Here is a 115,343-nt window from a genome sequence, read left to right on the forward strand (position 1 = left end):
CCGCAATGCGATACAAACGCAAATATGGATTGCATTAATCGCCTATTTACTGGTGAACTTCGCTAAACACATGGCACAAGAAGAATGGAGTGTTCAGCGTTTACTGCGAATTATTCAGGTCAATTTATTTGAAAGGAAACATTTAAGGTCACTCTTTGCGCCTGATAAAAAATGGCGAAAACAAGAAGAACCTCAATTGAGGTTCTTCTTGTGATATTTGTGGGACAGCAGTGGCCTTACGGCTCTTTTTAGAAATGGTGTTCAGATTAACCGAAGCGACCGGTAATATACGCTTCAGTCAATTGGTGATCTGGCTGAGTAAAGACTTTTTCAGTCGAATTGACTTCAATCAAGTCACCCAAATGGAAATAGGCAGTACGGTCAGATACACGTGCAGCCTGTTGCATCGAGTGCGTTACAATCGCAATGGTATATTGGGTTGAAAGTTCTGAAATCAGTTCTTCAATTTTAGCCGTTGCAATTGGGTCCAGCGCTGAACATGGCTCATCCATCAGAATCACTTCCGGACTCACCGCAATAGTACGCGCAATACATAAACGCTGCTGCTGACCACCTGAAAGACCTGTACCCGGCTGGTTTAAACGGTCTTTGACTTCATTCCACAGCCCCGCTTTATGCAGGCTATTTTCCACAATTTCTTCCAGGTCGTATTTATCACGCGCCAAACCATGCAGTTTAGGACCATACGCCACGTTATCAAAAATTGATTTCGGGAATGGGTTCGGTTTCTGGAACACCATACCAACCTGTGCACGCAGTAAAACCACGTCCAGATTCGGGTCATAGATATCCTGATTATCAAGCATCACCTTACCGGTCACGCGACAGGTATCAATGGTGTCATTCATACGGTTTAAGGTACGCAGGAAAGTTGATTTACCACATCCCGATGGACCAATAAAGGCAATCACTTCATTTTCATAGATATTGATGTCAATACCTTTAATGGCTTCTGCTTCGCCATAGTAAACATGGACATCTGAAGTACTTATTTTAACATTCGATGTTTCATTTTCTTTTTTCGTTGAAGTATGAGTATCGAATTGAGAAACAAATGAAGTACCAGGATGTTTTTGATCGACTTCGGGAGCGATAAACTGTTTCTGTTCTGGATTCACGGATTCATCCTGTTCTAAGGAATTTGCTTGTGTCATAGCTGTTACAGTATTCATATATTGTCCTCACTTACCAGCGCACTTCAAGTTTCTTACGTAACCAGATGGCAAGACTGTTCAAACCAACCATCAGCGCCAGTAAGACAATAATTGCGGCAGCAGTACGTCCTTCAAAGAAGTTACGTAATTCGTTACCCTGCCATAAGAAAATTTGTACCGGTAATGCAGTAGATTGATCGAGTGGTGTCGCTGGCACGCTTGCTACAAAAGCACTCATCCCAATCAGAAGTAAGGGTGCGGTTTCACCGAGGGCTTGTGCTACCCCAATAATGGCACCAGTTAAAATACCAGGAAGCGCCAAAGGCAGCACGTGATGAAATACCGTTTGTACACGGGAAGCACCCAGGCCCAATGCCGCCTGACGAATGGATGGTGGCACTGCTTTCAGTGATGCACGTGTGGTAATAATCACGGTTGGCAAGGTCATCAGACTCAGTACCAGACCACCGACCAATGGTGCAGAAAGGGGTAAATGCATCCAGCCAATAAAAATTGCAGCGCCGAGCAAACCAAAGACGATCGAAGGAACCGCTGCAAGGTTATTGATATTCACTTCAACAACATCTGTAATCCAATTTTTAGGCGCAAATTCTTCAAGATAAATCGCTGATGCCACACCAATCGGAATCGAGATAAAAATCACGATCAGCATCATGAACACTGAGCCCATGAATGCACCTGCAAGACCAGAAGTTGCAGGTGAACTGCGTGAGTCCGGATTGGTAAAGATATTGGTATTAAAGCTATTCTCAATCACACCTTTGGCTTTTAAATCATCGGCAAGCTGGCGAATTTCAGGACTAAGCTGTTGCTGGTCATCAGGTAAACTGCGATCAATATTACCTGCTAGCCATACATCGACATTGGCATCGGCCAGAATCTTGATCTCTTCTTTTTTGCCAATCAGCGTTGGATCAGCCATTACCATATCACGCAAGCGATAGGCCTCTGAACTGGTATACAAAGCAGATAAATCATCACGTTTTGAGGCAATTGAAGGATCTTTTGCAATCATGCCATTAACGATCAAGGCATCCCAATCCACCATGCCCATTTCGGTTTGCCAGGCAATGGTACGCTCTGCAAACTGGGCTGGAGATTCGCCATCCTTCTGCGTAGGTTTTGCACCCACCTGAATGATGGCAGGATCGAAATAGACCGGTACAGAAAGACTGCTTTGCCAGAATGCAGGTAAGCCTTTCGCTAAAATACTTCCGAACAAAAGCACCACAAAGAACAAACCTGTCACAACTGCAGAAAAACCTAAAATACGGAATGTCTTTTCTTTACGATGACGTTTGGCTAAAGAACTGGCAATTCTCTGTTTACGTTTTTCGCGTAATTCAGCTGCAGCTTGTGGGTCAAAGCTTTGCCCCATAGAAGATGTATTTGATGTACTCATTCGTATTGCTCGCGATATTTACGCACGATATACAGTGCAACAATGTTTAAACCTAACGTAATGACAAACAGCGTCAGACCTAATGCAAATGCCACCAAAGCTTGCGGGCTGGCAAAGTCGGTATCGCCGGTTAACTGGTTCACAATGGTAATAGTAACTGTAGATACGGCTTCTAGCGGATTGACATGCAATAATGGACTATTCCCTGCTGCCAGAACCACAATCATGGTTTCACCAATCGCACGTGATGCGGCAAGTAGGAATGCGCCAATAATCCCCGGCAGTGCAGCAGGCAGAACCACCTGACGAATGGTTTCAGACTTGGTTGCACCTAAGCCTAATGAACCATCGCGTAGTGCACGTGGCACCTGGGTAATAATGTCATCCGACAGTGAAGATACAAACGGAATAATCATGATCCCCATGACAAAACCGGCAGTTAAGGCACTGGTTGCATTAATGTGTAGTCCAATGCTTTCGCCCAGCAACTTGAAGAACGGACCAATCACCATCAATGCGAACACGCCATAAACAATGGTTGGAATACCGGCTAAAACTTCAATGGCAGGTTTTGCCCAGGCACGAAAACTTGAAGGTGCATATTCAGCCAGATAGATAGCAATCATCAGTCCAACAGGAACCGCAACCAATAAGGCGATTCCGCTCACCATGAGGGTTCCCCAGATTAATGGCAACAGGCCATAACTGCCTTCTGCATTTCCAGAAGTGCTAAATCCAGGGTTCCATTCCGTACCAAAAAAGAAATCGATCGGACTGACAAAATGGAAAAAGCGCATGGCTTCGCTAAACATCGAAAGTACAATGCCGATGGTGGTTAAGATGGCCACACCGGAACATAGAGCCAAGCCCCAATTAATGATTTTTTCAACCTGGTTACGGGCACGATATTGCTGGGCAATGCGCTTTTTAGCCATCACCAGACCCGCCAAAGCGGCACAAATCACTAAAGCCAGTTTGGCAAAAGAACTAATCGTTTCAATTTTCGCGAGTTGCTGTGCGGCTGCAATTTCATAGGCTGCGGCTTGATCACTCACACCAAAACCCGAAGCAATCGCTTTAACACGATCAATGAGCACTTCTATGCCAGCACGATCCAATGTCGCTGCAACGTTTGCAGGAACATTATTTAACACCACATGGCGCAGAATGTTCGGTTCGACAATATTCCAAACCAGTAAAATTAAAAAAGCAGGGATACCACACCATAAAGCCACCAGTGCCCCGTAATAGCCAGGACGCGAGTGCAACTTTGCAGTGTTATTTCCCTTACCTGCTAGGTTACGGCTTTTGGATAACCCGATTTGATAGGCGATGGCAATTAATGCCAACAACACGCCCATAAGTAGCAGATTCATGTATTCTCCAGCATTTTTCAATTTTCATGCTTTGAAAAACTTGTCTATACAAAAAAGCCGAAGGTAGAAATTATTCTACCGTCAGCTCATTTATCCTAATTACTTAACCGCTTTACCGGCTTTCAAATTTGCAAGAACTTTGGCACGTTCTTTGTCTGACATAGAAATCAGACCAGCTTTTTCCAGTTTAGAGCCTTTACCTGAAACTTTCTTATTCAGGAAGTACTCCGAATACTGTTGTAAGCCTTTGATTGATTTAAGGTGCTCACCTTTTACGTAGAAGTACAATGGACGTGATACCGGGTAAGAACCATTTAGAATAGTTTTCTCTGATGGAATCACATTGTTCACTGTAGCTACACGTAATTTGTCACGGTTTTGGTCATAGAAACCTAAACCAAACACACCTACTGCACTTGGAGAAGTTTTTAAACGTGCAAGTGTTTCAGTATAATCGCCAGAAATTTCGATGACTTTTCCGTCTTTACGGAAATTTGAACATGCTTTCTTCTGAGCATCTTTGTCTAAGTTTTTGAAATATGCGTAAGATTCACAACCTGCTTCAACCATTTTTTCCTGGAACACTTCACGCGTACCGTGGTTTGAAGCTGGAATTACCAATGTAATTGGTTCATTTGGAAGTGCTTTGTCAATTTGATTCCAGCGTGTATACGGGTTTGGAACCAATTTGCCTTGTGAAGGCAACTGTGCAGCCAGTGCAGCAAATACATGTTGTGGACGTAATTTATAAGCTGCTTTCTTTGAGTTAGATGCGAATACAATACCGTCATAACCTACTTTAACTTCGATTACTTGGTTTACGCCAGCTTTTTTACATGCAGCCAATTCAGTATCTTTAATTTTACGAGATGCATTGGCGATGTCGATGGTATTGTCACCTACACCCTGACAGAATTGTTTTAAACCGCCAGATGTACCACCAGAACCAACAACTGGTGCTTTAAATTGCGGGAAAGTATTACCAAATTCTTCTGCTACAATACTTGCATATGGCAAAACAGTTGAAGAACCAGCAATCTGGATGGTGTCACGAGCTGCATTTGCTGTTGTTGCTACAGCTGCCCCTGAAAGTGCTAAAGCAAGTGCGATGTGGTTTAAGCGCATTCTTTTCTCTCTTCAATAGATGCAATTTTGAAGTACGCTACTTTTTATAAAGTTTTGTACTTATTTCGATGATTGCATTTTGATTTTAGAATATGACAATCAAGTTACAGCTTTGTGACGCTTTTATGATAATTCATTTCTTTTGTAGGATTTTTAAAAATATCTTTTAAATTCAACAACTAAAAACCAATCAAAAATATTATTCAAACATTGTTTTTGAGTACGAATTTGTAATATTTCTTAAATCTGTCATTTTCTCATGCCTTCTGTTTCTACTTGCAGGGTGTTTATTCTATGTACAGACAATAAAAATGTTCTGTTTCTGGATTTCTTTTCTATCTGTATCAGGCTTTCACTTTCCCCTCTCAAAGTTACACTACTCTAATTTTTACCACCACTTGTCCAAATCTCTGAAATTCATACAACATGATTTTGTCATATAGTCAAAAATAAATAATGACAATGATATGACCATAAACATTAAAACAATTAAAAATTTTAATCCTGATTGACCCGCTCACATGATATTTAAAGAACATGACTGAGACTTGCTTGCAGAATACTGCTCTCTAAAAGGTTTTAGTCTGCAATTTACAGCTTGAATTTAAAGCAAAACTTTTCAACCACATCTCTTCCAATCAGATCAATATTGATACCTCATAAATCAAATGAGGTTGTACAATCTTAAACACACAAAAAAGGAGACCGTATGGTCTCCTCCTTTCACACAGACAATCAATTAATCAATTGCTGGTGTATATGTACCATCAGCGATTGGACCTTTAATACGATCAGCCTCTGCAAGCACAAGGCCAAGCAGGTTTTTCACGTTGTCTAAAGTCGCAACAGGACTCAAAGTCGTCATCTTCAAGGATTGAACTTGACCCACTTTAGTGACACCAATATTCGCTTCACCACGGGCAAACAGTTCATCTGCCACGTTTTGGTTTAATGTATCGAGCAATTCTGCTGGATAACCTGCTGGAACCACACGGAACAACACAGATGCAAATTGAGGTTCAACCAGAAGCTCTAAACCATCAGTCGCTTTGATGTAATCAGCCACTTCACGTGTCAACTTCACACCATTGTCAATCATTGAACCATAAAGCTCTTCACCCAATGCTTCAACAGTCATCCACAATTTCAACGCATCAAAACGACGTGTTGTTTGTAATGACTTGGACACCAGGTTCGGCACCCCATGTTCTTCATCATAAGCAGAGTTTAGGTACTCAGCTTCATAATGCATGAAACGGTAGTTCGCTTCGTCTTTCAACAAGAACGCGCCACAAGAAATGGTTTGGAAATAATGCTTATGGAAATCCAGTGTCACTGAATCAGACAACTCGATACCATCCAGCATTGAACGATAGTCATTCGATAAAATCAGTGCCCCACCCCATGCCGCATCGATATGCATCCACGCGCCATATTTGTTGGTGATTTCACGAATTTCTTTCAATGGATCAATCGCACCAGCATCAGTCGTACCTGCTGTTGCAACAACACATGCCACGATTTTGCCTTCAGATTGAAGGTGCGCCATAGTTTTTTCCAGAGCATCCACATCCATCTGTGCATTTTCATTTACAGGAACAGTGACTACAGACTGGAAGCCCATACCCATCATTGCCATGTTCTTTTGCACAGAGAAGTGTGCATTTTCAGAACAGATGACTTTGACATTACGCATCGCATCAGCAGGGATACCATCGCGCTGAACAGACCAAGGATTGCCGTTTTCGTCTTTCCAGTTTTTAGAGATGCAAGCATCACGCGCAAGCAGCACACCCATCAGGTTCGACTGGGTACCACCAGAGGTAAATACACCTGCCTGACCTGAACCATAGCCAACTTTTTGACGTAGCCAGTCAATCAACTGCACTTCCATCAATGAACCGGCAGGACTTTGATCCCATGAGTCCATAGACTGGTTAGTTGCGTTAATCAATACTTCTGCAATCTGGCTTGCCACCATGGTCGGGCAATGCAAATGTGCTAACGAGTGCGGATGATGAACTTTCAGGCTTTTGTTTAAGAAAAGCTCAACCATACGCTCAAGCGATTTGTGTAGACCCATGCCTTCTTTTGAAGGATGAAATGCAATCGCACTGCGTAGCTCTTTAATGCTGCCACCAGTGTACATTTTGTCGTTTTGCAACCATGCAGAAACGGCTTTTACCGCTTCGTCCATTGCTGACTGATAGTCAGCAATAGAACCTGCATCATTGCAGAATAACGCTTTACGATGTTCTGCAAAATCTACCATGCCTTATGCACCTCGAACTGCAACAAGCGCTTCAGCAATTGCTTTCTTAAAGCGGGCAATCACTTCAACACATTCGTCTTGGGTGATGATAAGCGGGCAAAGTAAACGAATCACAGTACCGTTACGACCACCTTTTTCTAACAACAGTTTGTTATCGAAACATGCAGCCTGGATTGCAGCAGCCAATTGAGAATCACCTGGGAATGAACCCATATGATCTGCTTTTTGACGTTCGTCAACGATTTCAATACCGATCATCAAACCACGGCCACGTACATTACCGAGACATGGGAATTCTACTGCTAATTTTTTCAATTCAGCTTGTAAGAAATCGCCACGTTCTTGCGCATTTTGTGCAAGATTTTGTTCTTTGATGGTTTTGATGGTCGCAAGACCTGTACCCATCGCCAACTGGTTACCACGGAAAGTACCAGTGTGACCTGCTGGCTGCCAAGCATCAAACTTGCGTTTAATACCCAGTACTGCAAGTGGCAAGCTACCACCTACAGCTTTAGACATTACTACCACGTCAGGTTCAATACCCGCATGTTCAAAAGCAAACATTTTGCCTGAACGTCCAAAGCCTGCTTGAACTTCGTCAAGAATCAACACGATATTGTGTTTTTCAGTCACTTCACGGATTTTCTTCAACCATTTAACCGGTGCAGTCACCACACCGCCTTCACCTTGAATCGCTTCAAGAATCACAGCTGCTGGCTTGGTTACACCGCTTTCTACATCTTCAATGAAGTTTTCGAAATAATAAGTCAAGGCATCAACACCCGCTTCACCGCCAATGCCTAATGGGCAACGGTATTCATGCGGATATGGCATAAACTGTACGCCTGGCATCAAGCCATTGACTGCATTCTTCGCAGACAGGTTACCTGTCATTGCCAAAGAACCGTGTGTCATACCGTGATAGCCACCTGAGAAGCTGATCACTGAGCTACGACCAGTATAAGTTTTTGCTAATTTAATTGCTGCTTCTGTACCGTCTGCACCAGACGGACCACAGAACTGTAGGCAATACTCTTCCTTCCCACCAGGGAGCTGTTCAAGTAATGCTTCAGTAAATGCATCTTTTAAAGGTGTCGTTAAATCTAAAGTATGTAATGGAAGACCGCTTGCTAGCGTATCTTGGATACTTTGAATTACCGCAGGATGATTATGGCCTAAAGCCAATGTTCCTGCCCCAGCTAAACAATCGAGGTACTCTGTACCTTCAACATCAGTAACCCAACAACCTAAGGCTTTTGCTATCGCTAACGGCAATTTACGTGGATAGCTACGAACATTGGATTCCATCTGGCTTTGGCGAGTCAAATAGTATTCGTTAGTAGACTTAGTGGCAGGATTTACAGAAGAAACGCTCATATCGAATTACCATCTCTGATATGGGTTGAAAGAAATAAGTCGGGTGACTTGTGGTCCTTTGACTCGGTGCTTTATAGAATCTAGTTTGACGACTTGATTTATACATCATAACTAAACGGCGGATGATACAGAATTTTTCAATAAAATAAACAAGTTTTATGACTTTATCTGCCTAAAACCGATCAAAAAAATATATCAAGCCAATTCTTAGATTGAATTATCATCTTACAGTGTGACAGACTAAAGAAAACCTTATTTTTATACTTTTTTTATGCAAAAGATTGAATGAACGTAACCGTTCAAGTTAAATCAAGTTAAGTAATTAATTTTTAAATATTTTATTTAAAAGCCTTTTTTATAAGATCAATCAAACCATTTACAATCTTGACACAAAGTCTACAAAAAATCCTCATGAAGTAGCGATACCATGTTTATTAAAAGCTGAACTTTTCTTTACAAAAAATAGGTAAAAATAATGCGATATTTAACTCTATCCTCTCTGGTACTTACTAGCCTACTTTCAACAGCTACCTTTGCGCAGCCAACAGAGCAGCTGAATTATAATTTAGTCAATGTCCAGGCTGAAGCCACTCGCCAGATTTCCAATGATGAAATGTATGCGGTTTTATATATTGAAAGAAGCAAGAAGCAGCCAGCTGAACTTTCTGCACTCATCACACAACTCATGAATCAAGCCATTGCAGCATCGAAAAAATACCCGCAAGTGAAAGTTGAAACGGGTACACAGAGCACTTATCCGGTGTATGACAATGACAGTCAGAAATTGAAAGAATGGCGTGGCCGGGCTGAAATTCGCCTAAAAAGTACCGATTTTAAAGCCGTCAGCCAGTTAATCAGCGAATTACAGCAAAACTTCCAAACCCAGTCGATCAACTTTACCGTTTCCGATGTACAACGTAAAAAAGTGGAAAATGAATTGATGGTGGAAGCATCGAAAAACTTTCAGCAACGCGCACAAATGTTGACTTCGGCATGGAATAAATCAGGCTATCAATTGGTTAACCTCAACCTAAATACCAATAACTATTATCCACAACCGGTGATGATGCGTGCCAACATGGCGAAATTTGCAGGTGCTGAGGCCGCTGATGCGCAAAATGTTGAGGCCGGTGAATCAAAAATTACCGTGAATGCCAATGGTTCGATTCAGTTTAAGTAAATATTTAAGATTCATTTAAAACCGTGTAAACACACGGTTTTTGCTGATAGTGTTGCTCTTAATCTTCTCCCCTCTATCTTTACAGTTCAATCAAGTGTGAGACGGCCTAAAGGTGATGATGGCCACCGCTAATTTATTCTATTTCTTGACATCAACAAGCTCATCTACTAGCTCATCAATCTTTGTATCTGTACTGCGCCATTTATTCAAAGCCAGACCGCCTTTGCCTTTCAATTTAAACTCAGCCTCAGAAACAACTTGCCCTTCTTTCATTAATGTGAATTTTGCATAACTCATGTAGGTCACAACATCCCATGTGCGCAATGCAGTGTAGTTCATCGTAGTTTCACATAACGCCGGTTTGGAATTTTCAGGATAAATGCGTGCATTGATATTGTATCTTGCGAAACTACGAACTATTGAGTCATCAAATCCGGCAATTGTAACCTTAGGATTATTGATCACACATATTTGCTTAACGGTCTTTGGCTGAAATCCTTCGTTATTTTTAACCTGAATTGATGTGCAACCAGATACAGCTAAACCCAAAGCACTTAATGCTAATAATTTTTTCATAATACCCCCTTATAGTAAGAAAATAAGATACTAATTTATTGAATAAAAAGAAACTAGACTACATTGGAATAGCATAAAGGAACCAGCCTAAGTCAACCCTTTCACCATAGGAGGATCTTAATTCGACATAAATAATGTTACATCTACATCTTTCGCACCTTTCGACGATAGATATACTTTTGAGAAATTTCCGAAGGCTTGCTCAATTCGTCTACCGACAAATAACAAACCTCGTTTTTTCGGTAACCTGACCAAAACATAAATTCCTCATAGCTAAGAATTTTTCTGCCTCAGCTATTGTTTGATCACTGACGCCATTCAGAACTAACTCTGCACAGAATTCGTCTCGGTATTCAATTCCTTTTCCTGTTTTTCAGCAAATTATTGCAAACCTTTAAGTCCAGAAACTTCAGAAAACACCTGATCTGCGAGCGATTGAGTGAAATTTTCTTCAACCTGTTCAGTTGTGAATATTGCACCACCCACCTCATCAACACGCGTCAGTGCAATCCAATCAGGAATCACACTTTTATCACCTTCATTATCAGGACATATCACATCAATGTCTTCTTCTGTTTCATTACTGAGTTCCAATTCTTTTGCACATTGAACTGCTTCAACTGCAGTTGCATCGTCTTCGTGATAATACAACTGTGACCGATATTTTGAACGGGTTGAAAGTGCGGAAGAGCTGTCAAAACGAGTGAACCAGAAAGATATTTAAGCTGGCTAACTTGCTAGATAGATATAAAAAATCCCGCTCTAAAGCGGGATTTTTTTGAATCTATAAAACTTAATAGATCGCCATGTGGTTACGATGGATCATCTCTAGCGAACGTGCTTCGCCTAACACCTGATGTACTTTATCCGATGCCAGACCTTTGACAATTTCCGCAGAACGCGAACTGAAGTTGACACGACCAACAGCAATGCGATGACCCTCTTGATCTACACACTCCACCACATCACCACGCTCAAAGTGACCTTCCACCGCTTTTACCCCTACAGGTAACAAACTGCGGTGATTGTCTTTAATCGCTTTGACTGCACCATCATCAAGAACCAGACGACCTGCCGTTTGTAGATGTGCCGCCAACCATTGCTGATGTGCGGTAATACGGTCATTGTCAGTAATAAACAAAGTACCTAACAATTCACCCGACATTAAGCGAGCAAGCACATTATCACTTTCACCACTGGCAATCAGGGTTGGACAACCCGATTTTGCTGCCAGACGTGCAGCACGGACTTTGGTCAGCATACCGCCACGACCAAATTTACCGCCACCACCGGCCATATCAAACAGGCTTTCATCCAAAGCACGCACGGTATGGAACAGTTTGGCATTCGGATTAGAACGCGGGTCTGAATCAAACATGCCTTGCTGATCGGTCAGGATAATCAGCAAATCTGCATGCACCTGACCTGCCACCATAGCGGCCAAGGTATCGTTATCACCAAAGCGGATTTCGTCAGTAGAAACCGTGTCATTTTCATTGATCACCGGAATCACACGCCAGTCAATCAGGTTCTGTAAGGCATCACATGAATTGAGATAGCGACGGCGGTCTGCCAGGTCATCGTGAGTCAGTAAAACCTGCGCCGTTTGAATGGAATGATTTTCCAGAACACTCGACCAGGTTTGAATCAGCCCCATTTGACCAATGGCAGCACAAGCCTGAAGACTGGGTAGATCAGTGGGTCGATTCTCAAGTTTCATTCGCACCATACCTTCAGCCACAGCACCGGAAGACACAAGAATAATCTCATGTCCTGCATTGTGCAGATCTGCAATCTGTTTCGCCCAATGCGAAATTGCATCCAGATCTAACCCTGTTCCGTTTGCTGTGAGTAAAGATGATCCGATTTTAACAACGATTCGTTTACAAGCCTTGAGCTGACGTTGCCCATCTACCACTTCTATCATCTTGTCCTCAGTTACTCTTATTGCAGAGCTTAACGTACGTAGTACACTTCCATTTCACCATCATCACCGTCTTCATCATCATCGTCGTCATCACCTAGAATACCGGCAAGACGCTGTTGACGACGCATCTCACGATACGCTTCTTTCGCTGCGATGGTTTGTTCACGTGTTTCAGCTTCAAGCTGGTCACGGAACGCTTTTAATTGTGCTGCATATTCTGGATCTTCAGCTTCGAGTTCACGTTGTTTCTCGATTTCATCCATGAGGTAATACACAACTTCTTTAGTCCCTTCAGACATGAGGCCTGAAGTTTTGAATACTGGACCTGTCCATTGCATTTCCTCAAGAAGATGCTTACACCATTCTTCACGCGTATCTTCGTCAAGTTGGTCAACCTTGTTCAGCACCAGTACCACTGGCAATTTAGCAAGTGTTGGAGAGAATTTTTTTAACTCATTCAAAATTGCTTTGGCATTGTGTGCCGGATCTGAACCGTCAATCGGTTGTACATCGACAATGTGCAACAAAATACGGGTACGCGCCAGATGCTTAAGGAAACGAATACCCAGACCCGCACCTTCAGATGCACCTTCAATCAGTCCGGGAATATCGGCCATCACAAATGAACGGTGACGGTCGGCATCTACCACGCCCAGATTCGGCACCATAGTGGTAAATGGATAGTCTGCAACTTTTGGTTTTGCAGCAGAAACCGCACGAATAAAGGTCGATTTACCTGCGTTAGGCATCCCGAGCAAGCCAACATCCGCCAATACTTTAAGTTCTAGACGCACTTCACGGAATTCACCTTTGGCACCATGAGTACATTTACGTGGTGAACGGTTGGTCGAAGATTTGAAGTGAGTATTCCCTAAACCACCTTCACCGCCTGCTGCAACCAATACACGCTGACCATCAGCGACCAGGTCACCGATGATATCGCCAGATTCTGTATCTACAATGGTGGTTCCAACCGGAACCAGTAATACGGTGTCTTCACCGCCACGGCCTGCACAGTTTGCACCGCGACCATTTTTTGCACGTTCTGCACGGAATTTACGTGTATAACGATAATCTACAAGGGTACTGGTGTCGTCGTCGGCCTGAATATAAATACTACCGCCACGACCACCGTCACCACCATCTGGACCACCAAATGGTACGAACTTTTCACGGCGAAAACTGGCTACGCCATTGCCACCGTCGCCAGCCTCTACGGTAATGACTGCTTCATCAACAAAGCGCATGCTGCCAATCCTCTAAAAACTTTAAAACCCCATATTCTGCCATATTTTAAAGAATTTCTCGAATATATTTATTCAGCACCGCATGAAGATGACTGAATTCAGTCTTATTTTATAAACATCAATCAAAAAGCTGATGTTGTCCGATCTTTTTGCCAAGCAATTATTTTCCAACCGTTGATATAAATTAATGATCACATGATTGATTTTACTTATTTCAGAATCTGGACAACTCTCCTTATAGTGCATGCAGCGTTGTTTGAGTCCTGATCATGTCTTTGCCAAAACCTGAAAATGTCAGCCCTTTGTCATCACAATTTATATTGCTTATGGCAATCGCCTGCGGTTTATGTGCCGGTTCGGCTTATTTTAATCAGCCGCTAATTTATTCGATTGAAAAGAGTTTGAAAATTAGCACTAGTCAGGCCGGCTTAACCGTCGTGCTTGCCCAAATTGGTTATGTGCTTGGCTTAATGCTGTTGGTGCCTTTAGGCGACTTCCTAAATAAACGTAAACTTGTGGTCAGTTTGATGGTATTTGCTGCCATCTCGCAAATTCTGCTGTCATTGAGCACCACCCTTAACACCTTATATCTTTTCACCCTGTGTGCCACCTTTGGGGCAATTTCCGCTCAGGTTCTGATTCCTTTTGCCTCAACAATTAGTCCACCAGAATCCAGTGCTGCAACGGTTGGAAAACTCATGAGCGGTTTAGTGATGGGGATTATCCTGTCACGGACCTTCGCCGGTTTTGTCTCAACGTACTGGTCCTGGGAAGGTGTGTATTTATCCAGTGGCGTGATCACCCTGCTGTTTGCTGTTGTGATGTGGAAAAAATTACCGAATACTCAACCTCAAACCGGCTTAACCATCAGCAGTATTTACCGTTCACTGTTTACACTTGCCCGAAATAATCCACATTTAATCCGTCGTGCCTGTGCCGGTGCTTTGGGCTTTGGCATCTTGTCGATGGTCTTTACCTCGATGACCTTTGTCCTAGGCAATGCGCCTTACTACTTTAGTGATTTTGAAATTGGCCTGTTTGGCTTGCTCGGTGTTATCGGGATTTATTCATCGAGCTGGTCGGGCAAAACCGTGGGGCAAGGTAAAGAAAATCTGGTCGCAAAACTGTGTATTTTTCTAATGCTGTTTTCATGTATTCCCCTGTTCTTTGCCCAACAGAATATTTGGGTTTATGCAATTGGGGTTTTGATGAGTTATTTTGGCCTCACCGCCTTTCATGTACTAAACCAAAATCTGGTTTACCGGATTGACCTGAAAGCACGTTCACGGATTAATGCAGTCTATATGACCATCTATTTTTCGGGTGCAGCTTTGGGTTCACTGGGTGCAGTATATGCATGGGAACACTTTGGGTGGATTGGCTGTGTTGCACTCAGTCTGGTCTTCTCGATTGGAATTTTACTGATTGACCGTTTTGATTTTAGCCAAATGAAAAAGGTTTAAACCCAGCATAAGGAATAGACCACAAGGTTTATTCCTTTAAAACTTATAAGACTTAATCTCTAAAGCAGATAAACATTTATCCTGTGAATCTCTTCCTGATAAGCCTTTGAATCAATATAGAAAAATTTATACAGACCATAACCAAAGTCCCATACCTTACCAGTAAAGTCACCACCAGATTTCCGGCCTTTCCAGCTAATGACTACCCACACAGACAATTTAATTCTTATTTAGCAATACGGTCTTTATTCTCCAAAATCTCAGGCAAACTCCGCTCTAACCAGCCAATCAGGTAATTCATTTTTTCCGCTGCTTGCGAGCCTAAAATGGTCAGCTGATATTCAACTTTAGGTGGCACCACCGGATAGACCGTGCGTAGGATAAAACCATCCTGTTCCAGCATTTTTAGCGTTTGTGACAGCATTTTTTCACTCACCCCTTCAATGCGCTGTTTCAGCTCACTAAAACGATGCACCCCCTCACTTAAGCAACGTAGAACCAATACAGACCATTTGTTCGCGAGATGTTCCAATATTTCCCGTGATGGACATTCATTCGATAACACCTGCCCTAACAAAGGACTGATCGCATATTTACTCATTCAAGCTCTCTCCATCTGTATATTTTTATCTTTTACTTACTATTTTTAATGTACTTACCATTTGTAAGCTATCAGATTAGAATTTCGGCTACAAGTATCATTTTTTAATTAAATTCAGTAAAAATTTCTGCTTATAACATGAGCTTAAAATAACGGCATAAAAAAAGGAGCCTCTATAGAGACTCCCTTTTACTACTTTAACAAATTATGCATTTGTTTCGGCAGGAATTTTTGGATAGCTTACGCCGCCCATCTGTTCTGCAATACGTAATACCTGGCAGCTATAACCAACTTCGTTATCGTACCAAACGTAGCAAGTTAAACGGTTGCCTGAAGTGATTGTTGCTTGCGCATCAAATACACCTGCAGTACGTGAACCGATAAAGTCAGAAGATACTACTTCAGTTGAGTTGGTATAACCGATTTGACCTTGAAGGTTTGAGTTGATTGAGATTTGACGAATGTATTCGTTCACTTCTTCACGATCTACTTCTTTCTCAAGGGTTAAGTTAAGAATAGCCAATGAAACGTTTGGTGTAGGAACGCGTACAGAGTTACCAGTCAACTTGCCTTTAAGCGCAGGAAGTGCTTTAGCAACCGCTTTAGCAGCACCTGTTTCCGTAATAACCATGTTCAATGTTGCAGCACGGCCACGACGGTCAGCTTTATGGTAGTTGTCGATCAGGTTCTGGTCGTTTGTGAACGAGTGAACTGTTTCAACGTGACCATTAAGCACTTTGTATTTGTCTTCTAACACTTTAAGTGTTGGAGTGATGGCGTTAGTCGTACAGCTTGCAGCAGAGATAATAGTATCTTCATCAAGAATGTCAGCTTGGTTGACACCGTATACAACGTTCTTCATGTCACCTTTACCAGGTGCAGTCAAAATTACACGTGCAGCGCCTGGGCATTGAAGGTGTTGAGCAAGACCTTCTGCATCACGCCATTTACCAGTGTTATCAATAACCAATGCATTGTTAATACCATAAGTAGTGTAATCCACTTCAGATGGGCTAGATGCATAGATCACTTTAATGAAGTTACCGTTTGCAATAATGGCTTCGTTTTCTTCATCAACTGAAATTGTGCCTTGGAACGGACCATGGATAGAGTCGCGACGCAGCAATGAAGCACGTTTTTCCAAATCACCATCAGATGATTTACGCACCACGATTGCTTTAAGATTTAAACCACGACCCAAACCTGATTGGCCAATGATTAAACGCGCAAGAATACGGCCAATACGACCAAAACCGTAAAGAACAACATCTTTGCCTTCTACAACCTTCGCATTACCTGCTAAAGATTTCACTGCTTCAGCAACAAAAGCGTCTACATCACCGCCTTTTTCTTTGAATTCAACAGCAAGTTTACCTAGATCAATTTCTGCTGAACCAATATTTTCAATTTTAGCTAAAGCTTCTAAAATCGGGAAAGTGTGAACCACAGAAAGCTCAACATCCATAACACGTGTACGGCGATGCGCTTTTAAAATCTGGATTACTGAACGGTTAACTAAAGAACGACCGTATACAGAAGTCACGATATTTTTTTCACGATATAGTTGACCAATCAGGGCAATCATACGTTCCGCGATTTCTTCACGGTTTTTCCAGCGACCTTGGTGCTCTGCATGTAGGGCGATGATAGTGTCTTTGCTCACAGCTACGTCCTCTAATTAATTGTATATCTAGGCATAAATTTCAAACCCGACAATTGTAAAGGAATTATCAGCAACTTTGAATCAAAAGCTGAATGTTCAACGTGCTTTTTACAATATATTCACTATAAATTTATAAAATAGTTGTAATTATTTTCATGATTTTACTGTTAAAAGATCAGAAAGCGATTTAAAAAGTAAAAGTATACTTTTTTGTTAAATGTTGCTTAATCAAACAACCTGAGTTTTTACCCAGTTTACCGAATGCAGTCTATTTCAAACGATCCTGATAGTTTTCCACATTTTGATTCAGTGCACGCTGTTTATGCTTTTGTTTGATGATATGAATTGTACCTTCAATGACCAGCAATAAAACGGCAATCCAGATGGGAATATAAGTCAGCCATTCTCCTGTCTCAACCCGTTCCCCCAACACAATAGAAGCAAAGGCCAAAAGCACGGGTTCGAGATAACTCAGCAATCCAAAAATCACAAAAGGCAAATAACGGCTGGCCAGCATATAACTGCCCAGTCCCAACGCACTTAAAAAACCCAAGCCAATCACCGCGATAATTAAATGTGGAAAATGAGCCATTAAACTCAGACTATCGCTATGCATAAAGCCCAAGTAAAAAGCCACTGGCAAAATGAGACATAAATCCCACCAAAAACCGCCCAAATGATCCGTTTTAAAGACCCGGCGTAAAAAGAAATATAAGGGATAAGCCAAAGCAACATAAACCGTTTCCCAGGCGATACTGCCGATACGCCAGATTTCATGTCCTACTCCTAAAATGGCCAACATCACGGCAGCCAACTGCCATTTCGACAGTTTTTCCTTATAAAGCACACAACCCACCAGCACCATCACCAAAGGCAACAGAAAATACCCCAGTGAAACTTGCAGACCACGGCCATTAATGGGACCCCAGAGAAATAGCCACAGTTGTGTGGTACAAAGCAGGGAGCTAAAAATCAGCCAGATCAGGAACACAGGCTGTTTAACCATACGCTTAAAAATCTGGGAAATATGCTGCAAATCACCCGACCACCACATAAACAGGGTTAGGAAAGGCAGCGTGGCCAGCATGCGCCAGGCAAAAGTCTGTTCGCTGTCCAAAGGTTTTAAAAATTGCGTATAAAAATACAACACCCCAAAAGTAACGGATGCCAATACTGACAAAGCCAAGCCTTTATACATCTTTTACCTCAAGGGGATTCTTCATTTCATGACTTTACGAAACCATCCAAAATACTGGATCATTCAACTTTAAAACCGAAGCTATCTTAACAAATAAAAAACCATGCCTAAGCATGGTTTTGAACTTTTGTTAAAGTATGCAGTATGTTACCTGATCGTCTGCTTGGTATGAATCACATCACCCACGTCATAGCCCAACGACTTGGCATATTCCAAATATTCGTTGACGACTGCCTGATCAGGTTGTGGAGTACGGGACAATACCCACATGTATTTGCGGCGTGGTTCCCCCACTAATACCGTCTGATAATTTTCATCAAGTTTAAGCACCCAATAATCACCTCGACCGAAGGGTAACCAGCGAATCGCCTCAGGCAAGAAACTGACTGTTAATTTGGTATTAAAAGGTGCATTTTCAATAAATGCCTCTCCAATCGACTGGGTGAGGTTACCCTCTTTGGTATAGCAGCGGTTATCTACGACCACATTGCCGTTCTCGTTCACGGTATAGGTCGCGGTGACATCACGATCACACTTGTTTTGAAAATACAGCGGCTTGCGGGCCACTTCATACCAGACACCCAGATATTTATCCAGCTCAACCTTTTCCACCGTTTGTAGTGGCTTGGTTTGCGCATATGCCATTGTCGCCACACCCAAACCCAGCAATACGGCTCCACCGACGGCAATTTTAGCCAGTTTATAGCCCGCTTTTGGAAGATTATCGCCTGTCATAAAAGTACCTTTCAGTCAAAATTTTAAATTCTTTAAGTGCTTACACATTTAAAAATAACGACTCCAACCCAACCATACTGTAGCGTTATGTAAGGTCTGTTGACATTTCATATATGGATTGCCAACAGACCTTAATTATTTTGCAATGAAAATCTTCAAGCTAGCTAAGCATCTGTGCCTTCAGACGAACTATTTCATCACGCAGTCGCGCGGCCTGTTCAAACTGCAATTCTTTCGAAGCTTTGAACATCTCTTTTTCCAGTTTGGACAAATGTTTTGCCAGCAATTTAGGGTCTGCCAAAATGTGGCGCTCATCGGCACTTAAGGCACGAGCCTGATCCGAAATTTTCTCGTCAATTTGATCATCATTCAGCACTTCACCGGTATCAATATCCTGGTTATTTTGACGCTTGGTACTTCGTGGTGTAATGCCATGCAGTTGATTAAACTCGATCTGTTTGGCTCGGCGGCGCTCAGTTTCATCCATGGCTTTTTGCATGGAGTCGGTAATGCGATCTGCATACAGAATGGCTTTACCGTTCACGTTACGTGCAGCACGACCAATGGTTTGGATCAATGAACGTTCCGAGCGCAAGAAGCCTTCTTTATCGGCGTCCAGAATGGCCACAAGGGACACTTCCGGCATATCCAGACCTTCCCGCAGCAGGTTAATGCCGACCAGCACATCATGTACACCGCTACGCAGCTCATGAATAATCTTGGTCCGCTCCACGGTATCGATATCTGAATGCAGATAAGCTACCTTGACCCCGTATTCTTTTAAATACGAAGTTAAATCTTCTGCCATGCGTTTGGTTAAGGTCGTAACCAGAACGCGTTCATCCTGTTCCTTACGGATATTAATTTCCGACAACACGTCATCGACCTGAGTCAGCACGGGACGAATTTCGATTTCAGGATCGACCAGTCCGGTTGGACGAACCACCTGCTCGGCAATCTGCTGCGCTTTTTCCAGCTCATATTTGGCCGGCGTTGCACTGACATAAATTGTGGATGGAATAATACGTTCCCATTCTTCAAACTGCATGGGACGGTTATCCAGCGCACTTGGCAAACGGAAACCATAATTCACCAGATTCTCTTTACGCGAACGGTCACCTTTATACATGGCACCAATCTGCGGCACCGTGACATGCGATTCATCAATAATCAGCAAGGCATCATCGGGAATATAGTCAAATAAGGTCGGTGGTGCCTCGCCTGCCGGACGGCCAGACAAATGACGTGAATAGTTTTCGATGCCGTTGGTATAGCCCAATTGCTGCATCATTTCCAAGTCATAGCGGGTACGCTGTTCAATACGCTGTGCTTCCAGTAATTTGTCATTAGCCCTAAAGAAACCTAAACGCTCCTGAAGTTCCTCACGAATGGTCCCAATGGCGCGCTGCAAATTATCCTTCGGGGTGACATAGTGACTTTTAGGATAAATGGTCACACGCGGTACTTTACGCACCATTTTTCCGGTTAAGGGATCAAACCAGCGAATGGAATCGACTTCATCATCAAACAGCTCGATACGAATAGCATCCTGATCCGACTCGGCCGGGAAGATATCAATAATTTCACCACGTATACGGTAAGTACCACGCAAGAATTCTAGTTCGTTACGGCTATATTGCATTTCCACCAGACGGCGAATAATGTCATCACGGCTGATCCGGTCACCCTGTACAATATGCAGCAACATGCTCATATAAGCATTCGGATCACCCAGACCATAAATAGCAGACACCGACGCGACAATAATCGCATCACGGCGCTCCAATAATGACCGCGTTGCCGAAAGGCGCATCTGGTCTATATGGTCATTAATCGCCGAGTCTTTTTCAATAAAGGTATCAGAAGATGGTACATAAGCTTCCGGCTGATAATAATCATAATAACTGACGAAATATTCAACCGCATTATTCGGGAAAAATGACTTGAACTCACCATACAACTGTGCAGCTAAGGTCTTGTTATGTGCCATGACAATGGTAGGACGCTGTAACTGGGAAATCACATTGGCCATGGTATAGGTTTTACCTGAACCGGTTACCCCAAGTAACAATTGGTCGTGATAGCCTTTTTGAATACCTTTGACTAATTTTTCAATGGCTTGTGGCTGATCTCCCGCAGGCTGATAGCTGGTCACTAATTCAAAAGGTTGATGACTATCCGACATATTATTCAGCTTCTATACACTAATGCAGTTTGAATGATATGAGGGTTAAAGCTCAACATTCAATATCAATCTCCTGATATTTAGCGAGGGACTTATATAAAGAAAATTGCAACATTTTTGTCTTGACCGCATGTGCATTCAATAGCAACATGAGACAAAGCCTCATGATCACAATAAAGCCTATGACTTACCATTACCATGACGAAAGTATTGTCAAAAATCTACCGGAAGATACCGTTTTTGTTTTTGGCAGCAACATGGCAGGAAACCATGCAGGTGGGGCTGCGCGTACTGCCCTGCAATATTTTGGCGCAATGCAAGGCGTAGGACGTGGCTGGTCAGGTCAAAGTTATGCCATTCCCACCATGAACGAGCATTTGCAACAGATGCCCTTGTCGCAAATTCAGCACTATATTGATGATTTCAAGATTTATACCAAAAACCATCCGAAAATGACCTATTTCATTACCTCGGTGGGTTGCGGCATTGCTGGCTATAAAACCGAAGAAATTGCCCCAATGTTTAAGGGTATTTCACATAATGTGATTTTTCCCATTTCTTTCCGCCCTTTTGTAGAAAGAGCCTTACCAAAACTAACCCGTCATTTTCTCAGAACAGTATTTACCGATGAGGTTATTTTCTCCTCCCCAGATGAAGATATTACTGCCTCTTTAGATTTATCAGAAAATGAAAAAAGTGCCGCCCGAATTATTCTCAATACCCAAATGTACCCAACCGACAGTAATGGCCGGGACCGAAATTTTGAAATTTCAGACATTTTGCATGTGTTAAACGGCAAGATTTTTGACTGGCAAGACCATTCAGAAGGTTCAATGATGTTTGGCGGAGTCATCCTGGCTTTGCTTGAACTCTACAATATCAACGAAAAAGACTTTATCGATGTCTGGCAAGGGGAACGTGAAATTTCTGCGCCTAAGCCAGAAAACAAGGCCCGTAGAGCCAGCCGCTAAGCTTTAATCCTATTTCATAAACCCGATCTTGAAAGCCAGTTCCTGAATTGGCTTTTTTATCTACCTAATTTTTTTATTTTGAGACACCCTGCTCATTAAAAATACATATTATTTTACTTATCATATTATTTTAAAATCATTTTTTACATCATATACTTGATACTTAAATTCTAAAAAATAATGAGCGCCTTAAATGGACATGCTGAACTCCCCTTTTTTTGAACTCTCTCCCGTTGCCATGTGGCTGGAAGACTATAGTGAAATCAAAAAACAATTTGATCTTTGGCGTAGTCAGGGCGTGCAAGATCTGTTCAGTTTCCTGCAAGAAGATGAATCGCGTATTCTTGCATGCGCAAAAAAAATTAAATTATTAAAGGTCAATTCTAAAACCCTTGAACTTTATCAGGCCAATGACTTTAAACATCTATCGCAAAACCTGCAATTAGTCTTTAAAGAAGACATGGCAAAAACCCATATCCACGAACTGGTTGCATTGTGGAATGGTGAAACCCGTTTTTCCAATTCTGCGGTAAACTATACCTTGACTGGAAAGCGCCTGGATATCCAGCTCAAAGGCATTGTACTGCCGCAACATGAACAGGATTTATCCCTGGTATTAATTACCACCGAAGACATCACTTCTTACACTGAAGCCTGCCGTAAGGAAGAACGAAGCCGCCATCTGGCAGAGGCACGCTTTACTTATTCTCCAACCTCTCTTTGGATAGAAGATTTCAGCCGTATTAAAATTAAACTGGATCAATTGCGTAAATTAGGCATTGAAGATTTTGCCACCTTTCTGGATGTGCATAGTGAGTTTGTCATTGAATGCATCAAGGAAATTAAAGTCATTGATGTCAATCAAGCCACCCTCGATTTGTTTGGTGCAGCCAGTAAAGAAATTTTATTAAAAAATCTTCATAAAGTTTTTGCTGAGGAAATGGTTCGAACATTCCGGGAACAATTGATTGAACTGTGGAACGGTCATCTGCATCATCAACGTGAAGTAGTCAATTACGCAATTGATGGCAGCATTCGCCATGTACTGCTGCAATTTACCGTATTTCCGGATTATCTGGATGACTGGAGCATTGTACAGGTTGCCCTGACTGATATTACGGCGCGCAAAAAAGCTGAACATTATCTTGAATATTTAGGCAAACACGACGTACTCACCCAACTGTACAACCGTTCTTTTTATGTGGCAGAACTGAACCGGCTTGAACGCAATTTATTACATCCAATTTCGTGTATTTTTATAGATTTAAATGGACTGAAAATACTGAATGATAGCGAGGGACATGATGCAGGTGACGGTGTCTTACGGCGTATAGGCAACATCCTGAACCAGCTGATTCAGCATACGCCCTATTCGGCCTCACGTATTGGCGGAGATGAGTTTGTAGTCCTTTTACCGGGTGCAGATGAAGCTGCCTTACAAAACTGCCTGCAAAGTCTGCAGGAACTTTTGTCGGTGGACAATCAATTTTATGCCAATCAGCCGATCAGCCTGTCTATAGGTCATGCGACAAATTTGCCGCATGAACGGATTGAAGATATGCTGAAGCGTGCTGACCTGGAGATGTATCACCAGAAAAAGAATTACTATCAGAACCATGATAGACGAAACCAACTTTCTGACTCGAATTAAATACCCAAAACACTGGTTTAACGGCAATAAAAAAGCCATGGTCAGACCATGGCTTTTTTATTTTTTATATGAAGAACTTAACGCTTGCCCATGGAACGGCGTGTACCACGTGGTGGCATCCATGTACGATCAGCATAGCGCTGCGGTTTAGGGCGTAAATCTTCTAAGACTTCATCGGAAGAATTCTCATCTGCTTTTTTCATCGAAAAAGGTAAATTAACCAAGGGTTTTTTCTTGGGCGTATTTTGGGTGCTCATATGATTCACTCAAGGATTGCTGCAGCATATTGTACGGAAAAATGCTTCTCAGTGCGAGATAGGATTTTAGCTCATGGTGTAATCACTTGAGTCAATTGCTTTAGTTATGCCAGCGATGATCTATTTTTAACTGCATCGTCATCAGCATTGACCACATCAGCCCCTATATCAACGCTATTAATACATTAAAAATATATAAATATCATCTCAATTCCTACCTGTTATTAACCTACAAAAACTTTATCCATTAGCAAAAACAGCAGCTTACATAAAATTATTTTTCTTCATGTTACTGAAACAAAACAGTTAAATTTTTACATGAATACTACCCAATTAATATTTTTGAGTAACAAAATGATTTTTCTCTAAATATAGAATAAGAAATGTGAACAAAAAAAATGAATAATCGCAAAATGGACATGGAGTCCCTGAATGAAAAAAACGTTATTTTGTATGATGTCATCTCTTGCTGTCCTACCCGCTGTAAGCTATGCCGATTCACATTATTTTAGTTTAAAAGATGGCGATGGCTTTAAACGCTTTTCTGTTTCTGTCGGTGTCCTACATGTCATGCCACAGGGTAAAGCCCAGCCCTTTCAGGTGAATACGGCTGTTAAAAATGGTGAAGTTGCCAAGAATGGCGATATTCAGGTTGATACTGTCCTAAACAACCTGAATCCGGAGGTCAATCAGACTGCACTTGCCACCGTTTTAAGAGGTTTGGGCTTTTTTACCGGAGGTCAGCTTGGAAGCGAACTCAGTGGCAGCTCACAGATTTATGGGTTGGAGCAATGGAATAACCCAGGTACAGGCTTGGAGGCCGATGATGTCACAACACTGGGGATCATGACCAATTACTTCTTTACCGATAACCTTTCCTTTGAAATCAAGGCCGGTATTCCGCCCAAAGTTGACTTACAGGGTAAAGGAAAGATTTATGCACCCTTCTCGGCTGTAGCAACACCGCAAATTGGTAACTTGCCCTTAGAATTCCTCAATATTGATTTGCAAAACAATATCTTTATTACCGATTTAGAAGCTCATGGACCTGCTGCCTCGGCTCGTGCCTGGACACCGGCCTTTGAGTTCCAGTATCACTTTGGTAAAACCGGAGTCAATAAATTCCGCCCTTATGTTGGTTTAGGTTTGATGTATGCTTATTTCAATGAACTGGAAATCAATCCGCGTACAGAACAGGACTTGATTGCAGCTGGTCATATGATTGCCAACATCAAACAAGGCAATGCCGGAGCTTCACTGGAAGGCAAACCGAGTAAAGCCAATCCTCAAGTCAACCTTGAAGCAACGGATGTTATTGCCCCAATTGCAACTGTCGGTTTTACCTATGATTTTAATGAGCGCTGGTTCGCAGTGGGTTCCGTATCTTATGCCCACATGAAAAATGAAACCACGATTACAGTAGCTGATGAACAATTAGGTAGATTAATTACCTCCAAAGCAGATATTGAAGTCAACCCGATACTTGCTTATGCGGGGATCGGTATGCGTTTCTAAGTTTTTAATAATCCAAAGACGGCTTCGTGTCGTCTTTTTAGTCTTTATAAAACTTTCTATAACTTAATTTTATCTTTTGTTGAAATTTAATTTAATCGCCTCGTCCTTTATAATCGAATAACATAGCCACAACACAACTCCGCATGGATGAAATATGTCAGACACCCGTTTTTCCAAACCTCTGATTTACATGTTAATTGGAAGTGCCGTTATTCTGGCTTTATCCTTGGGTGTCCGTCATGCATTTGGTTTATATCTTGTTCCCATGAGCCATGAGTTTGGCTGGGGACATAATGTCTTTAGTCTTGCCATTGCCATGCAAAACCTGATTTGGGGTGCAGTACAACCCATTACCGGAGTTTTTGCCGATAAATATGGCAGTAAAATTGTGGTCGCTGTGGGGGGAGTCCTCTATACTCTTGGCCTGTTGCTGATGGCGGTCAGCTCAAGTGGCTTGCTGCTGAATTTAAGCGTCGGTTTAATTTTAGGTCTGGCACTTTCTGCGACCTCTTTTCCCATATTACTTTCTGCTGTGGGGCGTGCCGCACATCCTGAAAAACGCAGTCTGGCGATGGGTATTGCCAGTGCAGCAGGCTCTTTTGGCCAATTTATCATGCTGCCATCGACCCTGCTGCTTTTACAAAGTGTCGGTTGGTCAGCTGCATTGATGGTCAGTGCCATTTTAATTGCTTTCATTATTCCATTGGCGTGGACTTTAAAAGCACCTGCTTATACTCCTCCGAATGCATTAGCTACTATCAATAAACCTGCGTTGAGTATCAAAGAAATTCTGAGGATTGCCAAAAATCACAAACCGTTCTGGTTCCTGTCTTTAGGCTTTTTTGTCTGCGGTTTTCAGGTGGTCTTTATTGGTATTCATTTACCTGGTTACCTGATTGATCATGGTTTTGATGCCACTACAGGCACAGTGTTCCTGGCCCTGATCGGTTTATTTAATATTGTTGGTACGTATACCGCAGGCTGGCTGGGTGGAAAATACTCCAAACCTCATTTGCTGATGAGTTTATATGGCCTGCGTGGTATTGCCATTATTGGCTTTTTATTGCTGCCTTTGAGTACCTGGACAATTTACAGCTTTGGCATCATTATGGGCTTATTGTGGTTGTCTACGGTTCCCCTCACCAATGGTATTGTGGCGAACATGTTTGGCATAAAATATCTGTCCATGCTCAGTGGCATCGTGTTCTTTACCCATCAGGTCGGCTCATTCTTTGGCGGATGGCTGGGAGGTGTCAATCATGATATGACTGGCAACTACAATATGATCTGGATGTTTTCTATCCTGTTAAGTGTATTTGGGGTTCTGGTTCATTTCTTTGTCAATGAGGAGCATGTGGTTCATGACTGATTCTATTTCTATGCTTGGACTCAAAATTTTGATTACCGCAGCAATTGGCCTGTTGTTGGGGATTGCGATTATGCTTTGGGTCAAAACACCACAACTGTTTGAGTATTTCAATCAGGCCTTTTGCGCGCATTAATGCTGAAATATCAGCAGTGAAAACAGCAAAAAAACCGCTTTCTTTTGCTGTTTATATTAAAAGTTTAACAATCATAGATTTAAGAATTTTTCACTAGGATTTCATAAGCTTAGAAAATATTTTGATTTTATCTTTTGTTCTGGATTGCTTAGATTTTACTTCAACGTAAAAAACATCAGAGCAAAACAATGACGGCACTTACCCAACTTTCTCAGGCAATACATGATGCACCGCGCTGGCATCAGCCAGAACAATTTCAAAACCCGCAAAATATTACTATTGTGCCCTTAGAGGGTGAAGCTTTAGGGGCTGTGGTTTTTGGCCTAGATGCACGTAAAGCCCAAGCAGGTGAAACCATTTACCATCTAAAACAAGCACTGGCCGAACATCTGATTTTAATTTTCAAAAACCAGCGCTTGGACGATTTACAGTATTTGGCCTTTGCCAGCTATTTTGGTTCCATTTTCCGCCCAAGTGCAGATAATCCGGTACTTGCCACCCAAACAGATACCGGTACACCACCCGATGTCGTGCCCGTTTCCAATGCTGTGGGACAGGGAGACTACACGGGCTATGGTGAACTTTCGCCGCATGCCGATCACCAATGGACACCACAACCGTCTTTTGGTTCATTGCTTTATGCCATTGAATTACCAAAAGACGGCGGGCAAACATCCTGGTTTAACACCATCCAGGCTTATGATGCTTTAGATGAAGCAACCAAACAGCATATCGATCAATTACAACTGATTACCTATAACCCCTTTGTCCGTCGACAACACATTAAAGACAATGACAATAATGGTTATGGCAGCAGTCCCTTATACCGTTTTAAAGATCAGCCAATTATTGGTCATGCCTATCCTCACCCACTGGTGCGTACCCATCCTGAGAGTGGTCGTAAAGCGCTCTGGTTAAATACCCATTCCGAGGTGGAACTGGTCAATTATGATGATCAGGCTGGCAGTGAATTGATTGCTTCATTGCGCGAACATCTGTTAAAACCTGAATTCCGCTATGAACATCAATGGCAACAGGGCGATATTGTATTTTGGGATAATCAGGTCACCCTGCATTCACGCAAACCTTTTCCTAGTGAGCAGCGCCGTTTGCTAAAACGTATCAGTCTGGCAGGTGGTCGGCCTTATTAAGGGATTCATCCATCTGAAATAATAACAATAAACAATAGCTGAAAAATTACTCCACAGCATCATGACCTCATCTACATTTACGAATAGGCAAAATCGTAAATAAAATAAAAAATGCGTCATGATGCTGCAATTTTTTATTATCCCCCTTACCTTACGATAGGCTCCCTCTGCTTATCAGTAACTAGCGTGCGATACATCACATCGGGGATCATTTTCAATGATGGTCATCTTGTTTAAATATTTACGAGTTAAATTAAAAAATAAAAGCCCATCAAAAGTAATTACTTGGGATGGGCTTTTTCATATTTGCAATATGTATTGCAGGAAAACCATACAACAAGGTCAATCCGACCTGTTAATCTTGCTCGGGCTAAAACTCAAATATTTTTGGATCATTTCATCATGTCATCCCCTGTTCCCACGCTGTCAAATTTCAGCTTGTTTAAAATATTCCTCAGATTAGGCTGTACGGCATTTGGCGGTCCAGCAGCCCATCTGGTGTTTTTTTATCGGCGTTTTGTGCAACAGCTTGGTTATCTGGATGAGCATCAATATGCCCACCTGCTGGCCTTGGCACAAATTTTACCTGGACCTAGCAGTAGCCAGCTGGGTCTTGCGATTGGCTATCAGCTAAAAGGTTATCGGGGTGCACTGCTGGCATGGCTGGGTTTTACTTTACCTTCTGCCCTGCTGATGACCCTTGCGGCACTGCTGGGCATTCAATTTTCTGATTATTTTTCTGTCGAATTTTTCCATGTGATTCAACTTATTGTATTTAGCGTGGTGGCATGGGCATTCTGGCAAATGTTACGTAGCTTTTGTAAAGAGCAATGGCAGTATGTATTAATGCTGCTGTCGGGCTTATTTGTCTATCTAGTTCCTATCAGTATCAATCAGGTTTTGGTGATTCTTTTTGGTGCTTTGGCAGGACTGATTTATCTGCATTATTTTCCGCAAAAAAATACCCCTAAAGCTGTTACAGGCATCTCAATCACAGCTAAAAAACCTTTCGCTTATCGCTGGCTGATTTTATTTGCCTTGCCTTTTGTACTGGTTCCAGCGCTACAATATTTCTTTCCCAGTATTTGGCTAGACAGTTTTACCAGTTTATACCGCACGGCTTCTTTAGTCTTTGGTGGGGGACATATTATTTTGCCATTTTTACAGCAGGACTTTGTTGCATCCGGTTTGGTTTCCCAGCAACATTTTGACCTGGGCTATGCCATTGCCCAGCTGATGCCAGGCCCATTATTCAGTTTTGCCAGCTATCTGGGTGCTTTATTGCCTTTAAGTTCATCGGCAGTACTGAATGCCGCCTTTGCAACTGCAGTGATTTTCTTGCCTTCTTTTTTCCTCATTTTCGGCACTTTACCTTACTGGTCGCGTTTAATGCAGTTTCCAGGTTTATTTCAAGCTTTGGCAGGCATTAATGCTGCTGTGGTGGGCCTGTTATTATGTCTGGTGGTGCAGATGGGTCAAAAATATGTACTGTCTGGCTTAGATATTGTTTTTATTATCGCTGTCATTGCATTGCTTAGGAGCAAAATTCCAGTCTGGCTGACCTTAATCAGCAGTTTCTTTAGCTATTACGGACTATTATGGTTATTGGATTATCATGGCTTTTTCTCATAGCCTATAGAATCCAGTGATCCACTCTCTATTTACCCAGTTTTTTTATCATGCAGCATTCGCTTACTTAAAGCGAACACTGTTTACTTTTAATCACTCAATCTCTCTATTTTCTTAGTCTATTTCTAATTAGCTTATTCAGATATCAATTTAAATTATTAATCAGGAAAACAGAATGAATACTGTCAGCTTTTCAGACTGTGTCCAAATGTCTATGACCTGTTCTTTGACCTGTACCACCTGTGCAGCTGCTTGTCTGGATGAAAATGACATAGAGATGATGCGTGAATGCATTAAACGCTGTCTGGACTGTGCAGATATGTGCAACTTATGCGCTCGATCTGAACAAAGAACCTCTGCCTTTATGCAGGAAATCTGTCAGCTCTGTGCTCAAATGTGCGATTACTGCGCCAAAGAATGCAGTAAACATGAAGCTGAACATTGCCAGCGATGTGCCGAAACCTGCCAGCAATGTGCGGCAGAATGCCGTAAAATGACAGCCTAAATCCAAGCAAGTGATAAGCAAAATAGGAACACTTGATCTGCGGGTTTTCGCTAAGCGCTATTCTCACTCTCATGCCCTGATGAGATATTTTGTCCTACAAAATAAACAAAAACCCGCAAGCCTTCACTTACGGGTTTCGCATCTAAAATTCAGAAAATCTTAGAATAAACGGTTCATACCATTCAAGGTTGCTACACGGTACGCTTCCGCCATGGTCGGATAGTTAAAGGTAGTTTCAACAAAATACTTAATGGTATTGTTCGGGCTATTCATCACAGCCTGACCAATATGGATAATCTCGGCAGCGTTATTACCAAAGCAATGCACACCTAACACTTCTAAGGTGTCACGGTGGAATAGAATTTTCAATTCACCTACGGTGTCACCGGTAATCTGTGCACGTGCCAGATGACGGAAAGATGCCTGGCCAACTTCGTAAGGAATTTTTTCTTCGGTCAATTGCTGTTCAGTCTTACCAATCGAAGAAATTTCCGGAATGGTATAAATACCTGTCGGAATATCCGTTACCGGTTTAACGTTCTCTTCACCGCTCATGTTTGAACCAGCGCAACGCCCCTGGTCATAAGCAGCAGAAGCCAGTGATGGCCAACCAATCACGTCACCGGCAGCATAGATATTTTCCACTTCAGTCTGGTACTGATCATTCACTGTAAGCTGACCACGACTGTTTGGGGTAATGCCTACATTTTCGAGACCTAAACCATCAGTATTCCCCGAACGGCCGTTACACCACAAAATGGCATCGGCTTTAATTTTCTTGCCGCTTTGCAAATGCAACACCACATGATCATCAAATGTCTCAAGATGATCAATTTGTTCATTATGACGAATCAATACACCCTGTTCACGTAAACGGTAAGATAAGGCATCAGAAATTTCATCGTCCAGGTAGCTGAGCAATTTAGGCTGGGTGTTAATCAAATCAACTTTATGGTCCAGACCAATGAAAATGGATGCATATTCACAACCAATAACGCCGGCACCATAAATAATAATTTTTTGAATTGAATAATCCAGATCCAGAATTTTGTCTGAATCAAATACACGTGGATGATTGAAATCAAGCGCCGCCGGACGGTATGGACGTGAACCTGTCGCAATGACTAATTGCTGGAAAACGATCGTTTCTGTTATGCCTTCAGGGCTAAAGATCAATACGGTATTTTTATCCTGGATATAGGCACGACCATGATAAATATCAATCTTGTTACGGTCATAAAAACGGGAGTGTGTTTCAACCTGTTGCTGAATCACTTTATGGGCATTACGCAGCACCTGTTTCATGGTGAACTGTTTCCATTCGCCCACTTTCTGGAACATCGGGTCACGCTGGTAACGCAAAATGCTCGATACAGTTTGACGTAATGCTTTACTTGGAATGGTACCTACGTGTGTACAGTTACCACCTAATTGTTCACGCATATCAACAATTGCAACACGCTTGCCTGATTTAGCAAGTTTCATTGCCGCGCCTTCACCCGCAGGGCCTGAGCCGAGAACTACCGCATCGTATTTAACGAAAGTTCCACTAACGACCTCTTTTTTACGTGGCATTCAACGCTCCTATCTTCAATATTGGTCTATCTTGGCTATATTATGACGTAAATACTCGCAATTTTCTGTATTTACCTCACATATATTAAGTGATGACTACATTTATTAAATGAATATCCTTTTTACCCCATTTAGATTGAAGTCCGTTATAATGAGAGACCTAATATATCTAGTATCTCCCCCGTCAAAAAACAGTGGAAAAGTTGAATATGTCTGAAAACCGTAAACCTGAACAGGGTGTCAAACTTCGTGGCGCAGAGAAAGTCGCTCGTATTCCTGTAAAAGTTGTACCTACGGTTGAAACGCCACGCAAGCCGGACTGGATCCGGGTAAAAATGGCGGCTCCTGAAGAAGTTCAACGTATTAAAACCACGCTGCGTGAGCAAAAATTACATACGGTGTGTGAAGAAGCCGCTTGCCCGAACCTGCCAGAATGTTTTGGTGGCGGTACCGCAACCTTTATGATTATGGGTGATATCTGTACCCGTCGCTGTCCTTTCTGCGACGTGGCACATGGCCGTCCAAATGCCCTTGATCCGGATGAGCCACGCCATATGGCCGAAACCATTGCCAATCTGGGTTTAAAATATGCGGTTATTACTTCGGTTGACCGTGATGACCTTCGAGATGGCGGTGCACAGCATTTCGTGGACTGCATTAAAGAAGCCCGCAATTTAAGCCCGAATACCTTATTAGAAATTCTGGTACCGGATTTCCGTGGTCGTATGGACATCGCGCTTCGCATCATGACCGAGTGCCCACCGGACGTATTCAACCACAATATTGAAACCGTGCCGCGCCTGTATAAAGCGATGCGTCCAGGTTCAGATTATCAGCATTCTTTAAACCTGCTGAAAATGTTTAAGGAATACTGCCCGGATGTTCCAACCAAATGTGGCTTGATGGTTGGTATTGGTGAAACTGAAGAAGAAGTGATTGCATTGCTGGATGACTTAAAAGCACACGATGTCGATTACGTGACTATTGGTCAGTATTTACAGCCTTCTAAAGAGCATGCACCGATTGACCGTTTCGTGACTCCAGAAGAATTTGAACGCTATACCGCACACGGTCAGAAACTTGGATTCAAGAATATCTGGGCAGCGCCGATGGTTCGTTCAAGTTACTTTGCCGACCGTCAGTATTATGGTGAACCGGTTCCTTCGGTACGTCGCAAAACTGATCCTGCGAAAAAAATTGCAGTTCAGACCATTGAAGCTTAATTAAAACCAAGCTTAAAAACCGTCTGATGAATGCCAATCTAAGACCTCTAGATTGGCATTATTATTTTAAAGTTCCAAAAGCATCAGCCATAAAAAATCCCCTATTTAAATAGGGGATTTTTTTAATGAAATAAATAAGAAGCTTAAGCAGCCTGATTTGGGACACCACTATGGAAACGGAAAGTATCATCTTCCGAGAGGATTAAATTCTTTTCTACTTCACGGATATGCTCGATGCGCCCCTGAATGTCTTCTTCCGGGTCTTTCATTTTAGATGTTTTGGCAACATCTAAGGCCAATGCCAGATAATCTTCATAATGGCGTGATTCAGATTTAAGCAGGTAGCGATAATAGCGTCCTAACTCTTCATCAACCAGTGGCGCAAGTGCATAAAAACGCTCACAGGAACGTGCTTCCACAAAGGCACCAATAATCAGCACGTCAATCAATGCTTCAGGCTCGTAGGTACGAATTTCCTTGCGCAATATGCCTGCATAACGCCCTGCACTCACGGCTTTCCATTCTTGTCCACGTTTGGACATAAATTCCAGCACCTGCTCATAATGCAGCATTTCTTCGCGTACCAGTTGTGCCAGCTTGACCTGCAAATCGGTAAAAAAGCTGTAGCGGAACATCAGGTTCATGGCTGTGCCAGCAGCTTTTTTTTCACAATTGGCATGATCCTGCATGAGTAACTCCAGGTTATTCACGGCTTCATCTAGCCAAGCTTTTGGTGTTTCACATCCCAGGAAGCCAATCACAGGTTTCATGAGATCATCATAATGGGTTGTCGACATAACTTTTAAACTTAAATCTTAACGTGCTGCTTTAATCACAGCTTTCATTTGTTGAACAGCTTGGGCCAAACCGACAAATACTGCATCGGCAATAATGGAATGACCAATATTGAGCTCATGAATGTGTGGAATTGCAGCAATTGGGGTGACATTTTCCAGGTTCAGACCATGCCCGGCATTCACAATTAAACCTTTAGATGCAGCATATTCCGCACCTTTAACAATACGCTCAAGTTCATGCTGCTGTGCTTCTGAAGTTTCAGCATCGGCATAAGCACCTGTGTGTAACTCGATGGTAGGTGCACCGCAAGCCACAGCTGCATCAATTTGGGCAAAGTCAGCATCAATAAATAAAGACACTTCACAACCAATAGCAGACAAGGCCTGAGTCGCGGCTTTAACATCTTCAAAATGACCCACCACATCCAGACCGCCTTCAGTGGTCACTTCCTGACGCTTTTCTGGAACGAAGCACACATGATGCGGCTTGATTTCCTTGGCGAATTCCACCATTTCAGCCGTCACGGCCATTTCCAGATTCATATGCGTTTTCAGCACAGGACGCATACGACGTACATCATCATCCTGAATATGGCGACGGTCTTCACGTAAATGCAGGGTGATACCCTCTGCACCGGCCTGTTCGCAAATTAAAGCAGCATTTACCGGATCTGGATAAGCGGTTCCGCGCGCCTGTCGCAAAGTCGCCACATGGTCAATATTTACACCAAGTAATGCAGCCATAACAATTACCTAACTATGTTTAAAATTAAGATTGAGATTGAGTGTTTTGAATCCACAATTGACGGCTTTTCAGCGGTCGGTCGCCCAAAAGCGCGGTGATGATCTGCCGATACAGCTTAGTCAACAATTGTAACTGCTCATGATTGAAATCCCTACCCTTTTCATAATCACACATCGAAAGAATCTGCTGTCCAGATAAAGTCGAACGTGACTGTTGTACTGTCGGAATAAAACCATCATTGAGCTGAAACAGATAAGATTGTGATTCCTGAATTTTATGTTGCTGTACATCCACTGTAAAATCAAGTGCATAGCCCAGTTCTTCTAAAAGTGCATGCTCGAACTGACGTAAGATTTGTCTTAAAAAAAGATCAGGTTTTTCCTGTTGTGCCATTTTTTGCAATTGCTGCAAGGTCTGATGGTATTGCACAAAGGTTTGTGGCATTTCCTCTTCAACCAGGCACAAGCGCAGGATAATTTCATTCAGATAAAAACCGGAAAAGAAGGCATCGCCAAAAAAGAAAATCGGCTGATTGACAATTTCCAGTTTGGTAAAATTTTTCAGCTCAGATTTACCCGAAGCTTGCAGGCAAATCGGTTGATATTGTGGCGGTGGAGTTTGCCTTAAAATTCCATCCACACGACCATGCTCCTGAGTAAACAGATGCACAATATGACTGCGCTCACGGTATTTACGATGATGGATTAAATAACCATGCAAGGTTTCATTGCGCATACAGGCTTAAGTCTAATCCTTTTTCTTTTCAGAATCAGATTCTTCATCATCCCCATCTGGAATGACGGCACCCACCACAGCTGCCGTACCTTTAACCACGCCTTTAGTGGTTTTATAGGCCACTTTGACCGGAACCGTAACAATCTTGTAAATACAGCCTTGCAGGAACAATATACATGCCACAACAGTCAGTACTTTCATCATTACAGCTCCTTTCAAAGTAAAACCTAGATTTTAGATATCACTATAACCCAAGCTTTTTAATGCACGCTCATCATCAGACCAGCCACCTTTAACTTTCACCCAAAGGGTCAGCATGATTTTCTGTTCGAACATTTTTTCCATATCGGCACGCGCATCCATACCAATTTTTTTCAGCTTAGAACCTTTTTCACCAATTACGATGGCCTTTTGACCAGGACGATCAACAAAAATGGTGGCATCAATATAGGTACACGCCGCTTTTGGACGACCTGTTTTCGCATTAATGGTCGCTTCTTCAGTCTTGAAAGATTCAATTTGCACGGTCAAATCATATGGCAGTTCTTCACCCAATTGACGCATGATTTTTTCACGAATCACTTCCGAAGCAAGGAAACGTTCTGAACGGTCGGTGATTTGATCCAGTGAATAGAGTGGCGGCTGGAATGGCAAATACTTTTCGATGGTATTACGTAAATGTTCCAGATTGGCACCACGTAAAGCGGATACAGGTACGATTTCGGCAAAGTTCATCAGCTTGGCACGTTCCTGGATCAAGGGTAAGGCCTGATTCTTGTTTTCAAAAGTATCCAGCTTGTTGATGACCAGGATCACCGGCATTTCTGCATTTTGCAGTTTTTCCAGCACCAGTTCATCGTTTTGCGTCCACTTTTGCGCGTCAACCACAAACAGCACCAGATTGACATCACGAAGTGCAGAATGAGCGGCACGGTTCATCATTTTATTGATGGCACGTACTTCTTTTTTATGCATCCCCGGCGTATCCACAAAGACTGCCTGAGATTTTTCTCGGGTATCAATCCCCACAATCTTGTGGCGCGTAGTTTGTGGTTTACGTGAAGTGATTGAAAGCTTTTGACCCAGCAAATGGTTCATCAAGGTAGATTTACCCACATTCGGGCGTCCTACAATCGCAACAAAGCCACTTTTAAAGTCCGAAGGAATCGTCGTTCCTTGTGAACTGAAGAATTGATTAATTAAATCGTTACCGCCGTCTTGCGGTTCGTGATCAGCATCGATGTGATCGGAATGAGTAGTCATTAAGACTTTTGCTCCAATTGTTTTAAGATATCTGCCGCAACTGCCTGTTCAGCAAAGCGACGACTTGAACCCTCACCACACAATACAGGCAAGCCTTCAATCGTACATTCCACCTTGAAATGCTGATTCGGAGCATCGCCTTGAATATCTACAACGTCATAAACAGGGAGAGGTTTTTTACGTGCCTGTAAATATTCCTGTAAGCGTGATTTAGGATCTTTCAGCTGGTCTGTAGGTTCGATATGGTCTAAATATGGCGTGTACCATTTTAGCACGATGTCTTGCAAGACATTTAAGTCGTGACAATCGACATAAATTGCACCAATAATCGCTTCCACAGTATCAGCAAGAATAGATTCGCGATGATGTCCACCCGATTTCAACTCACCCGTGCTGAGAATTAAACACGAACCGAGTTTCAAATCGTTTGCAATTTTGCCTAATGCTTCCTGACGAACCAGTGTGGCACGCATACGCGTTAAACGCCCTTCATTTTCATGCGGATAGGCTTGATACAAATAATGGGCAATGATCATCCCCAACAATGAATCGCCTAAAAACTCCAGACGTTCATAGTTAGTTTTATGACTAACCGATCGGTGGGTCAGTGCAAGCTGCAATAATTCAGGTTGTTTAAACTGATAACCGATACGGTTGACTAAGCGCATATCACTTAGTTTGGACTGACCTTTGATCAAAACTTTTCTCGAACTTTAACACTAAATCTATATTGAGTAAGAACGGCTTTCTTATCTCATACTCTTTTTTCACTTGCAGTCCATCAATATTGGTCACCTGAGCAATTTCATCAAATTTAAGATCACGAACATTGTTCATCTCTAAACGTTGACTCATCTGAGTTGCAAACTTTGAAGGATCAGTATCGGCAGGGCTACTTTGCAGCAACTCTGTAATCTGGCTATCTACAACCCGATCATCCCAGTACGGTGCCCAAACAGCGATGGCAATTTTTGCTAAGAAAGCAAAGCCAATGATTGCAATTAAAATTGCAATATAAGATGCCCCTTGTTGATTTTTACGCATTTGTTATTTTTTCCAATCATGCTTAATCAATTACACCGTTGCGCTTAAACGACGGTAATTTAAATCCAGGTTCTTTATGCATCCAGATATAAAATGCACGACCTGTTAGATTCTGTTCTGGAACGAAGCCCCAAAAACGGCTGTCAGCACTCTGATCACGATTATCCCCCATCGCGAAGTAGTGACCTTCAGGTACTTTCACTTCCCAATATAAACCATTTTCAGATGAATATTTACCATTTTCAACATAGTTGATAAAGGGTGCTTGACGGGCCACATTTACACCTTCAAGCTCACGCATTTTAAAGGTATGCTTGCCTAATGTTTCATGATGGTAAATTGAAGTTGGTGTATCGAGAATATCTTTTTCGCGGCTAAATTCCACTGGAACTTTCGCCACTTTTTGTCCATTGATAGTGAGTTGACCATGGTCATAAACAATATGATCTCCCGGTAAACCTACTACACGTTTGATATAACTGATAGTCGGTTGTGGCGGGTAACGAAACACAATCACATCACCACGTTCCGGTTCACCCACGTCAATGACTTTGGTATTGACAATCGGTAGACGCACACCATAGTTAAACTTGTTGACCAGAATATAATCACCCGTTTCCAAGGTCGGAACCATAGAATCGGATGGAATGTTAAATGGCTCATACAGAAATGAACGCAGCACCAGAACAACGGCCAGTACTGGCCAGAAGTCATATGCCCATGTGATGATGAAATTTTCATTCCCCTTACCCAGTTTTTGTCTTTGTTTGAAAACAAACTTATCGAGTAGCCACACCAAGAAAAAAATCAGCGTGACGGGAACGAGAATTAAATTAAAATCAAAATCCATGAGCTATATGACCTCTATTATTATCTTTCTACTTTCAACACAGCAAGGAACGCTTCTTGCGGGATTTCAACACTACCCACCTGCTTCATACGCTTCTTACCTTCTTTCTGTTTAGAAAGAAGTTTTTTCTTACGTGATACGTCACCACCATAACATTTGGCCAATACGTTCTTACGCATCGCTTTTACAGTTGAACGGGCAATAATTTGCGCACCGATGGCAGCCTGAATCGCCACATCAAACATTTGACGCGGAATCAGGTCTTTCATTTTTTCAACCAGGGCTATACCACGGTGACGTGCATCCTGACGGTGACAGATCATGGCCAAGGCATCAACTTTATCGCCATTAATAAGCACGTCAACCTTCACCAGCGATGAGCTTTCAAAACGGATAAAGTTGTAGTCTAAAGATGCGAAACCGCGCGAACATGATTTCAATTTATCAAAGAAATCCATGACCACTTCGGCCATTGGAATTTCAAAGGTAATTGAAACCTGGTTAGCCATAAACTTCATGTCTTTTTGTACACCACGGCGTTCCACGCACAAAGTCATCACGTTACCCAAGTATTCTTGTGGTACAAGAATATGACATTCTGCAATCGGTTCACGCAAATCTTCTACCGTTGAACCGTCTGGCATTTTTGATGGACTGTCGATATAGATCGTTTCACCATTCTTCATCACGGCTTCGTAAATTACGGTTGGCGCAGAAGAAATGAGGTCAAGATCGTACTCACGCTCTAGACGTTCCTGTACGATTTCCATGTGTAACATGCCGAGGAAGCCACAGCGGAAACCAAAACCCAGGGCATCTGAACTTTCAGGTTCAAAGAATAATGCCGAGTCATTGATTTGCAGTTTATGAAGTGCTTCACGGAACGGTTCAAAATCGCTTGAATCAATCGGGAATAAACCCGCATACACCTGAGGTTTAACCTTTTTGAAACCAGGTAAAGTTGCAACATCAGGCGTAGTCGCAAGGGTAATGGTATCACCGACAGGCGCACCAAAAATATCTTTAATCCCTGCAATGATAAAGCCAACTTCACCCGCTTCAAGCATGCCTGTTTCAGTATGTTTAGGATTGAAGATACCGACCGAGGTAATGATGTGCGATTGGCCTGTTGATTTAATCAACATTTTATCACCCTTACGCACACGCCCCTGTTTGATACGCACCAAAGACACCACGCCCAGGTAGTTATCAAACCATGAGTCAATAATCAAAGCTTGCAATGGTGCTTCACGATCACCTGTAGGCGCAGGAATAACATTGACTAGCGTTTCAAGCACCCCTTCAATGCCGAGACCTGTTTTCGCTGAACAGGTAGGTGCATCAGTTGCTTCAATCCCGATGATGTCTTCAATTTCTTGGATCACACGCTCAGGTTCAGCTTGCGGCAAATCAATTTTGTTGAGTACTGGTAAAACTTCGAGTCCCTGTTCAATCGCAGTATAGCAGTTTGCTACAGACTGGGCTTCAACCCCTTGCGCAGCATCAACAACCAGAAGCGCACCTTCACATGCTGCAAGTGAACGTGATACTTCGTATGAAAAGTCCACGTGTCCTGGAGTGTCAATAAAGTTTAATTGGTATTCTTGACCGTTCGGATGAGTATAGTACAACGTCACTGATGCTGCTTTAATGGTAATACCGCGCTCACGTTCCAATTCCATAGAATCCAGAACCTGAGCCTGCATTTCGCGATCTTGCAAACCTCCACAGGTTTGAATAAAGCGATCTGCCAGTGTCGATTTACCATGATCGATATGCGCAATAATCGAGAAGTTACGAATGTTTTTAATATCAACAGATTTTTTAGCTTGCGCCATGGGCTACCTTGAGAAAAAAACACGCCATGCAACCAATAGTTAATGCATGGCAAAAGCTGAATAGAAATTGCGTAGGATTATAACAGATGGATTTTTCAATGTATCCTAAATAATGAGTTCGTTTTTCGCTTTGACAGTTATTTTCAAAATAAAACCGGATTGTAGTCATGTACTCAATTTGAAGCCATCGCATCATACTGACTAAAATCCAGCGGATTCACCTGTTCCGATATCGGCTGGTAGGCTTGGCTAAAAGTGGGAGACATGCGTTTTGGCCGACCTGTGGCAATTTCCACACAGGCCCATTTGGTATTCCCCATAAATAAAACGCTTTGGTCTTGGGGACGATAAAACACATATTGCCGGAAAGAATACAAGGCATTGATATCATCCAGCCAAGTACGCAAGATAATCTTTTCGCCTTCAAATGCCGCTTTACGGTATTGCACATGGTGCTCTACCGCAACCATGGCATGCTTCAGTTCCATGTATTCATTCAGCCCCAAACCCAAGGCATCAATATGTGCAGTAGCGACATCCTGCATCCAGTGCATATACACTACGTTATTTACGTGTCCCAGACTGTCAATATCTTTTGCTTGAACGGTGATTTCCAAATCAAAAACTGTGCTCATCTATTTTACTGATCCTTACACTATGCAAAAAATGACCTTCAAGGCTACACAGTCTACGTAATTTTGCATTGCAGTAGAATTGCAAAATATAAAAAACCACTCATCTATAGAGTGGTTTCTCATTTGATGGATTATTGCTATTCAATACGCATGCCTAAAATTGCGCGCTGATCTTGACGAATAATAGAAACACGTGCAATTGAACCTTTTTTCAGTTCGGATACTGTCTTAATAAAGTCATTACTATTTAAAATGGTTTTATTATTGATTTGAGTAATGATATCACCTACAGCGATACGGGATTGTGATGCGATCCCTCCCCGTTTGACTTCTTGAATCAGAATACCGCCTTTAAGATTCAGTTGGGATTGTTCACTGGCAGTCAAATTACGAATCGTCACCCCCAAAACAGGACCTTTATTTTGTGCTGCCTGTTCCACTGGTGCCGGTGTGTCGTCCGGTGCAGTGGTCAATATTGCCGAGATATTACGAGTCTTATCATCCCGCAAAACTTGCAATTGAATGTTTTGATTCGGTGAAGTCCGGTTTAAATAGTTGAGCAAATCAGAAGTTCTGGAAATAGGCAAGCCATTATATTTCAGGATCACATCACCCGCCTTAAAGCCAGCTCTGGCTGCAGGGGAATTGGGAGCGACCTGGGTCACCAATGAACCTTCAGGCTTGGACAGGTTATAAGATTCAGCAAGGTTACGGTCGATATCTTGCAACATCACTCCCAAATATGAACGGGTGACCTTACCATTCTTTTTCAGCTGCTCTGCCACATCCATCGCCACATCAATCGGAATGGAAAATGACAGGCCCATATATCCGCCAGTACCGCTGAAGATACGCGAGTTTACCCCAACCACTTCACCATTCTGGTTAAACAAGGGACCGCCTGAGTTACCCGGATTTAATGCCACATCGGTTTGAATAAAGGGCACCGAGGTTTCCCCCATCATGTTACGCATTTTCGCACTGACAATACCAGCAGATGCAGAATAGTCAAAACCGAAAGGTGAACCAATGGCCAGTACCGGCTCACCGACTTTCAGCCGGTCTACATTGCCTGTACGCAGTTCAGGGAAATTGGAACCATTGACTTTCAGTAGCGCCACATCGGTACGCGCATCACTTCCAACTATGGTGGCATCAATCTCACGACGGTCATTAAACATAATGGTCACTTTAGATGCATCTTCAACCACATGATGATTGGTTAACAGATAACCATCCTTGCTGATAAAAAATGCGCTGCCGTAAGCTGTTTTCTCTTGCTGAGCCTGTTGCTGTGGAACAATCACCTGGTTGCCAAAAAAGCGTTTCAAAATTTCAGGAATTTGCTGTTGGATCAGCTCTTCCTGAGTCATTTTTTTAACGACACTGACACTCACTACAGCAGGGCTGACCTGTTCAACCAAATTGGAAAAGTCTACCGAAGAAGCTGCTTGTGTTTGCATCGCTGCCATGGTGAATACAGCAGCATACATTCCTTTTTTTATATAGCGATTGTTCATATAAAGCATTCACTCCATTCATTATAAGTATGCGTAAACAGTATTTAGCATAAAACATGTCTGTCTTGGGTAATAATATGTTTGATTATATTTGTATAAACAACAGCTTAAATCTTTCTTAAAAGTTTGTTGCTTTATTACTTTTTCTCATCATACATTAGCATATTAGCTCTTGTTTTTTGATGAAAAAAGGGGTGTTATTAGCAAACTTTTTTCAAATTAGCTGATGAACATGTCTAATTTAAATACAACACATCATTTTGACGTGATCATTGTAGGCAGTGGTGGTGCAGGTTTAAGCCTGGCTTTATCATTACCAGATCATTTCAATATTGCTGTTTTGGCCAAATCGGCACTCACCGAAGCCAGTACTTTTTATGCACAAGGTGGTGTCGCGGCGGTTTTAGATGAAACTGACTCAATTGAACAGCATATTGATGACACCATGATTGCAGGTGCACATTTATGTGAGCGTGAAGCGGTCAAGCAGACCGTAGAAGGCGGAAAACCTTCGGTCGACTTTCTGCTAAAACATGGCGTGCAATTTACCTTAGATGAACAGGAACAATTGCATTTAACCCGTGAAGGCGGTCACTCCCAACGCCGTATCATCCATGCTGCAGATGCGACAGGTCGCGCCATTTCAACCACTTTGGTGCAACGTGCCCGTGAAAAGCAAAACATCACTATTTTTGAAAATTATATTGCCATTGATTTAATTACTTCAAAAAAACTCGGCCTGAAAGATCAAGAAAATCGTGCGTTGGGTTTATACGCGCTCGATGAAAAGACTGAAAAAGTCCATACCTTCTTGGCACCCTCTACCGCCTTGGCGTGTGGTGGGGCAATGAAAGCCTATCTGTATACCTCTAATCCCGATATTGCGACTGGTGATGGTATCGCCATGGCCTATCGTGCCGGTTGCCGGGTTGCCAATATGGAGTTTAACCAGTTCCATCCAACCTGCCTGTATCATCCTCAAGCACGCTCCTTTTTAATTACCGAAGCCATGCGTGGTGAAGGGGCTTATTTACGCTTGCCTGATGGTGAACGTTTTATGCTGCGTTTTGACGAACGCGCTGAACTGGCACCGCGTGATATTGTGGCACGTGCCATTGACTATGAAATTAAACGTTTGGGTATCCGTCATGTCTGGCTGGATATCACCCATAAACCAGCCGAGTTTGTGAAAGAACATTTCCCTACCCTGTATGCCCGTTTACTAGAACTTGGCATTGACATTACCAAAGACATGATTCCTGTGGTTCCTGCGGCGCACTATACCTGTGGCGGTGTGGTGGTCGATGAAAACAGCCAGACCGACCTTCAAGGTTTATACGCCATTGGTGAAACCTCTTATACTGGCTTACACGGTGCTAACCGGATGGCAAGTAACTCACTTTTAGAATGTTTTGTCTACGGCATGAGTGCAGCCAAACATATAGAAAGCCTGTTCAATCCAGATTATGTTTCTCCTGATGCGCCAAGCTGGGATGATTCCCAAGTGATGAATCCGGATGAAAATGTCGTTATTCTGCAAAACTGGGATGAACTGCGTCAGACCATGTGGAACTATGTCGGGATTGTCCGGACCACTAAACGTCTGCAACGTGCCTTACATCGTATCGAAATGTTGAAGCGTGAAATCACTGAATATTATCAGGATTACCATGTCAGCAAAAACCTGATTGAACTGCGTAACCTGGTACTGGTTTCAGAGATGATTGTGCGCTGTGCCATGGCACGCAAGGAATCACGCGGTTTGCATTACACTCTGGATTATCCGGAGCTTGGGCGTGAATTGCGTAAAACGGTACTGACTCCACCCAACTTCCAGGTGGAAACTCCGTTGGTCAATGTAGATGCTTAAACCCGTGTAGCCTAAATAAAAAAGCCGGACATCTTTGTTCGGCTTTTTCAATTGGCATGATATCTGTTTATTACCGGGGTGGGATGGAATAAGTCCCCACTGCATGTGCAATCGGCTCATCTAAATTGATGGAATATAACCATACATCACCGACAATGAGAGCCTTGCCCACTTTCATTAATTGACAGACCGCACGAATATCCTGTGCTGCCGTCGGTTTTCTTAAAAAATTGATGGATAAACTGGTCGTGACAGCCAAGGCCACAATACCGATTTCACCCAGTATGGCAATATACAGTGCATAATCAGCAGCGGTCATCATGGTCGGCCCTGATACCGTTCCACCCGGTCTTAAATCAGCAGTATTCACATGATATAAGATGGTGGCTCCTTTTTCAGTGACTGTTTCTATTTCGCATTTTTCCAGGCTTTGCGGAAATTCACATTGCAAAAATTCAATAATTTCGACTTTATTACTTTTCATTGTTTATAAAAAAAATCTTCCATAATGTTAGCCACTATAGAAGATTTTTCATTTAAACCCAATTGCTGGGGATGACTACACCGATTGCAAACACGCGAGTGCCTGAGTGAATACCTGTTCTGGTGTTTGGGTGGCATCCAGACGTTTAATCCGTTCCCCCTGCTGTTCCCAAAGCTCCTGATAGCCTGAACGTACTTTCTCAAAGAATGTGGCTTTCTCCTGCTCAAAGCGATCTAATGCACCCCGTGCACGCGCACGTGACATCCCCAACTCAGTCGGCGCATCCAGCCAAAAAGTAACGTTCGGCATATGCGAGACAAAATTTGCATTTAATAAAGCCAGTTTTTCTTTGCTTAAGCCACGCCCTGCACACTGATAAGCAAAACTGGCATCGGTAAAACGATCACACAGTACGGTCTTACCAGCCTTCAATGCCGGAACAATCACCTGCTGTAAATGCTGTGCACGTGCTGCGTACATTAAAAGCAGTTCTGTGTCATTCGACATGCTTTCTTCATGGTTGACTGACAACAGCAGGGAACGGATTTGTTCTGCCATCGGCGTCCCCCCCGGCTCACGCGTCAGTACAACTTCATGACCTTGCTGTTGCAGATAATCATAAATTTTACCAATGAGTGTGGTTTTCCCGACACCTTCAGTGCCTTCAAAACTAATAAACATCCCCACTCCTTAATTTTTTGAACGAATGACAGTTAGATATTCTTGCACAGCACGATTATGCTCATCCAAAGTTGCGCTAAATTTATGCCCACCATTACCCGTGGCGACAAAATAGATATTGCTGGAATTGTCCGGGTGCATGGCAGCTTCAATAGCTTTTTGACTTGGCAAGGCAATCGGCGTTGGTGGTAAGCCATTGTTGGTATAGGTATTATATGGCGTAGGTGTACGCAAATCGGTACGGGTGATATTGCCATTATAACGGTCGCCCATGCCATAGATCACGGTTGGATCGGTTTGCAGACGCATCCCTTGTTGCAGACGACGGATAAACACCCCCGATACCTGATTTAACTCCTGATCCAGGCTGGTTTCTTTTTCCACAATGGAAGCCATAATCAGCGCTTCATATTTATCCTTATAAGGTAAACCGCTGGCACGATTGGCCCATGCCGTATCCAAAGCCTTCATTTGACGTTTATATAAATCGGTCAAAATCTTTTTATCCGTTTCACCTTTGGCAAAGAAATAGGTATCTGGCGCAAACAGGCCTTCGGGATGGTTAAATGGAATATTCAAGGCTTTTAACATTTGATCCTGAGGTAGATTCAACACTTCTTTAGTGACTAAATCATCTTTCTTTAGAAGTTCAATTAACTGTTTAAAGGTCGTACCTTCAATCACCAGAATGCGGTTCATCTGTGCATTTTCAGCATTCGAGACCAGTTCCAGCACTTCACGTACCGACATGCCTTGACGAATTTCATACACACCAGCTTTCATGCTGTCATGAATCATGATTTTTTGATAAAGCTTCAGGATAATAGGAAAACTGACCTTATCTTGCTGAGCTAGACGGTCAATAAAGCCTGAATAACTGTCACCATCTCCAATCGCCAGCATTTGCTTTTCACCTTGCACCGGATAGGACTTGAACAAGCTGGCACCCAAGATAACTGCAAATAATACCGTCAGACCTGCAATTAAAATAAGGATGCCTTTTAAAGGAAATCCTGATGCAGTTTTATTTTTCGATTTTTGCTTTTTGCTAGACATATTAATGAATCTGATTCAATTGAAGGATATTAAAGAGTTCAATACACGGCTGAATATTCAACGGTTGCCGGTTAAGTTCAGTCACAGCTTTCATGGGACTTAAGGCATTACAAAAAAACAGGCTTTCAAATTTTGCAATGTCTTCCATTTCAATAAACCGCTGTTCACAGTGAATACCATGCTGCTGCATCCGGGACAAAATTTCGGCCCGCATCACCCCATGCACGCCATTATAGCGAAGTTCTGGTGTAATCCAGGCATTGTTTAAACGAATGAAACAATTACTGCTTACGCCCTCCACAACAGTGCCTTGTACATCGGTCACTAAAGCCTCCGCCCATCCGCGCTGGTCGGCTTCATATTTTAACAAAACCTGCTCCAAACGGTTTAGGCTTTTCAAACCCACCAAATTGGGCATGCTCAGCCCTAATGCTTGCTGTAACACCCCGGATTTAATTTTCTCTATCTGAAAATCATCGACTGCTTGGGGATAAAAAAACACCCAGACATCTGCCGGATGCTCAGGCAGGCTATAGCCGCGTTGTCCCTCACCACGACTGATGATAATTTTTAATGTGCCATTCAGTTCAAGAAATTGCTGCTGTAACACAACCAAAGTTTTTTCAATGCAGCTTAAATCTGCCTGCAACATCAGCCGTTCACAACTTAACTGTAGCCGTGCCCGATGCAAGCTTTCAAGTTCCATTTTGCCATGCCGAACACGTGCCGTGGTGAAACAGCCATCTCCGTAATGGAAAGCACGGTCCTGCAATGACACTTCATTTATTTCCCGTGCATTCTTAAAACATGGCATAACAAACATCCTGCAAATGATGACCTAGTTTAAAAATAGTGGCGCTTAATTGATAGCTTTTTTATTCATATCAAATTCGTTTCTTATTATTTTTTCAACAAAAAAGATGACGCTATGCTTGGCTCCGTTACAAAACATTAATAATTCAAAGGATAGCAAAATGCGCTCACTAAAAATCGGGGTTTTAGCAGCTCTTATTTCAGCAACATCTTTTACTGCACTGGCAAAAGACTTTTTAAACATTTCCTATGATCCAACGCGTGAATTGTATGAAAGCTACAACAAAGAGTTTGCGGCATACTGGAAGAAAACCACAGGCCAAGATATTAATTTTAAACAGTCACACGGCGGTTCTGGCAAACAGGCACGTGCCGTGATTGATGGTCTGGGTGCCGATGTGGTGACTTTGGCACTTGCAGCAGATATCGATGCGATTGCAGCCAACTCAAATTTGCTTCCAAAAGACTGGCAGAAAAAATTCCCGAATAACTCTACCCCCTATACCTCTACCATCGTTTTTTTGGTACATAAAGGCAACCCGAAAGGCATTAAAGACTGGGGCGATCTAGTCAAAAATAATGTCGGCATTATTACCCCTAACCCTAAAACCTCTGGTGGTGCACGCTGGAATTATTTAGCCGCATGGGCTTGGGCGAAACATCAGCCAGGCGGTAACGATGCCAAAGCACAGGAATTCGTACGTCAAATTTATAAAAACACCAAGGTCCTCGACTCTGGTGCACGCGGTGCAACCACGACATTTGCTGAACGTGGCATTGGAGATGTATTGCTGGCCTGGGAAAATGAAGCTCATTTAGCGATTCGTGAACAGCCGGGCAAGTTCGAAATTATCACACCGTCGTTGTCTATTTTGGCTGAACCCCCTGTGGCGATTGTAGAGAAGAATGCACAGAAAGACGGCAACCTGAATTTAGCCAAAGCTTATCTCAACTATTTATATTCACCTGCAGGTCAAACCATTGCTGCCAATAACTTCTACCGTCCGCGCAATGCAGCAATACTGGCAAAACATAAATCCGTATTCAAACCCTTGAAACTGGTCACCATTAATAAAGAATTTGGCGGCTGGAGCAAAGTTCAAAAAGCACATTTTGAAAATGGCGGCGTATTTGACCAGATCGTAAAAGCCAATAGCACCAAATAATCTCAGTCAAGCAAACAAAGCATCAGTTTTATTCATAAGACTGGTGCTTATTTTATGAACCCAGCCTTATTTATCTTTTTTATTCATATAAAATTCATTTTTTATTATTTTTTATGCATAAAGAATATAGCTATTCTGTACCCCTGTAATGAAACACATTAAGAATATTGAGGTTCGCATGAGCAGTTCGGCAAAATTGAAACTTGGAGTTTTAGCAGCAGTTATATCGACCATTTCTTTAGGTGCTGCAGCGAAAGATTTTCTCAATGTCTCTTATGACCCAACACGTGAACTTTATGAAGACGTGAACAAAGATTTTAGCAAATACTGGGAAAGCCGTACCGGACAGAAAATTAACTTCAAACAGTCACACGGTGGTTCTGGCAAACAGGCACGTGCGGTCATTGATGGGCTGGATGCCGATGTGGTGACTTTGGCACTTTCTGCCGACATTGATGTAATTGCGGAAAAAACCAGACAGTTACCTGCAGACTGGCAAAAGAAGCTGCCACATAACTCAACGCCCTATACTTCTACCATCGTATTTTTAGTGCGTAAAGGCAACCCAAAACACATTAAGGACTGGGGTGATCTGGTTAAGCCGGGGGTAGGCATTATTACACCAAATCCTAAAACCTCTGGCGGCGCACGCTGGAACTATTTAGCGGCATGGGCCTGGGCAAAACACCAAGCGGGTAGCAATGACAAAACTGCACAGGAATTTGTGCGTAAAATTTATAAAAACACCAAGGTTCTCGATTCTGGCGCACGCGGTTCAACCACAACATTTGCAGAACGTGGCATTGGTGATGTGCTGTTGGCTTGGGAAAACGAAGCTCACTTAGCCCTTCGTGAACAGCCAGGAAAATTTGAAATTATCACGCCATCTTTGTCTATTTTGGCTGAGCCACCCGTGGCGATTGTAGATAAAAATGCAGAGAAAAAAGGCAATAAATACCTGGCTCAAGGCTACCTAAATTTCCTTTACTCGCCACGCGGTCAGCAACTTGCGGCTGAGAACTTTTATCGTCCACGCAACGCAAAAACACTGGCGCAATACAACAAGGTATTTAAGCCCTTAAAACTGGTCAGCATCGATCAGGAATTTGGCGGCTGGAGCAAAGTTCAAAAAGCGCACTTTGAAAATGGCGGCGTATTTGACCAGATTGTTAAAGCCAATAGTGCAAAATAATAGCGTTCAATAGACAGGAGCATCGACATGATTCATACCGTAATTGTTCCAGGCGTAGGTGGCAGTGAACATGCACACTGGCAGTCGTGGCTACAACGACAACTCATGTCATGCTCCCGTGTGCAACAACAGGACTGGAACACGCCTGTGTTACAAAACTGGATTGCCGAGTTTGTAAAGACCGTGGCGCCTATTCAGGGCAGCATCCAGATTGTCGCGCATAGTTTTGGTTGTTTAACTACTGTGGCAGCTTTAGCCCAGCATCCGGAACTCAATCAAAAAATTAAAAATTTGATTCTGGTTGCTCCAGCCAATCCTGCACGTTTTGGTGAAGCCGGTTTTTCACGTGATAGTCAGCAAGATTATCAATACTATTTTCATCAGCTAAAAATTGCCGTGCCAACAACTTTACTGATCAGTGAAAACGATCCCTGGTTAAATTTTGAAGATGCCCAGCAACTTGCAAAGGCGTGGGAACTTAATCCGGTTAATCTGGGTCAGGTTGGACATATTAATGTTGCTTCCGGTTTTGGGCCTTTTCCTGAAATTTATGATTATTTAATTTCAGAAAATGTGCTGCAACATATCAATTTTACTGATGATAGCAAGTGCTTTTTCAAATTTGCAATTTAAACCCTGCAAATTATGCTTGTGCCGAATTAAACTTTTATTTTCGCTGACTTTATTGGTCAGTAGTCGCTCTTTTTAAGGAATCATCATGTCGCAGCGATCCCGAGTGCTGCCAGGATTTGGTCTTTCTCTAGGCTTTACCCTAGCGTATCTGTCATTAATCGTGCTTATTCCACTATCTGCGGTGTTTATCAAATCGCTAGGTATAGGCTGGGATGGGTTATGGGAAATTTTAAGTTCAGAACGTATCTTAAAATCTTTGCAGTTAAGTTTTAGTGCTGCCCTATTTGCAGCCTTAGTCAATGTCGTGTTTGGCTTGTTACTGGCATGGTGCTTGGTCCGTTACAGTTTTCCCGGTAAACGCATTATTGATGCTTTGGTCGATTTACCCTTTGCCCTGCCAACAGCGGTGGCGGGTATTGCCCTAACCTCATTATATGCACCTACAGGCTGGATCGGTCAGTATCTGGAACCCATCGGAATTAAAGTAGCCTATACCCCGATCGGGATTACACTCGCACTGATCTTTATTGGTATTCCTTTTGTGGTACGTACCGTACAGCCAGTCCTGAGCGATCTGGAAACCGAGCTGGAAGAAGCCGCATCTGCTCTGGGTGCCAACCGTTTTCAGATTGTCAGCAAAATCATTCTGCCCATTCTGTTTCCAGCGCTACTGACCGGTTTTGCCCTGGCCTTTGCACGTGGTGTGGGTGAATATGGTTCCGTGATCTTTATTGCCGGTAACCAGCCATTTGAAACTGAAATCGCGCCCCTGATGATTATTTCCCGTCTGGAAGAATATGACTATGCTGGTGCAACCACCATTGCCGTGGTGATGCTGATCCTGTCATTCGCGATTTTATTCCTGATTAACTTGCTTCAAGCATGGGCAAGTAAACGTACCGGGAGAACAGCACGATGAGTTTAATCACCAATAGCAATGCCTTAGCCGAGAAATTACAGTCCCGCGATGCGACGCGTGAACCGGTCTGGGTTCGTTATTTACTGCTTACGATTGCGCTGATTTTCTTTTTAAGCTGCTTGATTCTGCCTTTAATTCTGGTCTTTGTTGAAGCATTTAAACAGGGGGTTGGGGTTTATTTTCAGGCACTGGTGCATCCAGACACCTTGTCTGCGGTGAAACTGACCTTATTGACCGCTGTAATTGCCGTGCCATTAAATGTGGTGTTTGGCGTAGCAGCCGCATGGTCGGTGGCGAAGTTTAATTTCCGTGGCAAATCCATTCTAACCACCATTATTGATCTACCTTTCTCTGTTTCTCCAGTTATCGCAGGCATGATGCTGGTGCTGATTTTCGGTACTCAAGGCTGGCTTGGCGGCTGGCTGATGGACAATGACATTAAAATTTTGTATGCCGTTCCTGCCATTGTACTGGCAACCGTATTTATTACTGTGCCTTTTGTGGCGCGCGAACTGATTCCCCTAATGGAAGCGCAAGGGACCGAGGAAGAAGAAGCTGCAATTGTACTGGGTGCTTCAGGCTGGCAAACATTTTGGAAAGTGACCTTACCCAACATTAAATGGGGTCTGATTTACGGCGTGATTCTGTGTAATGCCCGTGCCATGGGTGAATTCGGTGCGGTATCGGTGGTGTCGGGTCACATTCGTGGCGAAACCAATACCCTGCCGCTACATGTTGAAATCCTTTACAACGAATATACCTTTAGTGCGGCATTTGCGGTGTCATCGCTTCTGGCTTTACTGGCAATTGTGACCCTGATCTTGAAAACATGGGTAGAAGTGCGCCAGGAAAAACAAAACAAACGTAATGAAGATTCAACAGTTTCTTAAGGAATGACATCATGAGTATTCAAGTTAAAAATATTGAAAAACACTTTGGTGCATTCCATGCACTTAAAAATATCTCACTGGATTTTCCAGATGGTCAGCTGGTGGCATTACTCGGACCATCAGGCTGTGGTAAAACTACCCTGCTGCGTATTATCGCAGGACTGGAATCGGCAGATGGCGGTCAGGTGATTCTTGAAGGCGAAGATGCAACCAATGTGCATGTACGTCAACGTGAAGTTGGCTTTGTATTCCAGCATTATGCCTTGTTCCGTCATATGACCGTATTTGACAACATCGCCTTTGGTTTACGTGTGCGCCCGCGCTCTACCCGACCATCAGAAGCTGAAATTAAAAAACGTGTGACCCGTTTGCTTGATCTGGTTCAGCTGGGTTTTTTGGCCGACCGTTATCCTGCACAACTCTCGGGCGGTCAACGTCAGCGTATTGCTTTGGCACGTGCTTTGGCGGTTGAACCTCGTGTATTATTGCTGGATGAACCTTTTGGCGCACTCGATGCCAAGGTGCGTAAAGAGCTGCGTCGCTGGTTACGTACTTTGCATGATGAATTGCATATCACTTCTATTTTTGTTACCCATGACCAAGAGGAAGCTTTGGAAGTAGCCGATCAAATCGTGGTAATGAATAAAGGCAATGTTGAGCAAATCGGCTCACCACGTGAAGTTTATGAAACACCGGCAACGCCATTTGTATTCGACTTCCTGGGTCAGGCCAACCGTTTCGAAGGTCAAAACCAGCAAGGCATTATCCAGATTGGTGACGACCGTCTGCAACTACCGCAGGTGAAAGATGCTCCGCAAGGCAACGTGATTGCCTTTGCCCGTCCAAATGAATTACGCATTCATGCAACACCGCAAGAAAATGCCATTCAGGCCACTTTCCTGCGTGAAATCTGGATTGCCGGCAAGGTTATTGCTGAACTTCAGGATCGCCAGGGCAATTTAATTGAAATTTCGCTTAATTCTGATGAAGCAAAGCTACATCAATTCAAGCCAAATCAAACAGTATGGTTAAGTCCAACGGCATTACATTTGTTCGCGAATGACGTCGCTTAATAACAAATAGATGGGGCAAAACAGCCCCATCCTCTTTAGGGTAAACAGCATTATGAATTTCCAACAATTAAGAATTATTCGGGAAACTGTTAGACAAAACTTTAATTTAACCGAAGCTTCGGCAGCACTTTATACCTCGCAATCTGGCGTCAGTAAGCATATTAAAGATTTAGAAGATGAACTGGGCGTACAGCTGTTTATCCGTAAAGGTAAACGTTTGCTGGGCTTGACCGAACCTGGCCAGTCTTTACTCGGGATTGTAGAACGCATGCTGGTTGATGCCGACAATATTAAACGTCTGGCAGATGATTTTAACCGCGTCGATGAAGGGACACTGACCATTGCAACCACGCATACCCAAGCGCGTTATGTCTTGCCGCCGATTGTGAACCAGTTTAAAAAAGAATTTCCAAAAGTTCATTTGATTCTGCAACAGGCCAGCCCGGTTGAAATTACCGAAATGTTGCTACAAGGTGAAGCAGATATTGGTATTGCAACCGAGTCTCTCACCACTGAGGAGAACCTGGCCAGCGTACCTTATTATAATTGGCAGCACAGTATTATTACCCCGCAAAACCATGCACTTGCCAACAAGACAGATATTACGCTGGAAGACTTGGCGCAATATCCGATTATTACCTACCATGGCGGTTTCACAGGTCGTTCTAAAATTGACAAAGCCTTTGAAGAGGCAGGTATTGATGTTGATATTGTGATGTCAGCACTCGATGCCGATGTCATCAAAACCTATGTTGAATTGAATATGGGCGTCGGTATTGTCAACAATGTCGCTTATGATGCTGAACGTGACTATCGACTCAAACAAATTCCAACCGATATCTTTGGGGTAAATACCACCTGGATTGCGGTACGCAAAGGTCATTTGCTGCGCGGTTATGGTTATGAGTTTATTTCACTCTGCTCGCCAGAAGCCGACATTAAAGCCCTGAAAAAAGTAGCTTATCCAGAAGAATAAGCATTTCATGATTTTTTAAAATGAGGGATATAAAAAATATCCCTTTTTAAATTCATCCGTCGTTGCAAACCAGATTTATAAAAATAATTTAATTTTTCAATCATTTAAATATAAAAAACTTCACATAATACTTGCTCATTCTATATAAAATCACAAAAGAAAAAATTGAATGGGGAGATCTATAAAAGCTAAGGCATTTGGTCTCAGTATTGGCATTTTCATGACTAGAGACTTCTATGCTGCAGCACTAGAAAGCTCTAACAAATCCATTGCCTTTTTGTTACAGCCGCATCATTAAGCCGAGTTCTCAACGGCTATTGTAGATGCCAATATTTCAAGTAAAACACTTCAGCCAAACCAGAATACCCCCTCAACATTTACTTAAATTTCTACCCCAAATTTTGCCCATTTTTTTATACTTCAAATGTTGTATTTAAATTGCAAGCTCACACTCACTGATCTTTTGGGCTCATCTACGATCACACTTTTGCTACAGATGTCGGCTATGCCTTATAGTTTGGGTATTGGTAGTTTTTATCCTATGTACTCTAATGTATTTATTGTCGCGGGTATAAAATATTTCAGACTCAACAAAGCCAAAGTTAAGCAAAATCAGGAGGATTCAGGCAGTCTGTTTGGTATGTTATCTTCAGTAAACCATAACAAGGCTGTTGCTTATGGCCTTAAGCTCCGTTACCGCTTCTAGCAAAAATAGCTGCATTGTCTAAAAATAAAAAACGAGCCGAAGCTCGTTTTTTTAAAGGCTACTATTTTATTACCAATGATAACTTACACCGATTTTACCTACAGGAAGCCATTTGTGTTTGTCATCAGTCGCAATTTTAGTTTCATCAGCTGCAATATTGTCAACCAGTGAACCGCGTGTTGGGTTATCAGCCGCACCACCACTGACTAACTGTAAGTTAACATCTGGATTATCGGCATAGTAAGCACCGACTTCACCAAATACGCCCCAATTTTTATTAATCTTAGGCGCCCATCCTAAGCCTAAATAAGGAGCAATGTCATTTTTGTAATCCATGGTCCCTTTAATATGAGCGCCATCTGGACCTGCAACAAAGTCTGTATGGTTAATGGTAAAACCTTCTCCCGCACCTACACGACGATCAAGTTCATACTCATTGTCTAAATAGGCTACACCAGCGGCCATATATAGACCTTGCACCCATCTATTTTCACTTGCACCCCAAGGACGAATTTCAGCATTTAAATAGGTATTTTTATTTTCCATATCAATGTCATAGTCTGAACCATTGACCGAGATATCATCAGACCAAGAGATATCGCCGCCATTATAACCCAACGCCAAACCAACATATGGATTTGCAGTCCACAGTAATGCACCACCATAACCGGTTGTACCTACTTCAGCACGGACACCAGTTGGAATAAGCTGGTTACGTTCAAATGCATAGCCATCTTGAACGACTGCATCATCAGCTGCCATGACCGTTCCGGCAACAGAGGTCAATACCGATACTGCTAAAAGCGTAGCTAAAGTTTTCATTGTAGATCTCCTCAAAAAGGTTTCTATTTCGTCATTAGTGCTTTTCTATCTAATAGTTAGAACTATAAAATATTAATTGCTCAACTTTTATTCGAAATTTGCTTAGTTTTTGTTATTTTTTGATACATTTTCTATTTGTTTTTGATTATTAACTCATTTTTTGTTTATTTATCTGTGTAGCCGATTTTCGCTCCCATTTTGCCCATCTTTCATAATTAATTCCGATCCAAAGCCACTTTTTCATCTATTTATATCTCAATATAGTGTAAAATCTTAAAAATTTTTTTCTGGAAGGAAGATCATGTCTCAGCTTTCAACAATCATTGAACAAGCGTTTGAAGACCGTGCGAATTTCACAGCAGCCGATTGCCCTGCTGAAATCCGTCAAGCAGTTGAGGAAGTCATTGCTGGCCTGGATAATGGTACTTTACGTGTTGCTGAAAAAATCGACGGTGAATGGGTTGTTCATCAATGGATTAAGAAAGCGGTATTGTTATCATTTAAATTAAACGACAACAAACCAATGGAAGCTTGTGATCTTCGTTTCTATGACAAAGTCGATACTAAATTCTCTGACTGGACTGAAGAACAGTTTAAAGCTGCTGGTGTACGTGTAGTACCTCCTGCTGTTGCTCGTAAAGGTTCATTCCAGGCGAAAAACGTGGTATTGATGCCTTCTTATGTGAACATTGGTGCTTATGTGGATGAAGGTACCATGGTGGATACATGGGCAACTGTAGGTTCATGTGCACAAATTGGTAAAAACGTTCACTTGTCGGGTGGTGTAGGTATTGGTGGTGTACTTGAACCGCTTCAAGCCAACCCAACCATTATTGAAGACAACTGCTTTATTGGTGCACGTTCTGAAATCGTGGAAGGCGTGATTGTAGAAGAAGGTTCTGTAATTTCAATGGGCGTATTCATTGGTCAATCTACCAAAATTTATGACCGTGAAACTGGCGAGATCCATTACGGCCGTGTACCTGCAGGTTCGGTAGTTGTTTCTGGTAGCCTGCCATCTAAATGCGGTAAATACAGCCTGTACGCAGCTGTAATCGTGAAAAAAGTAGATGCGAAAACCCGTGCCAAAACTAGCCTGAACGATTTATTGCGCGAAGACTAAGATGTAATCTTTTGCGGAACATTAATTGTTCCTCGGAGCTTCAGCCGCTCCTCGTCTCTACGGTTAGCAATAGCCGTAGGGATTTTTATTTTTATACTGTGTTATTTATCCTGAGCTGGATTATGTTGTTATGAGTACTCTTCGATCTTCCGCTATTCCTGTTACCGATCCGTCTGCGGGGTTACGTATTACGGAGATTTTCTATTCATTACAAGGTGAAGCCAACGCTGCAGGATTACCGACCGTATTTATCCGTTTAACCGGTTGCCCTTTACGTTGTACTTATTGTGATACCACTTATTCCTTTGAAGGTGGCGAACGCCAGTCCTTAGATGACATTATTCAAACTGCACTCGATTTTAAAACGCCCTATATTTGTGTGACCGGTGGTGAACCATTGGCACAGCCTAACGCCCTGCCCCTGATGCAGCGTTTAGCTGACTTAGGCTGTGAAGTGTCGCTCGAGACCAGTGGAGCTTTGGATGTATCCAAGGTTGATCCGCGAGTTTCCAAAGTACTGGATTTAAAAACGCCAACTTCTGGAGAAGTTGCACGAAATTTGCTTAGTAATCTTGATTCTTTAACCCCACACGATCAGATCAAGTTTGTAATTTGTAACCGTGAAGACTATGAATGGTCAAAACAGCAGGTTGAACAATACCAGCTTGCCGATAAAGTCAGTAACGTCTGGTTCTCTCCTGCTTTTGCCGTAGAAAAAGGTGCGGTGAAATTACCTCAACTTGCCCGTGATTTAGCTCAATGGATTTTAGATGACCATCTCCCTGTCCGTTTCCAGCTACAGTTACATAAACTGCTCTGGAATGATGAAACCGGTCGTTAATCCATTTTTGTTGTTACTTATTTTTTGGAGACTTTAATATGCGCCCTCGTGCCATAGTTTTATTATCTGGCGGCTTAGACTCAACGACTTGTTTGGCTTGGGCGCAAGCACGTTATGAATGTATTGCTTTAAGTTTCATGTATGGGCAGCGTTCAACCACTGAACTCGATGCTGCTCGAGCATTAACCCAGCGTGCTGGTGTAGAACATCGTGTGATTAATATCGATTTGGGTAACTTGGGTGGCTCTGCGTTAACAGACCATAGCATTGACGTACCAGAACATGAACAAGAAGGTATTCCTGTAACTTATGTTCCAGCACGTAACACAATATTTCTCTCCTATGCGCTCGCAGCGGCAGAAGTTTTTGGTGCAGAAGCCATTGTGATTGGCATCAATGCCGTTGATTATTCGGGTTATCCAGACTGTCGTCCTGAATTTATTGAGGCTTTTGCCAATATGGCACGTCTGGCCACCAAGGTTGGAGTAGAAGGTAAACCGCTTAAATTTGAAACACCTTTGTTACATTTATCCAAAGCAAATATCATTCGCTTAGGTATAGAACATGGCGTAGACTACAGTCAAACAGTGTCTTGCTACCAGGCAGATGACCAAGGACGTGCATGTGGCAAATGTGATAGTTGCCGCTTACGTAAACAAGGTTTTGCTGATGCAGGTATCGTAGATCCGACACGTTATATACCGTCATAATAGGGTACAGTAAATGAAAAATTTGAAATCAAACATTATTCTTTCTACATTGGTTTCTGCAGTCGCATTGATGGCGACTGCTGCAAATGCAGCCGAAACGAATAAGCTTCAGGAAGCTTATAAAAGCACCAATGTAAAATCTGCGTTAATTAATGTTTGTAAGGAAGAAAGCGCTAAAGGTAAAAAACTTACTTCTGCTGAAGTAAGCAAATACTGTACTTGTGCAGTGGAAGCTGACGGCCGTTTAACCAATGCACAAAAATGGGAAATCCAAAGTACCATTAACCAAAAGAAAAGCCCTGCTACGCTAGCTTTTGTACAAAAGCAAAATAAAGACTTGCAAGCTTGTTTTGGTCCTCAATTGACAGGCAAGCTTAAAAGCTTGACTGAAGAAGCAATGAAATCTGCTCAACAAAAGAAATAATCGCTTGATGTTGAAAAAGAGCCTGCCTTTGTTGCAGGCTCTTTTATTATGAAAATTACATACCCTACTTCAGCCTAAACCTCGCTAAATTCGCTATCATGGCAGCATAAATTCAAACTCAATATGACATATGCAATTGAATAAGGATGAACCCATGTCTGCTATTACCCTGCCCAATCAAAGCTTCCCGACCACAACCGGTGAAATTAACCTGACCGAAGTTCCAACAGAATGGCTGATTGTTTATTTTTATCCTAAAGATTCCACTCCGGGCTGTACTACACAGGCGATCGGTTTTTCATGCCTGAAAGACCAGTTTGATACCTTAAATACCAGCATTCTTGGGATTTCACGTGACTCGGTGAAAGCTCATCAGAACTTCACTGAAAAACAAAATCTGAGCATTAACCTGATTAGCGACAAAGAAGAAGTGCTGTGCAATCTTTTTGACGTGATTAAAGAAAAGAACATGTATGGTAAAAAAGTGATGGGTATCGAGCGCTCTACCTTTATTTTCCATAACGGTCAACTGGTCAAAGAATACCGTAAAGTCAAAGCTGCAGGCCATGCAGAGCAGGTACTGGAAGACTTAAAAGCACTGCAAGCAGCTTAATTTTTCATTATCAAAAGGCATGATTTTTAACTAGAAATAGTATTGCTCATGCCTTTTTCTTTTGTGTTCTGCTCACTTATTTTAATAGGGAAATGGCAATGGACCACATCACACAGCCAATCAACATATCCAGTATTTTCCAGGCTTGTGGCCGTTGAAAAACCGGTTGCAAATAGCGTGCTGCATAGCCCAAGCTAAAAAAGAATAAGAACGATGCCGTTATAGCCCCCAAGGCAAAATACAGTTGCGTGTCTGGATATTGTGTCGAGATCGAGCCCAATAATACCACCGTATCCAGGTACACATGCGGGTTAAGCCAGGTTAAGCTTAAACAGATGAATAAGATCTTGCATAAAGCAGGCACTTCGTTTTGACTGACATCTAAACGCTGCTCACCTTTCCAGGCCTGAAAAAAATGTTGCGCGCCATAAATGCACAAGAAAATTGCACCGAAATATTTGGCAACATTCAGCCAATCCGGATGCAACATGACCAGCTCTGAAAAGCCCAGTACTCCGGATGAAATCAATATCGCATCAGATAAGGCACAACACAGGCAAATGGCAAACACATGTTGCTGTTTTAAACCCTGTTTCAACACAAAAGCATTTTGTGCGCCAATCGGGACGATCAGACTTAAACCCATGACAAAACCATGTAAGGCACTATTTAACATACACAATAAAACTTAAAAATCATTCAAAAATCGTGTCTTGAATTATCCCAGCTTGAAGCATAAATTAAGTAGAATTAAGAAAATATCAATCTAATTTAGTTTTTCTTAGGTAGCATCCTATGCTTTCAAGTAAATCCTGTGAAGCTTTTCTTGCTGTGGCAGAATCCGGCAGTTTTGATGAAGCTGCACAGCGACTGTGTATTACTGCATCAGCGGTAACCTTAAGGGTGCAGGCTTTGGAAAAAGATTTGGGACAGATTTTATTGCTGCGCGAACGTCCTTGTCGGGTCACGCAGGCCGGTCAAAAACTGCTGGAACATCTACAGCATCAACGTCTACGTGAACAGAATCTTTTACAACAATTTATGGGGCAATCCAGCCAGCATGAGTTTCATCAATTCAGTATTGCCACTAATGCTGACTCTTTATCAACCTGGCTGCTCAAAGTTCTGCAAAGCACATTAATCAAGCATAAAATTGCCCTGAAGCTGTCTCTGGATGACCAGACCCAAACCCATCAACTGCTTGAAACTGGTTTGGTCAATGCCTGCATCTCGACTGAATCCACAGCCATGAAAGGCTGTGAAGTGCATTATCTGGGACAGATGACTTATCGTATGGTCGCAACACCTTCCTTTGTAGAAAGGTGGTTTAAAAATGGTATTCACCGCGATGCCTTAAAACATTCCCCAGCCATTATTTTTAATGGCAAAGATCTGATGCATCATCAGGTGATTCTGAACTTGTTTGGATTAAATCAGCAAAGTTATCCGCATTATTTTATTCCCTCCTCGACTGCATTTGTGGAAGCAGTACATTTAGGTTTAGGCTTCGGTTTGGTGCCGGAATATCAAATTGGTGATGATCTTCAAACCGGGAAACTGGTTGAAATTATGCCAAATGCTAAAACCGAGATGAAATTGTATTGGCATCACTGGAAGCAGCAATCTGCGCTACTACAACAATTAACAGTAGATCTGCTAGAAAAGGCTCGACATCAGATGAATTAAAAACGGAAATCAGCAGATATTTTGTGGCAAATCCTACTGCTTATTTGCGTTGCCATTGCCCAGATACTTCAATATTGACTTTCTCTCCGATGCCGCCAAATGCCTTTTTCATCCCAAAATCACTACGCTTAACCATAGTTGTAGCTTCTACATTCATAAGTTGTGGATCAAATGGATTAGCTTCTAGGGATGCATCAAGGATCACCGGCCGGGTAATACCGCGCAGGGTCAGATCACCTTTGATCTTGTATTGATAATTCCCCAAAGCGAGAAATTCATGACTGTTAAAAGTCGCTGTTGGATACTTCTCTGCATAAAATAAATCTTCACCTAAAATCATATTTTTTAGTGAAGGCTTGCTCAAGCTTAGGCTATTTACTTGCATCACAAACCGTGCCGAGGCATTCTGAGGTGCGGCCGAATCAAAGCTCATACTGGACTGAACCTGTTCAAACTTGCCTTTTACGGTTGAAAAGCCCATCGACTTCACCTCAAAGCCCACATAGCTTTGTGGAGTCAGTGTCCATTCCTGTGCATTGACCTGTGCGATGATACCTAGATGGATTACACCGACAATCAGGACACTTTGTAAGCTGGTTTGGATATTCATCTTATCCACTCCTGGGTCTTGGCAATGCTGTGCCTCGACCTAAAAGCTTACTGAAGATTGTTCCAGATTGGTTTTATCTTGGGTCTGGTATTTGTGCTGCAATTGTTGATAAATGGCAGTTTTCTGAAATTTGTGTAAAAACTCACTGGTGCCGAGCGGCAAAGCAGATTCGATAATTTCACCACGATAATATGCTTCACGCAGCGGCGTTGCTGAAATTGCCCCGACCAGGCTGGCAAGTTCCACCATCTCCCATTCCGGAAACAGCTTCAGATAATAAGAAGATTCATCTTTAAAGTGACCGATCACGCCGACTTTGGCTTCTGGTTCAGCAACTTCTTTTACTAGAGATTTAACCAGTTGTTGCCATTTTTGATCATCATAAACATCAATGACATGCACAAACTTGATCCGCTTCTGGTCCGCTTCTGAAAAATTGGACAAGATCATCTGTTCACGTTCAGCAGCACTAAACGGATTTTTAATATTGCGTTCATTTTGTGCTGAACCTAAGGCCAAAATCATCTTTTGGCTTTGCTGCAATGCAATTTTAATCGTTTGCATATGTGCCAGATGAAAAGGCTGAAAGCGACCAATGAAAACCAGATAATCGAATGTATAGTTCATAACAGATCAAGTTTTTTATGACTCGTGAGTTGTGCCGCCAAAATAAATATGCGACATAATAACTGCCATAAAATCAAATTAAATTTTAAAGCAAGGATAGTACGATGACACTGAGCTGTATTCAACAACCACATCAACATTTAAATGCGAATTTAGACAATGGCGTACTGACCTTAGCCATTCATCGTCCCGAAGCTAAAAATGCGTTATATGGTGAACTGTATCTAAAAATTGCCCAGGCACTGGATGAAGCCGATCAGGATAAAGACGTTCGCGTGGTGATTTTACGTGGTGAGGATGCCGACTTCAGTGCCGGTAACGATATGCAGGATTTCATGAAGTTTATTCAAACTCCACTGGCAGGCAAAGCGGGAGATGCACCTCCATTTGTGGTTTTAAAATCTGCCGCAAAATTTTCCAAGCCGTTAATTGCGGCGGTACGTGGTGTTGCGATCGGTATCGGGGTAACAATTTTACTGCATGCTGACCTAGTGTATAGCGATAACACTGCCCTGTTCCAGATTCCATTTGTGAGCTTAGGTCTATCGCCTGAAGGTGCTTCGAGCAAATTGCTAATTCAGCAAGCGGGTTACCATAAAGCGGCTGAGCTGCTGTTTACTGCACAAAAGTTTAATAGCGACAAAGCCTTAAGTGCTGGAATTGTGAATAGCATTGAAGATGATGTATATGCAACTGCACTGAAACAGGCACAGACTTTAGCAGCACTACCGCTCGCTTCAATCAAGCAAACCAAAGCCTTAATGAAACATAATCTGCAGGAAATTATTGACTGTATTGATAACGAAGCCGAGATTTTTATGAAGCGTGTAACCTCACCGGAAATGGCAGAAGCTGTTGCAGCATTTATGCAAAAGCGTAAACCGGATTTCGCTCAATTTAATTAATTGAAAAATACATAAAAAACCGCTGGGTAATTTATATTGCTTGGTGGTTTTTTTCATTTCCGCCCCAACATCAAATAAAAATTGTTACGGAATACACCATGACCAGCCAAGCCAAGACTGAAAAGAAACGCTACTTTGAACCAGCCCCACAAGATATTGATGTCGAAAACTTTAAGAAAGTTATAAAAAGCCGTCGTTCAGTACGAAAATTTACTGACAAAGCCATTCCTGCTGAAGTACTAGATGAATGTTTAGATCTGGCTTTACTTGCACCGAACTCATCCAATTTACAGCCTTGGACATTCTATGTGGTGCAAAACCCGACCAAGAAAAAGCAGTTGGTAAAAGCATGTTTAGGCCAATTGGCTGCAAAGACTGCGGCTGAACTGATTGTCTGCGTGGCAAGGACCGACCGTATTGAAGAGATGGCAAAGAAAAATATCAGTGAGTTTCCATTTCCGGAAGTGCCTGCTGCTGTGCAGAAGTATTACAAGTTTATTCCCTACAATTATAAAACTGGTTACTTCAATGCAATAGGTAACTTTAAGAAAGTGGCTTTCAAAGTTGTACGTACACTCGACAAGCAATTGCCTGTGACTGCTTTTAACCCGGCAGATGCGAAACTTTGGGCAAGCAAGACCACGGCTTTGGCATGTGAGAACCTGGTTTTAGCTTTACGTGCTTATGGCTTTGACAGCTGCATGATGGAAGGCTTTGATGAACCGATGGTCAATAAAATTTTAAATCTGAATGATCAACAATATCCAATCATGGTGATTGCTGCCGGTGAACGTGCAGCGGATGGCGTGTTCTTCCCGCAGTATCGCTTTGATCGTGAGCTGTTTGTTCAGAAGGTTTGATTTTAATTGCAAATCGGCACAGCCCCGTAAGCTGTCATAACTTACTTTTAATTTGTGTAGGCGTTTACGTTACTTTGAAAGGTGAGGAATATATTCCGTAAGGTAACCAAAACCCTTTGCTAGCCAGAAGGTTCATCCCTGAACCTCTGGCTAGCGGGTGACATCCATATCACCCTTTCCCAAATCAAATATCGTCAATAATTTATATCTACTATCTGAACAAACTCAAACGCAGGCTCTTCATACGGATGGCTGGCCTTGAGTGCTTTTGCCACATTAGATGCTTGATTTTCAGGCACAATAGTTTCTACCCGCCATTCCTCGACCTGTTCCAGTTCCCCCACTTCACCAATAAAAGGATCAGCGCCTTTTAACGGCTTAAACTGTCCTGTACCCAACACCTGCCAGGCACAATGCTCATAGTTGCCTATCCCACCTGCCCCTGCTTGAAACACGGCGTTTTTGGTGGAGTCAAGATGAGATTCTGGAACGTAATAAATCAGTTTAAGCATGCTATCAATAAACGGAATAAAGATAGGATTATCTTAGCGCTTAAACCTGAATTAATCTCTATCAGATTTCATTGAGACCTTATCCGAACATCAAAAATTAAAATCATTTTAAATACAATTACCTATCACCTTTCTTGACATTTCTTTGACAGTTCAATATTTTACATCGCTCAAAAAACGCTCTATATTTAGTTCTAACCCTTCGACTTCGATTTTTTCTTTTCATCTCGGTCACCATTATCACCTTAGAATTTCAGCAATAAAAACGGCTGATCGAGGCCATTTTTTATAATTAAGTAGATCTATTTGCCAATATTTTTGTAAATACAGTTTCCTTTAAGATTCTACGATTGATTCATTCCGCAATTCCCAAGTTGAAAACAAAAATACAGCCATTGTTCCTGCTAGATTAACTGCTAATTCAGCATGTCTTGAAGAAGGTTTAACATTTAATTTTCCTTGACCATGCGCATCACTAATTTTATTCCTTAATGCACCCAAGCCTTCTACCACTGATGTACACCCACCTAAAATTTGCTTAAATACAGGTTGAGTATGTTGTGAGGGAGATAGATTAAGTTGCTTCGCTGTCAACCTATATAAGTGATTTAGATCAGGAGCATCACCATATGTTACAGTTGCTTCATCTAAAATATGCTTACACGTGGACTCCAACAATGTCCTGGCAATAGTAATTGCACCTTCTGGATCAACTGTACGTCTTTCTAATGCTTTGCTCCAAGTTGTATGAATATAACTTGAATCTAAATTTTTTATAACATTAGCAATTATTTGATCAGATGGAACACTATCGCTATTTTCTAAATATTCCAATAATGGATGAAATTCAATATAGATATAATTTCTACGCTCTGCATAATGCTCAAATTTCTGCTTAATTTTTTCCCAATATTGATCTAATGTTCTTGAGGTTTTTAAAATACTTGGTATATATTTTTTCAAGTTTTGCTCTGAAATTACTTCATTTCGTAGTCTTAAAAACTCACTTGCATCACTCTCTTCATGTCTATGAGTAGCTCTAGCAATTAAAATTTGTTGAAGTAAAGTTACTTTTTCAATTAATTCTTTCATCATTTATATCTTGTAAAGTTCTTCTTAAATATTCTCATCATACAAAAAACCACCTCATGGTGGCTTTTTCAATCTAAAAATTAAGAACTTTGCAGCAAATAGCTACCAATCAAAAACAGCATTTGTAGCCCTACGACTGCCATAAAAAACATCCATCCTTTCTTACGTAAAGTCGCTTTATCAACATTTGTATAGATTGCAGTTTTTGGCATTGTGTCACCTCGCTTAGAGATTCAATCCTGAACTTATATTTAGTGAACCATCTTTCTTCCATATTGCATCATGATTGTGCATAAAACACACAAATTATCTTTCACACAAATATAAAAGCAAAATCCAAACCAAGTCCAGCGGGAGAAATAAAAATAAAATAAAAAATAGATACAAAATAAAAAAGCCACCCGAAGGTGGCTTTTTTCAAAACACTTCAGAATTAACCAATGAACTTACGTGCATTGCGGAACATACGTAACCATGCACCATCTTCAGTCCATTCTTCAGGTTTCCATGAATGCTGAACAACACGGAAGTTACGTTCAGGATGCGGCATCATAATCGTTGCACGACCATCAGTAGATGTCACACCAGTAATCGCTTCTGGTGAACCGTTCGGGTTCAATGGATATTGCTGTGTAGCATTACCCAAGCTATCTACATAACGCAAGCTGACTTGATTGCCTGCATTTAACGCAGCAATCTTGTCTTCAGTTGCAACTACACGACCTTCACCATGTGCTACCGCGATTGGAAGAATCGAACCTTCCATACCGTCTAACAAAATAGAGTGAGATTTTTCAACACGAACGTTTACTGCACGCGCTTCAAACACTTCAGAAGTGTTGCGGTGGAAACGCGGCCAGTTTTCTGCACACGGAATCAGTGGAGCCAATTGCGACAACATTTGACAACCGTTACAGATACCCAAAGAGAAGGTTTCTTGACGATGGAAGAATTTCTCGAACTGGTCACGCAGTTTCGGGTTAAACAATACTGATTTCGCCCAGCCACCGCCTGCGCCCATTACGTCACCGTAAGAGAAACCACCACAAGCCACAATACCTTCAAAGTCATCCAGGCTGATACGGCCAGCAAGCAAGTCGCTCATATGAACATCGACAGTGTTGAAGCCAACTTTGTCGAATGCCGCAGCCATTTCCACATGACCGTTTACACCCTGTTCACGCAAGATCACCATGTTGGGACGACGTGAATTAATAAACGGTGCTTCAACCGGTTCATTCAGGTCGAATGTCGGCTGTGCGATGATACCTTTATGATTCTTGTCAGTGATTAAAGCAAACTCAGAATCCGCAGTTTCAGAGTTGTCACGCAAACGTTGAATTTGATGAGATACTTCAGTCCAAGCCACTTGCAAGTCAGCACGTTCAAGCACTAAACCATTTACAGACAATTGGTCAGTATTGTTCACTTTACCTACTACAGAGATAGCATCTTTAAGTGAAGATTCAACGATTTCTGCTTGTAATGCTTCCCAATCAGCAGTAGCAATTTGCAGTACTGCACCAATTTCTTCGGCAAATAAAGCCTCAGTCGATTGATCTTCCAGTGCTACACCCAGACGTGAAGCAAACATCATTTCTGCAACAGTCGCGAGTAAGCCACCATCACCGATGTCATGGTAAGCCTTGATCAGGCCACGGTTGTTCCAGTCTTGTACCAGTGCAAAGAATGCTTTGAAATCTTCGAAGCTGTCTACATCTGGAGTTACCGAACCGATTGCTTTATACACCTGAGCCAAGATTGAACCGCCCAAACGGAACTGACCTTTAGACAAGTCGATACGTACCAGTACTGAATCTAGGTTTTTCAATTCAGGTGTCAATGTTTGACGTACATCAGTCACTGGTGCAAATGCAGTAATTACACCAGACATTGGAGATGTTACAGACTTGTCTTCACCTTCGTCATTCCAGGTGGTACGCATAGACAATGAGTCTTTACCGACTGGAATTGCGATACCCAGTGCCGGACACATTTCCATACCGATGGCTTTAACACCTTCGAACAATGCCTGATCTTCACCCGGTTGACCTGCAGCTGCCATCCAGTTAGCAGACAATTTAATGTCGCTAATCTGCTCGATTTTTGCAGACATGATGTTCGAGATTGATTCAGCTACAGCCAAACGTGCAGATGCAGCAGGGTTTAAAAGCGCAACTGGTGGACGTTCACCCATCGCCATCGCTTCACCCGTGTAACCGACAAGGCTTGTTGTAGTGACTGCAGCATCTGCTACAGGAACTTGCCAAGGACCCACCATCTGGTCACGCGCAACCATACCGGTAATTGAACGGTCACCGATCGTAATCAGGAACGATTTAGAAGCAACGGTCGGGTTTTTCAGAACGCGGAAAATCGCATCTTTCAAATCAGTGACTTTAGCTGCATCGAAGTCATCGCCTTTGCGTTCGATAGTTTCATATGAACGGCTCATGCGTGGTGTACCGCCAAGCATCACCTGCATTGGCATATCCACGGCTTTGTTTTCAAACAATGGATCTTCAACAGTTAAGTGACGTGCTTCAGTCGCTTCACCCAGCACCGCAAATGGACAACGTTCACGTGCACAAAGAGATTCAAACAGGCTTAAAGAACTTGGACGAATCGCCAAGACATAACGTTCTTGTGCTTCGTTCGACCAGATTTCCATTGGAGACATGCCTGGCTCAAGTGATGGAATCTTACGAAGATCAAGCACTGCACCTAACTCGTGATCATTTACCAGCTCAGGCATGGCATTGGAGATACCGCCCGCACCGACATCATGTACAGACACGATCGGGTTGAAATCTTCCATACGCCAGCAGGCATCAATCACTTCCTGGCAACGACGTTCCATTTCCGGGTTTTCACGTTGTACAGAAGCGAAATCCAGGTTTTCACCCAATTTACCGCTGTCTACAGAAGATGCTGCACCGCCACCCAAACCGATCAACATTGCAGGACCACCTAGCACGATCAACAAGTCGCCCGGTTGAATCGCATCTTTTTCCACATGGTCAGGACGGATGTTACCGTAACCACCAGCGATCATGATTGGTTTGTGGAAACCTTTCACTTCACCATTGACGTTTTGTTCGAAAGTACGGAAGTAACCGTTTAACGCAGGACGACCAAATTCGTTGTTAAACGCAGCACCACCCAATGGTCCTTCAATCATGATTTGAAGTGGAGATGCCATACGTGATGGTTTACCGTAATTTTCTTCCCAAGGCTGTTCGAAACCTGGAATGTTCAGGTTAGATACCGTGAAACCGGTTAAACCTGCTTTCGGTTTACCACCACGACCTGTTGCGCCTTCATCACGGATTTCACCGCCTGAACCTGTCGCAGCACCAGCAAATGGCGCAATCGCTGTTGGATGGTTGTGGGTTTCCACTTTCATCAGGATGTGAGCAGCTTGGCTCTTGTATTTATAAACGTGGTGACCTGTTTCGTTATCTTTTTTAGGATAGAAACGCTGTGTGTCAAAGCCCACGATCACAGAGGCATTGTCTTTATAAGCGGACAATACGTCTGTTGGAGATTCTTTATAAGTGTTCTTGATCATTTGGAACAATGATAATGGCTGTTTTTCACCATCAATTGTCCATTCAGAACCAAAGATTTTGTGACGGCAATGCTCAGAGTTGGCTTGAGCAAACATCATCAATTCGATGTCGTGCGGATTACGACCCAGTTTGTTAAATGCTGCGGTTAAATAATCAATTTCTTCATCTGACAAGGCAAAACCAAATTCAGAGTTGGCTTTAACCAGCGCTTGTTTACCCTGACCTAAAATATCAATGCTATTTAAAGGTTTTGGTGCAGTTTCGACAAATAAAGCCGCAGCGTCATCAATATGATTGAACACACTTTCAGTCATACGGTCATGTAAAACCTGTTTAACTTCATTGGATACTTCAAAAATACCTTTTAAAGTAAACAAAACACCGCGTTCAAGGCGGTGTATCGGGGTATTACAGTTGGCAAAAATATCAGTCGCTTTAGAAGACCACGGAGAAATCGTGCCTAGACGTGGCGTTACAAGAATCTGAATTTCATCACTTGCTGCCTGACGAACTTCAAAAGAAGCACCATCATTTAATAATTGTAATGCAGATTGATGCTGCTGTTCGTTGAGCGCTTGATCAAACAGATAAATCCATTGACTTTCAATTGATTGAACAGAACTCATTGACGCGAGACGGTTTAAGAGTTGAGTTTTCTTAAAAGAAGAGTGTGCTGGTGCACCGGCCACGATAAACATGCTGATTTTGGCTCCACGGGCAGGTCTATTGGACCCTACCGCCAATGTGACTTAGAGAGAGCGCATATTCTACTGTGTATTGGCAAAATCAGCTAGATAGAAATTCACGAATGTGCCATCTATTCTTTCAAGAACATGGAAGAATATTTTATTTTTCAGATAAAAATTTTGAATCTTATATAAATTTAAGCCTGCACTATCTTGTTTCTAAATATTATTTCAATACTACAGCTTATGCTCAATTCCGTATCTTTTAGCCAGTATTACATAATTCTGCATCTTTTCATTCTTGATGTCTTAGAGTTCTTTCATAAATCATTTTTCAATAACCATAAACTATTCTTAAAGTTAAAAGAAAAAATAGATTTTAGCAGGTATTGGATTCATAAAAGAGATCTCTTGAGTAAATGATCAAGCTCAAACACTAGCACACAGTTCAGTGCATTATCAGAAAGACAAATCATGTCGCCCTACTCTAGTCGGTGAGACTTTTTTTTGGCATGATGAATTCAGGTCATCACTGAATAATGATAAATGGAACAAATGCGTTGGTTGGAACTGCTTTCGACAGTTCGTATTGGTAGCAAAAAACAAAGTTCAGAACAGGCACGTAGCCCATTCCACAAAGATTATGACCGCATTATCTTTTCGCAAAGTTTCCGCCAGCTCAACCGTAAAACCCAAGTGCATCCGCTAACACAGCACGATGGTATTCACACACGTTTGACCCATTCGCTCGAAGTATCGTGTATTGGCCGTTCACTGGGCATGCTAGCCGCGGAAAAAATTAAAGATCAACTCCCGGTGTGGATTTCCCCTGCCGATGTCGGAGCTATTATTCAGGCTGCATGTCTGGCGCATGATATTGGCAATCCACCCTTTGGACATGCCGGTGAATATGCCATTCGCGAATGGTTTGATGATGCTTCACATGGCAATTTTCTAAAAAAACTCACCCCTGAAGAACAGGCCGATGTACGCCAATTTGAAGGCAACGCCCAAGGTTTACGTTTACTAACCAAAATTGACTATCATCCCAATGATGGCGGCATGCGTCTGACTTATGCCACTTTAGGCGCTTATTTAAAATATCCGTGGCTGTCGAAAACCATTGCATCACAAGGCGACCGCCCTGCCAATCAGCGGGCAAAATTTGGCTGTTACCAGTCTGAAAAAGAGACTCTCAAGCAAATTGCAGAACAGCTCGGACTCATCCAGCTTGGTGAATATCAGTATTGCCGTCATCCGCTGACCTATTTACTCGAAGCTGCGGATGATATTTGCTATGCCCTGATTGATCTGGAAGATGGCATTATTTTAAATATGCTGTCTTATGAAGAAGTGGAACCCGTTTTCCTCGACCTGATTGCAGATTATGGCAGACCAGAAGAACTGTCTATGCCAACCACCACCTGGCAGCAAAAAATTGCTGCTTTACGTGGTCGAGTCATGAAAAGACTTGTGGATGAAGTCACCACGGCATTTGCCAAACATCACTATGAAATTTTGTCGGGACATCTCAAAGGCAGCTTATTGCAATATTGTTCCGAAGATATTGAACGTGGCATTGAGCGAGCAAAAAATCTGGCGCGTGACAAGATTTTTGAACATCCGCAAAAGGCTGGTTTAGAGATTATTGCCCATCAAAGTCTGCAAAATATTCTGGATGCCTTTATCCCGTTGACCACACCACATAAAACCTTGAGCTTTAAAGAACAGCGTTTAATGTCCATGCTGCAACGTGCCGGAGTCAATTTTCAAAGTAATCACTATGAAAATATTATGCAGGTGCTGGATATTATTTCTAAATTCTCAGACCATCAGGCCTATAACCTGTCGCAAGAGTTACAGGGCAATAAAGCCGGCTTGATGTAAAAATGTTGCAGATATGCTGGCTAAAATTTTCACCAGATTTAAAAAATTATACCTGAGCATTTTGCCTTTCGTGCAAATGCTCACTACTATGCAACCAACGATAGATAAGTGAATAAATAAACATGATTGGATGTCTTATTGGCGAGGTGTTGGCTCTAGAAGCACCGACAGTATTATTAAATGTAAATGGCGTGGGCTATGAAATCGATACCCCGCTTTCCACATTTTGCCAATTACAAAAAGGCCAGAAAGTTACCTTATGGACGCATCTCGCCGTTCGTGAAGATGCTCAGCTTTTATATGGCTTCCTGAATGCCCAAGAAAAAACCATCTTCCGTACCCTGCTTAAAGTCAACGGTGTGGGTCCTAAAATGGCTTTGGGTATTCTTTCTACTCTCAGCGTCGACATGCTAATTCATACTGTTGAACATGAAGATGTGAATACACTGGTTAAAGTACCGGGTGTCGGCAAAAAAACCGCTGAACGCTTGATGATTGAACTTCGTGACCGCTTCAAAGCCATGTCTGCCGGCACGACATCAAGCAATTCTACTGTAGAGCAAATCCAGTTTAGTGGTAACTCTGCGGTGGCAGAAGCTGAAGCAGCGTTACAGTCATTAGGTTATAAACCTGCTGAAGCACAAAAACTGATTAATGCCGTTAAAGCGGACTTTACCGAAGCAAGTGATATTATCCGTGCTGCGCTTAAGTCGATGAACAAGTAATTCAAATAGATAAACCTATCTCTCCTTAAGTTTGATACGCGATAGGCGACATGGATGTCGCCAAGTTGGATTGGGATATAAGGACATATCCTCAATCCAACAAAAGATTTTTGTTACTTTTGATCTTTCAAAAGTAAGGCATCGCCTACGCGAAAGTAGTGAATATCTTTCATGATTCGCGGCCGTGCAACTAAATGTGGTATTTATGACCATAACGCGATAATCGAATTCATGAAAATAGAACTGACTTAATATGCAAGACCGTCTCATCAGTGGTTCTGAAAAACCCGAAGATCATTTTGATCGCGCCATTCGCCCAACTTCCCTCGATGACTATATCGGTCAGCCCGTGGTCCGCGAGCAAATGGAAATCTTTATTGGCGCAGCCCGTGGCCGTGGCGAAGCACTCGACCATACCCTGATTTTTGGTCCACCGGGTTTAGGTAAAACTACACTGGCCAATATTATCGCGCGGGAAATGGGTGGTAACTTAAAATCGACTTCTGGTCCCGTTCTGGAACGTGCAGGTGATCTAGCCGCCATGCTGACCAATCTGGAAGAAGGCGATGTGCTCTTTATTGATGAAATTCACCGTCTTTCTCCTGTAATTGAAGAAATTCTCTATCCAGCCATGGAAGATTACCAGCTTGATATCATGATTGGTGAAGGCCCGGGCGCACGTTCAATCAAACTGGATTTACCGCCATTTACCCTAGTTGCAGCAACGACACGTGCAGGCTTGCTCACCTCGCCACTGCGTGACCGTTTTGGTATTGTGCAGCGTTTAGAGTTCTATTCAGTTGCAGACCTGACCCATATTGTTTCACGTTCAGCCAGTTTAATGGATGTTCCCATGACTGCTGATGGTGCACAAGAAATTGCCCGCCGTGCACGAGGTACACCACGGATTGCCAACCGTTTGCTGCGTCGTGTGCGTGACTATGCTCAAGTCAAAGGTACAGGCGAAGTGACTCAGGAAATGGCACAACGTGCACTGGATATGCTAAATGTCGATAAAGATGGCTTGGATACTTTAGACCGCCGTTACTTAAGTATGTTGCTTGAGCGTTTTGATGGTGGCCCTGCCGGTGTGGAAGCTTTGGCTGCTGCCATGGCAGAAGATTCAGGCACGCTAGAAGATGTGATTGAGCCTTATCTGATTCAGCAAGGCTATACCATGCGTACTGCACGTGGCCGTATTGCTACTAATATGGCATATTTGCAGTTTGGCATGACACCGCCAGAGCCGAAGGATAAGTAATTTAAAAATAGCTTAGGTTTATTAGTGTCGCATAGCTTAAATCTAAGCAAGCTTTGGATACACGAGTGTGGCAAGGATGCCACACGTTACTCATCTCTTGCGCTGCATTTTAAAGCAGTGCAAAACTGGCTCAAAATGTTGTGTATGGGTAATAAAGGCTTTTCTTGCGGACTCAGAATATACTTTGATATCCTCATTTTGGTCTCTCAAAAGTAAGACTTCGCCCACACAAATCCCTTTCGATTTTATTGAAAAATTGCGGCAGTAAAATCTTATAATTTAACTAAGAGGATTTCAAAACCTCTTATTAAGCAAAAAATCAAAGAATATAACTGCTATTTGATGAATCAACTAACACCATGAAAAACAAATTTAAAAAATGCATATGTCATTTTAATTTAATATTTAATCAAAAATAAAAGACTTAAGACTTAGAAATCACCCTCACCTCTTCCACCAGCATCAACTCGCACGCACCATTCCCGGTATCTTCACGGCTAAGTGAACTACGCCAAGTCCAGCCATCAGCAGCCGTGACCTCAACCAGTTGTCCTTTTAAATAAATCAAATCATCTTGATCAATAGCTTTGAGCTGCTTTGCAATCTGTTTCGATGCAGGGATCAAGTGTGTATTGGCACTGTGCGTTGAAATTTCATTGACGGGTATGGGCGGTGCATTTTCATAACGCCAGTAATACCAGCGATTACTCTGACTGATCGATAACTGTTTATAAACAGCAGGATTGGTCATGCTACCCCATCCCAAAGCAAAATCAACTGGACTAAGTTCCGCCTCTCGTCCAAAACTATAGTCTTCTCTGGATAAAACCCGAAACTCGCCAGCATACGCTTCCAGATTTTTCATCCTATAGCCATCAAACTGATGAATTCCTTGAGCAGACTGATAATCAGCAGCCTCTGAAATACCTTTATCCGGTTTCAGCCAGTAATTCCACAGTGCAACCCCCAAAGCAAAAATAATTATATATTTCAAAAAGCGACTCATTTTAAACTCGAATGTCATGCAGTGTTGTAATGCCCTAATAATGGATTGAATCAAATAAAATTGTTGTGTCACAGATCCAAAAATTAAGAGGGATAAACAAAATTGATAAAAGCTAATTTCACATAAATCGCAAAGTATTTATAGTCTCGAAGTCCGTATAAAACCTTTGTATTCCAGCAACTAACAACAAATATACCTTAAAAGTATATTAAGAGCACTCAAATAGTTTTGTCTAAATTTCCTTCATTATGCAATGCTATGGATTCACTGAAATGATCTCAACCTTTAAGGATTCGGTAATATATGGACATATACAAGCAGATCTCCCTTTGTGTTCCACTTCTTCTTTGCAGCCAGTTGAGCCTTGCAGACTGGATTGATGATTCCGTTAAAAATGTAGAAGCCCACACCATTCAGCTTCGACAGCATATTCATCAAAATCCAGAACTGGGCAATATGGAATTCAAAACCTCCGAGCTGGTACAAAAAGAGTTAAAATCTTATGGAATAGAAGTGCGTAAAGGCTATGCCAAAACCGGTGTCATCGGGGTACTTAAAGGGGCTAAGCCGGGTCCAGTGATGGCTTTACGTGCCGACATGGATGCACTTCCGATTGAAGAAAAAACTGGACTTCCTTATGCCAGTAAAGTCAAAGCCATTTATCAGGGCAAAGAAACCGATGTCATGCACGGCTGTGGTCATGATGCCCATACCGCGATGTTACTGGGTGCAGCCAAGGCCTTAGCAGCCAATAAAGATAAAATTGCAGGTACTGTGGTATTTGTCTTCCAACCGGCTGAAGAAGGTGGCGCTGATGTTGATAATTTTACTCAAGGTCATTTGATCGGTTCACGTAAAATGATTGCCGATGGTGCATTGAACAATCCCAAACCGGAAGTGATTTTTGGTATGCACGTAATGGCTGGTATGCCAAGCGGTAATATCTCCTATAAAGATGGTGCCATTCTGAACAGTGCGGATCATTTACGCATTCAGGTCAACGGCAAGCAGGTACATGGTTCCATGCCTTGGCTGGGTCGCGATCCAATCTATGCTTCGTCGCAAATGATCAATAACATGCAAAGTTTGATTAGTCGTAATGCAGATTTGACCAAAGGCATGGGCGTAGTCAGCATTGGTAGTATTCACGGGGGAACAACGGGTAATGTGATTCCCGATCAGGTGAATATGGTGGGGACCATTCGTTCTAACAGTGAAGATGTTCGCCAGAGCATTTTAAAAACTTTACCGAACATGCTAGAACATAATGCCGCTGCCAATCAGGTCACAGCAAAAGTGGAAATTGCACCCTACGCGCCTGTTACGACCAATGACAAAACATTAACCAAATTGATGCAACCTACGCTGGCTCAGGTGAATGGCGAAGATAAACTGCATGTGCTGGACAACAACGCTAGTGCCAGCGAAGATTTTGCCTATTATGGTCAGCTGATGCCATCCTTGTTTGTCTTTGTGGGTGCAACTCCTGCCGATCAGGACATGACCAAAGCCGCACCTAACCATAACCCGTTATTTATTGTCGATAATAAGACTTTAAAAACCGGGGTAGAAAGCCATGTGCGTTTTATTCTAGATTATCCAAAAGTTGCCGAACAGGTACAGGCCGACTGGAAAAAGAGACAAACCACAAAAAAATAAGTACATTAAAAAAGTGAGCATCCTTTGCTCACTTTTCGTATTTACAGGTTTTGCGAATTCAATACAGAATAAATTTCATTTGAAACCTTGTGCCATTGGACTCAATTCTCATAATGATAAACTGCCACGCGTTACACAGCTTGACTCTTGGCAAAAAAACCGTCATTTTCACAGTTTTTTTAAAACCGCTAAAAGCACAGCTAAAACCATAAAACTGAATTGAAAAATGGGACACAATCATGGCGAATAAATTCGAATTCAACATTCGTGTATATATTGAAGACACCGATGCCGGTGGCATTGTCTATCATGCAAACCATATTCGTTTTATGGAACGTACCCGTACCGAATGGCTACGTGCTTCAGGCGTAGATCACTACTGGCACCAAAAAGATTACAACTTTGTCGTTCATAAAATTAACGTGAAATATTCACGCCCTATCCTGATGGATGACCTGATTACTGTTACCGCGAGTGTAGTTTCGTGTAAAGCGACATCATTTGTATTGCAACAGAATATTTATCGTGGTGAAATCATGCTTGCCTCTGGTGAAGTCGAATTGGCATGTATCAGCGTAGATGGTATGCGTCCAACCCGACTTCCTGAGGAAATCCGTACACTAATTCTCAAAGAGTTAGGACAAGACTAAAAAAATTTATTGGCACATTGTAACTATGGCAACACAACTAGAATCTTCGCTACACGTATCAGATCTTATTTTACAAGCAAGTCCTGTGGTTCAATTGGTAATGCTGCTGCTACTTCTGGCATCATTATATAGTTGGTATCTGATTGCCAAGTTACATATGAGTTATAAAAAAGCCCAGGCCGAAGATCAACACTTTCAAAAAATCTTCTGGTCGGGGGCTGAATTAAATACCTTGTATAATAATGCCCAGCTCAATTCCAAACGTGTCGGTCTGGAAGATATTTTCTATCATGGCTTGGGTGAATTTTTTAAACTTAAAAAACGCAATGCGCCTGCCCAGCAAAGTATTGAAAGTACTGAGCGTATCTTGCGTGTGGGTCTTAGCCGTGATCAGGGACACCTTGAACAAGGTTTGGGTGCGCTGGCAAGCATTGGTTCAGTTGCGCCTTATGTCGGACTGTTTGGTACGGTTTGGGGCATCATGAATGCCTTTATTGGTCTGGCAGAGGTCGATCAGGTTACGTTGGCAACCGTAGCTCCAGGTATTGCCGAAGCATTAATCGCCACTGCAATTGGTCTGTTTGCAGCCATTCCTGCTGTTTTGGCCTTTAACCATTACACCGCAAAAGGTGAAGCAGTTTATTCAGACCGCGCTTTATTTGCTGAAGAAATGGTGGCGCTGTTACAACGTCAAACTGTGGGTTCTACACAGGAAAATGACTGATGGCAATTCAACGTTCCGGACGCTTTGAGCGTATCAAAAAACCATTAAAAAGTGACATGAATGTTGTCCCTTATATCGACGTGATGCTGGTGCTGTTGGTGATTTTTATGGTCACGGCACCCATGATTACGACCGGTGTAAAAGTTGATTTGCCTCAAGCAAATGGTGCACCCATGCAGGCCGAAGACCGCCCTGCCATTGTCACGCTTGAAACAGATGGCACCATTAAACTTGAAGATAAATCACATAATAATGATGTACTCACACTCGATGAATTAAAAGCTGTACTGACTGAGTCACAACGTGAAGCGTCAGCACAGAAAAAACAAATGAGTGTACTGATTAACGGCAGTGAATCTCGTCCTTATGGTGAAGTCATGAAACTCATGTCTGCCTTACAGGATGCAGGATTAACTCAAGTGGGTTTACTGACTGAGCCATTAAAATAATTTATGAAAGATTTTAAAAAGCCGCCTTTTAAACAAAATGCAGTTGCGATTGGCTTCACCCTTGGGGTGCATGTTATTGCAGTGGTTGGCTTGCTTTATCTGGGCATGAGTCAACCACCTGAGCCTCCCAAAAAGATCACTACCATTTTAGTTAAACCTGAAGATTTAAAACCTGTCACACCTGAAGTCACAGAGTTTGATGAAACAGCAGACAAAAATGTTGCTAAACAAATCACCCAAACTGCTGAACCAGGTGTTGAACCTGCTCCTGTGATTCCAGTTACATCACCTACTCCAGCGCCAGCAAAACCTGATAGCAATAAAGCTGCACAGCAAGCGAAGGCTGCTGCCGATGCGATGCAAAAGGCTGAACAGCAGGCTGCTGAAAATGCAAAAGTCACTGAAGCGAATAAATTAAAAGTCCAAGCTGAGGCTGCTGCAAAAGCTCAGGCGAATGCTGCCGAGAAAGCCAAAGCCGATGCAGCTGTAAAGGCTAAAGCTGATGCTGCAAATAAAGCCAAGGCTGATGCCGCTGCAAAAGTGGAAGCAGATGCCAAACGTAAATTAGATCAGGCTGAACGTGCAAAAGCAGAAAAAGTAAAAGCGGATGCATTAAGAAAAGCAGAGGCGGATAAACAACATGCTGAAGCTGCTGCAAAAGCCAAAACTGATGCTGCGAATAAAGCCAAGGCCGATGCCGCTACAAAAGCAAAAGTCGATGCTGCAAATAAAGCCAAGGCCGATGCCGCAGCAAAAGCTAAAGCCGATGCTGCAAATAAAGCCAAGGCTGATGCCGCTGTAAAGGCTAAAGCTGATGCAGCGAATAAAGCCAAAGCAGATGCCACTGCAAAAGCAAAAGCCGATGCTGCAAATAAAGCCAAGGCTGATGCCGCTGCAAAAGCAAAAGCCGATGCGGAAGCACGTGAACGTGCCGCGGAAGAAGCCAAGGCATCAGCAGCCAAACAGGCAGCGGAAGAAGCTGCAACCAAAAAGGCTGAAGCCAAGAAAATTGCCTCAACAGCAAAACGTGATTTTGAAAATAAAATCAAACGTGCATGGGACATCCCAAGTGGCTCATCAGGTCAAAAAGCCACTGCCAGAGTCACTTTAAGTGATAGCGGTTCGGTTCAGTCGGTGATTGTCAACTCGAGCGACCCTGACATGAAAGCCAGTGTAGAAGCTGCTGTTCGGGCAGCTGCACCTTATCCAATGCCTTCAGACCCCGATGCACGACGTGAAGCAAGAACCTTTACTTCAAGCTTTACGGCGAGATAACTAGAAGCCACATCAAATTCTGGTTGATGTGGCTTTTTTTGGCATTTAAACTGGACAGTCGATAAAACAGCCAAAATTTTATTCACTTTTCACAGTCTTATAACAGTTTAGTCATTATGATGGGCTTTCAATCACTCAAAATCATGCCATTATGTGACACAAGCAGATTCACAATAATTTATATTTTTTAGAGTACGTAGCAGATGATGGAAATGACGCGTAAACATCTACTTTGCCTAACCATTTTGGCCGCTTTAAGCCCAGTATTAGCCACGCAATCCTATGCTCAATTACATCTGGAGATTGCTAAGGCACCTGAAGAAGCGCCAAAAATTGCCATTATTCCATTTAATAATGATCAAAGTATTTACCCAATCGTCGAAAATGACCTGAACCGTTCCGGTAAATTTTCCAGCGCTTCCAAAAATCTTCCTGCCACTGCAAGCATGAATAATCCAAATGCAGAAGCATGGAAATCTGCCGGTGTACCTTATGTGGTAACCGGTACGGTAAAAACTACCGATAATGGCAGTTTTGAAGTTCATTATCAGCTCTATGATATAGAAAAACAGCAATACCTATTAAATGAATTATTGACGGTACCTGCCTCACGTATCCGTCAAGCTGGTCATATGATCAGTGATGCCATTTACCAGGCATTGACCGGCATTCCAGGTGATTTCAGCGGTCGTATCGCCTATGTACTGCGTAACCCAGCGACACCGGAACAACGCTATACCCTACAAATTGCCGATACCGATGGTGAGCAGCCGAGAACCATTCTGACTTCCCGTGATCCTATCCTGTCACCGGCCTGGACCCCAGATGCGAAAAAAATTGCTTATGTTTCATTTGAAACTAAACGCCCAGCCATTTATGTACAGGACTTGGCTACAGGAAACCGTGAAAAGCTGGCCAGCTTCCGTGGACTGAATGGTGCGCCAAGTTTCTCACCAGATGGCAAGAGCATGCTATTTACAGCTTCCATGCATGGCAATCCTGAAATCTATCAAATGAACCTGGATACGCGTGAACTACAGCGCATGACTAATGACAGTGCCATTGATACCGAAGCACGTTATGCTCCAGATGGTAAATCCTTTATTTTCACCTCTGACCGCGGTGGTTCAGCACAGATTTATAGCTATAATTTTGCCAATAGCACAAGTAAGCGTCTAACCTTCCGTGGCGCATTTAATGCCCGTGGTACCTTAAGTACAGATGGCAAAAAAATTGCTCTGGTCCATCGTCCAAGTGGTAGCAACTATAAAGTGGCCATTCAAGATATCAACACCGGTATTACCAACATTCTTACCCCGACCAGTCTGGATGAGTCACCAAGTTTCTCTCCAAATGGTCAAATGGTGGTCTATGCAACCCGTGAAGGAAACCGTGGTTTATTGTCTATCATGTCACTAGATGGCCGTTTCCGCATGAACTTGCCAAGTGAACAGGGCGAGGTTCGTGAACCGGCTTGGGCACCAAAATAACAATTTAATTTTATTAATCTAAAGTAATGATAATCATGGAGATAAAAATGAAAGCAGTTCAATTATTGGTCCTTCCTGTTCTTGCTACAGCACTGGTGATGACTGGATGTGCCAGCCGCAAGCCTGCTGCTGAAATTCAGGCAGGACAAAATCCGAGCGGGGCCACTACCGTCAGTACTGAAGGTCTAAGTGAAGATGCTGCCTTGAATGCACAAAACCTGGCAGGTGCGTCATCTAAAGGTGTGACTGCTGCGAACAAGGCATTCCTAGCCAAGCGTGTGGTTCACTTTGACTATGACAGCAGTGAACTTTCAAATGAGGACTATCAAACCCTTCAGGCACATGCCCAATTTCTTGTAGCCAATGCCAACTCAAAAGTTGCTTTGACAGGGCATACCGATGAACGTGGTACCCGTGAATACAACATGGCCTTGGGCGAACGTCGTGCCAAAGCAGTGGAAAGCTTCTTGCTGACTAATGGTGTAGCTGCAACCCAGTTGGAAGCCGTAAGTTATGGCAAGGAAATGCCGGTTAATCCGGGTCATGACGAAAATGCATGGAAAGAAAACCGCCGCGTAGAAATCAACTACGAAGCCGTTCCGCCTTTATTAAAATAAGGGTTACCATAAAAAAGCGCTCAAATTTGAGCGCTTTTTTTAAGCTTTCTCAGATGCCTGAGATGCTTCTTGTGGATGCTGCATGGATTCAATCAGATCATGCTTGTTGAATTTTTTGTATTCAGGTTTAGCTTCATATGCTTTCCACGCCTCTTTCACTTTTTCGGCAGAAATATCATCTAAACTCATAGCTTCATTTGGCGTTGGAGTCGCATCAAACTTTTGCGTTGTCATAATTATGCTCCTATCACGTTTTCCATAACCTATAGAACTCAACATAGCATTTTCCACAGAACTTACAAGAGTAAAATCGCGACAAATAGCAGAGTTTAATTGTTCTTTTGCCACGTTCTCATCTAAAATAGCTGCCCATATTCATTTGATAATTTTTTATCATTTTCTAATTGGAGCTTTCCTGTCATGTCATACCTCACCCTTTCCCAATATTTACAACAACAAAACGGGAATCTTACACCTGAATTGGCTCAAGTTATTGAAACAATTGGCAATACATGTAAAGACATCGATCAATTATTGCAAAAAGGTGCTTTGGCTGGTGTTTTAGGTAGTGCACAACACGAAAACGTTCAGGGTGAAGAACAAAAGAAACTTGATGTAATTTCAAATGATTATTTAATTAATGCTTTAAAAGTTCATCCACATGTGGGTGGTCTGGCTTCTGAAGAATTAGACGAATTCACTCCTGCACAAGAAAACGGCAAGTATTTGGTATTGTTTGATCCTCTCGATGGTTCTAGCAATATCGATATCAACATGTGTGTCGGGACCATTTTCTCTATTTTGCCTGCTAAAAATGCAGTGACCAAAGCTGAAGACTTTATGCAAGCTGGTACAAACCAGGCTGCTGCAGGTTACGTGCTTTATGGCCCATCCACCATGATGGCGCTAACTGTAGGTGCTGGGGTGGTATTCTTTACTTTCGACCCTGAAAGCAAAGAATTTTTAATGACTTCTGAAAATATTCAGGTTGCTGCCGATACCAAAGAATATGCCATCAACGCATCGAATCAACGTCACTGGGAAGCACCGGTAAAACGTTATATTGATGAATTGCTTGCAGGCAAAACAGGCCCGCGTGAAAAAGACTTTAACATGCGTTGGGTGGCGTGTATGGTGGGTGATATTCATCGTATTCTTTGCCGTAGTGGTATTTTTATGTATCCATATGACACTAAAGATCCGAAAAAAGCCGGTCGTCTACGTTTAATGTATGAAGCAAACCCAATGAGTATGCTGATGGAACAGGCAGGTGGTGCATCTACCACTGGTCGTGTACGTATTCTGGACATCCAGCCGACTGAACTTCACCAACGTGTACCTGTAGTGATTGGTTCTAAAAATGAAGTTGACCTCGTAACTCACTACCATAATTAATTTTTTATAGCGGAAGTAAGTCCTCATAACTTGCTTCCGTGGATTTATTCTCCCATGCCGACTATTTTTCTAGAATCAAAAGATAATCCCAAAATTAAACACTTGCGTGGCTTAATTGAGCAGAATTCATATCGCAAAAAACAAGGTCAAACCGTACTTGAAGGCACCCATTTGTGTCTGGCCTGGTTAGCTGAAGATAGAAAAATCAAATCTATTTTTACCACCGAACAGGCTTTAAGCCATCCTGATTTTGACCGTATTGCCGAGCAATACCAAGGTGCAGTCTTTGTCATTGGTGAATCCCTGTATAAAGATTTAAGTACGCTGGGCACCACACTGGCTTGTCTTGCCATCGTCGATTTACCCACTTCCCGCCATGCTTTAGATTTCACGGCAGACACCTTAATTCTGGAAAATATTCAAGATCCGGGCAATGTCGGTACTTTACTCCGCTCCGCTGCTGCTGCCGGTATTCGACAAATTGTCTGTACCAAAGGTTCAGCTTCGCTTTGGTCGCCACGGGTACTCCGTGCTGGAATGGGTGCACATTTCTCCTTGCATACTTATGAAAATGTGGCACTGGAAGATATTTTGTCTCAATTCAAGATTCCTGTATATGTAACCAGTTCACATGAATCAGAAAGCTTGTATACGAAAGATTTGACCCAATCCTGTGTCTGGATTTTAGGCAACGAAGGTCAAGGGGTTTCTGAGTACGCCCTTGCACATGCACAAGCCGTTTCCATACCCCAGCCCGGCGGACAAGAATCCCTGAATGTTGCTATTGCAGGTTCAGTCTGTTTCTTCGAAATGGTTCGTCAGCGTTTATAAACTGATCTTTCGTTACTTTATTTTAAACATCACTGATGGATGTTAAAAAATAGACTACACTAGAAAAATAATATTATTTTTGTCAACCAAACCATTATTTTCAACGTTATATAACTATGAAATTGGAAATAATGGTGGGTATCCAATGACAGGATTTTCCATCTCTATGGATTCAGCACCAAAACAGTCTCAGTCAGAAAATTTAAGTACTCTGAAGAGTACGGCTGAACAACGTCTGAAGACTTTTATGCAGGATGTGACTGGACGTGCCTTGGTCATGATGGAAAGTGCGACTCAAGGTCAACAAGGTATCGCGATGGATTTGGTACAGGAAGCATTTATTTCCTTGCACAAAGCTTATGCTGATAAATCGACTGATGAATGGTATCCCCTGTTTTACACCATCTTAAACCATAAACTGCAAGACTGGCGCAGAAAAGAAGCCCGTCGGGTGCAACCTTTTTCTTTTTTCAAGAAAGTCAGCCTGGATGATGACGATCTTGAGTTAAATGATATTGTCGATGAGACTACTCCTAGTCCATTCGATTTTCTTAATCAAGCTGTGACTGCCGAAGAAATCAAAGAAGCCATCGCTCAGCTTCCTGTTCGCCAGCAACAAGCTTTTATGCTTCGTGCTTGGGAAGGTTTTGATACACACACAACTGCACAAATCATGCAGTGCAGTGAAGGGAGTGTAAAAACCCATTATCACCGTGCTATTCAAGGCCTCAAAGCTTCTTTAGCACATTTGAATCCATATCGTGGAGGGTCATCCGAATGAAACAAGATGATTTCTTAAAACAAGTTACTTCCAAACTCGATGGGCTCGCACAACATCACAAAGCCAAACCCGTGGTGATGAATCATGTCATTGAAGAAATTCAAGCACGAGAAACATCCCGTTATGGGCTTTGGAAAATGTCAGGTTTTGCTCTTGCCGCCGCAATTGCAGGATTCGTGGTATTGCCAAACTCCTTTGAAATGTCAGAAAAACCGCAAAATCAAGTGGTAGTGACCCCAAAACTATCTCCTCAAATGGTTGAAGATTTGGAAATGTTAATGGTTTTAGGTGAGGATAAGGTTCCACATGGCAGCTAAAAAATTAGCCTTTGCTTTTTGTGCACTCGGATTTTTACAAACCAGTTTTGCTGGTTTCGAACGTTTTTGGATTTTTTCCAAAGATGCTGATACACAAGTTGCAGAAACCTGGGAAACATTATCCGATAGTGAACAACGTGCACTCATTCAACGTTACCAATCGCTCAAAGAATTACCCGAAGCACAAGGCACTACTTTACAGCAGCGTATGGATTGGTTTACTCAACTTCCAGAACAAGAAAAACAGAAAATGCGTGAAACCTGGCAGAAAATGAGCAGCCAAGAACGTAAAGAATTGGGTATTCGTATGCAAAAAGCGACACCTGAAGAGCGCCCGCTCATTCGCGAAGAATATATCAGTAAATATTTCCCACAAACGACTAAAAATCATTAATTATTTGATTATATTTAAAAAATTAAAATCAAAAAAGCCGCTGAAGTCAGCGGCTTTTTTATTATTTCATTCGATAACGTCGATATAAAGTTAAACCTAGAATAGCAAATACACCATATACTCCAAATGACCCACCACCACTCGATGATGAATTGGTATTTTTGGCAGTGTTGTTCAGATAAATAGTGGCAGTATTTGATCCCAATCCCTCAGCATCATATATTTTATAAGTCACCGGATAATCGAATTGACTGAGATTATTCTTAACTGCAAAATGCAATTTTCCACCATAACATATATTACTGGCATCAGTACCCGGACAAGGACCCTGGCGTTCTGCCGTCATAGTCAACCCAGCTGGTAACTTCTCAATTTGAATTGGAATCTCTTGACCTTGTTTATTTTGATAAAATGCTGGTTTTGCTACAGGTAAAGTAGAGGTTAGACCATCACCATCATCATGGTCATTTTCTAGAGGATTAACCGTTACTTCTAAATTAGAGCTTGAACTAATAGAATAAATATCATCCTTTGCAACAGGAGTAATATTTACAAAGCTTGCCTGTAAAATACCTGAAGACTGCTTGGCTTCACCACCCTTTTCTTTAAGCGTGTATTTACAATAGGCATAATCAGCAGTATTAAGCAATTCACCACTTGTACGATAGATCATGATCTGTTTGAAATCTGCATTCCATTCGCATTTTAAGTCATCTAGTTCACCTTTTAGCACAGCATTACCATCGGTTACGGTGAGTGTACCAATGCCATAAGGCTCAACCTCAACAGTATAGTTATCGGCATTTAAACTCTTGATGCGATAATCTTCACCTGATGTATCACTTACCCGCTCTTCTGCTGGAATCGCCAGTACAAATGGGTCAAAATAAATAGCACGGTATTTTTGGTGCTGCTTGGTATATTTCAACAGATTTTCGTATTGAGCTAATTCCTCTTTGAAATCATTGATTCCGGTTGAGTTTTTAACTCCTTCGTCAATTAATGCCTTAAGTTCATCAATATTGGACTGATAAAATTCCAGTAAACTAATAATCGAGCTATTTTTTAAATCTGTAATATCTATAGCGGATAAATTCATACGTTCAACCGAACCGATATCGCAACTATTCTTTTTGCTTGGTTCAAGTTGTAAAACCGTATTTAAAAAACGGCTTAAACCGCGTTGATCATAATCACTACAACCTGAACGATTGACATCAATTAAATCTACCGCACTTTGATTATCTCTTGGATAATATAAAGGCAAGAACATATTATATGCTGATGATTCCGTCATCTTAGACAGTAAGCTAGAAAAACCGGTGCTAGAGACATCTAAATTTTTCGAACTTTCAACCGTGGACTCTAAAGTAATTTTAGGTAACACACATTGATCTGTTCCTGATGCCAAGTTCAAGGCATTATTGCTTGCAACAAAAATCATTTTTTCACTCGGAACACCATTATCCGAGTTATAACGACAGGATTTATCCGAATTATTAAAAGCCAGAATATTGAATGCGAAAACTTTGCTGCCCGATTGATCATATAAAAAGGTGCTGTATGCTGAATTTTCTACGATCGTATTACTAATGGCGGTTAAAGTTGAATAAGGACTAAAACGATCTAAACCGTCACTCACTGCCCGTAAAATACTACCGCTACTTGAGTTTGCTATATTTTGTGCAATCGTATTCGCAGATAAATTTACCTTTGCAACACCACAAAAATCTAATGCACTCGCACTGGCGATTGAACCATTCTGAATAATACTGCTTTGAGCAATGATCACCGCAGGTTTGGTATCTCCCAGATTGCCGTAACAATCCATTGCAATAACACTGCCTTTATTGGCCTGATTCCCTTGAATTAAGCTGTTACTTATCTTGACTTCTTTTTCAATATCTTGCGCAATATTATAAATTGCACCCCCTGCAATATCCGCTTTCGAATTTAGAATTGCACCCTTATTGAAGCTTAAAGCCCCACCGAGTAATAATGCCCCACCCCGACCATTTTCAGCATAACCTTTTTCAAGTTGAATATCATTTAGCGTTAGACTGGTTTCACTAATACTGGTATTAAAAATTCTTGAACGATTTTCACCGCTAATAATAGTTTTTATCTGTTCAAATGCAGGATATTTTTGTGTCAGTTTATCTTTTTCATCATAGTTAAAACGTGAAACGCCACTAATCACCAAAGCCGATTCCGGCACGAGTTCTGAACTTAATTTATATGTACCAGCTTCTAATTGAATTTTATCTGCTACACCATTAAGCGTATTTCCAGCTGTACACCCCCCATAACCTATATTTTTTTTCGCAGTAATGATTGCTTCACGCAATGAACATGCATTACTGTTTTCACCATTTTCGTCTGCAAACGTTGTGACCTTAATGGTTTTATCCTCCGCTGCCATTAATGACATAGCAGATAAAACCATAATGCAGAGCAATCCTTTTTTATAATTGTGCATTACTTTTTTCCTACTTTTTTATTTCTTATAATGACGCAGACCAATCAGACCTAATAAAGCCAATAAATTCAACAGCCCAAATGCACCACCTGATGTTTTGACGCTTTTGCTATCCATAGCATTACTTTGCTCTTGCACCATATTTGCACTAAGCACCAGATATTTTTTATTTTCATTAAAACGCGTAGAAGATGTAACGACACGCAGTTCAAAAATATCTGCACCGCGCCAACTACCATTTGGCGTGTAAACCAAATTACCATCAATATCTAAAGTCAGTGAACCTTTGCTCTCCGTTAAAGTTTGATCAACATATACACAGCCATCTTGCCATTGTTCACCATTGGGATGTTTGCCCAATAGCGCTTCACATTTTTCTTTCGGATATAAGTCACTGTCACCCAAGTATTGCAAGATATTGATTTTCGCTATTTCTCCAACTTTTAAGTCCTGACCAATACGTGCAATGGTCGTGGGTACAATAATCTCAATAGCACCGCGGTCACACCAGCTGTTATCAGTGGTTCTGCTCTTATCGCGCTGATCTAATCCTTCACAAATCACCTGAACATGCTCAGTATCTGAATCAACTCGCCCTTTATTTAAAATGAGCGTGTCAAACATGTTATTTGCACTAAATAAAATACGTGGCCGTATATATCCTAAAAAGGTATCTTTTGCTGTTGCATAAGGACAAAGTAAGGCTTCTTGGTCTGCAATGAGTGATTTACAACTGCCCTCGCTACTGTCTCCTGCAAAAAGTTTATTGCCAGTCCAAAATTCATTCGGATAATTGGCATCACCACTTCTACATTCAGAAGTAACCAAGTTATTTTGCAAAATACTTTTATCATCACTACTAAATTGGCAATTATTATTTGTTCCATTTGGATTACCAATCACAATACTGTTAGCCATATAGCCTTGAGCATTTGGTGCTTCAAACTGCACACCTGCAGTATTTGCAACAATAGTCAGATTATTTAAGCCTATTCCATCCCGAATATTAACAGCATAGCCTGTGTTATTCACAAAGGTACTGTTGGTAATCATATTTATCTTAGAAGGAAAGGTCAGTTTAGAGGGGTCTAGAATATTCTTTTCACTAAAAATGTTGGCAGTACCCGAAGTGGTTTTATTATTTTTAAAAACAACATTCGTGATGGTGAAATTTGGACGTTGACTGTATAAAATACCACCACTCATCGCTTCGTTATTTTCAATCAGACTGTTGCTAATCGATACAAGGCTACTATATACATCGGCATCAGTATTCTCACCTACGTTATAAATAGCTCCTCCTAAACGCGCTATTCCTCCCGTGAGTTTTACATACTTTAAGACCAAGTTTTCATTATTATATAAAATACCGCCGCGATCGGCACAGACACTCTTTTGACAACCTTCAAAACTGACTTCTTGTATGTTTACTATAACGCGTTCTTTGACATTATCATCAATATTAAAAACCTGATCTTGGCCTGTCATACGAATAATGGCGTTATTTAAACCGGCAACAGCTGTGTCACTAACATTGGTTTCATAATAAGTTTTCAAATTAAGTGCTGATGTAATATTAATTTTACTTGTCAGCGTATAGACTTTTAATTTATCTAGCAGAATAGTCGAGGTAGAGTTTTCTCCTCCACAGCCATAAAAACCTTCTTTCGGCAACCCCAAATTAACGTATTCTATTGCTTCACGTAATGAGCATTCCTTGTCATCTTTTTTAGTATCTTCAGTCGTATTTACGATAATATCTGCACTATAAGCATGTCCTGCAAAGCATAACATCCCTATACCTATGCTCCGCTTGAGCATATTACTCTCCTTATATTCTTTAATTTTTTTTATTCTTTAGTTGCAACATCCCTGCAACATCGAACTATTTTGCTGTACTTTGTCACAGCTTGAGTAATTACTCAAGATTTTTTATTTTTTACCGATATTCATCGATCAAGGCATAAATTTGTCTTAAATTCGCATGACTAATCTTAGTTTTCTCACCTTTTAATAGCTGAATAAGCTGTTCTAAAGTTTGCAGTAAAACCGAAGTCTGATGAGGTCCATGAGCCAATAAATAGTCAATAATCTGCTGGTCAATATGAATTCCCCGACGCGATAACACCGAGTTCACCAATGCATAACGGTCAGCATATAAACTCCCTGAGGGTACCTTGACACTGACTGCCTGAGTCAGGCGGGACTGTAAATCAGGAAGTTCAAGTTTCAATTCAATCGGGGCCATACGGGAAGAAAAAACCAGCTGTCCACCACCTTCATTATTGTAATTAATTAAATGAAAAACTGCTTTTTGCCAATGTGGAACACCGCTGATCGCTTCGATATCATCCAATGCAACCAGATCGTATTGATCTAATGAGCTAATCGCTTCAGTCGGTGCATCCAGCAATTCCAGCAGTGAAACCTGAATTGCAGACTTGCCTATTTCCAGATAGGAATCACAAATAGCAGAAAGCAAATGACTCTTGCCGGATCCTGCACCACCATAGACATAAAAGCGGTTCATCAAACCGGCATGGAGTTGTCGAACTGCATCGATCACATGCCCCCATCCCGGCCCAGAAAAATCGCTAATTCTGGCGTCCAGTTGAGGTTCAATATCGAGTTGCAGTTGACGCATATATGGGTTTTAACCTTAAGGTTCTTTATTATCTATCGATTCAATCTTACTCGATTTTTCAGTCTCTTGCAGATTTTTTGCAGGATGATTTTTGACTTCAATATCAATATCAATCTGTTCGCTTTCAATTGAAACCGATCCTATATCAGTGTTCTCTATCACCACTTGAGGGTGCCCGTAAACACGGCTCTTTTCATAATACTCTCGTGCATGACGTAGCAGTACGACAATGACGGCGGCTACAGGCAAGGCAATCAGCATTCCCAAGAAACCTGCAAGCTGGGCACCTGCCAATACTGCAAACACTACAGCAACTGGTGATAAACCAATTTTATCACCTAACAGGAAAGGTTGCAGAATATAACCTTCTACCATCTGCCCCACCATGAACACCACAACCACCAAGGCAAGATGGGTCCAGTCCAGACCAAATTGAAATAGTGTGGCGATTACAGCGGCAATGATTCCCACAGCAAAACCCAGATAAGGAATAATACTGGCCAGACCTGCAATCATGCCGATAATCAGACCGACTTCAAGCCCAATCATTTGCAAACCCACTGCATAGACCACACCCAACAAAAACATCACCAAAAATTGGCCTTTAACAAAAGCACCTAAAACACTGTGACATTCACTTACAATATTCAAAGTTGCCTTTTCATAAGGACGCGGAATCAATCTACGGAAACTGTCCAGCATGCGCTCCCAATCCAGCAGGAAATAGAAAGCAATAATTGGAATTAATATTATTGTTCCACCAATTTGAATAAAATTCAGACCAGACTGGGCAACCTTCAGCACGACTGCCTGAATACTGTCTGCACTGTAATTGGTTTGAATGTAATCCATAATGGCCGAGGACATCTGCTCGGTGTCTATTTCCATCGGCACCAGATTAAATGTATGCGACAACCACGGCAGGAAAGTATAGTTGACCCAGTGCATACCTGCAGGAATACTGGTTTTGGCATACATTAGCTGTTTCCAGACCAGTGGAACCAGATACCACATTGCCCAAGTCAATACGACCCCAATCCCTATAAACACCACACTAATCGACACCCAGCGCGGCAAACCGATACGATGTAACTTATCTACTAAAGGACTAAACAGATAGGCAATTAAAAATGCCCCGATGAAAGGTAATACTACCGGTTTAAGCAGATACAGAACCCAAAGGATAAATGCAATTGCTGCAAGTATAAAAATGCGTCGTGAAGTGCGATCGACCATAGAAACTCGCCTTTTTTCGGTTTATTTGTTCTAGACAGTAAAATATTTTAATAAAGATAGCATTTTAGCGCATAAATAACATAAGAGTTTCGTATATTCGGGTATAATCGCGGCGCGAATGCGGAGACTTCATTATGAGCAACTCAACTTCCCCTAACACTGGTTTAAGCTATAAAGATGCGGGTGTCGACATTGAAGCGGGCGACTTACTCGTCGATCGTATCAAATCTGTCGCAAAACGTACTTCTCGTCCTGAAGTCATGGGCGGACTAGGCGGCTTTGGCGCACTTTGTAAAATCCCTAAAGGTTATGAAGAACCTGTTCTCGTATCTGGCACAGATGGTGTTGGTACAAAATTACGTTTGGCATTGAATTTGAACCGTCATGACACGATTGGTCAGGACCTGGTAGCAATGTGTGTCAACGATCTTCTTGTATGTGGTGCAGAACCATTATTCTTCCTCGACTACTATGCAACAGGTCACTTGAATGTTGATGTTGCAGCAAATGTAGTAACAGGTATTGGTGCGGGTTGTGAGCTTGCGGGCTGTGCACTTGTAGGCGGTGAAACTGCTGAAATGCCAGGCATGTATGAAGGCGAAGACTATGACCTTGCAGGTTTCTGCGTAGGTGTAGTTGAGCAAAGCAAAATTATTGATGGCTCTAAAGTTAAAGCGGGTGACGTTTTAGTGGGTGTTGCATCTTCAGGTGCACATTCAAATGGTTACTCTCTTCTTCGTAAAATTCTAGACGTGAAAAATGTTGACCTCACTCAAATTGTTGACGGTCGTCCACTTGCAGATGCTGCAATGGAACCAACACGTATTTATGTGAAGCCAATTCTTGAATTGCTTAAACAGGTTGATGTTCACGCGATGGCACACATCACGGGTGGCGGTTTGCCAGGTAACTTACCTCGTGTACTTCCAAACGGTGCTCAAGCAGTGATTAATGAATCTTCTTGGCAATGGCCGGAACTGTTCAAACTTCTTCAAAAAGAAGGTGGTGTTGAACAATTTGAAATGTACCGCACATTCAACTGTGGCGTAGGTATGGTACTTGCTGTTGATGCAGCAGATGCTGACAAAACTGTTGAGTTGCTAAACCAGCTTGGCGAAAAAGCATGGACCATGGGTCATATCGTCGACAATGCTGAATCTGTTGAAGGTGCAGACGAAAAAATCCGTGTAGTTTTTGCATAAGTACTTCGCATGATTAAAATTGCTGTCCTTGTTTCAGGGAGTGGAAGTAACCTGCAGGCCCTGATTGATGCCAATCTCTCAGGTCAAATTGTCGGGGTCATTTCCAACAAACCTGAAGCATATGCTTTAGAACGTGCTGCAAAAGCGGGCATTCAAACTACCGTTATTGAACACAAGCAATATCCTAACCGTGAAGCCTTTGATGATGTCATGCATCAGCAATTGCTTGATTGGGATGTTGATTTGGTGATACTTGCAGGCTTTATGCGCATCCTGAGTGCCAAATTTGTCAAAGCCTGGGAAGGGAAAATGCTCAACATTCACCCTTCCCTGCTGCCGTACTACAAAGGCATGCATACCCATCAACGTGTACTTAACACCGGTGATGTACTGCATGGCTGTACGGTTCACTATGTCACTGCCGAACTGGATGCAGGTCAGGCTTTGGCTCAAGGTGTGTTGAAAGTGAATCTGCATGACAACGTTAGCAGTCTTGCCAACCGTGTGCATGTACTTGAACATGTCATTTACCCGCAAGTGGTGGAATGGATCTGTAATGGAACCATTCAGCATACTGAACAGGGTGTATTGTATCGAGGTCAGACAATGAAAGAGCCGGTGCAATTCTGCAAGTTTTAAAGAATATTAACGTATAAAAAACGCATCCTCGGATGCGTTTTTTTATGGCTTGTTTTTTTATTTATCAGCTGACACAGAAATTATACCGGCTGCGGTTGAATCAATTGCTTGATCAATTCTACAGTCTCAAGCGGTTTTTCCAGTGGAAACATATGACTTCCCGGAACAACCGTATAGGGAATTCCAAACTTCTTTTTCGCAATTTGCGGAAAGCCCCGCTCAATAAATGGCCCTTGTTCCGCCATCAGCAGTTGGACAGGCACTTGAGGTTTTGGCTGTAGCAGCCACCATAATGATGGATTGGTTCTAAAAATATTCACCTCATCCATTTTGGAAATGGTCAACTCCACCCCGCCTCGCACCTTGTCTTCCGTTAAAGCATGATCGATATAGGCCTGGAAACAGGTTTCATCAAAATGTTGATAAAAGCCTTTGGGACGCAGCAATTCAGCTGCTTGTTCACGACTTTCCCAATGATCTCTGCGACGTAAGGACAAAGAAGCCGGCGACATTTTATCTACGGCTTTCAGCTTTAAAGTTTTGGCCACGTGCAAAGCAAAGGCGTCTTTCCCCATAATTAAAGGCGGATCAATCATAATGACCTGCTCAAACAGTTCAGGACGTTTTAAGGCTGCCTGAAAAGTCAGCACTGCTCCCAAAGAATGACCAAGGCCAATGACTTTGCTTCCATTAGCCTGGCGCACAATACTGTCAATCACTTGATTGGTCAGACTGTGCCAGTGATTGTCTATGGGATAACGCTTGTCCGGACCAAGCAAGGGGACATAAATAATGTCATATTCATCTTTCAGTCCATCAAACAGCTTTTGATAAACTTTCGATGGCACGCCATTGGCGTGCGCAAAGTGGATTACTGGTTTCATTGCAGTTTTGTCGTTTGTTCAGATTGGACTTGCTGTGAAATCGAACTGGCAAAACCCTGTCCAATTGAACTTCCCATACGTCCTAGTACTGAATCGAAAGGATTATATTCAATGGTATAATTTACTGCTTTTTCCAGTTTCAGTTCTCGTTTCAAACTATTTAAACTGCCGGTACGGTCTGCAATGCCCAATTTCACTGCCTGTTCACCTGTCCAGAACAAACCTGAGAAGATTGCAGGATCAGTCGATTTCAATTTTTTACCACGGCCTTGTTTTACGGCATTGATAAAATGGTCGTGCACATTATCCAGCACTCCTTGTACATGAGCCTTTTGCGCAGAATCTACTGGCTGAGTCATTGATAAAAGTGCTTTGTTCTCACCAGATGTCATAGTACGGTCTTCAACACCTAATTTCTGCATCAAGCCATTCACGCCATAGTTTGGCATGATCACACCAATAGAACCCACCAGACTGGATGGATTGACAATGATCTCATCTGCTGCTGAAGCAATATAGTAAGCACCTGAAGCACCGGTATCACCAATAATGGCATACAGTTTTTTGTCTGTATGGGCTTTCTTCAAATATTGAATTTCTTGCCAGATTTCATCCGATTGCACAGGTGAACCACCAGGGGAATTAATATTTAAAACTACGGCTTTACTTTGCTTATTTTCAAAGGCTTTTTTGAGTGCTTTGATTGTATCGTTACTATTCACGCTTTGCTTGTCTGCAGCAATGGTACCAATAATGTCGACCACGGCAATATGTGAGCTGGTGGTCGCCGTTGGATCTGCCGTGGATGTGCTGCAGCTTTTAGCCAGTAACACCAAAATAAAAAGAATATAAGCAAAGGTGAGAAATTTAAAAAAGATTCCCCAACGGCGCGCACGGCGCTGTTCTTCTACAGAGGCTAAAACGGCTTTTTCTAAAATATGCCATTCTTTGCCAGTTATATTTTGCGAATTATGTTGTGTATTTTGAATTTCATTTTCTGGTTTTGGTGGCCAATCGGACATGGAAAACGATCCACTGTTAAGTTAAATTAGAGTCATTATATACACTGATCGGGTTAAATCTGTCTAAATTATCTGTTTTCCCTTATAATAAATTTATCTTTTCCATTCCTGATGCAATTGACAATATAACAATGACCGATCGAAGCTCCCAGAATACAACTTATCGTCTTTTGCAATTTATTAGCCGACAACCTATTCAAATTTCTCGATTTATAGCGCGTGGTTTAGCTGGTCTGGTCAATACTCTTAAAATTTCCAAAACCTCAGAAACCATTCAATTGAATTTAAATATTGCGCTGCCTGAACTGAGCGATACGGAGCGGGAAAAAATTACGGCTCAAGCCATCCGTAATGAGCTGATCTCTTATTTTGAATTTTTCAGTATCTGGGGTTCAAGCAATGAGGCCAATCTGGCGCGCATTCATAAAGTGCATGGTAAGCAGCTGCTGCTGGATGCACTCGCAGCAAACAAAGGTGTGGTTTTAATTGTTCCGCATTTTGGTACCTGGGAAATCATGAATGCCTATATTGCCCAATTTACCAAAATGACCATCATGTATAAGCCAGTCAAAAATGAGGCGGCCGATCAGTTCGTTCGTAAGGCTCGCAGTCGCGAACAGGCAACATTGGTACCTACCGATGAATCCGGAGTTCGCCAGATTTTCAAGGCCTTAAAGCAAGGTGGAACAACGGTAATTTTGCCAGACCATACACCCAATGTTGGCGGTGAAATGATTCCTTATTTTGGACTGCCTTTGGCCACCAGTAATTTAAGTGCCAAACTGATTCAAAAAACCAAAGCCAAAACATTATTTTTGTATGCACTGCGTAATGATGATCAGGGCTTTGATCTACATTTTGAAGCAATTGATGAACGTATTTATTCGGTTGATACCAATCAAGGCACAGGTATTATTTTTCAAGCCATTGAAAACCTGATCCGTCGTTATCCTGAACATTACCATTGGAGCTATAAACGCTTTAAAGCCAATCCTGAATTGGATGGACTGTATTATCTCAATAAAACAGAGGCCTTAGCACTGGTCGAAAAAGTCCGTGCTGAGACTGCAGACCAAAATACAATGTTTCCAGTAGAAAATGATCAGGTCATATAATCAGGCCTTATGATTTAAGCTTTACTGCTGCACGTTTTAACCATAGCTTTTGTTCACGTGCATAATGTAATTGCATTTGTCCATTGGCCTGTCTGCTAAATTGAATGCTGCCCTGCTGTACTGTACTCAGCAAAGGAATTTTCAATTCCTTTAAGCGTAACCGAACCATATCACTTGGATGTCCATAACGATTGTTAAAGCCAGCCGAAGCGATCACGATTTTCGGTTTTAATTGCTTTAAAAAAGCATAGGCCGAACTGTGCCGACTACCATGATGCCCCAAAACCAGCACATCAACTTTTAAGTCTGGATAATCCTGCAGAATTTGATATTCCGTTCGCCAACCGGCATCTCCCATCAGCAAAAAATTTTGATAGGGTTGGGCATTTTTCACCTGTACATAAACCACGCAGGACATTTCGTTTTGATCAGTTTTGGCATTTGCCAAATTCTCTGCTTTGGGTGATAACACGGTTATGTTCATCCCATCATTCCACGACCATTGCTGCCCTTGATGACAATAATCAAACTGGCTACTATCGGGAATGGGAACTTGCTCATTTGAATAAACATGCTTAATGGGTAAATCCTGTTTAATCGATGCATACGCCCCGCTATGATCCTGATCTAAATGTGTCAAAATCAGCTGATCCAATTGATCCACACCCTTCACCGATAAAAAGGGCAAAATAATTTGTTTGCCGATACTGAATTTAGCTTCATCATAATTTCCACCAGTATCAATCATCATGGTCCAGTCTTGATCGCGGATAAAAATTGCCTGTCCTTGTCCAACATCCAGTACGTTTAATTCGAACTGATTTTTACTGACATCGAGACCAATTAAAGGAATAAAACACAATATGGACCAGGTTTTAGGTAACACAGCACGCGGTAAAAACAGGATTATCAAGCCTAGACATAAACTCAGCCACACGGCAAATGTCATCGCAATCGGCTGTAATGTCGGGGCAAACAGCCCATCTAAAAGTTGCAGCAACCACAGCAAAGCTGCAAGACACAGATCGTTGATTTGAAAAACCAGGCTACCCAAAGGTTCAGCAATGAAATAGCACAACGCTGCGATCACATCTAAGGGCACAATCACCAGACCAATCCATGGAATAGCGAATAAATTGCTCAACGGCGTAATCCATGCAATCTGTTTAAAAAACAGCATCATCAGTGGAAATAAAGCCAGAAATATTTTCCACTGCGATTCGATTAAAAGTTTTAATTGTATTTTTATATATTGAGTTTTGGTCTTTAGCTGATCCGCCCCCCTTTGCTGCAAGGTCTGGTAAATGCGTAGCAACACAAAGCATGCACCATAGGACAACCAGAACGCAGCCGATAAAATACTAAAAGGATCAAAAATTAATAGAATAGAGGCACTAGAAAGCAAAATATTAAATGGCCGGACCTTTTGCTTGAATAAGATAAATGCACTGATCAACAAGCAGCTCAACAGCGTTCTCAATGCCGGAATTTCAAAGCCGACAAATGCACAATACAGTACTACGCTCGCGCAAAAAGGCCAGATCAGTAGATATTGCTTTGGCCATTTCAAATAGAGTTGTGGTCGATCATGACGAATGAGCTGATGCAGCCCCCAACACAGCAGTACAGCAAAAATCAGCACATGTGGACCCGATATGGCCAGCAAATGACTCATACCAAAGCGCTGAAATAGTTGCTCGGTTTCTGTATCCAGTAAACTTTTATCCCCGGTCAATAAAGCCAGCATCAAACCTTCATGCTGCACGGGCTGCTGATGAATAAAATTGCGTAATGCCAAACGCTGCTGCTCAACCCAGAGTTGCATCTGATTGGAAACAGAAGCTTGTTGTTTTAGGTATTGTCCATGCCCTAAAGCATAAACCTCTTGTTCTGTCAGCTTGTGTATTGATGAAACTTTAAATCCAGACATGATATTTTGCTGGATATACCATTGCTCCTGATCAAAGGCACCCTCAGTGGCATAGCTATGCGCAGGCAGGATTTGTCCCTGCAAACGGTAATATTGACCTAACTCAAGTACAGATTTGGAACCAGAATGCATTTCATTTTTTAAAAATGCCTGCCATTGCACCACTTCTGTATGGCGGTTCAGTACCTGAATTTTTTGCTGGATGGTCTGATCGCCTAATTCATTGATGTGTTTAATATAAGCAATCACCTCCACTGCTTCAGGCTGTTGTTCCCGAAACAGCAAACGCTCATTTAATTGATGATTGGCATAGCTATAGCCAAGTGTGATCCCCAGACTTAGCCCTACAGAAAGCTGTAAAAATTTAAATCCTAAGCAATTGGCCTGTTTGAAAACAGTCAGTTTTAAAAGAAGAGTCAGGATGAAAAGAGTGCTACACGGAAGGAGTAAAGACTGCAAGATTGGAAGAGTTTTTCCCATTATTGCAATACCCAGCACCCAGCCGATACAGATTATTTGAATCATTGTGATTATAATTTTTTTATTTTAGGCAATATTAAAGCCCACCGCAGTGAGCTTCAATTGTTTTTTAAATTTGTCGATCAGTGTCTAGGGTGGATTGATACTTCGTCTATGTTTGCGACAAGGAGTATTTTTTACGCTGTTTACATCTCATTGTTTAATTGGAGCTTACAACGCAGACCTTTTATGAAATATCAACCAACCCTTAATCATCAATCCAGACACCGTCTTGCATATGCAAAATCGAATCGGCAGTCTGGGCCAACTGTTCATCATGCGTCACAATCAGCATCGCCATATTGAACTCATCACGTAACTCACTGAGCAGTTCAAAAATTTTTACTGCCGTTTTACGGTCCAAATTCCCCGTCGGTTCATCCGCCAGCATCAGTTCCGGCTTTGCCACCAGTGCACGTGCCAAGGCTACACGCTGACGTTCACCACCAGACAGCTCACCCGGTTTATGCGTCATGCGATGTGACAGTCCAACCCGATTGAGCAAGTATTCAGCCTGTTCTTTAGACTGTTTATAGGTCGTTCCTGCACGCAGCATCAGCGGCATGGCGACATTTTCCAATGCAGTAAATTCAGGCAACAGATGATGGAACTGATAGACAAAACCTAAATGCTGGTTACGTAAATAGCCCCGTTCAGCTTCACCTAAATTATCAAAGCGCTTGCCATTTAAAAACACCTGTCCTTCTGTTGGACAGTCCAGCCCCCCCAACACATGTAACAAGGTACTTTTACCGGAACCACTGGAACCGACAATCGACACAAACTCGCCTTTTTTGACCTGCAGGGACAAGTTTTTAATCACTTCAACTGTGGTTTTGCCATCGGTAAAACTTTTCGAGATATTTTTCGCTTCGAGGACAAGATTACTCATAACGTAAAGCCTCTGCCGGTTGGGTTTTTGCAGCACGCAGTGCCGGATAAATCGTGGCAAGGAAACTTAAAATAAGTGACAGGCTCACAATCACCACGACATCTTGCCAACGCAAATAAGACGGCAAGTAATTAATAAAATAGGCATCAAACAGGTTCAAACCAAATGCGGTATTCAACCAGCCGATAAAGCCACTGATACTTGAAGCAAAGATAATCCCGAGAATGGCACCGGAAACAGTCCCGATCACACCAATAATAGTACCCTGTACCATAAAAATCCGCGTGATGGTTGCAGGTGAAGCTCCCAATGTACGCAAAATGGCAATATCAGATTTCTTGTCGGTGACGACCATCACCAGTGAGGACACAATATTAAATACTGCCACCAGTACAATCAGGAACAGTAGCAAGCTGACCATGGCTTTTTCCATCTGAATGGCGCTAAACAAATTACCGTGGGTAAAGGTCCAGTTCGATGCATAGAAATTGTTTGGCAGATCTTTGACAATATCATCCGCCACTTCTGGGGCAAGAAAAATATCATCCAGTTTTAAACGCACACCTTGAGCACCGTCCGGCAAACGCAATAAAGTTGAAGCATCATTCAGGGCGATATAGCCCATCATGGAATCCACTTCTGCCCCAATACTGAAAATACCGACAATCTTGAAACGCTTGAAACGAGGCACCACCCCTGCAGGCGACGGTGTAGCTTCTGGAAGGACTAAAGTAATATTGTCGTTTAATCCCAAGCCCAGTGAATCGGTCATTTGTTTACCCAAAACAATGCCAAATTCACCTTTTTTCAGGCTATCAATACTCCCCGCAATCATGTGATTCTGGATAATTGACACTTTCTTTTCATATTCAGGTTCGATGCCCGTGACCATAATTCCGGCCACTTGCCCCTGTGCTGTCAGCATGCCCTGTAACTGGGTAAATGGCGCTACACCTTTGACATGCTCATGCTGTTCAACTTTCTTTGCAAGTTCTGGCCAATTTGTTAATATTTGTGTTGAAGAAACAGTAGCTTGAGGTATCATTCCCAATACACGGTTTTTCAGCTCGCGGTCAAAGCCATTCATTACAGACAAGACTGTAATTAACACGGCCACACCTAAGGTGAGACCGATCATAGACACCAAAGCAATAAAAGAAATAAAGTGGTTGCTACGCCGTGCACGAGTATATCTCAACCCGATGTACAGCGAGATTGGTTTAAACATACCATTTAGTCCGAGGAATAATTATGGAAAATTTACAGCATCAAAGCGGCAATATGGAACGCCGCGTTATGTCTCGTATCGATGCTGCTTTGCGAATTAATTATCAGATTATCTCTGATGATGTCGCACTTAATGACCCTTATGATCCTAACTTTGTGCTGCCCCGCTATTTTCTACTACTCGCAGAATTAGATCAATTTGATCATGCTGTAAACTACGAATTAGAACAATTAAATGAAAAAGATCAACAAATTGCTAGAATATTATCCTTATTCAACCAAAAATTAAACCTTATTACCGGCTCTTTATACGATGCAATTGTACAATCCATGTTACCAATCCCGGAACATGTCAATTTTTCCGAAACCGGTTTCAGTTTTTTTAGCGAGCACCCTATTCAGGAAGGCACTTATGTGCATGTGACCTTGAGCCACCCTGAAAATTTCTTCCATATTGCCGCAACCGCTCAGGTAGTCTATAGCCGTACAGAAGATAATGGCAAGTTCCGTACTGGTGCTTATTTCATTACCTTACATCCACAAGACCGGGTAAAACTTGCCGAGTGTGTCAACCTCAGCAAAAATAAAGATTAGAGATTTAACTGCTGGACTTGATCTTGATGGCGAGATTCTGGCTCGCCTTAAGATCACGATAAAAATAAACAAACAGGCCAAACAATAAAATAAAGGCGCCAACAAAAACCATCACCGATAATTTTTCATTATTCAGCATCGCTCCAAACAACATGGCCAACATGGGTGTCAGCACCGTAGTCAACGATAAGGTCGTCGCCTTAATATTCTGTACCAGTTTAAAATAACAAAACATGGCCAGCAGTGAAGCCATAATCACTGCATAAAACAAACCAATCAATGCCTTGGTATTCGGAATATGATCTGGCGCATGCTGCCAGATCAACGGCAGCATGCACAATGCAAACAGGCTAGAGACCAGAATGGAGCCCGTTGCTTGAGCCATGGGTTTCAGCGGTGCATTGACTTTTTTGACCCAGAAAATGGATGCGCAATATACAAAAACACTGATCAACATCAGTCCTATGCCCATTGGCTGGACGTGATGGTCACTGCCACCCAGACAGATAATCCCCAGCCCCAATACTGCAATGCACATCCCCAGCCACTGCAAGCGATGCAAATGAACATTAAAAGCAAAACGGCCAATCAATCCGGTCATAATCGGAGCCAGACCGAACATCAAGGCAATAATGCCTGAACTTAAATAGGCTGTGGCTAAATAGGTAAAAATTTGTGAACCAATAAAACTGCAGGCACCTGCGACATAGCTATGTAGGGAGATTCCATTCAAAGGTAATCTGACTTTAAGGATGACCAACAGGCCCAATGCTAAAGGCAGTGCAATAAAAAAGCGCAGTGCCAACGCCAACAAACTATGCAAGTCCGAAACACTCCAGACAATTGCCAGTGGCGTGGTTGCCCAGATAAATACCAATAAGGCATAGGTGGACATGATATTGGTTTTTGATGGCATGAGGAGCTCAAGTTAGGCTACTGTTTTACGTTTCTGTTTCTGAATGGTTTGATCCAGTGAACTGGAAAATTCGCGCTTGTCCCGTTCAGAAATTGGTGGTGGACCACCCGTATTGACACCTGCTCCGCGTAATGAATCCATGAAATCACGTAAATGCAGACGCGCTTTTACGTTGGCAGAGGTATAAATCTCGCCGCGAGGATGAATAGCAATTCCACCTTTTTCAATCACTTGAGCAGCCAATGGAATATCCTGGGTCATGACAATATCATGTTCTTTCATGCGCTCGATAATTTCTTTATCTGCAGCATCTGCCCCACTCATCACCTGAATGGAATTAATCCGTACTGACGGGGTAATCCCCACATTTTGATTCGCGACAAAAGTCACTTCCAGCTGATAACGGTCAGAAGCGCGAATGATTACATCACGCAGGATTTTAGGCAATGCATCGGCATCGACCCAAAGTTTAAATGGCAGCACACCACATCCATAGTCAAAAAAGAATAGCCTGTAGTTTAGCAAATTCCATACGATAGGAGGATGGCTAAATTGATTCAGCTCATTTGCTGTTTTTCGATTTAACTCACATGGTCATGCTTTCCATGGCACACTTGCAGGCTTCATCGCATCCAGATACAGGATTTTGAGTTTATTTTAACGACTTTAATGGTTAAATTTAGTCCCTTGACTTGAAATTTAACAATAACCCTCGATTTAATAGATAAATACAGCCCAACATCAATTGTGAATATGAAAAATCAAAATAGACCAGAACTGATCACCATTGAAGACCAGAACTTTGGCAGTCATGTCGAACATTGGAATCTGCTTACAGATCACCCATGTACCGATGTGCCCAAGTGGTTAGGCCTGGCACTTGATGCACCAGTGATGCCAATGGGTTTATGTAAAGAAGAAGCGGATATGGACGCGTCAGCCTGGCTTATTCAAGGACCTAAACAGGCAACCGTGCAAATGACCCAAGTCATTGCTGTTGAAAACAACAAGCCCCAAGCGGTCAAAACCGCCTTTCCAAGTTTTGAAAGTCCCTACAAAGTGAATGCCACCATTGAACGGATTATCACCTGTAAATCCAACACTCAGGCGGTACTGCGCTTGAATCTGGGAGCCAATACCATTGTCTATGCCTTTGACACACTGTATAGCGTCAATCATGACCAGTATGAAAAAGATCAACCCTATCTTGCGCAGCTCAATGCCTGGGCCTATGAACTAGAAGCCGTTTCAGATCATGAACAGCTGGTGGTGGATGATCCGGCCTCCATCAAACATCACCGTGCATTAAATGACATTCTGGCCGCCAATAACGGCGTGGCACCTGCCAATTTGCAGGAACAGATTGATGCTTGGGAGCCCAAATCGGAAGATGACAAAGAACCGGTGACTGTCGATTTTTCCAAAATGGTGGCCTATCTGTATGGCGAAAATATGGGACAGGAAGATGAAGCCTGGTTTCAGGGCAATATTGTCGGGAAAACCTCGATGTCATTTATGGATCAGGACTATACGCTTTATGATGTCGCCCTGATTCATGATGAAAATCAGGCAGCCACCCTGATTCGTATTGCCACCAAGAATCCGGCTTATAAAGACTTTACAATTGGCCAATTCATTCGTGGCAATTTATGGATTCAAGTGAATATTTATACTAAAAAATAATCCTTTATAAACAGCGGTACCGTAGCATAATTATCCCTCCATGCTATGGTACCGCTTTTTATTGCTTGGATTTTTATTATCTCTATCTACAGTGTGATTAAAATTTATCCACAAACCAACATTATATGGGTGGTTTTGAATTTAAATTAAAATAACTTATCCACAATTTTAAATTCAAAATTTTATTTTAAATAAACAGCACAGCTATTATATTTTTAGCCCTTACTTTTATGCCTGCTATCCAACACAGCCCTGTAGTGGCAATCATCTGACAAGCCAGCTGATCTTCTGGCCAATAAAATAAATATTTTAATTACATATTTTTATTTAGTACTTTATTTAATCAATTTTTTATGATAAAAATAAAAACAAGCAATATAAATTAACGATAAATAAATCGGAATAGAATTTCCATGAAAATCGTGCAAGAAGAAAATATACAAACAGTTGGCCATCAACTGACTAAACGCTTCCAGTTAGACGGCATTTCATGCCTGTTCTTTATCTTAGGTATGTTTATGTCTGCCTATATTTTGCATCACTTTATTTTTTAAGCTTATTTTAACCACTTATTTTTACCATGCTTATTTCAGCCAATAAAAAGCCCATCATGTGATGGGCTTTTTAGCTTTAGCAATTAAGCATTGCGTTTGGCAAAGTCATCCATAAAGTTAACCAGAGCCTGTACGCCTTCTAATGGTACAGCATTGTAAATACTTGCACGCATACCACCCACTGAACGGTGACCTGCCAGATTCAGCAGATGATTCGCTTCAGCTTCTTTCAAAAATTGCTTCTCAAGCTCAGCTTTTGCCAAGGTAAATGGTACATTCATGATTGAACGGTTTGCTTCTGCAATCGGGTTAGCATAGAAATCACTAGCATCGATATAACCATACAGTAATTTGGCTTTTTCAAGGTTGACCTGATGCATGGCATCGACTCCGCCATTCTCAAGTAACCACTCGAACACCAAGCCAGACAGGTACCAGGCATAGGTAGATGGTGTGTTGACCATAGAACCGTTTTTCGCCTGATCTGAATATTTTAAAATGCTTGGAATTTCAGGTTTGGCCTGATCAAGTAAATCTTCACGAATAATGACTAAAGTTAAGCCGGCAGGACCAATATTCTTTTGCGCACCTGCGTAGATTAAACCAAACTTGGATACATCTAATGGCGCAGATAAAATGCTTGATGAAAAGTCACATACCAGTGGTTTATCTGTTTCAGGAATACCCGCAAACTGAAGGCCGCCAATAGTTTCGTTATCGGCATAATGGACATAAGCCGCATCGTCAGACAAGTTCCAGCTGCTTTGCTCTGAAATGGCCAATTTACCGTTAATGCTGGTACCCGCTTCAACAACATTAATGTCGCCGTAGCGTTTTGCTTCTTTCAGCGCTTTTTCTGACCAGATTCCGGTATGAATATAATCAGCCTTGTTGTTTTTACCCAACAGGTTTAAAGGAATAGCAGAGAATTGCAGCGAAGCACCACCTTGCAAGAACAATACTTTATAGTTCTCAGGAATGTTCATCAGTTTGCGCAAATCTGCTTCTGCTTTTTCTGCCACAGCCACATAGTCACTGCTACGGTGACTCATTTCCATGATCGAAAGGCCTTTGCCATGCCAATCAAGCAATTCAGCCTGAGCTTTTTCTAAAACGGCAGTAGGTAATGCAGCAGGACCAGCACAGAAGTTGTACGCGCGCATGATTTTTCCTTTCAAAGTGAAACACAATAAAATGATGGCATTTAACCACAGATAGGCGTTGCTTGCAGTAAATTATCCTGAAAATATTTCAATGCTGTCGGACATTTAAAGTCAAAATCTCAATAAAGATTGATTTTAGCAACTCCTTTTGCACACCCTGGCACATAGTTTAAAAGTGCAACTGCATCTTATTACTTCTCTTTTCAAATTCTACTGTCATATCTTCGCATTAGCGATCTAATCACGTGATTGCTATACAAATGCATATTAAACAAGACAACAACTTATTGATTAGACATACAATTAAATCTATGCCATATAATTGTTACAAAGAAATTGAGAATCTGAGTGATGTTATTGCGTTTACATGCACAACCAAAAAAAATTGCACTCCTCATACAACAAAATTTTTGTGTTGGCCTTTATACGGCTAGTCTGCTTTTTGCTTGCCCAGCCTTTGCCGAAAGCATCAGTTATGCACAGGCTGAACAGTCGATTTCAAAGGATTCCTATAGCACACAGGCCAATCAAGCTTTGCAACAATCTGCACAATTACAAGCTGAAGCAGTCAAGGGTTTAGGTCTGCCCCGGGTGGATTTAAATGTCCGTGCTTATGCTTTTCATAATGAAGTGGATCTCCCTCTTGGGGCTCTAAAAAACAATTTAGAACAGTCCCTGAGCAATGGCGTGAATAATAAAATTGATGAGTTGAATTTGGGTGGCTTTGCCGACCCACTAAAAGAAGGGTTAAAACAACCTATACATGATGCTGTAGGATTAATTCCAGATGAGTCAACCGTTGCACTGGATGATCAGGTGATCCGCCCTACCGTTTCAGTGTTAATGCCTTTATATACCGGCGGTCTGACCTCCAGTACCAAGGAAATAGCTCATCTCAGGGCACAACGTAGTCAATTGAATACCAAACAACAGCAAGATGTACAATGCTTTGAACTGATTCAGGCTTACGTCAATACGCAACTGCAAAAGCAGCTTTTAGCCTCTAGCCAGTCCAATTTCAACGCCATGCAGACCCACTACAGCAATGCCTTAAAGCTGGAACATCAGGGTTTTATCAGCAAAGGGCAACGTATGCAGTTTGAAGTGGCAAAGAATAATGCCGAGCGTAGTGTGCAAAATGCAACGGCCAATTTCAGATCAAGCCTGTTTCAGCTTAATAACCTGTTACAGCGCAGCCAGATTACCGAACTGAGCACGCCCCTATTTATCAATTCTAGCCAAAATCAAAACCTGAATACGCTGTTAAAAAGCTATCCGGAACAATCTGCACTGATCCAGAAAATGCAGATGGACACTCAGCTGGCTAATGCCAACGTCAAGGTACAAAGTGCTGCGAAAAAACCTAATGTATTTGCCTTTGGTGAATATAGTCTGGATGAAAAGCAAAACTGGATTGTCGGTGTAGCGGCACGTTACAACCTGTTTTCAGGCGTGAATAACAACAAAAATGTTCAGGCCGCAGAATTGCAACGTTATGCTTCTGAACTGATGACCGAACGCACCAAGCAGGAAGTCGAAAACATCATTTATAGTTCTTACAATGAAATGACCTCCACCCAGCAAAGTCATCAACTACTGCAACAGAATGTCCAGGCTGCCCAGGAAAATCTGCGTATTCAGACTTTATCTTTTAAAGAAGATATGGGAACGGCCACCCAGCTGATTGATGCACAAAATAGTTTGAATGGTCTCAAAAGTGAGATGGCACTAAATGCTTATAAATATGTGATATCCCTGGCCACTTTGCTACAAAGCCATGGCTCGATTGAACAGTTTCAAAGCTATGTCAGTCAAAGCCATACCAGTTATATTCGTTAATTTTTGATGGGGAAAACCATGACTCAAGATCAAAACAAGCCTGATCAAGATGTAGAAAATACCTCATCAAAAGGAACTTCTACCCCTACTTCAGCTCCAAGCCATCAACAAGACACTCAAGCGGCCTCTGAACAGCAAAGTAAGACAGATGATGGATTTTTCAGTTATTCAGAACAAGCGCAAGCGCCGACCACTGAAAATACAGGTTCAAAATCTTCAGCTACCATTAAAATGGTTGGTATCATCATACTGATCTTGCTTCTAGGCCTCATTGGCTTTGGGTTATGGAAAAGTTATCAGCCCAAGGAAGTGGAGCTACAAGGGCGGGTTGAAGCCGAAACCATCCATATCAGCACTAAGGTACCGAGCCGCATTGAAGAAATATATATTCATGATGGACAAAAAGTACTTAAAGGTCAGTCACTGGTCTGCTTGTTTAGTCCGGAAGTTGAAGCTAAAAAGCAGCAGGCTCTGGCCAGCCTGCAATCTGCTTTAGCCTTGCAATCCACAGCGGATCGCGGTTCACAACAGGAAAATATCGACAGTTTATATGCCAACTGGCAAGCCATGAAAGCCCAGCAAGAGCTGGCCCAAACCACCTATCAGCGTGGTGCCAACCTGTTTAAAGAAGGCGTCATTTCACGCCAACGCCGTGATGAAATGCATGCTGCTGCACAATCTGCCGCACAAATGACCGAAGCATCTTATCAGCAATATGCACGTGCCAAACGTGGCAGCATGCCAGAACAGAAATCCTCCGCAGATGCCCAGGTGAAAATTGCCAAAGCAGCCGTTGCAGAAGCCAATGCACTGGAAGCTGAAACCAAGCTGGTTTCCCCGATCAATGGCACCATCTCCAAAACTTATGGCAAGGTATCGGAACTGGTAGCGATGGGCGTGCCAGTCGTCAGTATTATTCAGGATGATGATCTCTGGGTCAGCCTGAATATTCGTGAAGATCAATATGCACAGGTCTATCAGGCCAAATCGATTGAAGGCTTTATTCCTGCATTAAACAAAAAAGCTCTGTTCAAGATCAAAAAGATTGATGCCGAGGGAGAATTCGCCACCATTAAAACCACACGCCAAACCGGTGGCTATGATATTCGCAGTTTCAAGATGCAGCTTACTCCTGCCCAGCCGATTCAGGATTTAAAAGTCGGCATGAGCGTACTGTTTAAAGTGCAAGAGTCCTAATTATGCTGCATGGCATACTGCGTGAATTCGGCTATTTGCTTCGGCATAAATGGGACCTGTGTCTGGTCACTCTAGCACCTGCCTTTATGATTGTGCTGTTCACCAGTATGTTTGCTCAAGGTAAACCCAACCATCTGCCGATTGCCATTATTGATCAGGACCACAGTGAACTGAGCCGTAATATTGAATACTATGTCCGTCAGAACAACACCCTGAGCATCAGTACCATTTCCAGCAGTCAGGACCAGGTTGAACAGCTACTCAACCAAAATAAAATCTGGGGTTATATCACTATTCCAGAAGGTGCCGAACAACGCTTGGTACAAGCCAAGGATGCCCAGATCAGTATTGCCTATAACCAAAGTTATTTTAGTGTCGGTAATAGCATTTCATCGGCCATGCTGATCAGCACCTTGCAGGCACTGGCCGACTTTACTGGACACAGTTATTTGCAAAACCAGATTCCTGATCTGAATGCCCCCACGCCCAATATCAAAATTTCGCCGCTGTTTAATCCCGGGCTAAGTTATGAATTCTATTTAGAACCGTACATGATTCCGGCGATTTTGCATTTATTGTTGTGTTGTTGCGTGGCTTTTGCCGTAGGACAAGAGTTGAAATTTGGCACGACAAAAATATGGACAACTGGGCAAAATGTCTTCTTAGCTTTGTTTTCCAAAAATATAACCTATGTGCTGATTTTCAGCTTTTGGACCTGGTTATGGATGTTCTGGCTGGTGGAAATTCGCGGCTGGTTTATACAGGGACAGCTCTGGCCTATTTTATTAGGACAATTTCTTCTCTATAGCGCTTATGCCTTGATCAGCAGCAGCGTAGTTTTAGCCACACGTGATCTGGCTAAAAGTTTTGGTTTTATTGCCGTGTATGGCGGGTCATCTTTAAGTTTTGCCGGGGTGACTTTACCGCTGAACAATGCGCCCTTATTTACCCAGTTCTGGTCGAATATTATTCCCTATACCCCTTATGCCAAATTACAGACAGAACAATGGGTCATCGGCAGTCCTGTATCCATTTCACTGTTACCACTTGCAATTTTAGCCGTGTATTGCCTGATTTATCTGGGCACTGCTTACTTCTTCCTTAAAAAATATCTAAAGGGAGTTCAGGCATGAAAACACTCAGAAACTTTCTGCACTTTTATTTAAAAACCTTTAAAGATATTGCTTCAAATAGCTCAATCTTGACCACGTTGGTACTCTCGGTATTTTTATACAGTTTCTTCTACCCGGCTGCCTATCAGGCAGAACATGCCGAATCCTTACCGATTATTATTGTCGATGAAGAACAAAGCCTGGTGACATCCAAGATTATTGGTGAAGTGGCTAAAAGCCCCAATGTTGAAATCCGTGCAGTGACTGGCAATTTTGCTGAAGCAGAGCAGATGATCAAGCTGCAACAGGCAGATGGGATTTTACTGTTGCCGAACAATTTATCTAGCAGTCTGCGTCGAGGTGAAGTGGGTGGCATCGGTTTATATTTAAGTGCCGCCAATTTCTTAAAAACCCAGAAGATCGGTTTGGGACTGGCAGCATCGGTTGAACATGCGCTGGTTGAACAAGCAGAAAAATTCCAGCATATTTCTGAATTTGCTCCGGCGCTGTCGATCCATCAAATTCCCTTGTTCAATACCCTGTCTGGCTATGGCAGTTATATTTTCCCGGCCGTTGCCCCACTGATTATCCATCAAACCATTTTGCTGGGTTTGTGCATGTTAATTGCGACTTATCGTGAAAAGCACTGGACACCGAGTCGAACCGAATTCTGGGCATTATTCAGTGCCATTTTGACCATTGGTTTTCTGGGCTGTTTATATTTATTTGGATTTACTTTTTGGCTGAATGACTATCCAAGGGGTGGTAACTTCTGGGGCATGCTCATTGCGGTCCCTATCTTTGTGAGCTGCGTGATTGGCCTCAGCATGCTGATTGCCTCTTTTCTGGATATGCCGGAACGTGCAGGTCACGTGATTGTATTTACCTCTATTCCGCTGTTCTTACTTTCAGGTACGGCGTGGCCGCATGCCGCAATGCCTGTGTGGATGCAGTGGCTAGGCCAAGCGCTGCCTTCTACTCAAGGCATACAGATGTTTATTCAATTGAACCAGATGGGAGTGCATACCCAGCTGGTCATTCCAAAAATGATTTATCTGGCCACCTTTGCCGGCATTTGTCTGGTTTGGGCATATTTTCGCCTGATCAGACCTGCGCAAAAGTAAGCTTTTAGCTATGAACTGATAAGATTATTAAATAAAACTTTACCATTTGGTTATTTTTAATACCAAAATTGATTTTTTTTTGATCTTTTGAATCAATTATGAAGAAAAAAGTTAGATTGAATATACTAATCGATGCAAAATAGCCCCCTGTTCATATTTCATGAATTTTTTTTATATTATTCATTCCCACGCTCCCCGTAACATGCCGATGTGAGATCGACAGTGTTATAGCAGCTTTTTTATTGAAATTTGATTTTAAGGGCTTAGCATGAAAAAGATTAAGATTAGTCTTGCTTGGCAAATCGTCATTGCGCTCATTTTAGGTGTGCTTGTAGGCTCCTTTCTACATTATTCTCCCGAATATCGTGAAACTCTGATTAATAATCTGCTGAGCCCTTTGGGCGCAATCTTTATTAATTTGATTAAGATGATTGTCATTCCACTTGTACTTTCAATGCTGATTTTAGGTATTGCCAATGCAAGTCATGGTCAAAACTTGGGTAAACTGGGTTTCAAAACTATTGTTTATTTTGAAATTATTACCACGGTTGCGATTATTGTCGGCCTGGTTGCTGCAAACGTATTCCAGCCAGGTGCCGGTATTGACATGTCGAGTTTGACCCAAACCGATATCTCTAAATATCAGCAAACCACCCAGGAAGTGAGTAGTCACTCGCATGGTCTGGTCAATACTGTTTTATCTTTAATCCCGTCTAATATTTTTGGATCACTGACTGATGGGCATATGTTGCCAATCATCTTCTTCTCTGTGATCTTCGGTATTGGTTTAGGGTCTTTAGCGAAAGAAACCAAGAAACCGCTGATTGATGTGTTGCATGCGGTTGCTGAAACCATGTTCAAAGTCACCCATATGATCATGCTTTTTGCACCTTTCGGTGTATTTGGCCTGATTGCGGCGACTGTTGCGAACTTCGGCTTTAGCTCACTGCTCCCATTAGTCAAATTGGCATTATTGGTTTATGGTGCTATTTTCTTCTTCATCTTTGTGATTTTAGGACTTGTTGCCAAATTCTGTGGTTTCAGTATTTGGGAAATTATTAAAATTCTAAAAGATGAGCTGATTCTGTCTTATTCAACTGCAAGTTCCGAGACAGTATTACCGCGCCTGATGGAAAAAATGGAAGCCTATGGTGCACCGAAATCCATTACCAGTTTTGTGATTCCAATCGGTTATTCATTTAACCTGGATGGTTCGACCTTATATCAAAGTATTGCAGCCATCTTTATTGCGCAGCTTTACGGTATTGATTTAAGCATGACTCAGCAAATCATTCTGGTGTTAACCTTGATGATTACTTCTAAAGGTATTGCCGGTGTGCCTGGCGTATCTTTCGTTGTATTGTTGGCAACCTTGGGTAGTGTGGGTATTCCGCTTGAAGGCTTGGCATTTATTGCCGGTATTGACCGTATTCTGGATATGGCTCGTACTGTATTGAATGTAATTGGTAACTCGTTAGCTGTTCTTGTGATCAGTAAATGGGAAGGTCAGTTCGATGCTGAAAAGCAAAAAAATTATGCTGTTGAAATCAAAGAAGCAGCATAATTTATAAATCGAAAGAAGGAAGCTTCGGCTTCCTTTTTTATGTCTTAAGTTTATTTGCCAAGTCATTAATAACTGCTTGTACAACCAACCAAGAAATATTTGTTGTATCTTCATCTGGGTTAAATCTATACATCATTTGCTCATAGGGATGAATTAGATTTCGAAACTCTCGTAAAGAATGTGAATATTTTTTAACATCAATTCCTATCCAATCAAGCTGATGGGCTACATCTATCATTTCTGCTAACTTCCATTCAGCAAAATTTTTTATTTTGTCATTCTTATCCTTTGGAGCATTCTTAGCTTGATTACCTTCTTTCATATTTTTTTGAAAAACACCCAAGAGTACTCCCTCAAGAATACTACCCATTAAAATTATAGATGCTAAATATGCCTTTGACTCTATACATTTTTGAGTTTCATTCCATCTATTTTGAAGAATTTCGCCTACACCTACGTCCAAACCCAGTGCAAGAAAATCAGGTGCAGGTAATGGTTTTAGTTCTCTTTCCTTTTCTAATTTGCTTTCATTAAAATCTCTTTGAATCTTTCTAAACTTAGGAGAAATTTCATCTAAATAGATTTCAAACCCTTCCACATACAAAATTGAATTAAGAACATTCAGGGCTTTAGTAATTTTAACTTTGTCCCCGCCATACTCTTTAGGAGATGCTAACCTTCTTAAAACATCTGCTAATTGATTTTTATCTAAACTATTTAATTTTTCAAATACCCATTTAGCACGTGTTGAACCATCATGATTAAATGGCAATCCAACTCGATAAAAGAAGCTAGTTAGTTGAGAACTCGACCTACGTTGAGGGTAAATTTCTTCATCTGTTCCACAAATAAACTCTGCTATTTGTTCCAATGTCTTTTGATCCATATCCCCACCATTTTAATATTTATTAGATTATCTTCTTTTATAAAAAAAGAGCGCCTAAGCGCCCTTCTTTTTGATATCAAAACTTAGTCTTCAGAATCTCTTAAATCCGATTCATTATCAGCTTCATCAGCAATCGTTTCATCATCCACCAAAGTTTCAGAATCAATTAAAGCTGTAGAGGCAACAACTTCTTCGCCTTCCACTGCTTCAATAAACTCATCTTCTTCTACAGCTTCAACCGAAACTACGCCTACAAGTAACTCGTCATTACCTAAACGGATCAAACGTACACCTTGTGCGTTACGACCAGTTTGAGCAACTTCAGAAGCACGGGTACGAACTAGTGTACCGCCATCAGAAATCAACATCAGTTCTTTAGAGGCATCAATCGCAACTGCACCCACCAACTGACCGTTACGTTCAGAGGTCTTGATCGCAATCACACCCTTACCGCCACGTTTCTTGGTTGGGAAGTCATCTACCGGGGTACGCTTACCGTAACCATTTTCAGAAGCACACAGCACTTCACCCGTTTCAGGGACAACCACCAATGAAACGATACGGCTGATTAAGGCTGAATCTGAACTATCTTCATCATCAGACTCGATATCGGCATCTTCGGCATCTTCAACTTGCGCTGCACCAATGGTCACACGCATACCGCGTACACCTTTGGCTGAACGTCCCATTGAACGCACATCAGTTTCAGCAAAACGGATCGCTTTACCTTCATTCGAGAACAACATGATTTGCTGTTCGCCATCGGTAATCGCAACACCAATCAAGGTATCATCGCCAGTGAGTTCAATGGCACGTAAACCGTTTGAACGGACATTACTGAACTGTTCAAGTTCTACACGCTTGATCGTACCGTATTCGGTCGCCATGAACACATAGAAGTTTTTACGTACCGCTTCGGCTTGCTGCGCAAAGTCAGCAATGATTTCATCATCCAGATCGCTTGCCGAAAGCTCAACACCCAATTGCTTC

Annotated in this window: 110 protein-coding genes and 2 pseudogenes (1 of these 112 running past the window's edge); 56 read left to right on the plus strand and 56 right to left on the minus strand. The window is 42.1% G+C overall.

Translation table 11 applies throughout. The annotated features are described in order from the left end of the window. A pseudogene (locus tag B9T38_RS07025) lies at window positions 1-214 on the plus strand (IS4 family transposase); the annotation flags it as partial. Window positions 215-266: 52 nt separating this feature from the next. On the opposite strand, the gene pstB reads toward B9T38_RS07025, so the two are convergent. The 6 genes from pstB to B9T38_RS07055 form a co-directional block, all read right to left on the minus strand. Beyond that, window positions 267-1,193, minus strand: a complete 927-nt coding sequence (pstB, locus tag B9T38_RS07030; protein WP_086196108.1) for a phosphate ABC transporter ATP-binding protein PstB — start codon at window positions 1,191-1,193, stop codon at window positions 267-269. A 13-nt stretch (window positions 1,194-1,206) separates the two neighbouring features. Further along, window positions 1,207-2,598, minus strand: a complete 1,392-nt coding sequence (gene pstA, locus B9T38_RS07035; protein ID WP_086196109.1) for a phosphate ABC transporter permease PstA — start codon at window positions 2,596-2,598, stop codon at window positions 1,207-1,209. After that, the gene (pstC, locus tag B9T38_RS07040) at window positions 2,595-3,974 is read right to left on the minus strand and encodes a phosphate ABC transporter permease subunit PstC (RefSeq protein ID WP_086196110.1); all 1,380 of its coding nucleotides are present in this window, start codon (window positions 3,972-3,974) and stop codon (window positions 2,595-2,597) included. The genes pstA and pstC overlap by 4 nt, the downstream gene beginning before the upstream one ends. A 99-nt stretch (window positions 3,975-4,073) precedes the next feature. After that, window positions 4,074-5,099, minus strand: a complete 1,026-nt coding sequence (locus B9T38_RS07045; protein WP_086196111.1) for a substrate-binding domain-containing protein — start codon at window positions 5,097-5,099, stop codon at window positions 4,074-4,076. 739 nt (window positions 5,100-5,838) lie between these two features. Next, window positions 5,839-7,371, minus strand: a complete 1,533-nt coding sequence (locus B9T38_RS07050) for a pyridoxal phosphate-dependent decarboxylase family protein (protein ID WP_086196112.1) — start codon at window positions 7,369-7,371, stop codon at window positions 5,839-5,841. A 3-nt stretch (window positions 7,372-7,374) separates the two neighbouring features. After that, complete coding sequence (locus tag B9T38_RS07055; protein ID WP_086196113.1) at window positions 7,375-8,748, minus strand: diaminobutyrate--2-oxoglutarate transaminase; 1,374 nt, start codon at window positions 8,746-8,748, stop codon at window positions 7,375-7,377. Window positions 8,749-9,223: 475 nt separating this feature from the next. On the opposite strand from B9T38_RS07055, the gene B9T38_RS07060 reads away from it, so the two are divergent. Continuing rightward, window positions 9,224-9,928 (plus strand): SIMPL domain-containing protein, encoded by a 705-nt coding sequence (locus B9T38_RS07060; protein ID WP_086196114.1) that lies wholly within the window; start codon window positions 9,224-9,226, stop codon window positions 9,926-9,928. 138 nt (window positions 9,929-10,066) lie between these two features. On the opposite strand, the gene B9T38_RS07065 is transcribed toward B9T38_RS07060, so the two are convergent. Further along, window positions 10,067-10,504: an Sbal_3080 family lipoprotein gene (locus B9T38_RS07065; RefSeq protein ID WP_086196115.1), complete on the minus strand. Its 438-nt coding sequence runs from the start codon at window positions 10,502-10,504 to the stop codon at window positions 10,067-10,069. A gap of 381 nt (window positions 10,505-10,885) precedes the next feature. Next, window positions 10,886-11,155 carry a hypothetical protein gene (locus B9T38_RS07070; RefSeq protein WP_086196116.1) on the minus strand — a complete coding sequence of 90 codons (270 nt, stop codon included), beginning with the start codon at window positions 11,153-11,155 and terminating at the stop codon, window positions 10,886-10,888. Here B9T38_RS07070 and B9T38_RS17190 point away from each other — a divergent pair. After that, a pseudogene (locus B9T38_RS17190) lies at window positions 11,151-11,228 on the plus strand (arsenical resistance protein ArsH); the annotation flags it as partial. The gene B9T38_RS07070 and the pseudogene B9T38_RS17190 sit on opposite strands and share 5 nt — an antisense overlap. A gap of 69 nt (window positions 11,229-11,297) precedes the next feature. On the opposite strand, the gene proB reads toward B9T38_RS17190, so the two are convergent. Both proB and cgtA read right to left on the minus strand, forming a co-directional pair. Continuing rightward, window positions 11,298-12,431: a glutamate 5-kinase gene (gene proB, locus B9T38_RS07075; RefSeq protein WP_086196117.1), complete on the minus strand. Its 1,134-nt coding sequence runs from the start codon at window positions 12,429-12,431 to the stop codon at window positions 11,298-11,300. 29 nt (window positions 12,432-12,460) lie between these two features. Then, window positions 12,461-13,678 carry an Obg family GTPase CgtA gene (cgtA, locus tag B9T38_RS07080; protein WP_086196118.1) on the minus strand — a complete coding sequence of 406 codons (1,218 nt, stop codon included), beginning with the start codon at window positions 13,676-13,678 and terminating at the stop codon, window positions 12,461-12,463. Window positions 13,679-13,947: 269 nt separating this feature from the next. Between cgtA and B9T38_RS07085 the strand changes: the two genes are divergently transcribed. Beyond that, window positions 13,948-15,141, plus strand: coding sequence for an MFS transporter (locus tag B9T38_RS07085; protein WP_086196119.1), 1,194 nt, complete (start codon window positions 13,948-13,950; stop codon window positions 15,139-15,141). A gap of 226 nt (window positions 15,142-15,367) precedes the next feature. Here B9T38_RS07085 and B9T38_RS07090 read toward each other — a convergent pair whose 3' ends face one another. The 5 genes from B9T38_RS07090 to uvrB all read right to left on the minus strand — a co-directional run bounded on the left by B9T38_RS07090 (window position 15,368) and on the right by uvrB (window position 21,523). After that, on the minus strand, window positions 15,368-15,742 hold the full coding sequence (locus B9T38_RS07090; RefSeq protein ID WP_086196120.1) for a winged helix-turn-helix transcriptional regulator: 375 nt from the start codon (window positions 15,740-15,742) through the stop codon (window positions 15,368-15,370). A 205-nt stretch (window positions 15,743-15,947) separates the two neighbouring features. Then, on the minus strand, window positions 15,948-17,405 hold the full coding sequence (locus B9T38_RS07095) for a glyceraldehyde-3-phosphate dehydrogenase (protein WP_086196121.1): 1,458 nt from the start codon (window positions 17,403-17,405) through the stop codon (window positions 15,948-15,950). A gap of 268 nt (window positions 17,406-17,673) precedes the next feature. Next, window positions 17,674-18,603 (minus strand): EamA family transporter RarD, encoded by a 930-nt coding sequence (rarD, locus tag B9T38_RS07100; RefSeq protein WP_086196122.1) that lies wholly within the window; start codon window positions 18,601-18,603, stop codon window positions 17,674-17,676. Window positions 18,604-18,750: 147 nt separating this feature from the next. After that, window positions 18,751-19,338 (minus strand): lipocalin family protein, encoded by a 588-nt coding sequence (locus B9T38_RS07105; RefSeq protein ID WP_086196123.1) that lies wholly within the window; start codon window positions 19,336-19,338, stop codon window positions 18,751-18,753. 160 nt (window positions 19,339-19,498) lie between these two features. After that, complete coding sequence (gene uvrB / locus B9T38_RS07110) at window positions 19,499-21,523, minus strand: excinuclease ABC subunit UvrB (RefSeq protein WP_086196124.1); 2,025 nt, start codon at window positions 21,521-21,523, stop codon at window positions 19,499-19,501. 182 nt (window positions 21,524-21,705) lie between these two features. Here uvrB and B9T38_RS07115 point away from each other — a divergent pair, with 182 nt between their 5' ends. Both B9T38_RS07115 and B9T38_RS07120 read left to right on the plus strand, forming a co-directional pair. Continuing rightward, window positions 21,706-22,494: an A1S_2505 family phage non-structural protein gene (locus B9T38_RS07115; RefSeq protein ID WP_086196125.1), complete on the plus strand. Its 789-nt coding sequence runs from the start codon at window positions 21,706-21,708 to the stop codon at window positions 22,492-22,494. A gap of 193 nt (window positions 22,495-22,687) precedes the next feature. Further along, complete coding sequence (locus B9T38_RS07120; protein ID WP_086196126.1) at window positions 22,688-24,145, plus strand: sensor domain-containing diguanylate cyclase; 1,458 nt, start codon at window positions 22,688-22,690, stop codon at window positions 24,143-24,145. 77 nt (window positions 24,146-24,222) lie between these two features. On the opposite strand, the gene B9T38_RS07125 is transcribed toward B9T38_RS07120, so the two are convergent. Beyond that, window positions 24,223-24,402 (minus strand): hypothetical protein, encoded by a 180-nt coding sequence (locus B9T38_RS07125; RefSeq protein WP_086196127.1) that lies wholly within the window; start codon window positions 24,400-24,402, stop codon window positions 24,223-24,225. A 432-nt stretch (window positions 24,403-24,834) separates the two neighbouring features. On the opposite strand from B9T38_RS07125, the gene B9T38_RS07130 reads away from it, so the two are divergent. The 6 genes from B9T38_RS07130 (at window position 24,835) to B9T38_RS07150 (ending at window position 30,704) form a co-directional block, all read left to right on the plus strand. Next, complete coding sequence (locus tag B9T38_RS07130; protein ID WP_086196128.1) at window positions 24,835-25,917, plus strand: OmpW/AlkL family protein; 1,083 nt, start codon at window positions 24,835-24,837, stop codon at window positions 25,915-25,917. Between the two features lie 154 nt (window positions 25,918-26,071). Continuing rightward, complete coding sequence (locus B9T38_RS07135; RefSeq protein ID WP_086196129.1) at window positions 26,072-27,286, plus strand: MFS transporter; 1,215 nt, start codon at window positions 26,072-26,074, stop codon at window positions 27,284-27,286. Next, window positions 27,279-27,419 (plus strand): hypothetical protein, encoded by a 141-nt coding sequence (locus tag B9T38_RS16755; RefSeq protein WP_171263200.1) that lies wholly within the window; start codon window positions 27,279-27,281, stop codon window positions 27,417-27,419. The genes B9T38_RS07135 and B9T38_RS16755 overlap by 8 nt, the downstream gene beginning before the upstream one ends. A 188-nt stretch (window positions 27,420-27,607) precedes the next feature. Beyond that, a complete protein-coding gene (locus tag B9T38_RS07140) occupies window positions 27,608-28,570 on the plus strand; it encodes a TauD/TfdA dioxygenase family protein (protein ID WP_086196130.1) in 963 nt (320 codons plus the stop codon). A gap of 402 nt (window positions 28,571-28,972) precedes the next feature. Next, the gene (gene chrA, locus B9T38_RS07145) at window positions 28,973-30,202 is read left to right on the plus strand and encodes a chromate efflux transporter (protein WP_086196131.1); all 1,230 of its coding nucleotides are present in this window, start codon (window positions 28,973-28,975) and stop codon (window positions 30,200-30,202) included. Between the two features lie 172 nt (window positions 30,203-30,374). Continuing rightward, window positions 30,375-30,704 carry a four-helix bundle copper-binding protein gene (locus B9T38_RS07150; protein ID WP_086196132.1) on the plus strand — a complete coding sequence of 110 codons (330 nt, stop codon included), beginning with the start codon at window positions 30,375-30,377 and terminating at the stop codon, window positions 30,702-30,704. Between the two features lie 159 nt (window positions 30,705-30,863). On the opposite strand, the gene sthA is transcribed toward B9T38_RS07150, so the two are convergent. Next, window positions 30,864-32,279: a Si-specific NAD(P)(+) transhydrogenase gene (gene sthA / locus B9T38_RS07155; protein WP_086196133.1), complete on the minus strand. Its 1,416-nt coding sequence runs from the start codon at window positions 32,277-32,279 to the stop codon at window positions 30,864-30,866. 209 nt (window positions 32,280-32,488) lie between these two features. Between sthA and lipA the strand changes: the two genes are divergently transcribed. Further along, window positions 32,489-33,502, plus strand: coding sequence for a lipoyl synthase (lipA, locus tag B9T38_RS07160; RefSeq protein ID WP_086196134.1), 1,014 nt, complete (start codon window positions 32,489-32,491; stop codon window positions 33,500-33,502). Window positions 33,503-33,645: 143 nt separating this feature from the next. On the opposite strand, the gene B9T38_RS07165 is transcribed toward lipA, so the two are convergent. From B9T38_RS07165 to B9T38_RS07215, 11 genes are all read right to left on the minus strand, one after another. After that, window positions 33,646-34,299, minus strand: a complete 654-nt coding sequence (locus B9T38_RS07165) for a MiaE family protein (protein ID WP_086196135.1) — start codon at window positions 34,297-34,299, stop codon at window positions 33,646-33,648. An 18-nt stretch (window positions 34,300-34,317) separates the two neighbouring features. Then, complete coding sequence (gene pdxJ / locus B9T38_RS07170; RefSeq protein ID WP_086196136.1) at window positions 34,318-35,043, minus strand: pyridoxine 5'-phosphate synthase; 726 nt, start codon at window positions 35,041-35,043, stop codon at window positions 34,318-34,320. Between the two features lie 25 nt (window positions 35,044-35,068). Continuing rightward, window positions 35,069-35,779: a DNA repair protein RecO gene (gene recO, locus B9T38_RS07175; RefSeq protein WP_086196137.1), complete on the minus strand. Its 711-nt coding sequence runs from the start codon at window positions 35,777-35,779 to the stop codon at window positions 35,069-35,071. Window positions 35,780-35,791: 12 nt separating this feature from the next. After that, window positions 35,792-35,983: an NF038104 family lipoprotein gene (locus B9T38_RS07180; RefSeq protein WP_086196138.1), complete on the minus strand. Its 192-nt coding sequence runs from the start codon at window positions 35,981-35,983 to the stop codon at window positions 35,792-35,794. A gap of 30 nt (window positions 35,984-36,013) precedes the next feature. After that, complete coding sequence (gene era / locus B9T38_RS07185) at window positions 36,014-37,042, minus strand: GTPase Era (RefSeq protein ID WP_086196139.1); 1,029 nt, start codon at window positions 37,040-37,042, stop codon at window positions 36,014-36,016. Beyond that, the gene (gene rnc / locus B9T38_RS07190; RefSeq protein ID WP_086196140.1) at window positions 37,042-37,740 is read right to left on the minus strand and encodes a ribonuclease III; all 699 of its coding nucleotides are present in this window, start codon (window positions 37,738-37,740) and stop codon (window positions 37,042-37,044) included. Before rnc ends, era begins: the two co-directional genes overlap by 1 nt. Continuing rightward, window positions 37,712-38,086 carry a DUF4845 domain-containing protein gene (locus tag B9T38_RS07195; protein WP_086196141.1) on the minus strand — a complete coding sequence of 125 codons (375 nt, stop codon included), beginning with the start codon at window positions 38,084-38,086 and terminating at the stop codon, window positions 37,712-37,714. The genes rnc and B9T38_RS07195 overlap by 29 nt, the downstream gene beginning before the upstream one ends. Before the next feature lie 22 nt (window positions 38,087-38,108). Then, window positions 38,109-38,936, minus strand: coding sequence for a signal peptidase I (gene lepB, locus B9T38_RS07200; protein ID WP_086196142.1), 828 nt, complete (start codon window positions 38,934-38,936; stop codon window positions 38,109-38,111). A gap of 20 nt (window positions 38,937-38,956) precedes the next feature. Then, window positions 38,957-40,774, minus strand: coding sequence for a translation elongation factor 4 (gene lepA, locus B9T38_RS07205; RefSeq protein WP_086196143.1), 1,818 nt, complete (start codon window positions 40,772-40,774; stop codon window positions 38,957-38,959). A 173-nt stretch (window positions 40,775-40,947) separates the two neighbouring features. Next, window positions 40,948-41,409, minus strand: a complete 462-nt coding sequence (locus B9T38_RS07210; RefSeq protein ID WP_086196144.1) for an acyl-CoA thioesterase — start codon at window positions 41,407-41,409, stop codon at window positions 40,948-40,950. A 137-nt stretch (window positions 41,410-41,546) separates the two neighbouring features. Next, on the minus strand, window positions 41,547-42,929 hold the full coding sequence (locus B9T38_RS07215; protein WP_086196145.1) for a Do family serine endopeptidase: 1,383 nt from the start codon (window positions 42,927-42,929) through the stop codon (window positions 41,547-41,549). Window positions 42,930-43,155: 226 nt separating this feature from the next. Between B9T38_RS07215 and nadB the strand changes: the two genes are divergently transcribed. Continuing rightward, a complete protein-coding gene (nadB, locus tag B9T38_RS07220; protein WP_086196146.1) occupies window positions 43,156-44,799 on the plus strand; it encodes an L-aspartate oxidase in 1,644 nt (547 codons plus the stop codon). A gap of 70 nt (window positions 44,800-44,869) precedes the next feature. Here nadB and B9T38_RS07225 read toward each other — a convergent pair whose 3' ends face one another. The 4 genes from B9T38_RS07225 to pabC all read right to left on the minus strand — a co-directional run bounded on the left by B9T38_RS07225 (window position 44,870) and on the right by pabC (window position 47,834). After that, on the minus strand, window positions 44,870-45,283 hold the full coding sequence (locus B9T38_RS07225) for a PaaI family thioesterase (RefSeq protein WP_086196147.1): 414 nt from the start codon (window positions 45,281-45,283) through the stop codon (window positions 44,870-44,872). 75 nt (window positions 45,284-45,358) lie between these two features. After that, entirely contained in the window at window positions 45,359-45,964 is a 606-nt protein-coding gene (gene tmk, locus B9T38_RS07230) for a dTMP kinase (protein ID WP_086196148.1), read from the minus strand. A 9-nt stretch (window positions 45,965-45,973) separates the two neighbouring features. Further along, window positions 45,974-47,020, minus strand: a complete 1,047-nt coding sequence (gene mltG, locus B9T38_RS07235; RefSeq protein ID WP_086196149.1) for an endolytic transglycosylase MltG — start codon at window positions 47,018-47,020, stop codon at window positions 45,974-45,976. Window position 47,021: 1 nt separating this feature from the next. Beyond that, window positions 47,022-47,834: an aminodeoxychorismate lyase gene (pabC, locus tag B9T38_RS07240; RefSeq protein ID WP_086196150.1), complete on the minus strand. Its 813-nt coding sequence runs from the start codon at window positions 47,832-47,834 to the stop codon at window positions 47,022-47,024. Window positions 47,835-47,994: 160 nt separating this feature from the next. Here pabC and B9T38_RS07245 point away from each other — a divergent pair, with 160 nt between their 5' ends. The 8 genes from B9T38_RS07245 (at window position 47,995) to B9T38_RS16560 (ending at window position 55,388) form a co-directional block, all read left to right on the plus strand. After that, window positions 47,995-48,999 (plus strand): sulfate ABC transporter substrate-binding protein, encoded by a 1,005-nt coding sequence (locus B9T38_RS07245; RefSeq protein WP_086196151.1) that lies wholly within the window; start codon window positions 47,995-47,997, stop codon window positions 48,997-48,999. A 178-nt stretch (window positions 49,000-49,177) separates the two neighbouring features. Continuing rightward, window positions 49,178-50,191, plus strand: coding sequence for a sulfate ABC transporter substrate-binding protein (locus tag B9T38_RS07250; protein ID WP_086196152.1), 1,014 nt, complete (start codon window positions 49,178-49,180; stop codon window positions 50,189-50,191). A 27-nt stretch (window positions 50,192-50,218) separates the two neighbouring features. After that, complete coding sequence (locus B9T38_RS07255) at window positions 50,219-50,824, plus strand: alpha/beta hydrolase (RefSeq protein WP_086196153.1); 606 nt, start codon at window positions 50,219-50,221, stop codon at window positions 50,822-50,824. A gap of 85 nt (window positions 50,825-50,909) precedes the next feature. Further along, window positions 50,910-51,743 carry a sulfate ABC transporter permease subunit CysT gene (gene cysT / locus B9T38_RS07260; protein WP_086196154.1) on the plus strand — a complete coding sequence of 278 codons (834 nt, stop codon included), beginning with the start codon at window positions 50,910-50,912 and terminating at the stop codon, window positions 51,741-51,743. Beyond that, entirely contained in the window at window positions 51,740-52,633 is an 894-nt protein-coding gene (gene cysW / locus B9T38_RS07265; protein WP_086196155.1) for a sulfate ABC transporter permease subunit CysW, read from the plus strand. Before cysT ends, cysW begins: the two co-directional genes overlap by 4 nt. An 11-nt stretch (window positions 52,634-52,644) precedes the next feature. Then, window positions 52,645-53,706: a sulfate/molybdate ABC transporter ATP-binding protein gene (locus tag B9T38_RS07270; RefSeq protein WP_086196156.1), complete on the plus strand. Its 1,062-nt coding sequence runs from the start codon at window positions 52,645-52,647 to the stop codon at window positions 53,704-53,706. A 52-nt stretch (window positions 53,707-53,758) separates the two neighbouring features. Then, window positions 53,759-54,682 carry a CysB family HTH-type transcriptional regulator gene (locus B9T38_RS07275; RefSeq protein WP_086196157.1) on the plus strand — a complete coding sequence of 308 codons (924 nt, stop codon included), beginning with the start codon at window positions 53,759-53,761 and terminating at the stop codon, window positions 54,680-54,682. A gap of 505 nt (window positions 54,683-55,187) precedes the next feature. After that, entirely contained in the window at window positions 55,188-55,388 is a 201-nt protein-coding gene (locus B9T38_RS16560; protein ID WP_143222674.1) for a hypothetical protein, read from the plus strand. A gap of 69 nt (window positions 55,389-55,457) precedes the next feature. Here B9T38_RS16560 and carO read toward each other — a convergent pair whose 3' ends face one another. Further along, the gene (gene carO / locus B9T38_RS07280) at window positions 55,458-56,210 is read right to left on the minus strand and encodes an ornithine uptake porin CarO (RefSeq protein ID WP_086196158.1); all 753 of its coding nucleotides are present in this window, start codon (window positions 56,208-56,210) and stop codon (window positions 55,458-55,460) included. Window positions 56,211-56,511: 301 nt separating this feature from the next. Here carO and dapD point away from each other — a divergent pair, with 301 nt between their 5' ends. The 5 genes from dapD to B9T38_RS07305 all read left to right on the plus strand — a co-directional run bounded on the left by dapD (window position 56,512) and on the right by B9T38_RS07305 (window position 59,921). Continuing rightward, entirely contained in the window at window positions 56,512-57,333 is an 822-nt protein-coding gene (gene dapD / locus B9T38_RS07285; RefSeq protein ID WP_086196159.1) for a 2,3,4,5-tetrahydropyridine-2,6-dicarboxylate N-succinyltransferase, read from the plus strand. A gap of 130 nt (window positions 57,334-57,463) precedes the next feature. Further along, window positions 57,464-58,174, plus strand: coding sequence for a 7-carboxy-7-deazaguanine synthase QueE (gene queE, locus B9T38_RS07290; RefSeq protein ID WP_086196160.1), 711 nt, complete (start codon window positions 57,464-57,466; stop codon window positions 58,172-58,174). A gap of 38 nt (window positions 58,175-58,212) precedes the next feature. Next, window positions 58,213-58,884 (plus strand): 7-cyano-7-deazaguanine synthase QueC, encoded by a 672-nt coding sequence (gene queC, locus B9T38_RS07295; RefSeq protein ID WP_086196161.1) that lies wholly within the window; start codon window positions 58,213-58,215, stop codon window positions 58,882-58,884. A 13-nt stretch (window positions 58,885-58,897) separates the two neighbouring features. Beyond that, window positions 58,898-59,308, plus strand: coding sequence for a hypothetical protein (locus tag B9T38_RS07300; protein WP_086196162.1), 411 nt, complete (start codon window positions 58,898-58,900; stop codon window positions 59,306-59,308). 154 nt (window positions 59,309-59,462) lie between these two features. Then, a complete protein-coding gene (locus tag B9T38_RS07305) occupies window positions 59,463-59,921 on the plus strand; it encodes a peroxiredoxin (protein ID WP_086196163.1) in 459 nt (152 codons plus the stop codon). 76 nt (window positions 59,922-59,997) lie between these two features. Here the strand turns inward: B9T38_RS07305 and B9T38_RS07310 are convergent, their stop codons facing one another. Beyond that, window positions 59,998-60,597: a LysE/ArgO family amino acid transporter gene (locus tag B9T38_RS07310; RefSeq protein ID WP_086196164.1), complete on the minus strand. Its 600-nt coding sequence runs from the start codon at window positions 60,595-60,597 to the stop codon at window positions 59,998-60,000. A 119-nt stretch (window positions 60,598-60,716) separates the two neighbouring features. On the opposite strand from B9T38_RS07310, the gene B9T38_RS07315 reads away from it, so the two are divergent. Further along, window positions 60,717-61,607: a LysR family transcriptional regulator ArgP gene (locus B9T38_RS07315; protein WP_086196165.1), complete on the plus strand. Its 891-nt coding sequence runs from the start codon at window positions 60,717-60,719 to the stop codon at window positions 61,605-61,607. 40 nt (window positions 61,608-61,647) lie between these two features. Here B9T38_RS07315 and B9T38_RS07320 read toward each other — a convergent pair whose 3' ends face one another. Both B9T38_RS07320 and B9T38_RS07325 read right to left on the minus strand, forming a co-directional pair. Next, window positions 61,648-62,217 carry a YceI family protein gene (locus B9T38_RS07320; protein ID WP_086196166.1) on the minus strand — a complete coding sequence of 190 codons (570 nt, stop codon included), beginning with the start codon at window positions 62,215-62,217 and terminating at the stop codon, window positions 61,648-61,650. A gap of 39 nt (window positions 62,218-62,256) precedes the next feature. Next, window positions 62,257-62,844: a nicotinate-nicotinamide nucleotide adenylyltransferase gene (locus B9T38_RS07325; protein ID WP_086196167.1), complete on the minus strand. Its 588-nt coding sequence runs from the start codon at window positions 62,842-62,844 to the stop codon at window positions 62,257-62,259. 104 nt (window positions 62,845-62,948) lie between these two features. Here B9T38_RS07325 and B9T38_RS07330 point away from each other — a divergent pair, with 104 nt between their 5' ends. Beyond that, window positions 62,949-63,749 (plus strand): enoyl-CoA hydratase-related protein, encoded by an 801-nt coding sequence (locus B9T38_RS07330; protein ID WP_086196168.1) that lies wholly within the window; start codon window positions 62,949-62,951, stop codon window positions 63,747-63,749. Window positions 63,750-63,847: 98 nt separating this feature from the next. Then, entirely contained in the window at window positions 63,848-64,609 is a 762-nt protein-coding gene (locus B9T38_RS07335) for a nitroreductase family protein (protein WP_086196169.1), read from the plus strand. Between the two features lie 194 nt (window positions 64,610-64,803). Here the strand turns inward: B9T38_RS07335 and B9T38_RS07340 are convergent, their stop codons facing one another. The 4 genes from B9T38_RS07340 to purL all read right to left on the minus strand — a co-directional run bounded on the left by B9T38_RS07340 (window position 64,804) and on the right by purL (window position 70,483). Further along, entirely contained in the window at window positions 64,804-65,121 is a 318-nt protein-coding gene (locus tag B9T38_RS07340) for a YqfO family protein (RefSeq protein ID WP_086196170.1), read from the minus strand. Window positions 65,122-65,457: 336 nt separating this feature from the next. After that, the gene (locus tag B9T38_RS07345) at window positions 65,458-66,213 is read right to left on the minus strand and encodes an abortive infection family protein (RefSeq protein ID WP_086196283.1); all 756 of its coding nucleotides are present in this window, start codon (window positions 66,211-66,213) and stop codon (window positions 65,458-65,460) included. 80 nt (window positions 66,214-66,293) lie between these two features. Next, the gene (locus B9T38_RS16965; protein ID WP_251992217.1) at window positions 66,294-66,425 is read right to left on the minus strand and encodes a KGW motif small protein; all 132 of its coding nucleotides are present in this window, start codon (window positions 66,423-66,425) and stop codon (window positions 66,294-66,296) included. A 221-nt stretch (window positions 66,426-66,646) separates the two neighbouring features. After that, window positions 66,647-70,483 carry a phosphoribosylformylglycinamidine synthase gene (gene purL, locus B9T38_RS07350; RefSeq protein ID WP_086196171.1) on the minus strand — a complete coding sequence of 1,279 codons (3,837 nt, stop codon included), beginning with the start codon at window positions 70,481-70,483 and terminating at the stop codon, window positions 66,647-66,649. A gap of 534 nt (window positions 70,484-71,017) precedes the next feature. Between purL and B9T38_RS07355 the strand changes: the two genes are divergently transcribed. The 3 genes from B9T38_RS07355 (at window position 71,018) to ruvB (ending at window position 74,344) form a co-directional block, all read left to right on the plus strand. After that, a complete protein-coding gene (locus B9T38_RS07355) occupies window positions 71,018-72,358 on the plus strand; it encodes a deoxyguanosinetriphosphate triphosphohydrolase (RefSeq protein WP_086196172.1) in 1,341 nt (446 codons plus the stop codon). A gap of 122 nt (window positions 72,359-72,480) precedes the next feature. Then, window positions 72,481-73,083: a Holliday junction branch migration protein RuvA gene (ruvA, locus tag B9T38_RS07360; protein ID WP_086196173.1), complete on the plus strand. Its 603-nt coding sequence runs from the start codon at window positions 72,481-72,483 to the stop codon at window positions 73,081-73,083. Between the two features lie 253 nt (window positions 73,084-73,336). Beyond that, window positions 73,337-74,344, plus strand: a complete 1,008-nt coding sequence (ruvB, locus tag B9T38_RS07365; protein ID WP_086196174.1) for a Holliday junction branch migration DNA helicase RuvB — start codon at window positions 73,337-73,339, stop codon at window positions 74,342-74,344. Window positions 74,345-74,768: 424 nt separating this feature from the next. Here ruvB and B9T38_RS07370 read toward each other — a convergent pair whose 3' ends face one another. Next, entirely contained in the window at window positions 74,769-75,350 is a 582-nt protein-coding gene (locus tag B9T38_RS07370) for a hypothetical protein (RefSeq protein WP_086196175.1), read from the minus strand. A gap of 303 nt (window positions 75,351-75,653) precedes the next feature. Here B9T38_RS07370 and B9T38_RS07375 point away from each other — a divergent pair, with 303 nt between their 5' ends. The 7 genes from B9T38_RS07375 to pal all read left to right on the plus strand — a co-directional run bounded on the left by B9T38_RS07375 (window position 75,654) and on the right by pal (window position 82,214). Next, a complete protein-coding gene (locus B9T38_RS07375; RefSeq protein ID WP_086196176.1) occupies window positions 75,654-77,009 on the plus strand; it encodes an amidohydrolase in 1,356 nt (451 codons plus the stop codon). 239 nt (window positions 77,010-77,248) lie between these two features. Beyond that, on the plus strand, window positions 77,249-77,659 hold the full coding sequence (gene ybgC / locus B9T38_RS07380) for a tol-pal system-associated acyl-CoA thioesterase (protein ID WP_086196177.1): 411 nt from the start codon (window positions 77,249-77,251) through the stop codon (window positions 77,657-77,659). Between the two features lie 25 nt (window positions 77,660-77,684). Further along, on the plus strand, window positions 77,685-78,383 hold the full coding sequence (gene tolQ, locus B9T38_RS07385; protein ID WP_086196178.1) for a protein TolQ: 699 nt from the start codon (window positions 77,685-77,687) through the stop codon (window positions 78,381-78,383). Beyond that, on the plus strand, window positions 78,383-78,832 hold the full coding sequence (gene tolR / locus B9T38_RS07390; protein WP_086196179.1) for a protein TolR: 450 nt from the start codon (window positions 78,383-78,385) through the stop codon (window positions 78,830-78,832). The genes tolQ and tolR overlap by 1 nt, the downstream gene beginning before the upstream one ends. 3 nt (window positions 78,833-78,835) lie before the next feature. Further along, window positions 78,836-80,107: a cell envelope integrity protein TolA gene (gene tolA / locus B9T38_RS07395; protein WP_086196180.1), complete on the plus strand. Its 1,272-nt coding sequence runs from the start codon at window positions 78,836-78,838 to the stop codon at window positions 80,105-80,107. A gap of 206 nt (window positions 80,108-80,313) precedes the next feature. After that, window positions 80,314-81,597 carry a Tol-Pal system beta propeller repeat protein TolB gene (tolB, locus tag B9T38_RS07400; protein ID WP_171263206.1) on the plus strand — a complete coding sequence of 428 codons (1,284 nt, stop codon included), beginning with the start codon at window positions 80,314-80,316 and terminating at the stop codon, window positions 81,595-81,597. Between the two features lie 47 nt (window positions 81,598-81,644). Beyond that, window positions 81,645-82,214: a peptidoglycan-associated lipoprotein Pal gene (gene pal, locus B9T38_RS07405; RefSeq protein WP_086196182.1), complete on the plus strand. Its 570-nt coding sequence runs from the start codon at window positions 81,645-81,647 to the stop codon at window positions 82,212-82,214. Between the two features lie 39 nt (window positions 82,215-82,253). Here pal and B9T38_RS07410 read toward each other — a convergent pair whose 3' ends face one another. Then, on the minus strand, window positions 82,254-82,448 hold the full coding sequence (locus B9T38_RS07410; RefSeq protein WP_086196183.1) for an NF038105 family protein: 195 nt from the start codon (window positions 82,446-82,448) through the stop codon (window positions 82,254-82,256). Between the two features lie 186 nt (window positions 82,449-82,634). On the opposite strand from B9T38_RS07410, the gene B9T38_RS07415 reads away from it, so the two are divergent. The 5 genes from B9T38_RS07415 (at window position 82,635) to B9T38_RS07435 (ending at window position 85,932) form a co-directional block, all read left to right on the plus strand. Continuing rightward, a complete protein-coding gene (locus tag B9T38_RS07415; RefSeq protein WP_086196184.1) occupies window positions 82,635-83,609 on the plus strand; it encodes a class 1 fructose-bisphosphatase in 975 nt (324 codons plus the stop codon). 54 nt (window positions 83,610-83,663) lie between these two features. Beyond that, a complete protein-coding gene (locus B9T38_RS07420) occupies window positions 83,664-84,440 on the plus strand; it encodes a TrmH family RNA methyltransferase (protein ID WP_086196185.1) in 777 nt (258 codons plus the stop codon). Between the two features lie 166 nt (window positions 84,441-84,606). Continuing rightward, window positions 84,607-85,221, plus strand: a complete 615-nt coding sequence (locus B9T38_RS07425; protein ID WP_086196186.1) for an RNA polymerase sigma factor — start codon at window positions 84,607-84,609, stop codon at window positions 85,219-85,221. Further along, window positions 85,218-85,538, plus strand: coding sequence for a hypothetical protein (locus B9T38_RS07430; RefSeq protein ID WP_086196187.1), 321 nt, complete (start codon window positions 85,218-85,220; stop codon window positions 85,536-85,538). Before B9T38_RS07425 ends, B9T38_RS07430 begins: the two co-directional genes overlap by 4 nt. Next, the gene (locus B9T38_RS07435; protein WP_086196188.1) at window positions 85,528-85,932 is read left to right on the plus strand and encodes a DUF3106 domain-containing protein; all 405 of its coding nucleotides are present in this window, start codon (window positions 85,528-85,530) and stop codon (window positions 85,930-85,932) included. Before B9T38_RS07430 ends, B9T38_RS07435 begins: the two co-directional genes overlap by 11 nt. A 61-nt stretch (window positions 85,933-85,993) precedes the next feature. Here the strand turns inward: B9T38_RS07435 and B9T38_RS07440 are convergent, their stop codons facing one another. From B9T38_RS07440 to cxpE, 4 genes are all read right to left on the minus strand, one after another. Further along, a complete protein-coding gene (locus B9T38_RS07440; RefSeq protein WP_086196189.1) occupies window positions 85,994-88,411 on the minus strand; it encodes a CSLREA domain-containing protein in 2,418 nt (805 codons plus the stop codon). Between the two features lie 18 nt (window positions 88,412-88,429). Then, a complete protein-coding gene (rbtA, locus tag B9T38_RS07445) occupies window positions 88,430-90,232 on the minus strand; it encodes a rhombotarget A (protein WP_086196190.1) in 1,803 nt (600 codons plus the stop codon). A 118-nt stretch (window positions 90,233-90,350) separates the two neighbouring features. Continuing rightward, a complete protein-coding gene (hda, locus tag B9T38_RS07450) occupies window positions 90,351-91,055 on the minus strand; it encodes a DnaA regulatory inactivator Hda (RefSeq protein ID WP_086196191.1) in 705 nt (234 codons plus the stop codon). A 15-nt stretch (window positions 91,056-91,070) separates the two neighbouring features. After that, window positions 91,071-92,291, minus strand: a complete 1,221-nt coding sequence (cxpE, locus tag B9T38_RS07455; protein ID WP_086196192.1) for a chloramphenicol efflux transporter CxpE — start codon at window positions 92,289-92,291, stop codon at window positions 91,071-91,073. A 134-nt stretch (window positions 92,292-92,425) separates the two neighbouring features. Here cxpE and purM point away from each other — a divergent pair, with 134 nt between their 5' ends. Both purM and purN read left to right on the plus strand, forming a co-directional pair. Beyond that, window positions 92,426-93,493, plus strand: a complete 1,068-nt coding sequence (gene purM / locus B9T38_RS07460; protein ID WP_086196193.1) for a phosphoribosylformylglycinamidine cyclo-ligase — start codon at window positions 92,426-92,428, stop codon at window positions 93,491-93,493. 9 nt (window positions 93,494-93,502) lie between these two features. Further along, a complete protein-coding gene (purN, locus tag B9T38_RS07465; RefSeq protein ID WP_086196194.1) occupies window positions 93,503-94,132 on the plus strand; it encodes a phosphoribosylglycinamide formyltransferase in 630 nt (209 codons plus the stop codon). An 80-nt stretch (window positions 94,133-94,212) separates the two neighbouring features. On the opposite strand, the gene B9T38_RS07470 is transcribed toward purN, so the two are convergent. Further along, entirely contained in the window at window positions 94,213-95,016 is an 804-nt protein-coding gene (locus B9T38_RS07470; protein WP_086196195.1) for an alpha/beta fold hydrolase, read from the minus strand. Further along, window positions 95,013-96,038 carry a signal peptide peptidase SppA gene (gene sppA, locus B9T38_RS07475; RefSeq protein WP_086196196.1) on the minus strand — a complete coding sequence of 342 codons (1,026 nt, stop codon included), beginning with the start codon at window positions 96,036-96,038 and terminating at the stop codon, window positions 95,013-95,015. Before sppA ends, B9T38_RS07470 begins: the two co-directional genes overlap by 4 nt. 131 nt (window positions 96,039-96,169) lie before the next feature. On the opposite strand from sppA, the gene B9T38_RS07480 reads away from it, so the two are divergent. Then, window positions 96,170-97,153 carry a lysophospholipid acyltransferase family protein gene (locus B9T38_RS07480; protein WP_086196197.1) on the plus strand — a complete coding sequence of 328 codons (984 nt, stop codon included), beginning with the start codon at window positions 96,170-96,172 and terminating at the stop codon, window positions 97,151-97,153. A 7-nt stretch (window positions 97,154-97,160) separates the two neighbouring features. Here B9T38_RS07480 and B9T38_RS07485 read toward each other — a convergent pair whose 3' ends face one another. The 3 genes from B9T38_RS07485 to B9T38_RS07495 all read right to left on the minus strand — a co-directional run bounded on the left by B9T38_RS07485 (window position 97,161) and on the right by B9T38_RS07495 (window position 101,722). Next, a complete protein-coding gene (locus tag B9T38_RS07485; protein WP_086196198.1) occupies window positions 97,161-99,608 on the minus strand; it encodes a DNA internalization-related competence protein ComEC/Rec2 in 2,448 nt (815 codons plus the stop codon). A gap of 202 nt (window positions 99,609-99,810) precedes the next feature. Continuing rightward, window positions 99,811-100,494 (minus strand): lipoprotein-releasing ABC transporter ATP-binding protein LolD, encoded by a 684-nt coding sequence (lolD, locus tag B9T38_RS07490; protein ID WP_086196199.1) that lies wholly within the window; start codon window positions 100,492-100,494, stop codon window positions 99,811-99,813. After that, window positions 100,487-101,722 carry a lipoprotein-releasing ABC transporter permease subunit gene (locus B9T38_RS07495; protein ID WP_086196200.1) on the minus strand — a complete coding sequence of 412 codons (1,236 nt, stop codon included), beginning with the start codon at window positions 101,720-101,722 and terminating at the stop codon, window positions 100,487-100,489. The genes lolD and B9T38_RS07495 overlap by 8 nt, the downstream gene beginning before the upstream one ends. Before the next feature lie 23 nt (window positions 101,723-101,745). Between B9T38_RS07495 and B9T38_RS07500 the strand changes: the two genes are divergently transcribed. Then, the gene (locus tag B9T38_RS07500) at window positions 101,746-102,315 is read left to right on the plus strand and encodes a PilZ domain-containing protein (protein ID WP_086196201.1); all 570 of its coding nucleotides are present in this window, start codon (window positions 101,746-101,748) and stop codon (window positions 102,313-102,315) included. A gap of 4 nt (window positions 102,316-102,319) precedes the next feature. Here the strand turns inward: B9T38_RS07500 and B9T38_RS07505 are convergent, their stop codons facing one another. Both B9T38_RS07505 and B9T38_RS07510 read right to left on the minus strand, forming a co-directional pair. Continuing rightward, on the minus strand, window positions 102,320-103,231 hold the full coding sequence (locus B9T38_RS07505; protein ID WP_086196202.1) for a DMT family transporter: 912 nt from the start codon (window positions 103,229-103,231) through the stop codon (window positions 102,320-102,322). A gap of 12 nt (window positions 103,232-103,243) precedes the next feature. Beyond that, window positions 103,244-103,714 carry a YaiI/YqxD family protein gene (locus B9T38_RS07510; RefSeq protein ID WP_086196203.1) on the minus strand — a complete coding sequence of 157 codons (471 nt, stop codon included), beginning with the start codon at window positions 103,712-103,714 and terminating at the stop codon, window positions 103,244-103,246. A 270-nt stretch (window positions 103,715-103,984) separates the two neighbouring features. Between B9T38_RS07510 and B9T38_RS07515 the strand changes: the two genes are divergently transcribed. Then, window positions 103,985-104,914 (plus strand): hypothetical protein, encoded by a 930-nt coding sequence (locus tag B9T38_RS07515; protein WP_086196204.1) that lies wholly within the window; start codon window positions 103,985-103,987, stop codon window positions 104,912-104,914. Window positions 104,915-105,327: 413 nt separating this feature from the next. Then, window positions 105,328-105,468 carry a hypothetical protein gene (locus B9T38_RS16760; RefSeq protein WP_171263201.1) on the plus strand — a complete coding sequence of 47 codons (141 nt, stop codon included), beginning with the start codon at window positions 105,328-105,330 and terminating at the stop codon, window positions 105,466-105,468. A gap of 83 nt (window positions 105,469-105,551) precedes the next feature. On the opposite strand, the gene serC is transcribed toward B9T38_RS16760, so the two are convergent. Next, a complete protein-coding gene (serC, locus tag B9T38_RS07520; RefSeq protein ID WP_086196205.1) occupies window positions 105,552-106,631 on the minus strand; it encodes a 3-phosphoserine/phosphohydroxythreonine transaminase in 1,080 nt (359 codons plus the stop codon). A 351-nt stretch (window positions 106,632-106,982) separates the two neighbouring features. Here serC and B9T38_RS07525 point away from each other — a divergent pair, with 351 nt between their 5' ends. The 5 genes from B9T38_RS07525 (at window position 106,983) to gltP (ending at window position 113,467) form a co-directional block, all read left to right on the plus strand. Continuing rightward, on the plus strand, window positions 106,983-108,470 hold the full coding sequence (locus B9T38_RS07525; RefSeq protein ID WP_086196206.1) for a TolC family protein: 1,488 nt from the start codon (window positions 106,983-106,985) through the stop codon (window positions 108,468-108,470). Window positions 108,471-108,488: 18 nt separating this feature from the next. After that, window positions 108,489-109,667 (plus strand): HlyD family secretion protein, encoded by a 1,179-nt coding sequence (locus B9T38_RS07530; RefSeq protein ID WP_086196207.1) that lies wholly within the window; start codon window positions 108,489-108,491, stop codon window positions 109,665-109,667. Window positions 109,668-109,669: 2 nt separating this feature from the next. Next, a complete protein-coding gene (locus B9T38_RS07535; RefSeq protein ID WP_086196208.1) occupies window positions 109,670-110,800 on the plus strand; it encodes an ABC transporter permease in 1,131 nt (376 codons plus the stop codon). Then, window positions 110,797-111,903, plus strand: coding sequence for an ABC transporter permease (locus tag B9T38_RS07540; RefSeq protein ID WP_086196209.1), 1,107 nt, complete (start codon window positions 110,797-110,799; stop codon window positions 111,901-111,903). The genes B9T38_RS07535 and B9T38_RS07540 overlap by 4 nt, the downstream gene beginning before the upstream one ends. Window positions 111,904-112,171: 268 nt before the next feature. Further along, a complete protein-coding gene (gene gltP / locus B9T38_RS07545; RefSeq protein WP_086196210.1) occupies window positions 112,172-113,467 on the plus strand; it encodes a glutamate/aspartate:proton symporter GltP in 1,296 nt (431 codons plus the stop codon). A gap of 37 nt (window positions 113,468-113,504) precedes the next feature. Here gltP and B9T38_RS07550 read toward each other — a convergent pair whose 3' ends face one another. Both B9T38_RS07550 and gyrA read right to left on the minus strand, forming a co-directional pair. Beyond that, a complete protein-coding gene (locus tag B9T38_RS07550) occupies window positions 113,505-114,353 on the minus strand; it encodes a hypothetical protein (RefSeq protein ID WP_086196211.1) in 849 nt (282 codons plus the stop codon). An 83-nt stretch (window positions 114,354-114,436) separates the two neighbouring features. Beyond that, window positions 114,437-115,343: the 3' portion of a DNA gyrase subunit A gene (gene gyrA / locus B9T38_RS07555; RefSeq protein WP_086196212.1), read on the minus strand. Its footprint extends 2,099 nt past the window's final position; 907 of the gene's 3,006 nt are visible here — the last part of the coding sequence; its start codon lies beyond the right edge, outside the window; it ends in the stop codon at window positions 114,437-114,439.

Origin of the sequence: Acinetobacter sp. ANC 4218, assembly GCF_002135245.1 — a bacterium.
In the GTDB taxonomy this organism is placed as follows: domain Bacteria; phylum Pseudomonadota; class Gammaproteobacteria; order Pseudomonadales; family Moraxellaceae; genus Acinetobacter.

Excerpts from the sequence above, each read along its gene's own strand:
- pstB (WP_086196108.1), bottom strand. The coding sequence starts at position 1,193 with ATGAATACTGTAACAGCTATGACACAAGCAAATTCCTTAGAACAGGAT.
- pstA (WP_086196109.1), bottom strand. The coding sequence starts at position 2,598 with ATGAGTACATCAAATACATCTTCTATGGGGCAAAGCTTTGACCCACAA.
- pstC (WP_086196110.1), bottom strand. The coding sequence starts at position 3,974 with ATGAATCTGCTACTTATGGGCGTGTTGTTGGCATTAATTGCCATCGCC.
- B9T38_RS07045 (WP_086196111.1), bottom strand. The coding sequence starts at position 5,099 with ATGCGCTTAAACCACATCGCACTTGCTTTAGCACTTTCAGGGGCAGCT.
- B9T38_RS07050 (WP_086196112.1), bottom strand. The coding sequence starts at position 7,371 with ATGGTAGATTTTGCAGAACATCGTAAAGCGTTATTCTGCAATGATGCA.
- B9T38_RS07055 (WP_086196113.1), bottom strand. The coding sequence starts at position 8,748 with ATGAGCGTTTCTTCTGTAAATCCTGCCACTAAGTCTACTAACGAATAC.
- B9T38_RS07060 (WP_086196114.1), top strand. The coding sequence starts at position 9,224 with ATGCGATATTTAACTCTATCCTCTCTGGTACTTACTAGCCTACTTTCA.
- B9T38_RS07065 (WP_086196115.1), bottom strand. The coding sequence starts at position 10,504 with ATGAAAAAATTATTAGCATTAAGTGCTTTGGGTTTAGCTGTATCTGGT.
- proB (WP_086196117.1), bottom strand. The coding sequence starts at position 12,431 with ATGATAGAAGTGGTAGATGGGCAACGTCAGCTCAAGGCTTGTAAACGA.
- cgtA (WP_086196118.1), bottom strand. The coding sequence starts at position 13,678 with ATGCGCTTTGTTGATGAAGCAGTCATTACCGTAGAGGCTGGCGACGGT.
- B9T38_RS07085 (WP_086196119.1), top strand. The coding sequence starts at position 13,948 with ATGTCTTTGCCAAAACCTGAAAATGTCAGCCCTTTGTCATCACAATTT.
- B9T38_RS07090 (WP_086196120.1), bottom strand. The coding sequence starts at position 15,742 with ATGAGTAAATATGCGATCAGTCCTTTGTTAGGGCAGGTGTTATCGAAT.
- rarD (WP_086196122.1), bottom strand. The coding sequence starts at position 18,603 with ATGTATAAAGGCTTGGCTTTGTCAGTATTGGCATCCGTTACTTTTGGG.
- B9T38_RS07105 (WP_086196123.1), bottom strand. The coding sequence starts at position 19,338 with ATGACAGGCGATAATCTTCCAAAAGCGGGCTATAAACTGGCTAAAATT.
- uvrB (WP_086196124.1), bottom strand. The coding sequence starts at position 21,523 with ATGTCGGATAGTCATCAACCTTTTGAATTAGTGACCAGCTATCAGCCT.
- B9T38_RS07115 (WP_086196125.1), top strand. The coding sequence starts at position 21,706 with ATGACTTACCATTACCATGACGAAAGTATTGTCAAAAATCTACCGGAA.
- B9T38_RS07120 (WP_086196126.1), top strand. The coding sequence starts at position 22,688 with ATGGACATGCTGAACTCCCCTTTTTTTGAACTCTCTCCCGTTGCCATG.
- B9T38_RS07125 (WP_086196127.1), bottom strand. The coding sequence starts at position 24,402 with ATGAGCACCCAAAATACGCCCAAGAAAAAACCCTTGGTTAATTTACCT.
- B9T38_RS07130 (WP_086196128.1), top strand. The coding sequence starts at position 24,835 with ATGAAAAAAACGTTATTTTGTATGATGTCATCTCTTGCTGTCCTACCC.
- B9T38_RS07135 (WP_086196129.1), top strand. The coding sequence starts at position 26,072 with ATGTCAGACACCCGTTTTTCCAAACCTCTGATTTACATGTTAATTGGA.
- B9T38_RS16755 (WP_171263200.1), top strand. The coding sequence starts at position 27,279 with ATGACTGATTCTATTTCTATGCTTGGACTCAAAATTTTGATTACCGCA.
- B9T38_RS07140 (WP_086196130.1), top strand. The coding sequence starts at position 27,608 with ATGACGGCACTTACCCAACTTTCTCAGGCAATACATGATGCACCGCGC.
- chrA (WP_086196131.1), top strand. The coding sequence starts at position 28,973 with ATGTCATCCCCTGTTCCCACGCTGTCAAATTTCAGCTTGTTTAAAATA.
- B9T38_RS07150 (WP_086196132.1), top strand. The coding sequence starts at position 30,375 with ATGAATACTGTCAGCTTTTCAGACTGTGTCCAAATGTCTATGACCTGT.
- sthA (WP_086196133.1), bottom strand. The coding sequence starts at position 32,279 with ATGCCACGTAAAAAAGAGGTCGTTAGTGGAACTTTCGTTAAATACGAT.
- lipA (WP_086196134.1), top strand. The coding sequence starts at position 32,489 with ATGTCTGAAAACCGTAAACCTGAACAGGGTGTCAAACTTCGTGGCGCA.
- B9T38_RS07165 (WP_086196135.1), bottom strand. The coding sequence starts at position 34,299 with ATGTCGACAACCCATTATGATGATCTCATGAAACCTGTGATTGGCTTC.
- pdxJ (WP_086196136.1), bottom strand. The coding sequence starts at position 35,043 with ATGGCTGCATTACTTGGTGTAAATATTGACCATGTGGCGACTTTGCGA.
- recO (WP_086196137.1), bottom strand. The coding sequence starts at position 35,779 with ATGCGCAATGAAACCTTGCATGGTTATTTAATCCATCATCGTAAATAC.
- B9T38_RS07180 (WP_086196138.1), bottom strand. The coding sequence starts at position 35,983 with ATGATGAAAGTACTGACTGTTGTGGCATGTATATTGTTCCTGCAAGGC.
- era (WP_086196139.1), bottom strand. The coding sequence starts at position 37,042 with ATGACTACTCATTCCGATCACATCGATGCTGATCACGAACCGCAAGAC.
- B9T38_RS07195 (WP_086196141.1), bottom strand. The coding sequence starts at position 38,086 with ATGCGTAAAAATCAACAAGGGGCATCTTATATTGCAATTTTAATTGCA.
- lepB (WP_086196142.1), bottom strand. The coding sequence starts at position 38,936 with ATGGATTTTGATTTTAATTTAATTCTCGTTCCCGTCACGCTGATTTTT.
- lepA (WP_086196143.1), bottom strand. The coding sequence starts at position 40,774 with ATGGCGCAAGCTAAAAAATCTGTTGATATTAAAAACATTCGTAACTTC.
- B9T38_RS07210 (WP_086196144.1), bottom strand. The coding sequence starts at position 41,409 with ATGAGCACAGTTTTTGATTTGGAAATCACCGTTCAAGCAAAAGATATT.
- B9T38_RS07215 (WP_086196145.1), bottom strand. The coding sequence starts at position 42,929 with ATGAACAATCGCTATATAAAAAAAGGAATGTATGCTGCTGTATTCACC.
- nadB (WP_086196146.1), top strand. The coding sequence starts at position 43,156 with ATGAACATGTCTAATTTAAATACAACACATCATTTTGACGTGATCATT.
- B9T38_RS07225 (WP_086196147.1), bottom strand. The coding sequence starts at position 45,283 with ATGAAAAGTAATAAAGTCGAAATTATTGAATTTTTGCAATGTGAATTT.
- tmk (WP_086196148.1), bottom strand. The coding sequence starts at position 45,964 with ATGTTTATTAGTTTTGAAGGCACTGAAGGTGTCGGGAAAACCACACTC.
- mltG (WP_086196149.1), bottom strand. The coding sequence starts at position 47,020 with ATGTCTAGCAAAAAGCAAAAATCGAAAAATAAAACTGCATCAGGATTT.
- pabC (WP_086196150.1), bottom strand. The coding sequence starts at position 47,834 with ATGCCATGTTTTAAGAATGCACGGGAAATAAATGAAGTGTCATTGCAG.
- B9T38_RS07245 (WP_086196151.1), top strand. The coding sequence starts at position 47,995 with ATGCGCTCACTAAAAATCGGGGTTTTAGCAGCTCTTATTTCAGCAACA.
- B9T38_RS07250 (WP_086196152.1), top strand. The coding sequence starts at position 49,178 with ATGAGCAGTTCGGCAAAATTGAAACTTGGAGTTTTAGCAGCAGTTATA.
- B9T38_RS07255 (WP_086196153.1), top strand. The coding sequence starts at position 50,219 with ATGATTCATACCGTAATTGTTCCAGGCGTAGGTGGCAGTGAACATGCA.
- cysT (WP_086196154.1), top strand. The coding sequence starts at position 50,910 with ATGTCGCAGCGATCCCGAGTGCTGCCAGGATTTGGTCTTTCTCTAGGC.
- cysW (WP_086196155.1), top strand. The coding sequence starts at position 51,740 with ATGAGTTTAATCACCAATAGCAATGCCTTAGCCGAGAAATTACAGTCC.
- B9T38_RS07270 (WP_086196156.1), top strand. The coding sequence starts at position 52,645 with ATGAGTATTCAAGTTAAAAATATTGAAAAACACTTTGGTGCATTCCAT.
- B9T38_RS07275 (WP_086196157.1), top strand. The coding sequence starts at position 53,759 with ATGAATTTCCAACAATTAAGAATTATTCGGGAAACTGTTAGACAAAAC.
- B9T38_RS16560 (WP_143222674.1), top strand. The coding sequence starts at position 55,188 with ATGCCTTATAGTTTGGGTATTGGTAGTTTTTATCCTATGTACTCTAAT.
- carO (WP_086196158.1), bottom strand. The coding sequence starts at position 56,210 with ATGAAAACTTTAGCTACGCTTTTAGCAGTATCGGTATTGACCTCTGTT.
- dapD (WP_086196159.1), top strand. The coding sequence starts at position 56,512 with ATGTCTCAGCTTTCAACAATCATTGAACAAGCGTTTGAAGACCGTGCG.
- queE (WP_086196160.1), top strand. The coding sequence starts at position 57,464 with ATGAGTACTCTTCGATCTTCCGCTATTCCTGTTACCGATCCGTCTGCG.
- queC (WP_086196161.1), top strand. The coding sequence starts at position 58,213 with ATGCGCCCTCGTGCCATAGTTTTATTATCTGGCGGCTTAGACTCAACG.
- B9T38_RS07300 (WP_086196162.1), top strand. The coding sequence starts at position 58,898 with ATGAAAAATTTGAAATCAAACATTATTCTTTCTACATTGGTTTCTGCA.
- B9T38_RS07305 (WP_086196163.1), top strand. The coding sequence starts at position 59,463 with ATGTCTGCTATTACCCTGCCCAATCAAAGCTTCCCGACCACAACCGGT.
- B9T38_RS07310 (WP_086196164.1), bottom strand. The coding sequence starts at position 60,597 with ATGTTAAATAGTGCCTTACATGGTTTTGTCATGGGTTTAAGTCTGATC.
- B9T38_RS07315 (WP_086196165.1), top strand. The coding sequence starts at position 60,717 with ATGCTTTCAAGTAAATCCTGTGAAGCTTTTCTTGCTGTGGCAGAATCC.
- B9T38_RS07320 (WP_086196166.1), bottom strand. The coding sequence starts at position 62,217 with ATGAATATCCAAACCAGCTTACAAAGTGTCCTGATTGTCGGTGTAATC.
- B9T38_RS07325 (WP_086196167.1), bottom strand. The coding sequence starts at position 62,844 with ATGAACTATACATTCGATTATCTGGTTTTCATTGGTCGCTTTCAGCCT.
- B9T38_RS07330 (WP_086196168.1), top strand. The coding sequence starts at position 62,949 with ATGACACTGAGCTGTATTCAACAACCACATCAACATTTAAATGCGAAT.
- B9T38_RS07335 (WP_086196169.1), top strand. The coding sequence starts at position 63,848 with ATGACCAGCCAAGCCAAGACTGAAAAGAAACGCTACTTTGAACCAGCC.
- B9T38_RS07340 (WP_086196170.1), bottom strand. The coding sequence starts at position 65,121 with ATGCTTAAACTGATTTATTACGTTCCAGAATCTCATCTTGACTCCACC.
- B9T38_RS07345 (WP_086196283.1), bottom strand. The coding sequence starts at position 66,213 with ATGAAAGAATTAATTGAAAAAGTAACTTTACTTCAACAAATTTTAATT.
- B9T38_RS16965 (WP_251992217.1), bottom strand. The coding sequence starts at position 66,425 with ATGCCAAAAACTGCAATCTATACAAATGTTGATAAAGCGACTTTACGT.
- purL (WP_086196171.1), bottom strand. The coding sequence starts at position 70,483 with ATGTTTATCGTGGCCGGTGCACCAGCACACTCTTCTTTTAAGAAAACT.
- B9T38_RS07355 (WP_086196172.1), top strand. The coding sequence starts at position 71,018 with ATGGAACAAATGCGTTGGTTGGAACTGCTTTCGACAGTTCGTATTGGT.
- ruvA (WP_086196173.1), top strand. The coding sequence starts at position 72,481 with ATGATTGGATGTCTTATTGGCGAGGTGTTGGCTCTAGAAGCACCGACA.
- ruvB (WP_086196174.1), top strand. The coding sequence starts at position 73,337 with ATGCAAGACCGTCTCATCAGTGGTTCTGAAAAACCCGAAGATCATTTT.
- B9T38_RS07370 (WP_086196175.1), bottom strand. The coding sequence starts at position 75,350 with ATGAGTCGCTTTTTGAAATATATAATTATTTTTGCTTTGGGGGTTGCA.
- B9T38_RS07375 (WP_086196176.1), top strand. The coding sequence starts at position 75,654 with ATGGACATATACAAGCAGATCTCCCTTTGTGTTCCACTTCTTCTTTGC.
- ybgC (WP_086196177.1), top strand. The coding sequence starts at position 77,249 with ATGGCGAATAAATTCGAATTCAACATTCGTGTATATATTGAAGACACC.
- tolQ (WP_086196178.1), top strand. The coding sequence starts at position 77,685 with ATGGCAACACAACTAGAATCTTCGCTACACGTATCAGATCTTATTTTA.
- tolR (WP_086196179.1), top strand. The coding sequence starts at position 78,383 with ATGGCAATTCAACGTTCCGGACGCTTTGAGCGTATCAAAAAACCATTA.
- tolA (WP_086196180.1), top strand. The coding sequence starts at position 78,836 with ATGAAAGATTTTAAAAAGCCGCCTTTTAAACAAAATGCAGTTGCGATT.
- tolB (WP_171263206.1), top strand. The coding sequence starts at position 80,314 with ATGGAAATGACGCGTAAACATCTACTTTGCCTAACCATTTTGGCCGCT.
- pal (WP_086196182.1), top strand. The coding sequence starts at position 81,645 with ATGAAAGCAGTTCAATTATTGGTCCTTCCTGTTCTTGCTACAGCACTG.
- B9T38_RS07410 (WP_086196183.1), bottom strand. The coding sequence starts at position 82,448 with ATGACAACGCAAAAGTTTGATGCGACTCCAACGCCAAATGAAGCTATG.
- B9T38_RS07415 (WP_086196184.1), top strand. The coding sequence starts at position 82,635 with ATGTCATACCTCACCCTTTCCCAATATTTACAACAACAAAACGGGAAT.
- B9T38_RS07420 (WP_086196185.1), top strand. The coding sequence starts at position 83,664 with ATGCCGACTATTTTTCTAGAATCAAAAGATAATCCCAAAATTAAACAC.
- B9T38_RS07425 (WP_086196186.1), top strand. The coding sequence starts at position 84,607 with ATGGATTCAGCACCAAAACAGTCTCAGTCAGAAAATTTAAGTACTCTG.
- B9T38_RS07430 (WP_086196187.1), top strand. The coding sequence starts at position 85,218 with ATGAAACAAGATGATTTCTTAAAACAAGTTACTTCCAAACTCGATGGG.
- B9T38_RS07435 (WP_086196188.1), top strand. The coding sequence starts at position 85,528 with ATGGCAGCTAAAAAATTAGCCTTTGCTTTTTGTGCACTCGGATTTTTA.
- B9T38_RS07440 (WP_086196189.1), bottom strand. The coding sequence starts at position 88,411 with ATGCACAATTATAAAAAAGGATTGCTCTGCATTATGGTTTTATCTGCT.
- rbtA (WP_086196190.1), bottom strand. The coding sequence starts at position 90,232 with ATGCTCAAGCGGAGCATAGGTATAGGGATGTTATGCTTTGCAGGACAT.
- hda (WP_086196191.1), bottom strand. The coding sequence starts at position 91,055 with ATGCGTCAACTGCAACTCGATATTGAACCTCAACTGGACGCCAGAATT.
- cxpE (WP_086196192.1), bottom strand. The coding sequence starts at position 92,291 with ATGGTCGATCGCACTTCACGACGCATTTTTATACTTGCAGCAATTGCA.
- purM (WP_086196193.1), top strand. The coding sequence starts at position 92,426 with ATGAGCAACTCAACTTCCCCTAACACTGGTTTAAGCTATAAAGATGCG.
- purN (WP_086196194.1), top strand. The coding sequence starts at position 93,503 with ATGATTAAAATTGCTGTCCTTGTTTCAGGGAGTGGAAGTAACCTGCAG.
- B9T38_RS07470 (WP_086196195.1), bottom strand. The coding sequence starts at position 95,016 with ATGAAACCAGTAATCCACTTTGCGCACGCCAATGGCGTGCCATCGAAA.
- sppA (WP_086196196.1), bottom strand. The coding sequence starts at position 96,038 with ATGTCCGATTGGCCACCAAAACCAGAAAATGAAATTCAAAATACACAA.
- B9T38_RS07480 (WP_086196197.1), top strand. The coding sequence starts at position 96,170 with ATGACCGATCGAAGCTCCCAGAATACAACTTATCGTCTTTTGCAATTT.
- B9T38_RS07485 (WP_086196198.1), bottom strand. The coding sequence starts at position 99,608 with ATGATTCAAATAATCTGTATCGGCTGGGTGCTGGGTATTGCAATAATG.
- lolD (WP_086196199.1), bottom strand. The coding sequence starts at position 100,494 with ATGAGTAATCTTGTCCTCGAAGCGAAAAATATCTCGAAAAGTTTTACC.
- B9T38_RS07495 (WP_086196200.1), bottom strand. The coding sequence starts at position 101,722 with ATGTTTAAACCAATCTCGCTGTACATCGGGTTGAGATATACTCGTGCA.
- B9T38_RS07500 (WP_086196201.1), top strand. The coding sequence starts at position 101,746 with ATGGAAAATTTACAGCATCAAAGCGGCAATATGGAACGCCGCGTTATG.
- B9T38_RS07505 (WP_086196202.1), bottom strand. The coding sequence starts at position 103,231 with ATGCCATCAAAAACCAATATCATGTCCACCTATGCCTTATTGGTATTT.
- B9T38_RS07515 (WP_086196204.1), top strand. The coding sequence starts at position 103,985 with ATGAAAAATCAAAATAGACCAGAACTGATCACCATTGAAGACCAGAAC.
- B9T38_RS16760 (WP_171263201.1), top strand. The coding sequence starts at position 105,328 with ATGAAAATCGTGCAAGAAGAAAATATACAAACAGTTGGCCATCAACTG.
- serC (WP_086196205.1), bottom strand. The coding sequence starts at position 106,631 with ATGCGCGCGTACAACTTCTGTGCTGGTCCTGCTGCATTACCTACTGCC.
- B9T38_RS07525 (WP_086196206.1), top strand. The coding sequence starts at position 106,983 with ATGTTATTGCGTTTACATGCACAACCAAAAAAAATTGCACTCCTCATA.
- B9T38_RS07530 (WP_086196207.1), top strand. The coding sequence starts at position 108,489 with ATGACTCAAGATCAAAACAAGCCTGATCAAGATGTAGAAAATACCTCA.
- B9T38_RS07535 (WP_086196208.1), top strand. The coding sequence starts at position 109,670 with ATGCTGCATGGCATACTGCGTGAATTCGGCTATTTGCTTCGGCATAAA.
- B9T38_RS07540 (WP_086196209.1), top strand. The coding sequence starts at position 110,797 with ATGAAAACACTCAGAAACTTTCTGCACTTTTATTTAAAAACCTTTAAA.
- gltP (WP_086196210.1), top strand. The coding sequence starts at position 112,172 with ATGAAAAAGATTAAGATTAGTCTTGCTTGGCAAATCGTCATTGCGCTC.
- B9T38_RS07550 (WP_086196211.1), bottom strand. The coding sequence starts at position 114,353 with ATGGATCAAAAGACATTGGAACAAATAGCAGAGTTTATTTGTGGAACA.